The 114488-nt window shown below is 68.0% G+C and carries 102 protein-coding genes and 1 pseudogene (2 of these 103 running past the window's edge); 48 read left to right on the top strand and 55 right to left on the bottom strand.

From position 1 onward, the window contains the following. Window positions 1-19, bottom strand: the beginning of a protein-coding gene (locus tag ACLJRL_RS31985; protein WP_410660055.1) for a hypothetical protein. 353 nt of this gene lie to the left of the window's left edge; only the first 19 of its 372 coding nucleotides appear in the window; the start codon lies at window positions 17-19; its stop codon lies off the left edge, out of view. 92 nt (window positions 20-111) lie between these two features. Between ACLJRL_RS31985 and ACLJRL_RS31980 the strand changes: the two genes are divergently transcribed. Then, window positions 112-945 carry a hypothetical protein gene (locus ACLJRL_RS31980; RefSeq protein ID WP_410660054.1) on the top strand — a complete coding sequence of 278 codons (834 nt, stop codon included), beginning with the start codon at window positions 112-114 and terminating at the stop codon, window positions 943-945. A 14-nt stretch (window positions 946-959) separates the two neighbouring features. Beyond that, window positions 960-1673, top strand: coding sequence for a hypothetical protein (locus ACLJRL_RS31975; RefSeq protein WP_410660053.1), 714 nt, complete (start codon window positions 960-962; stop codon window positions 1671-1673). A 10-nt stretch (window positions 1674-1683) separates the two neighbouring features. Here the strand turns inward: ACLJRL_RS31975 and ACLJRL_RS31970 are convergent, their stop codons facing one another. Further along, window positions 1684-3336 (bottom strand): glutamate--tRNA ligase, encoded by a 1653-nt coding sequence (locus ACLJRL_RS31970; protein WP_410660052.1) that lies wholly within the window; start codon window positions 3334-3336, stop codon window positions 1684-1686. Window positions 3337-3526: 190 nt separating this feature from the next. Between ACLJRL_RS31970 and ACLJRL_RS31965 the strand changes: the two genes are divergently transcribed. From ACLJRL_RS31965 to ACLJRL_RS31950, 4 genes are all read left to right on the top strand, one after another. Further along, a complete protein-coding gene (locus ACLJRL_RS31965; protein ID WP_410660051.1) occupies window positions 3527-4762 on the top strand; it encodes a hypothetical protein in 1236 nt (411 codons plus the stop codon). Beyond that, on the top strand, window positions 4759-6285 hold the full coding sequence (locus ACLJRL_RS31960) for a substrate-binding and vWA domain-containing protein (RefSeq protein ID WP_410660050.1): 1527 nt from the start codon (window positions 4759-4761) through the stop codon (window positions 6283-6285). Before ACLJRL_RS31965 ends, ACLJRL_RS31960 begins: the two co-directional genes overlap by 4 nt. Next, a complete protein-coding gene (locus ACLJRL_RS31955) occupies window positions 6272-7045 on the top strand; it encodes a hypothetical protein (protein ID WP_410660049.1) in 774 nt (257 codons plus the stop codon). The genes ACLJRL_RS31960 and ACLJRL_RS31955 overlap by 14 nt, the downstream gene beginning before the upstream one ends. Window positions 7046-7200: 155 nt before the next feature. After that, window positions 7201-7377 (top strand): hypothetical protein, encoded by a 177-nt coding sequence (locus ACLJRL_RS31950; RefSeq protein WP_410660048.1) that lies wholly within the window; start codon window positions 7201-7203, stop codon window positions 7375-7377. Here ACLJRL_RS31950 and ACLJRL_RS31945 read toward each other — a convergent pair. Beyond that, a complete protein-coding gene (locus tag ACLJRL_RS31945; RefSeq protein WP_410660047.1) occupies window positions 7324-8265 on the bottom strand; it encodes an MBL fold metallo-hydrolase in 942 nt (313 codons plus the stop codon). The two genes, ACLJRL_RS31950 and ACLJRL_RS31945, sit on opposite strands and share 54 nt — an antisense overlap. An 81-nt stretch (window positions 8266-8346) precedes the next feature. Between ACLJRL_RS31945 and ACLJRL_RS31940 the strand changes: the two genes are divergently transcribed. Next, window positions 8347-9207, top strand: a complete 861-nt coding sequence (locus ACLJRL_RS31940) for a LysR substrate-binding domain-containing protein (RefSeq protein ID WP_410660046.1) — start codon at window positions 8347-8349, stop codon at window positions 9205-9207. 51 nt (window positions 9208-9258) lie between these two features. Then, on the top strand, window positions 9259-9684 hold the full coding sequence (locus ACLJRL_RS31935) for a hypothetical protein (protein ID WP_410660045.1): 426 nt from the start codon (window positions 9259-9261) through the stop codon (window positions 9682-9684). Between the two features lie 2 nt (window positions 9685-9686). On the opposite strand, the gene ACLJRL_RS31930 is transcribed toward ACLJRL_RS31935, so the two are convergent. Then, window positions 9687-10592: a glutaminase gene (locus ACLJRL_RS31930; RefSeq protein ID WP_410660044.1), complete on the bottom strand. Its 906-nt coding sequence runs from the start codon at window positions 10590-10592 to the stop codon at window positions 9687-9689. 171 nt (window positions 10593-10763) lie between these two features. On the opposite strand from ACLJRL_RS31930, the gene ACLJRL_RS31925 reads away from it, so the two are divergent. From ACLJRL_RS31925 to ACLJRL_RS31915, 3 genes are all read left to right on the top strand, one after another. Then, window positions 10764-12149, top strand: a complete 1386-nt coding sequence (locus ACLJRL_RS31925; protein WP_410660043.1) for an amino acid permease — start codon at window positions 10764-10766, stop codon at window positions 12147-12149. 42 nt (window positions 12150-12191) lie between these two features. Next, the gene (locus ACLJRL_RS31920) at window positions 12192-12560 is read left to right on the top strand and encodes a winged helix-turn-helix transcriptional regulator (RefSeq protein ID WP_410660042.1); all 369 of its coding nucleotides are present in this window, start codon (window positions 12192-12194) and stop codon (window positions 12558-12560) included. A 94-nt stretch (window positions 12561-12654) separates the two neighbouring features. Then, the gene (locus ACLJRL_RS31915; RefSeq protein WP_410660041.1) at window positions 12655-13059 is read left to right on the top strand and encodes a nuclear transport factor 2 family protein; all 405 of its coding nucleotides are present in this window, start codon (window positions 12655-12657) and stop codon (window positions 13057-13059) included. A 7-nt stretch (window positions 13060-13066) separates the two neighbouring features. Here ACLJRL_RS31915 and ACLJRL_RS31910 read toward each other — a convergent pair. From ACLJRL_RS31910 to ACLJRL_RS31895, 4 genes and pseudogenes are all read right to left on the bottom strand, one after another. Continuing rightward, window positions 13067-14498 (bottom strand): annotated as a pseudogene (locus tag ACLJRL_RS31910) (APC family permease). Between the two features lie 96 nt (window positions 14499-14594). Then, window positions 14595-15677: an MAB_1171c family putative transporter gene (locus tag ACLJRL_RS31905; protein ID WP_410660040.1), complete on the bottom strand. Its 1083-nt coding sequence runs from the start codon at window positions 15675-15677 to the stop codon at window positions 14595-14597. Further along, window positions 15674-16156, bottom strand: coding sequence for a hypothetical protein (locus tag ACLJRL_RS31900; RefSeq protein ID WP_410660039.1), 483 nt, complete (start codon window positions 16154-16156; stop codon window positions 15674-15676). The genes ACLJRL_RS31905 and ACLJRL_RS31900 overlap by 4 nt, the downstream gene beginning before the upstream one ends. Window positions 16157-16158: 2 nt before the next feature. After that, window positions 16159-16581: an XRE family transcriptional regulator gene (locus ACLJRL_RS31895; RefSeq protein ID WP_410660038.1), complete on the bottom strand. Its 423-nt coding sequence runs from the start codon at window positions 16579-16581 to the stop codon at window positions 16159-16161. 157 nt (window positions 16582-16738) lie between these two features. On the opposite strand from ACLJRL_RS31895, the gene ACLJRL_RS31890 reads away from it, so the two are divergent. After that, window positions 16739-17005, top strand: coding sequence for a hypothetical protein (locus tag ACLJRL_RS31890; protein ID WP_410660037.1), 267 nt, complete (start codon window positions 16739-16741; stop codon window positions 17003-17005). Between the two features lie 40 nt (window positions 17006-17045). After that, entirely contained in the window at window positions 17046-17339 is a 294-nt protein-coding gene (locus ACLJRL_RS31885; protein ID WP_410660036.1) for a hypothetical protein, read from the top strand. 43 nt (window positions 17340-17382) lie between these two features. On the opposite strand, the gene ACLJRL_RS31880 is transcribed toward ACLJRL_RS31885, so the two are convergent. Together ACLJRL_RS31880 and ACLJRL_RS31875 are read right to left on the bottom strand one after the other, a co-directional pair. Next, the gene (locus tag ACLJRL_RS31880) at window positions 17383-17835 is read right to left on the bottom strand and encodes a MoaF C-terminal domain-containing protein (protein WP_410660035.1); all 453 of its coding nucleotides are present in this window, start codon (window positions 17833-17835) and stop codon (window positions 17383-17385) included. 99 nt (window positions 17836-17934) lie between these two features. After that, the gene (locus ACLJRL_RS31875) at window positions 17935-18408 is read right to left on the bottom strand and encodes a carboxymuconolactone decarboxylase family protein (RefSeq protein ID WP_410660034.1); all 474 of its coding nucleotides are present in this window, start codon (window positions 18406-18408) and stop codon (window positions 17935-17937) included. 228 nt (window positions 18409-18636) lie between these two features. Between ACLJRL_RS31875 and ACLJRL_RS31870 the strand changes: the two genes are divergently transcribed. The 11 genes from ACLJRL_RS31870 to ACLJRL_RS31820 all read left to right on the top strand — a co-directional run bounded on the left by ACLJRL_RS31870 (window position 18637) and on the right by ACLJRL_RS31820 (window position 32229). Then, window positions 18637-19518 carry an SIS domain-containing protein gene (locus tag ACLJRL_RS31870; RefSeq protein ID WP_410660033.1) on the top strand — a complete coding sequence of 294 codons (882 nt, stop codon included), beginning with the start codon at window positions 18637-18639 and terminating at the stop codon, window positions 19516-19518. Window positions 19519-19525: 7 nt separating this feature from the next. Then, on the top strand, window positions 19526-20416 hold the full coding sequence (locus ACLJRL_RS31865; protein ID WP_410660032.1) for a 1-phosphofructokinase family hexose kinase: 891 nt from the start codon (window positions 19526-19528) through the stop codon (window positions 20414-20416). Between the two features lie 10 nt (window positions 20417-20426). Further along, entirely contained in the window at window positions 20427-21308 is an 882-nt protein-coding gene (locus tag ACLJRL_RS31860; RefSeq protein ID WP_410660031.1) for a class II fructose-bisphosphate aldolase, read from the top strand. 81 nt (window positions 21309-21389) lie between these two features. Further along, window positions 21390-22781 carry an ABC transporter substrate-binding protein gene (locus ACLJRL_RS31855; protein WP_410660030.1) on the top strand — a complete coding sequence of 464 codons (1392 nt, stop codon included), beginning with the start codon at window positions 21390-21392 and terminating at the stop codon, window positions 22779-22781. Beyond that, window positions 22781-23731: a carbohydrate ABC transporter permease gene (locus ACLJRL_RS31850; RefSeq protein WP_410660029.1), complete on the top strand. Its 951-nt coding sequence runs from the start codon at window positions 22781-22783 to the stop codon at window positions 23729-23731. Before ACLJRL_RS31855 ends, ACLJRL_RS31850 begins: the two co-directional genes overlap by 1 nt. 10 nt (window positions 23732-23741) lie before the next feature. Beyond that, a complete protein-coding gene (locus tag ACLJRL_RS31845) occupies window positions 23742-24671 on the top strand; it encodes a carbohydrate ABC transporter permease (protein ID WP_410660028.1) in 930 nt (309 codons plus the stop codon). 6 nt (window positions 24672-24677) lie between these two features. Then, window positions 24678-25745, top strand: a complete 1068-nt coding sequence (locus ACLJRL_RS31840) for an ABC transporter ATP-binding protein (protein ID WP_410660027.1) — start codon at window positions 24678-24680, stop codon at window positions 25743-25745. Then, the gene (locus tag ACLJRL_RS31835; RefSeq protein ID WP_410660026.1) at window positions 25742-27598 is read left to right on the top strand and encodes a DUF5107 domain-containing protein; all 1857 of its coding nucleotides are present in this window, start codon (window positions 25742-25744) and stop codon (window positions 27596-27598) included. The genes ACLJRL_RS31840 and ACLJRL_RS31835 overlap by 4 nt, the downstream gene beginning before the upstream one ends. Beyond that, window positions 27595-30612, top strand: coding sequence for an endo-alpha-N-acetylgalactosaminidase family protein (locus ACLJRL_RS31830; protein ID WP_410660025.1), 3018 nt, complete (start codon window positions 27595-27597; stop codon window positions 30610-30612). Before ACLJRL_RS31835 ends, ACLJRL_RS31830 begins: the two co-directional genes overlap by 4 nt. A 109-nt stretch (window positions 30613-30721) precedes the next feature. Then, on the top strand, window positions 30722-31507 hold the full coding sequence (locus ACLJRL_RS31825; protein WP_410660024.1) for a DeoR/GlpR family DNA-binding transcription regulator: 786 nt from the start codon (window positions 30722-30724) through the stop codon (window positions 31505-31507). Between the two features lie 185 nt (window positions 31508-31692). After that, window positions 31693-32229, top strand: coding sequence for a hypothetical protein (locus tag ACLJRL_RS31820; RefSeq protein ID WP_410660023.1), 537 nt, complete (start codon window positions 31693-31695; stop codon window positions 32227-32229). A 52-nt stretch (window positions 32230-32281) separates the two neighbouring features. Here the strand turns inward: ACLJRL_RS31820 and ACLJRL_RS31815 are convergent, their stop codons facing one another. The 5 genes from ACLJRL_RS31815 to ACLJRL_RS31795 all read right to left on the bottom strand — a co-directional run bounded on the left by ACLJRL_RS31815 (window position 32282) and on the right by ACLJRL_RS31795 (window position 37115). Next, window positions 32282-32995, bottom strand: a complete 714-nt coding sequence (locus ACLJRL_RS31815; RefSeq protein WP_125783240.1) for an ABC transporter ATP-binding protein — start codon at window positions 32993-32995, stop codon at window positions 32282-32284. Continuing rightward, window positions 32985-33758 (bottom strand): ABC transporter ATP-binding protein, encoded by a 774-nt coding sequence (locus tag ACLJRL_RS31810; RefSeq protein WP_410660022.1) that lies wholly within the window; start codon window positions 33756-33758, stop codon window positions 32985-32987. The genes ACLJRL_RS31815 and ACLJRL_RS31810 overlap by 11 nt, the downstream gene beginning before the upstream one ends. After that, on the bottom strand, window positions 33755-34885 hold the full coding sequence (locus ACLJRL_RS31805) for a branched-chain amino acid ABC transporter permease (RefSeq protein ID WP_410660021.1): 1131 nt from the start codon (window positions 34883-34885) through the stop codon (window positions 33755-33757). Before ACLJRL_RS31805 ends, ACLJRL_RS31810 begins: the two co-directional genes overlap by 4 nt. Continuing rightward, the gene (locus tag ACLJRL_RS31800; RefSeq protein ID WP_410660020.1) at window positions 34882-35850 is read right to left on the bottom strand and encodes a branched-chain amino acid ABC transporter permease; all 969 of its coding nucleotides are present in this window, start codon (window positions 35848-35850) and stop codon (window positions 34882-34884) included. Before ACLJRL_RS31800 ends, ACLJRL_RS31805 begins: the two co-directional genes overlap by 4 nt. A gap of 113 nt (window positions 35851-35963) precedes the next feature. Then, window positions 35964-37115, bottom strand: coding sequence for a branched-chain amino acid ABC transporter substrate-binding protein (locus ACLJRL_RS31795; RefSeq protein WP_410660019.1), 1152 nt, complete (start codon window positions 37113-37115; stop codon window positions 35964-35966). A 474-nt stretch (window positions 37116-37589) separates the two neighbouring features. Here ACLJRL_RS31795 and ACLJRL_RS31790 point away from each other — a divergent pair, with 474 nt between their 5' ends. After that, complete coding sequence (locus tag ACLJRL_RS31790; RefSeq protein ID WP_410660018.1) at window positions 37590-38405, top strand: alpha/beta hydrolase family protein; 816 nt, start codon at window positions 37590-37592, stop codon at window positions 38403-38405. Here the strand turns inward: ACLJRL_RS31790 and ACLJRL_RS31785 are convergent. Both ACLJRL_RS31785 and ACLJRL_RS31780 read right to left on the bottom strand, forming a co-directional pair. Then, window positions 38371-39339 (bottom strand): LysR family transcriptional regulator, encoded by a 969-nt coding sequence (locus ACLJRL_RS31785; protein ID WP_410660017.1) that lies wholly within the window; start codon window positions 39337-39339, stop codon window positions 38371-38373. The two genes, ACLJRL_RS31790 and ACLJRL_RS31785, sit on opposite strands and share 35 nt — an antisense overlap. Window positions 39340-39364: 25 nt before the next feature. Beyond that, entirely contained in the window at window positions 39365-39793 is a 429-nt protein-coding gene (locus ACLJRL_RS31780; RefSeq protein ID WP_410660016.1) for a hotdog fold thioesterase, read from the bottom strand. 62 nt (window positions 39794-39855) lie between these two features. On the opposite strand from ACLJRL_RS31780, the gene polA reads away from it, so the two are divergent. The 7 genes from polA (at window position 39856) to ACLJRL_RS31745 (ending at window position 50690) form a co-directional block, all read left to right on the top strand. Continuing rightward, window positions 39856-42600 carry a DNA polymerase I gene (gene polA / locus ACLJRL_RS31775; protein WP_410660015.1) on the top strand — a complete coding sequence of 915 codons (2745 nt, stop codon included), beginning with the start codon at window positions 39856-39858 and terminating at the stop codon, window positions 42598-42600. Between the two features lie 64 nt (window positions 42601-42664). Then, the gene (locus ACLJRL_RS31770; protein ID WP_410660014.1) at window positions 42665-44278 is read left to right on the top strand and encodes a serine protease; all 1614 of its coding nucleotides are present in this window, start codon (window positions 42665-42667) and stop codon (window positions 44276-44278) included. After that, window positions 44275-46524, top strand: a complete 2250-nt coding sequence (locus tag ACLJRL_RS31765; RefSeq protein WP_410660013.1) for a tetratricopeptide repeat protein — start codon at window positions 44275-44277, stop codon at window positions 46522-46524. The genes ACLJRL_RS31770 and ACLJRL_RS31765 overlap by 4 nt, the downstream gene beginning before the upstream one ends. A 10-nt stretch (window positions 46525-46534) precedes the next feature. Then, window positions 46535-47971 (top strand): VWA domain-containing protein, encoded by a 1437-nt coding sequence (locus ACLJRL_RS31760; RefSeq protein ID WP_410660012.1) that lies wholly within the window; start codon window positions 46535-46537, stop codon window positions 47969-47971. Beyond that, a complete protein-coding gene (locus ACLJRL_RS31755) occupies window positions 47968-49062 on the top strand; it encodes a hypothetical protein (RefSeq protein ID WP_410660011.1) in 1095 nt (364 codons plus the stop codon). Before ACLJRL_RS31760 ends, ACLJRL_RS31755 begins: the two co-directional genes overlap by 4 nt. Continuing rightward, complete coding sequence (locus tag ACLJRL_RS31750) at window positions 49059-50348, top strand: ABC transporter substrate-binding protein (protein ID WP_410660010.1); 1290 nt, start codon at window positions 49059-49061, stop codon at window positions 50346-50348. Before ACLJRL_RS31755 ends, ACLJRL_RS31750 begins: the two co-directional genes overlap by 4 nt. 18 nt (window positions 50349-50366) lie before the next feature. Beyond that, entirely contained in the window at window positions 50367-50690 is a 324-nt protein-coding gene (locus tag ACLJRL_RS31745) for a CU044_2847 family protein (protein WP_410660009.1), read from the top strand. On the opposite strand, the gene ACLJRL_RS31740 is transcribed toward ACLJRL_RS31745, so the two are convergent. The 6 genes from ACLJRL_RS31740 to ACLJRL_RS31715 form a co-directional block, all read right to left on the bottom strand. After that, window positions 50687-51265, bottom strand: a complete 579-nt coding sequence (locus ACLJRL_RS31740; protein WP_410660008.1) for a TetR/AcrR family transcriptional regulator — start codon at window positions 51263-51265, stop codon at window positions 50687-50689. The two genes, ACLJRL_RS31745 and ACLJRL_RS31740, sit on opposite strands and share 4 nt — an antisense overlap. Continuing rightward, window positions 51262-53157 (bottom strand): YhgE/Pip family protein, encoded by a 1896-nt coding sequence (locus ACLJRL_RS31735; protein WP_410660007.1) that lies wholly within the window; start codon window positions 53155-53157, stop codon window positions 51262-51264. Before ACLJRL_RS31735 ends, ACLJRL_RS31740 begins: the two co-directional genes overlap by 4 nt. Continuing rightward, window positions 53154-53858, bottom strand: coding sequence for an ABC transporter ATP-binding protein (locus ACLJRL_RS31730; protein WP_410660006.1), 705 nt, complete (start codon window positions 53856-53858; stop codon window positions 53154-53156). The genes ACLJRL_RS31735 and ACLJRL_RS31730 overlap by 4 nt, the downstream gene beginning before the upstream one ends. 136 nt (window positions 53859-53994) lie before the next feature. Further along, window positions 53995-54924 (bottom strand): GNAT family N-acetyltransferase, encoded by a 930-nt coding sequence (locus tag ACLJRL_RS31725; protein WP_410660129.1) that lies wholly within the window; start codon window positions 54922-54924, stop codon window positions 53995-53997. A 32-nt stretch (window positions 54925-54956) separates the two neighbouring features. Next, window positions 54957-55862 (bottom strand): GNAT family N-acetyltransferase, encoded by a 906-nt coding sequence (locus ACLJRL_RS31720; RefSeq protein ID WP_410660005.1) that lies wholly within the window; start codon window positions 55860-55862, stop codon window positions 54957-54959. Continuing rightward, window positions 55859-56722 (bottom strand): class I SAM-dependent methyltransferase, encoded by an 864-nt coding sequence (locus tag ACLJRL_RS31715; protein ID WP_410660004.1) that lies wholly within the window; start codon window positions 56720-56722, stop codon window positions 55859-55861. The genes ACLJRL_RS31720 and ACLJRL_RS31715 overlap by 4 nt, the downstream gene beginning before the upstream one ends. Before the next feature lie 304 nt (window positions 56723-57026). Between ACLJRL_RS31715 and rpsA the strand changes: the two genes are divergently transcribed. Further along, entirely contained in the window at window positions 57027-58541 is a 1515-nt protein-coding gene (rpsA, locus tag ACLJRL_RS31710) for a 30S ribosomal protein S1 (protein ID WP_410660003.1), read from the top strand. A 162-nt stretch (window positions 58542-58703) separates the two neighbouring features. On the opposite strand, the gene ACLJRL_RS31705 is transcribed toward rpsA, so the two are convergent. Then, window positions 58704-58928 carry a hypothetical protein gene (locus ACLJRL_RS31705; RefSeq protein ID WP_410660002.1) on the bottom strand — a complete coding sequence of 75 codons (225 nt, stop codon included), beginning with the start codon at window positions 58926-58928 and terminating at the stop codon, window positions 58704-58706. A gap of 209 nt (window positions 58929-59137) precedes the next feature. On the opposite strand from ACLJRL_RS31705, the gene coaE reads away from it, so the two are divergent. Then, entirely contained in the window at window positions 59138-60322 is a 1185-nt protein-coding gene (gene coaE, locus ACLJRL_RS31700; RefSeq protein WP_410660001.1) for a dephospho-CoA kinase, read from the top strand. A gap of 27 nt (window positions 60323-60349) precedes the next feature. On the opposite strand, the gene ACLJRL_RS31695 is transcribed toward coaE, so the two are convergent. The 3 genes from ACLJRL_RS31695 to ACLJRL_RS31685 form a co-directional block, all read right to left on the bottom strand. Continuing rightward, the gene (locus ACLJRL_RS31695; RefSeq protein ID WP_410660000.1) at window positions 60350-61870 is read right to left on the bottom strand and encodes an ArnT family glycosyltransferase; all 1521 of its coding nucleotides are present in this window, start codon (window positions 61868-61870) and stop codon (window positions 60350-60352) included. An 89-nt stretch (window positions 61871-61959) separates the two neighbouring features. Further along, window positions 61960-63492 carry an ArnT family glycosyltransferase gene (locus ACLJRL_RS31690; RefSeq protein ID WP_410659999.1) on the bottom strand — a complete coding sequence of 511 codons (1533 nt, stop codon included), beginning with the start codon at window positions 63490-63492 and terminating at the stop codon, window positions 61960-61962. 138 nt (window positions 63493-63630) lie between these two features. Continuing rightward, window positions 63631-64146, bottom strand: a complete 516-nt coding sequence (locus tag ACLJRL_RS31685; RefSeq protein WP_410659998.1) for a DUF402 domain-containing protein — start codon at window positions 64144-64146, stop codon at window positions 63631-63633. Window positions 64147-64291: 145 nt separating this feature from the next. On the opposite strand from ACLJRL_RS31685, the gene ACLJRL_RS31680 reads away from it, so the two are divergent. After that, entirely contained in the window at window positions 64292-65578 is a 1287-nt protein-coding gene (locus ACLJRL_RS31680; protein ID WP_410659997.1) for a DUF5685 family protein, read from the top strand. A 54-nt stretch (window positions 65579-65632) separates the two neighbouring features. Continuing rightward, a complete protein-coding gene (gene uvrB, locus ACLJRL_RS31675; RefSeq protein WP_410659996.1) occupies window positions 65633-67789 on the top strand; it encodes an excinuclease ABC subunit UvrB in 2157 nt (718 codons plus the stop codon). A gap of 84 nt (window positions 67790-67873) precedes the next feature. Here the strand turns inward: uvrB and ACLJRL_RS31670 are convergent, their stop codons facing one another. From ACLJRL_RS31670 to ACLJRL_RS31650, 5 genes are all read right to left on the bottom strand, one after another. Continuing rightward, on the bottom strand, window positions 67874-69283 hold the full coding sequence (locus ACLJRL_RS31670; protein ID WP_410659995.1) for a S28 family serine protease: 1410 nt from the start codon (window positions 69281-69283) through the stop codon (window positions 67874-67876). Between the two features lie 103 nt (window positions 69284-69386). Beyond that, window positions 69387-70157, bottom strand: coding sequence for an enoyl-CoA hydratase/isomerase family protein (locus tag ACLJRL_RS31665; protein ID WP_410659994.1), 771 nt, complete (start codon window positions 70155-70157; stop codon window positions 69387-69389). A 44-nt stretch (window positions 70158-70201) separates the two neighbouring features. Then, on the bottom strand, window positions 70202-70624 hold the full coding sequence (locus tag ACLJRL_RS31660) for a hypothetical protein (RefSeq protein WP_410659993.1): 423 nt from the start codon (window positions 70622-70624) through the stop codon (window positions 70202-70204). 258 nt (window positions 70625-70882) lie between these two features. Then, on the bottom strand, window positions 70883-71842 hold the full coding sequence (locus tag ACLJRL_RS31655; RefSeq protein ID WP_410659992.1) for an ABC transporter permease: 960 nt from the start codon (window positions 71840-71842) through the stop codon (window positions 70883-70885). Beyond that, on the bottom strand, window positions 71835-74726 hold the full coding sequence (locus ACLJRL_RS31650) for an alpha/beta fold hydrolase (RefSeq protein WP_410659991.1): 2892 nt from the start codon (window positions 74724-74726) through the stop codon (window positions 71835-71837). Before ACLJRL_RS31650 ends, ACLJRL_RS31655 begins: the two co-directional genes overlap by 8 nt. A 337-nt stretch (window positions 74727-75063) precedes the next feature. Between ACLJRL_RS31650 and ACLJRL_RS31645 the strand changes: the two genes are divergently transcribed. Together ACLJRL_RS31645 and ACLJRL_RS31640 are read left to right on the top strand one after the other, a co-directional pair. Then, window positions 75064-76038 carry a TerC family protein gene (locus ACLJRL_RS31645; protein ID WP_410659990.1) on the top strand — a complete coding sequence of 325 codons (975 nt, stop codon included), beginning with the start codon at window positions 75064-75066 and terminating at the stop codon, window positions 76036-76038. 30 nt (window positions 76039-76068) lie between these two features. Continuing rightward, complete coding sequence (locus ACLJRL_RS31640; protein ID WP_410659989.1) at window positions 76069-78039, top strand: S9 family peptidase; 1971 nt, start codon at window positions 76069-76071, stop codon at window positions 78037-78039. Window positions 78040-78116: 77 nt separating this feature from the next. Here the strand turns inward: ACLJRL_RS31640 and ACLJRL_RS31635 are convergent, their stop codons facing one another. From ACLJRL_RS31635 to ACLJRL_RS31625, 3 genes are all read right to left on the bottom strand, one after another. Next, window positions 78117-78773: an RES family NAD+ phosphorylase gene (locus tag ACLJRL_RS31635; protein WP_410659988.1), complete on the bottom strand. Its 657-nt coding sequence runs from the start codon at window positions 78771-78773 to the stop codon at window positions 78117-78119. A 98-nt stretch (window positions 78774-78871) separates the two neighbouring features. Beyond that, the gene (locus tag ACLJRL_RS31630; RefSeq protein WP_410659987.1) at window positions 78872-79453 is read right to left on the bottom strand and encodes a DNA-binding protein; all 582 of its coding nucleotides are present in this window, start codon (window positions 79451-79453) and stop codon (window positions 78872-78874) included. A gap of 316 nt (window positions 79454-79769) precedes the next feature. Beyond that, window positions 79770-80750, bottom strand: a complete 981-nt coding sequence (locus tag ACLJRL_RS31625) for a LacI family DNA-binding transcriptional regulator (RefSeq protein WP_410659986.1) — start codon at window positions 80748-80750, stop codon at window positions 79770-79772. Between the two features lie 129 nt (window positions 80751-80879). Between ACLJRL_RS31625 and ACLJRL_RS31620 the strand changes: the two genes are divergently transcribed. Then, a complete protein-coding gene (locus tag ACLJRL_RS31620) occupies window positions 80880-82382 on the top strand; it encodes an FGGY-family carbohydrate kinase (RefSeq protein WP_410659985.1) in 1503 nt (500 codons plus the stop codon). On the opposite strand, the gene ACLJRL_RS31615 is transcribed toward ACLJRL_RS31620, so the two are convergent. Next, a complete protein-coding gene (locus ACLJRL_RS31615) occupies window positions 82383-83063 on the bottom strand; it encodes a helix-turn-helix domain-containing protein (protein ID WP_410659984.1) in 681 nt (226 codons plus the stop codon). Between the two features lie 233 nt (window positions 83064-83296). On the opposite strand from ACLJRL_RS31615, the gene ACLJRL_RS31610 reads away from it, so the two are divergent. Together ACLJRL_RS31610 and ACLJRL_RS31605 are read left to right on the top strand one after the other, a co-directional pair. After that, complete coding sequence (locus ACLJRL_RS31610; RefSeq protein WP_410659983.1) at window positions 83297-83782, top strand: MmpS family transport accessory protein; 486 nt, start codon at window positions 83297-83299, stop codon at window positions 83780-83782. 70 nt (window positions 83783-83852) lie between these two features. Continuing rightward, window positions 83853-84620 carry an ABC transporter permease gene (locus ACLJRL_RS31605; protein ID WP_410659982.1) on the top strand — a complete coding sequence of 256 codons (768 nt, stop codon included), beginning with the start codon at window positions 83853-83855 and terminating at the stop codon, window positions 84618-84620. On the opposite strand, the gene ACLJRL_RS31600 is transcribed toward ACLJRL_RS31605, so the two are convergent. From ACLJRL_RS31600 to ACLJRL_RS31560, 9 genes are all read right to left on the bottom strand, one after another. Continuing rightward, a complete protein-coding gene (locus ACLJRL_RS31600) occupies window positions 84583-85269 on the bottom strand; it encodes a histidine phosphatase family protein (protein ID WP_410659981.1) in 687 nt (228 codons plus the stop codon). The genes ACLJRL_RS31605 and ACLJRL_RS31600 overlap by 38 nt on opposite strands. A gap of 19 nt (window positions 85270-85288) precedes the next feature. Continuing rightward, window positions 85289-87157, bottom strand: a complete 1869-nt coding sequence (locus ACLJRL_RS31595; RefSeq protein WP_410660128.1) for a Na+/H+ antiporter — start codon at window positions 87155-87157, stop codon at window positions 85289-85291. Window positions 87158-87199: 42 nt separating this feature from the next. Continuing rightward, window positions 87200-87607: a VOC family protein gene (locus ACLJRL_RS31590; protein ID WP_410659980.1), complete on the bottom strand. Its 408-nt coding sequence runs from the start codon at window positions 87605-87607 to the stop codon at window positions 87200-87202. Between the two features lie 5 nt (window positions 87608-87612). Beyond that, on the bottom strand, window positions 87613-88017 hold the full coding sequence (locus ACLJRL_RS31585) for a helix-turn-helix transcriptional regulator (protein ID WP_410660127.1): 405 nt from the start codon (window positions 88015-88017) through the stop codon (window positions 87613-87615). 122 nt (window positions 88018-88139) lie between these two features. Beyond that, window positions 88140-91232, bottom strand: a complete 3093-nt coding sequence (locus ACLJRL_RS31580; RefSeq protein WP_410659979.1) for a glycosyl hydrolase 2 galactose-binding domain-containing protein — start codon at window positions 91230-91232, stop codon at window positions 88140-88142. 171 nt (window positions 91233-91403) lie between these two features. Further along, window positions 91404-91790, bottom strand: a complete 387-nt coding sequence (locus ACLJRL_RS31575) for a YchJ family protein (protein ID WP_410660126.1) — start codon at window positions 91788-91790, stop codon at window positions 91404-91406. A 19-nt stretch (window positions 91791-91809) separates the two neighbouring features. Then, a complete protein-coding gene (locus tag ACLJRL_RS31570) occupies window positions 91810-92187 on the bottom strand; it encodes a DUF1801 domain-containing protein (RefSeq protein ID WP_410659978.1) in 378 nt (125 codons plus the stop codon). 100 nt (window positions 92188-92287) lie between these two features. Continuing rightward, window positions 92288-92869, bottom strand: coding sequence for a hypothetical protein (locus ACLJRL_RS31565; protein WP_410659977.1), 582 nt, complete (start codon window positions 92867-92869; stop codon window positions 92288-92290). A 367-nt stretch (window positions 92870-93236) separates the two neighbouring features. Next, on the bottom strand, window positions 93237-94499 hold the full coding sequence (locus ACLJRL_RS31560) for a DUF222 domain-containing protein (RefSeq protein WP_410659976.1): 1263 nt from the start codon (window positions 94497-94499) through the stop codon (window positions 93237-93239). A 162-nt stretch (window positions 94500-94661) separates the two neighbouring features. Here ACLJRL_RS31560 and ACLJRL_RS31555 point away from each other — a divergent pair, with 162 nt between their 5' ends. Together ACLJRL_RS31555 and ACLJRL_RS31550 are read left to right on the top strand one after the other, a co-directional pair. Beyond that, window positions 94662-96014: an MFS transporter gene (locus ACLJRL_RS31555; RefSeq protein ID WP_410659975.1), complete on the top strand. Its 1353-nt coding sequence runs from the start codon at window positions 94662-94664 to the stop codon at window positions 96012-96014. A 55-nt stretch (window positions 96015-96069) separates the two neighbouring features. After that, window positions 96070-96873 (top strand): DUF1684 domain-containing protein, encoded by an 804-nt coding sequence (locus tag ACLJRL_RS31550; protein ID WP_410659974.1) that lies wholly within the window; start codon window positions 96070-96072, stop codon window positions 96871-96873. On the opposite strand, the gene ACLJRL_RS31545 is transcribed toward ACLJRL_RS31550, so the two are convergent. The 8 genes from ACLJRL_RS31545 to ACLJRL_RS31510 form a co-directional block, all read right to left on the bottom strand. Beyond that, entirely contained in the window at window positions 96855-97850 is a 996-nt protein-coding gene (locus ACLJRL_RS31545; protein ID WP_410659973.1) for a BtrH N-terminal domain-containing protein, read from the bottom strand. The genes ACLJRL_RS31550 and ACLJRL_RS31545 overlap by 19 nt on opposite strands. Continuing rightward, window positions 97847-98656, bottom strand: coding sequence for a MerR family transcriptional regulator (locus ACLJRL_RS31540; protein WP_410659972.1), 810 nt, complete (start codon window positions 98654-98656; stop codon window positions 97847-97849). Before ACLJRL_RS31540 ends, ACLJRL_RS31545 begins: the two co-directional genes overlap by 4 nt. 46 nt (window positions 98657-98702) lie before the next feature. After that, on the bottom strand, window positions 98703-101609 hold the full coding sequence (locus ACLJRL_RS31535) for an alpha-L-fucosidase (protein WP_410659971.1): 2907 nt from the start codon (window positions 101607-101609) through the stop codon (window positions 98703-98705). Window positions 101610-101775: 166 nt separating this feature from the next. Continuing rightward, window positions 101776-102462: a hypothetical protein gene (locus ACLJRL_RS31530; protein ID WP_410659970.1), complete on the bottom strand. Its 687-nt coding sequence runs from the start codon at window positions 102460-102462 to the stop codon at window positions 101776-101778. Window positions 102463-102498: 36 nt separating this feature from the next. Further along, window positions 102499-103224 (bottom strand): HEAT repeat domain-containing protein, encoded by a 726-nt coding sequence (locus tag ACLJRL_RS31525; protein WP_410659969.1) that lies wholly within the window; start codon window positions 103222-103224, stop codon window positions 102499-102501. Between the two features lie 191 nt (window positions 103225-103415). Further along, window positions 103416-103907, bottom strand: a complete 492-nt coding sequence (locus ACLJRL_RS31520) for a hypothetical protein (protein ID WP_410659968.1) — start codon at window positions 103905-103907, stop codon at window positions 103416-103418. An 84-nt stretch (window positions 103908-103991) separates the two neighbouring features. Next, window positions 103992-105032 carry a DUF6734 family protein gene (locus ACLJRL_RS31515; protein WP_410659967.1) on the bottom strand — a complete coding sequence of 347 codons (1041 nt, stop codon included), beginning with the start codon at window positions 105030-105032 and terminating at the stop codon, window positions 103992-103994. 54 nt (window positions 105033-105086) lie between these two features. Further along, complete coding sequence (locus tag ACLJRL_RS31510) at window positions 105087-105281, bottom strand: hypothetical protein (RefSeq protein ID WP_410659966.1); 195 nt, start codon at window positions 105279-105281, stop codon at window positions 105087-105089. Between the two features lie 198 nt (window positions 105282-105479). Between ACLJRL_RS31510 and ACLJRL_RS31505 the strand changes: the two genes are divergently transcribed. Beyond that, entirely contained in the window at window positions 105480-106706 is a 1227-nt protein-coding gene (locus ACLJRL_RS31505) for a hypothetical protein (RefSeq protein ID WP_410659965.1), read from the top strand. A gap of 286 nt (window positions 106707-106992) precedes the next feature. Here ACLJRL_RS31505 and ACLJRL_RS31500 read toward each other — a convergent pair whose 3' ends face one another. After that, complete coding sequence (locus tag ACLJRL_RS31500; RefSeq protein WP_410660125.1) at window positions 106993-107802, bottom strand: beta family protein; 810 nt, start codon at window positions 107800-107802, stop codon at window positions 106993-106995. 1051 nt (window positions 107803-108853) lie between these two features. On the opposite strand from ACLJRL_RS31500, the gene ACLJRL_RS31495 reads away from it, so the two are divergent. Both ACLJRL_RS31495 and ACLJRL_RS31490 read left to right on the top strand, forming a co-directional pair. Next, the gene (locus ACLJRL_RS31495) at window positions 108854-109147 is read left to right on the top strand and encodes a DUF6355 family natural product biosynthesis protein (protein ID WP_410659964.1); all 294 of its coding nucleotides are present in this window, start codon (window positions 108854-108856) and stop codon (window positions 109145-109147) included. Window positions 109148-109413: 266 nt separating this feature from the next. Next, complete coding sequence (locus tag ACLJRL_RS31490) at window positions 109414-109743, top strand: hypothetical protein (RefSeq protein ID WP_410659963.1); 330 nt, start codon at window positions 109414-109416, stop codon at window positions 109741-109743. A gap of 63 nt (window positions 109744-109806) precedes the next feature. Here the strand turns inward: ACLJRL_RS31490 and ACLJRL_RS31485 are convergent, their stop codons facing one another. Next, complete coding sequence (locus tag ACLJRL_RS31485) at window positions 109807-110484, bottom strand: MBL fold metallo-hydrolase (RefSeq protein ID WP_410659962.1); 678 nt, start codon at window positions 110482-110484, stop codon at window positions 109807-109809. A gap of 107 nt (window positions 110485-110591) precedes the next feature. Between ACLJRL_RS31485 and ACLJRL_RS31480 the strand changes: the two genes are divergently transcribed. Together ACLJRL_RS31480 and uvrA are read left to right on the top strand one after the other, a co-directional pair. Continuing rightward, window positions 110592-111815: an acyltransferase family protein gene (locus ACLJRL_RS31480; protein ID WP_410659961.1), complete on the top strand. Its 1224-nt coding sequence runs from the start codon at window positions 110592-110594 to the stop codon at window positions 111813-111815. A 76-nt stretch (window positions 111816-111891) separates the two neighbouring features. Next, on the top strand, window positions 111892-114488 hold the 5' portion of the coding sequence (gene uvrA, locus ACLJRL_RS31475) for an excinuclease ABC subunit UvrA (RefSeq protein WP_410659960.1). It continues 259 nt past the right edge of the window; only the first 2597 of its 2856 coding nucleotides appear in the window; it begins with the start codon at window positions 111892-111894; its stop codon lies off the right edge, out of view.

The raw sequence follows: 114488 nt of genomic DNA, 5'->3' as shown, positions 1-114488 counted from the left end.
TTCTGCGTTCGGTACGCATTCTTAAGTGGTTTTCGTCAGTGACCCCGATCACAGCAGAGCGGGGTGATCGTGAGAAAATAGGTCGTACCGTTGCCGAAACCCGGAGGGTGAATGCTCCGCAGAATGCGTCGTTGGCTCGAATTACTCAGTCTCGGCGGGTTGGCGGTGGTCGGCTTCGGGGTCGGTATCGCGGACCAGCTCGGCTGGCTGGACAAGGTCGCGCCCAAGGGCGTCGCCACGCTGACCCTGCTCATGCTCAGCGGTGTCGTCGTGGTCCTGCTCGTCGAGCTCACCCCGTTGCGGGCCTTGGATGACATCCGCGACCGCCTGGCCCGCCTCGACATCGACACCATCGCTCAGAGCCAGCGCCGTTCGCGCTACGGCGGTGTGGCCAAGGTGCACAAACGCTTCTCGGACGACGACTTCGTGGAGCGCATCGCGAAGGCCAATCAGGTGACGATCCTGAACACCTGGATCCCGAACCTGGACCTGCTGGAGAAGGAGCTGGAAGCCGCGATCCGCGACCGCCGGGCCGAGGTGCGGATCATGTTGCTGCACCCGAAATCGCTGCTGGTGGGGCTACGCGAGGCGGCGCTGGGCCGGTCCGAGCAAGCCGGCAACGCCTTCGTGAGAACGGGGATCATGAACTGCCTGGAGACGCTCGCCCGGATGCACGGGCGGCTGGCCGAGCATCAGGGCAACCTCAAGGTGCGGGTGTTCAACTCGCAGGCCTCGGTTTCGGTGTACAAGGCCGACGGGCGCTACCTGGTCAGCATGTTCCTCCATGGCCAGCTGGCGATCAATTCCCCGCAGTTCGACATCGAGGGCTCGGAGGACACCGTGCTGGGCGAACAGATCCAGCGTGAGCTCGACACGTTGTGGGACATCGGCCGCGACGTCGATCTGGGCGACTGGAACCGAAGCATCGACATGATCCGAGTCTGAGCGAGGGGAACAGCATGCAAGACCACCAAGAGCTCGACGAGTTCGAAGACGACCTCATCGCGCGGTTCCGCGACCATCCGGCCCTGCGTGGCCTGACCGATCTCCCGCAGAGGGATCTGCAGAAGATCCTGCTGCAGCGGCGATTCCTGTCGCTGGCCTTCACCATGGCCTACGACCTGGCGATCGATCTGCTCACCGACGAGCAGTCGATCCGGATCGCGCGGGTGATCGTCCGCGAGGAGTATCCGGACAACCGCACGCCCGGCAGCACGCCATCGCACCGGGAAGACATGATGGCCGACATCCTCGGCCTCGGCGTTTCCCGCGAAGACCTGGTGCGGTCACGGAAATCCTTGGCCACGTCGGCCTGTGTCGACACGACCATGGAGCTGATCTCCCTCGCCGGCGAAGCGAAGCACGCCGACGTCGAACTGCTGACGATCCTGCGGTTCTGGGGCGAGGTGCTGGTTTCGGTGGAGTACGGCGAACTGTGGCGCAGGATCGGGCCGGTGCTCGGCGAGAAGTCCGTCTTCTACTACCCGCATCACGTGCACGACGCGAAGTCCCGCCCGCTGGCCGCCGCGTCGCCGTTGTCGCTCACCCATTCCGATCAGCTGGGGATGCGGCTCGTCCAGCTGATCGACTCGTCCGAGGCGCGGCAACGGTTCCGTGAGACCGAGGAGGCGGTCGTCGCGATCAAGACCGCGTTCTACGACCAGTTCTCGTGAGCTGAGGGGCTCAGCCGATGAGGCCGGCGAAGCGGTTGAGCGTCTCCTCGCGGCCGAGCGCCTGGGTGATGGCGTGCAGGTCGGGGCTGCGGGTCGAGCCGGTGATGGCGATCCGGATGATCTGCGACGCCTCCCGGATGGAGCCGGGGAAGCCCTCGGGGTTCTTCTTGAACTCCTTGGCGTTGCGGGCGAAGCCGTGCTTGGCCGCCACTTCGCGGATCTGCTCGAACCACTCCTGGCCGTCGTCGAGCTGCCGGTAGTTGCCGACGAAGTCGCGGGCCACGGCCTGGACGACCTCACGGTCGACACCGAGCGCGGCGATGCGCTCGTCGTCGGGCCCGGCGACGGAAGCGTGCAGCTGCGGGAAGAAGAAGCCGTAGACGGCGCGGAACTCGCCCCACTTCTTCAGGTCCTTGCGCGGGTTCTCCGCCCCGTCTCGCTCGACGGCGAGCGCGCGCAGCGCCAGGTCGGGCTCGGCGTCGAGGACGGTGCGCAGCGCGGGGTCGAAGCCGTCGGCCCAGCCGCGCACCGCGTCGAGGATCTCGGCGCCCGACAGCGTCGCGATGTGGTCGCCCGAGATGTCGTCGAGCTTCACCAGGTCGACCAGCGGCCCGGCGACGCCGCATTCGTCGAGGTTGATCGGCTCACTCAAGGCCTGGTCGAGCGGCATTTCGGCGAGCCGGCCGTTGGCGAGGCCGCGCAGGTAGTAGAGAACGGCCTTCGCGGGGTAGCCGGACTCGATGTAGAAGTCGACGCTCGCTTCCGGGTCCTTGCGCTTGGACAGCTTGCGCTTGCTGCCGCCCTCCTGCTTCATCAGCGGCGCGATGTGGGCGTAGGTGATCGGCTCGAAGGCCAGCGCGTCGAACAACTGCTGGTGCACCGGCACCGACGAGATCCATTCGTCGCCGCGGATGACCAGGTTGATCCGCATCAGGTGGTCGTCGACGGCGTGCGCGAAGTGGTAGGTCGGCAGCCGCGGGCTCTGGTCGGAGCTCTTGAGGATGACCACGTCGTTGCGGTTGGCTTCGGCCTCCAGCGGGCCGCGGATGGCGTCGGTGAACCGGGCGCGGGCGCCGGTGTCGTCCGGCGCGCGGAAGCGCACGACGTACGGGTCGCCCGCGTCGAGCTTCGCCTGGACGTCGGCGGCGTCGGCGTCGCGCCAGATGGCCCAGGAGCCGTAGTAACCCGTCGGGAGCTTCGTGGCCTGCTGGCGCGCGGTGATCGCCGCCAGCTCTTCCTTGGTGGCGAAGTCGAGGTACGCGCGGCCGAGGCGGAGCAGGTGCCGGACGTAGGTCAGGTAGATCTGCTCACGCTCGGACTGCTGGTACGGGCCGTAGCCGCCGCCGCGGTGGATGTCCTCGTCGGCGGCGAGACCGAAGTAGCCGAAGCCGCGCTCGAACTGGTCGATCGCGCCTTCGACCTCGCGGGACCGGTCCGTGTCCTCGACCCGGACCAGGTAGCGGCCGTCGCTGCCGCGGGAGACGTCCTGGTCGATCGTGGCGACGTAGATGCCACCGATGTGCACGAATCCGGTGGGGGAGGGGCCGAAGCGGGTCACCCTGGCACCCTCGGGGAGGTCGCGGGCCGGGTAGCGCTGCTCCCAGTGCTCGGGCTCGGGCAAGTCGGCGGGGAACAGGGCGTCGATGACTGCTCGGTCCAGCATGCGGTTCAGATCTCCCGGCGTCGTGGTGCATGGCTTTTTCGCCACCGAAGAGAGTAACCGCCCGGTCTCCCGGCCTGGTGAGGGTGGGTCCCGAACCGGGAGCGTGACGCCGGGGAAACCGAATCGAGACGTGCTTTCGTGTCGGTGGTCCCCGGTAAAATGGGCGTTGCCGACATCGGGGAGGAAATCGGTGACCACCGATAGATCACTTCGTGAAGAACCCCAGCTCACCATCAGGCCAAAACCTTCGGCGTTCTTTCTTCGCCGCCGTTTTCTCCGCGCTTTCGGACCCGCTTTGGCGCTGGCCGTCAGCGGCCTGGTCGCCCTGCTCCTGACCGGGACGATCGCGGTGCCCTTCCATCAATCACTGGTCCTGCGCGGCAAGATGGGCTCCAAATCGGATCTCTTCGAGGACGCGAAGATCCAGGAAATCCTGATGCGTCATCACATCCGGGTGCACGTGACCAGGGCGGGCTCTCGGGACGTGGCCACCCACGACCTCAGCCAGTACGACTTCGTGTTCCTGTCCGGCGAGTCCGCCGCGGGGCTCGTCCGGCGGTCCAGGGCGAACCAGTGGACGGGCAGCGCGCGGCAGCCGTTCACCAGTCCGATCGTGCTCGCCACGTATCGCCGTTACGCGGAAACGCTGGCGGAGAACAAGATCGCGAAGAAACCGGCGGGAGACAACCCGCTGTACTACACGCTGGACACCGAGAAGTTCATCCAAGCGATGAAACGGAAGCAGACCTGGGACTCGCTGGGCATCGCCAAATTCGGCGCCGCGAACGGGAACCAGGTACTGGCCCAGACCTCGAACATCTGTGACGCCAACTCCGGCGCCACCTACCTGATCCTGCTGGCGTTCCTCGAGAACGGCCGTCAGGTCCCGGTCGTCGATCCCCATCGAGCCGGCGAGCCCGCCGGGCCGCCGAACCTGTCGAGCGCGCAGGCCTTGGCCAACCGCATCAAACCGCTCGTGGTGGCGCAGGGCTTCCCGTCGGCCGATCTGTCCGAGTCCTACGCGAACCTTGCCGAGGGCGACAAGCCGATCGTCGTCATCTACGAGCACCAGTACCTCGCCATGCAGTTGCGGGCGAAGGCGCAGAGCGGGCAGGCGGACACCGATCGCGTCCTGCTGTACCCGCAGGACAACATCCTGACGAAGCCCCAGTTCCTGGCATTGAAACCGGAAGCGGAACGGCTGGGCGAGCTGCTCACGTTCGACCCGGAACTGCAGCGCCGCGCGATGGAACTCGGGTTCGGTGTGGCCACTCCCACGGGCAGCACGAAAAGCGCGCGGCTGTACGACTTCCTCCGTGAACGGGGGCTGCCCTCACCGGAGAGCGCGGAAGACGACAGCACCACGCCGCTACCGGACAACCTGGTGCTGGAAGAAATGATCAAGACCGCCGGGGACTGCCCGTGAAGCGACTCGTAGCGGTCCTGTGCTGCCTGCTCCTGGTGACTACCGCGTGCACGAGCGACGGCCAGAAGGTGAAACTGCGCGTGCTGGCCAGTCCCGAACTCGCCGATCTCGGGCCGATCCTCGACGACCTCCGCGGGGAAACGGGAATCGAACTGGAGATGGATCTCCAAGGGGCTGTCAACTCGAGTACCGCCCTCATCCCCGGCAGGGCCGCGCACGATCTGGCCTGGCTTTCCACCGACCGGTTCTTCCAGCTCGAGTTCCGGCGAGCCGCGGACAAGGGTGAACGGCCACTCGCCACCAAGACCATGATCTCGCCGGTCGTCGTCGGGATGACCCCGGTGAAGGCGGCGGAACTGCGCCACGGCAAACCGGACGGCAAACTGTCCTGGGCGGACCTCGCGGACGCCGCCGCGAGCGGGTCGTTCCGATTCGCGATGGCGGAACCGGCCACGACGACCAGCGGGCTCACCTCGCTCATCGGGGTGGCGACGGCGGCCGCGGGTACCGGGGCGGCGCTGCGGCTCGAGGATGTGAAATGCGACAAGCTGCAGGGCTTTCGCACCGGGCACACGCTCTCCGCGGACACTTCGGCCGCGTTGGCCGACCGGTTCACCGAGCGCCGGGACGTCGACGCGATGATCGGCTACGAGTCCACTTTGCTCACCCTGAACGGCAGCGGCAGGCTCAAGGCGCCGCTGGAACTGGTGTACCCGCGCGACGGCATCGTTCAGGCGGACTACCCGATCCTGTTGCTCGACCCGGCCAAGCGCGAGGCCTACGACAAGCTCGTCTCCTGGCTCAAAAGCCCGGCGGTACAGAAGAAGATGATGGACAGGACTCTCCGGCGGCCGATCACCGGCGACGTGGGACTCGATCCGAGGCTGCCCGCCTCGATCGGGAACTCGCTGTACTTCCCCGACGACCCGGCCGTGGTGGACAAGCTGCTCGACGACTACGCGGGCGGGAAACCCGGACGAGTGCTCTTCGTGCTGGACTTCTCCGGGTCGATGAAGGGCCAGAGGATCGCCGCGCTCCGGGCGACGTTCGCCGGGTTGAGCGGCGGGCCGGACGGCGGCTTCGACCGCTTCTACCGGGGCGAGCGGATCACGGTACTCAGATTCGGTGGGAGAGTATTGGGGGAGAAGGAGTTCACCATCAACGGTCCGCCGGACCTGGACGCGTTGCGTACCTTCATCGCCGCCGACGGGTTCGACGGCAACACCGCGGTCTGGTCGGCACTCGGTGAGGCCTACGCGAAAGCGGGCGCCTACCGCAAGGCCGAGCCCGGCCAGAACGTCTCGATCGTGCTGATGACCGACGGCGAGAGCAACACCGGGCAGGGTAGCGACGAATTCCTGCGCGCGCCCCGGGATTCCGGCGTGCACACCTACACGATCCGGTTCGGAGAGGCGAATCCCACCGAACTCGATCGCGCGGCCGTGGCCACCGGTGGCCACATGGTCGACGCGAACTCGACCTCCCTGCTCGACGCGTTCAAGGAGATCCGTGGCTGCCGATAATCTGTGGTGGGAAGTCTGGGGACTGTGGGTGGCCGTCTGGGTGCTGACCTTGGCCGCCTTCGTCGTCGCGTTCGTGATCTTCGTGAGGCATTGGCGCCGTGCGCGATCCGACGGCGATCAGGGGATGATCCGGGGCATCGGGTTCTACCTGCACACGAAATCCGTGATGGGCCTCTATCAGTTGCACCGCTACAACGAGGCGCTGGAACAAGAGGTCGAGAAACGGCGGAGCCGCGGTTGGCGTTTCGGGGGATCCGGCGGATTCGGTCCGTTGAAAGGAGAATCGGAACGCACCGATACCGACGAGGAGTTCCGGCGGTACATCCGCAAGGCCGAGCCGATCACGGTGATCGGCATCGTGATGAAGGTGCTGGAGAAGCACCATGACATCATCTACGTCGATCTCGTGAAGGAGGAACTGAGCCACAATCGCGCGCTGGTCAAGGAACTCGGCTGGTCCGACGGGCAGGAGAGCACCCGGCAGTTCAGGACCAGGCTGCGCGGTGTCGAGGCGTTCGTCTCGGTGAAAGGCCTGTTCCGCAAGCGATCCCAGTCCGGCGAGGAGACGGTTTTTTTCGCGCCGTACGGAAACCCGGACGATCCGGACCAGGGCAGGCGGATCCGGTTCACCTGTGTGACCAGCGATCTGCGGGATTCCGTGCCCTCCGGGGCGTTCCGGGCGCGCTGCCTCGGCAAGGTCGAGGACTGGGACCCCGAAACCGGCGAACTCGTCGTTCATCCCATCGCCATCTTCAAGTAACCGCCCGAGGCGAGGTGCTCCACTTGCGCGACGTGGCTGAAGCGAGTGGAGCAGTCGAAAGCCACACGTCGCGGATGGTGCTTCGCACTGTTAGCCACCGGGGGACAACCTGCACGCTTTGAGTACCGAATACCGCAGGTTCAGAGGGAGATTCCATGAAAACCGCCGTTTCCGACACCGTGCTCACGCTTTCCGTCGACTCCGGGATCGACGCCACCACGGTCGGACAGGCCGACGTCGACGTTGTCATCGACCGCTTCGACAACTGGAAGAACCAGTCAAGCGGAGCGACCTTCGGATGCTTCACCGGTGCCTGCTGCCTCATGGTCTGAGTGCTCCGCGCAGAAGCAACCGACACCCTTGGTGATCCAGTCCTGGCCCGTCCACTCCGGATGCCGCTCGAGCATCAGCGCCTCGACCTCGGCGGCGATCGTGTCGTCGTCCAGGTCGGAGTCGCGCCGCGCCCAGGTCTCGTCGCGAAGCAGTTCGAGGTACTGGCGGACATCCGCCAGTACCTCGCGGCCGGAGACGCCGCCGTGGCCCGGTACGACGACGTCCGGCTCGGTGGCGGCCAGCCGCCGCAGCACCTCGATCCACCGCAGCCCCGAGACATCGACGTCGTACGGCGGGAACCACGGGAAGATCGAGAACTGGCCGGCCTCGACCAGATCCCCGGTGAACAGCACGCTCGCGTCGAGGACCGTCACCACCTGGTCGCCCTTGCTGTGCGCCCGCCCGGTGGCCTGGAGCCGCACGATCCGGCCGCCGAGATCGAGGTCGTACGTCTCGTCGTAGACCACGTCGGGAGAGACGAGTTCGACGTCCTCCAGTGCTCGCGCGACCGGTGTGCCCAGGCCGCGGAACATCTCGAGGTAGTCCGGTCCCTTGGTGGTCAGGTCCGCCGCCTGAGCGCTGTTGACGAGGTAGGTCGCCTGCCCCGAGAACGCCTGCGCGCCGAACGCGTGCTCGGGGTGGAAGTGCGTCGTGGTCAGGTAAAGCCGCCGCCCCTTGGCGTATTCGGTCGCGAAGGCGAGCACCTTCTCGGCGTTGCGCGGGCCCAGGCCGGTGTCCACGACCAGGACGGACTGCGTGCCGCCGATGACGCCGATGTTGGGCACGAGATCGACCCCGCGATCGGGGATCACCACCAGGTCGCGGGCGAGTTCCCGGGCCTGGCCGGTCTCGACGGCGGGCTCGTGGGTGAGAGGTTCGAAGGGCATGATCCCAAGGTCCCTCGGCGCCCGGGCGGTGTCCAAGACCGATCCCGCACCCTGGATACCTTCTAGGTATCATCACTGGTGATGGAACTGCGTCTGCTTCGCTACTTCGTGGCCGTCGCCGAAGAACGGCATTTCGGCCGGGCCGCCGCGCGGCTGCACATGACGCAGCCTCCGCTGAGCCGGGCCATCAAGCACCTGGAAGGCGACCTGGGCGTCGTGCTGCTACTTCGGTCGGCGGCCGGTGTCGAACTCACGGCCGCCGGAACCTCGCTGTACGCCGAGGCGCGCACCCTGCTGGACCAGGCCGAGCAGGCCCGCGCCCGCGTGACGTCGGCGGCAGGCGCCGCGACACTCACCATCGGCACGCTCGCCGACGGCGCGGGAGAGGCGGGCACCCGGCTGGCCGAAGCGTTCCGTCGTCGTCATCCCGAGGTGTCGATCCGCTTCCGCGAGGCGGATTTCACCGATCCCACCACCGGCTTGCGCACCGGCCTGGTCGATGTCGCGCTCACGCGGTCACCCTTCGACGAAACCGGCATCAGCCTGCGCACGCTGCGTTCCGACCAGGTCGGGGTCGTCCTGCGGTCCGGTGACCCGCTCGACGGCCGCGGCCCGCTCCGGCTGGCCGACCTCGACGGCCGGCCCTGGTTCCAGCTGCCGGACGGGACGGACGCGCTCTGGCGCGAGTACTGGAACGGGGCGACCCCGGTCGGGGAGCGGAAGGCGGGCCCCGTGGTGCGCACCGTCAGCGAATGCCTGCAGGCCGTACTCTGGAACGGAATGGTCGGCATCGCTCCGCTCGGGCACGCCCTGCCCGACGGGCTGACGTGGGCGCCCCTGACCGACATGCCGCCGAGCCCGCTCGTGGTCGCCTGGATGACCGAGCAGGAGAGCCCGCTGATCCGCTCGTTCGCCTGGATCGCCGTCGAAAGCCACCGCTAGCCCGCACTACGACGGTGTGTAGAAGGATCGTTTCCGGGGAATCAAACGGCTATGCCGGACTCACCCGAATCGACCGACGGACCCGACGACGCGACCGTCGACGCCGTCGGGAAACTGGTCGCCGCCCTCGAAACGATCGAGCAGGCGCGAGGTCATCTGTACGCCTTCCATCACCTCACCGGCAGCGCCGATTTCGCGCTGGACGAGGCGGCCGAGGAGCTCCGGAAGGCCGGGCATCCGGCCTGGGCGGAGCGGATCCAGACCGAACTGGTCGGGCTCAACGTGCTGCCCGATCACTGGACCTTCCAGATGATCGAAGAGTACGACGACGGCTACTACCGGGCGTTCCAGGATCTGACGCGGGAGGTCGCGGGTGACCTGACCGGCGGGCGGCGGCATCTGCACGAGGAGCGGATCAAGCGGAGCCGGCGCACGGAAGGGCGGCCCGGACACGAAATGGGTGACCCCAGCACCTGAGCTCAGAAGATCGACCAGCCGGTCAGGGTGGTGAAGCGGTCCAGTGCCGCGACACCCGCGACGGAGTTGCCGCGCGCGTCCAGCCCCGGGCTCCACACGCAGACCGCGCACCGGCCGGGGACGATCGCGACGATGCCGCCGCCGACGCCGCTCTTGCCGGGAAGACCGACGCGGTAGGCGAATTCGCCCGCCGCGTCGTAGGTGCCGCAGGTCAGCATCACCGCGTTGACGCGTTTGGCCGCGCTTTGCCCGAGCAGTCTGCTGCCGTCGTTGCGGAGGCCGTGCCGCGCCAGGAACACCGCCGAGCGTGCGACGTCGTGGCAGCTCATCGCGATCGAGCACTGGCGCACGTACTGGTCGAGGACCGCGGGCACGGGGTTGCGCATGTTCCGGTAGGACGCCATGAAATACGCGAGCGCGCGATTGCGGTCCGCGTGCTCGGCCTCCGACGCGGCGACCTCGCTGTCGACGTCGATCTCCGGGTGGCCGCTTTCCTTGCGCAGGAACCGAAGCAGTGCCTCCGTCGCGTCGCCGTGGTGGGCCAGTTCGTCGGTGACCACCAGCGCGCCCGCGTTGATGAAGGGATTACGCGGGATGCCGTCCTCGTGTTCCAGCTGTACCAGCGAATTGAACGGGTCACCGGACGGTTCGCGGCCCACCCGTGTCCAGACGCCGTCGTCGTGCGCGAGCACCAGCGCGAGGGTGAAGACCTTCGACATGCTCTGGATCGAAAACGGCCTCCGCCAGTCTCCGACGCCGTGCACCGAACCGTCCACTTCGGCTATCGCCATGCCGAACTGCCGCGGCTCGACCCTGGCCAAGGCGGGGATGTAGTCCGCGACGGCGCCGCGGCCGATCTCCGGCGCGACGTCGTCGGCGATCCGGTCCAGCAGCGCTGCGAGGTCCACAGGCCGTAGCGTAGGAGGCCGTCCTCGCGCGCGACGGTCGGGGTTCGCCGGTGAAGTTGTCAAATCGAATCAGGAAATACCGGGTAAACCGGCTGGGTGATGTCACGCACACCTTAAGTCTTCCTTAGCCTTGTTGGTGACGTGCCGCACACGCTCTAGCGTCTGGCAACCATGGATTCCTCGCTGGTCACCGAAAAAGGTGAAAGCTACTCAAAAGCACTGGGCAACCGCCAGGTGCAGATGATCGCGATCGGCGGCGCCATCGGCGTCGGGCTGTTCCTCGGCGCAGGTGGCAAACTCCACCAGGTCGGGCCGTCGCTGGTCCTGTCCTACGCGCTTTGCGGTATCGCGGCCTATTTCGTGATGCGCGCCCTCGGTGAACTCGTGCTGCACGAGCCGACTTCCGGCAGTTTCGTCACCTATGCCCGCAAGTTCATCGGGCCGTGGGCCGGTTTCGCCTCCGGCTGGATGTACTGGGTGAACTGGGCGATGACCGGTATCGCGGAGATCACCGCGGTGGCGATCTACGTGCACAAATGGCTGCCCGACGTTCCACAGTGGATCAGCGCGCTGGTCGCGCTCGGCGTGCTGATCGCGGTGAACCTGCTTTCGGTGAAGCTGTTCGGCGAGCTGGAGTTCTGGTTCTCGGTGGTCAAGGTGCTGGCCATCGTGGTCTTCTTGGTCACCGCGGCCGGTCTGGTGCTCACCAGCGCCGACATCGGCGGAACCGAGGCGGGCGTGCACAACCTGACCGCCCACAATGGATTCTTCCCGGCCGGGATCGGCATCGCCCTGATGACGCTGCAGGCGGTCATCTTCGCCTACTCCGCGATCGAGGTCGTCGGAATCGCGGCGGGCGAGACCAAGGACGCCCGCAAGGTGCTGCCGAAGGCGATCAACGGCGTCGTCTGGCGGATCGGCGTGTTCTACGTCGGATCCGTGCTGATGCTGGCGATGCTGCTGCCTTGGCCGTTCTACAACGGCGAGGAAAGCCCGTTCGTCACCGTGTTCACCCGCCTCGGGATCCCGGGGATCGGTGACGTGATGAACGCGGTCGTCCTCACCGCCGCGCTGTCGAGCTGCAACTCCGGGCTCTACTCGACCGGCCGCATCCTGCGTGCGCTGGCCGACAAGGGCGAAGCGCCGAAGTTCGTCGGCAAGATGAGCAGCCGGCACGTGCCCTACGGCGGCATCCTGTTCACCTCGGCCGCCTACGTCTTGGGCGTGGTGCTCAATTACCTGGTGCCGAAGGACGCCTTCGACATCGCCATCGCGATCGCTTCGCTCGGCGTGATCACGACCTGGGCGACGCTGATCTTCTGCCAGATGCGGCTGCGTCAGGCCGCCTTGCGCGGCGAACTGGAGCGGCCGTCGTACCGGATGCCGTGGGCGCCCTACAGCGGATGGGCGACGTTGGGCTTCCTCGCGCTGGTGGTCGTGCTGATGGCCTTCTCCGACGGCGCGGAAAAGCTCGCCTTCTACTCGATCCCGGTGCTGGCCCTCGTGCTCGCGGTGGGCTGGCGCTACGTCGGGAAACGGCAGATCTCCTCGCGGTAGGCTCCCCATCCGCTTGTCACTCACCAGGACCGGGTAGGGGCCATGACGCAGTCACCGGAGTGGAACCTGCTCAGCCGGACCTGCCCGTCCCGCACCTCGCTCGCCCGGATCGCCAACAAATGGACGGCGATGGTGGTGATCGCACTCGGTGCGGGCAGGCTCCGCTTCGGTGATCTGCGCACCACTGTGGACGGAATCAGCGGCAAGGTGCTCACGGAAACGCTGCGAGACCTGGAACGTGACGGACTGATCCGGCGGCAGGCGTTCGCCGAGATCCCGCCCAGGGTCGAATACGAACTGACCCCGCTCGGGCAGACGCTCCACGCGCCGCTGCAGGCACTGGGTGCGTGGGCGCTGGAGCACACCGCCGAGGTCCTCGTCGCGCGCGAGAGCTACGACTCCGATCAGTGACCCCGGCCACAGTCCGGCATTGGTTACGTTGAGGTAATCGGCCCCGGATCGTCACCATCGACGGCGACGAGAAACTCCGGAAAGGAACCGTTCGATGGCCGATTCACCCGCTCCGCTCGCTGTGGTCCGCAAGTACTTCGATGCTTTGGCCGCCAAGGACTTCGCCACAGTCTCCGCGACCTTCGCCGACGACATCGTGTGGCACCAGCCCGGGACCAACCGGTTCTCCGGGACCCACCACGGTGCCGACGCCGTCGGCGCGCTGATCGGCGGCATGATGACCGTCAGCGCGGGGACGTTCGCCCTCGCGCTGACGGGCGAGCCCCTGGCGAACGGCGCGCTCGTCGCGGTTCCGGTCCGGTTCAGCGGTGATCGCGACGGCGCGAAACTGGAGCAGGACGGGATCGACCTGCTGCGGATCGAGGGGGACCGGGTCGCCGAGGTCTGGCTGTTCTCGTCGGACCCGGCGTCCGAAGACGCCTTCTGGGGCACGGTCTGAGCGTGGCTCAGCGCGGATCGCGTTCCAGGTCGCTTTCCAGCGCCCCGTAGACCTCCGGCCGGAACCTGCGCAGCCAGCCGGCGACCAGCAGCCCGGCCACCGCGACGACCAGCAGCAGCCACGGCAGGAGCGGGACGACGCCGTTGCTCGACCCGGCGAGCGTGGAGAAGTTGAGGATCGCCAGTGTCACGATGACGCCGAGGCCCACCGCTCCCAGCCCGGGCGCGATCAGCGTCCGCACGATCCGGTGGTCGCGGGTCCGGCGGAAATGGACCAGGATCGCCACCGCCGCGAACAGTTGCAGGGTGAGGATTCCGAGGGTGCCGAAGCCGGTCATGCTCGCCGTGAGATCGGCGACCGGGTCGAGGCCGGCGAGCCAGAACACCAGCGTCACCAAGGATCCGAAGGCCAGTTGGACGAGCGAGGCGTAGTGCGGCGCGCCGTTGCGCGGGTGGGTCCGGCCCAGCAGGCGCGGCAGCACGCCGACCCGCCCCAGCGCGTACAGGTAGCGGGTGGCCGAGTTGTGCAGCGCCAGCAGCGCCGCGAACAGGCTGACCACCAGGAGCAGCAGCATCACCTTGGTCAGGAAGCCGCCGAGGTACTCCTGGGCGACCGACTGCACCAGATCCCCTGTCGACAGATGCGCGGCGGCGACGTCCTGCGCCTGCTCGGCGCCGATCGCGCTGACCACGGCCCACGTGGTGAACGCGGCGAACACCCCGATGAAGCCGATGGCGATATAGGTCGCGCGGGGAATCGTCCGCTTGGGATCCTTCGCCTCTTCACCGAACAACGCCGTTGCTTCGAACCCGATGAAAGCGTTGGCGGCGAACAGCAACGCGAGCCCGCTCGCGCCTTGGAACAGCACGGACGGGCTGAACGCGGCGAAGGAGAAGCCGTGCCGGAACAGCACGCTGAAGTCCATGATCAGTAGGATCGACACCTCGAGGATCAGGGAGACCCCCAGGATCTTCGCGCTGACGGCGATTCCCCGGCGACTGAGCAGGACGACCAGCACGACCGAAAGCGCGCTCCAGAAGATCCAATCGAGGTCGAGCCCCGAACACCTCGTTGATCGCGGTGGAGGTGAAGAACCCGCTCGTGCCGATGGCGCCCGCCACGAAACAGTTGTAGCCGAGCATCGCGACGAAACCGGCGACCAGGCCGGGAGTCCGGCCGAGACCCTTGACCACGAAGGCGTAGAAGCCGCCCGCGCTGGTGAGCACTTTCGACATCTGCGCGTAGCCGACCGCGAACAGCAGCAGGACGACGGTGGCCAGCAGGAAGGCCGCGACCATGCCGCCGCCGTTGCCGACCGCGATGCCGATCGCCGCGATCACGACCATGCCGGTCAGCGGCGCGACGGCGGCGAGCACGAGGAAGACGATGCCGGGTACGCCGAGAACGTTCTTGGCGAGTGACGTGTCGTCCTTGCTCATGGGCGCTCCTCTTCTCCGCTGGACGGCCAGTATGGGAGCCCCACGGGCCATGGGCTTTGCCTTTGCGCGCTCACCGGTTGTTCGTCAATGACCGGCTCAGCGGCCGACGTCCGCCACCGCGCGTTCCCGCACCTCCCGCACGACGAGCGAGTGTGTGAACGCGGACGACACAGCGCCCAGCCAGGCGCTTTCCTCCCGCATGCTGGGGGGTGCCTCGTCCGGTCCGGCCTGGGGGTGTGGCCAGCTCCGGCCGGCCTCGCGCATCACCAGCGCCGCCGCGAGTTCGGCGGCGGCGCGAGTGGGTTCGTCGACCGGGGTGCGCAGCCAGTCCCCGAGGTGCGGCGGGACATGTGCCCGCAACGCCAGGAGGCCGTCACGGATCTCGATCACCCTGCGGTACAAAGTGAACTCCATGTCGTGGCGTACGGGCAGGGCGATCTGCGGGTGGGCGGCGACGAGTTCCTTCCACAGCGGTGTCACCGCCCGGATCCCTTGCCACGCGCGCACCAGCCGGAGAGCGCCGTCCCAGGTGGTGAACAGTCCGCCGAGGACCCACAGCACCATCGCGCAGAGTCCGGCAAGGCGGGCGTGGGGCAGGAAGTCCAGGTCGGCGAGGTCGGTGATCTCCAGCCACAGCGAGGGAAGCCCGGAGAACAGCACCCACCCGATGGTCATGACGGCGGCGCAGACGAGGATCCGCAGACCTGTCCGGAACGTCCCTCGTGGACGGCCCGCGGCGCTGCGGGCCAGCGTGCAGGTGAACATCACCAGGCACGTGACCCCGTACGTCACGAGGACCGCCTGATAGACCACGACGCTCAACCGTCCTTGGAACCCGGATGTGCCCACCTCGGACCGATGTGGGGCGAAGTCCAGGTAGCACAGGACCATCAGAGCCCAGCACAGCACGATCGGCCAGAACGCCGTCCGCTTCTCCGGGGACCGGGCGCTGCGGGCCAGTTGCACCAGCGCGCGCATCGCGAGCAGTTGCAGCGCGTTGGTGACCAGCCGCGGGTGCAGGTCGTCGCCGAGTAACCGGACCGTGGGCTCGGCCGAGACGGCGAGGCCGGCCGCCATGCTGAGGAAGAACGTGGCCAGGTATTTCGGCCCGGCGCGAACCGTCATCAGCCGGATGAGGCCGATCAACGCCAGCAGCGCGGCGGACAGGTAACTGATCACGAGCCGAGGGCGTGGCGCAGCCGATCGGATCCGGGCCCGGTGCCCACGGCACGGCGCATGAGCAACGACGCGACGAGTTCGGCCTCCTTCTCCTGCTCCCGCGCGTACGTCGTGCGGCCGAGGACCCGGCGGACCAGGTCCACCGACAGGGTGGGCGTGACCATCGCGGCCATCGTCTCCGGCAGCATCTCGCCTTCGACGTGCCCGCACAGCAGATGACCGAGTTCGTGCAGCAGGATGTGCAGCTGGTGCAACGGGGACGTGTCCCGCGTGTAGAAGACGTAATCCGCTCGATCGGTGGCCGCGAGCACACCGCACGGCGCTCCCGGCCGCGCGTCGAGGGCCACCAGTTCGATGGGCCGCCCCCGTGCCGCCGCGACCTCGCCGAACAACGTGGTGACCTCGAACGGATCCGGCAGTCGTACGGCGGACGCGATGCGCTCACATCTTCGCCAGAGCGCGCTCTTCCTGCCGAGCATGGCTACTCCCCCCGGTCGCGCATGGACTCGCGCCGCTTGATCGCCTCGACGATGTCGGTCACGGTGCCGAGCCCCTCCTCGGACAACGTCACCGCGCGCAGCGCCAGGTTGCGCACCGCGCTGTTACGCAACGCTCCCAGCAACTCGATCTCTTCGGCAAGAGCCTTTCCTTGTTCGTCGTCGAAGAAATACGCGGGCGGCACCTGGAAGAACGCCGCGAGCGCTTCGAGGTGCCGTTTGGTCGGGTTGTCCCGGCGGCCCGTCCGCAGTTGCCAGAGGTAGGCGGCGGAAAACGACTCGCCGGTGTTCTCCCGGCAGGCCCGCGCCACCTCCTCGTGACTGTGCTGGTCACCGTTGGGCCGCCGAACCACCTGGAAGAGGCGTTCGATCCGGTCGGTGAGCGTCGTCGGCCGTGGTTCGGTCATCGTCACCTCCGTAAGCTGAAATGAATGCCACCCGGTTGCCCGTTCATCTGGGATTGACAACCGTGACGCCGCTCCCTTAACGTTTCACACGTTAGCTGAGATGAATGACTGAGGGGAGTCGGTCAATGCTGGCTGACATCCTGGAGGGGGAGATCTGATGAAGAAGTTGCTGACCGCAGCCGCCCTGGCGGTGGCCGCGGTGACCCTGTCGGCGCCGCCGGCCTTCGCTGTGGAGACCGGGGATTTCCACGCCACCGGCATCGGCCCGTATCCGTCGGACGCCATCACCTCGGCGGAAAAGGTCGCCCGCACCTTCGCGCGCAACACGGGCTGGCTGGACTCGCAGTGTTACCGGCGCGCCGCCGACGTCCGGTCGCATGTGAGCTATTACAGCGCGACCGTCTGGCTCTACTGCCAGCGCTGAGGCCGGCCGCTGTACTCATCGAAACCAGGGAGAGGGAAGCATGACCAGAACGATCGCCCGTAGTGCGGGGGCCGCCGTGGTCCTCGCAGGACTCATGACACTCGCGCCGACGGTGGCGAGCGCCGCGACGAGCGTCCAGGAGACCCGCGCGTTCCTCGGAACGACCGTCGAGAAAACGGCGGCGTCGGCCAAACGGACGGCGTTGCAGCAGGCCTACGACCACGCGGCCGTTTACGGGTACGCGCCCGAGGGGTGCGTGACCATCCACCTCTACTCGGTGAAGATCAGCTTCGTGATGTACCGAGGTGAAGCCGGAATCCACTGCACGAAGTAACTTCGTCGTGAGTGGTAATGACGGTTGGAACCGTCATTACCACTCACGACTCACGTGCGGCGGGGAAGGTCGCCCACCCGTGTGGCCGCTCAAGGATCTCGATCGTGGCCTGATCGACCAGGAAGTATTGCCCGCCGTCTTCACGCGGGTTCGTATAAGCGGCCGTAGCGACCAGGCGGTCGAAATCCGCCATCACCGCGATCGGGAATCCGCCGCCGAAGACCTCGCCGTGCGCGGCCGTCGCGACGGTTCCCATCTCGTACCAGGTCACGAAATACTGCGCCGGACCGGTCGCGAAGACGCGCAACGTCTTTTCCTTTTGCCGGACACCGGCGAAATCGCCGGAAACGCCCGTCCAGATCATCGTCGTCTTGTCCGCGTAGTGCTGCTCCAGCACGTTCCCGGAGCCGTAGTGGAAGTTCGCGCGGAGCCCGACGAGGTCGGTGCTGAGCGGATGGGTCCCGGTCACGGGAAAGAAGCGGACATCGAGTTCCACGGGGTGAACCTCCGGATAGCGGGTTTCCGAAGGTCTACCACCCTGTTGCCGGGCATTCCTTGTCCGCCAAGGAAACCCTTTTGTCGGTGAACGCGGGCTTCAGTCGAATTGGCCCGGCTGGTAGCCGCCCGCCGGGGTCCGCGCGATGACGTTGAGCCGGTTGTACGCGTTGATCGTCGCGACCAGCGCGATCAGCGCGCCGATCTGCTCGTCGTCGTAGTGCTTGCGCACCTGGGCCCAGGTCTCGTCGCCGACGCCGTGGTGGGCGTCGGAGATCCGGGTGCCCTCCTCGGTCAGTGCCAGCGCCGCGCGCTCGGCTTCGGTGAACACATTCGCCTCGCGCCACGCCGCGACCAGGTTGAGCCGCACCGAGGTCTCGCCGGCGTGCGCGGCGTCCTTGCTGTGCATGTCGGTGCAGAATCCGCAGCCGTTGATCTGGCTGGCGCGCAGCTTCACCAGTTCCTGGGTCGAGTGCGGCAGCGACGACTCCTCGATCGGGCGGTTCGCCGCGCCGAGGCGCTTGACGAACTTGCCGATGACCTCGTTCTCGAACAGGTTGAACCGGGCTTCCATGATCTTTCCTTTCCGTCGGTTTCACACACATGACGTGGTGGCGGCGGAGGTTGTGACAGTCCTCGGCGTGACGCCGGTCACGCCCGGCGGTGCCAGGGCCCGTGCCAGCTCTTCGTGCACATCTGAGCGGAACGAATGCGTGAAACTGCACCATCAGAGCATTGACGTTGCAGAAAACTGCACCTAACGTGACAGGTATTGCGCACAACTGGCACGGATGGGGAGTTCATGAGCGGGACCTTCATGGCGGCGGAGATCGCCAGCCAGCCCGGCTGCTGGCGGGACGCGGCCGCGCTGGCCTCGGCGAACAGTGATCTGCTGCCGCCACCGGGCGCGCGCGTCGCGATCGTCGGCTGCGGCACGTCGTGGTTCATCGGCCAGGCGTACGCCGTCCTTCGGGAAACCGCCGGGCTCGGCGAGACCGACGCGTTCGCCGCGTCGGAGTTCCCGGCGGGGCGCGGCTACGACCACGTCATCGCGTTGACCCGGTCGGGGACGACCACCGAGGTCCACGCGCTGCTGGCGAAGCTGCGCGGCAAGACGCCGACCATCGCGATCACCGGCGTGCCGGGCGAGATCGAGGCCGCCGCCGACGTCGTCGTCGACCTGTCCGTCGTGGACGAACGCTCGGTCGTGCAGACCCGGTTCGCCACCACGGCGCTCGCGATGCTGCGCGCGCACCTCGGGGAGGATCTGACCGAGGCCGCCGACCAGGCCGAACGCGTACTCGCCGAACCCTTGCCCGGCGAACTGGTCTCGGCGGAGCAGTTCAGCTTCCTCGGCACCGGCTGGTCGGTGGGTCTAGCGAACGAGGCGGCGCTCAAGTTCCGCGAGGCGTGTCTGCTGTGGACGGAGTCGTACCCGGCGTGGGACTACCGGCACGGCCCGATCAGCATCAGCGAACCCGGCCGGGTCACCTGGATGTTCGGGCAGGCGCCGGACGGGCTGGCCGGCGACGTCGCCCGCGCGGGCGGCCTCTTCGTCGAGACCGGTCTGGATCCGCTCGCCGATCTGGTCCGCGCGCAGCGGGTGGCGGGGGCGATCGCGGCCCGCAAGGGTCTCGACCCGGACAACCCCCGCAGTCTCACCCGTTCCGTCGTGCTGACCTGAGGCTGCCGTGATCGTCACCGTCACGCCGAACACCGCGCTCGACGTCACGTACACAGTGGACGGTCTGCGGCCCGGCGGCGTGCACCGGGCGAGGGACGTGCGGCACCGGGCCGGCGGCAAGGGCGTCAACGTCGCCCGTGTGCTGCACGCGCTGGGCGCCGACGTCCTGGCGATCCTGACGGCCGGTGGCGCGACGGGCGCCGCCGTCTCGGCCGATCTCGCGGCGGCCGGCATCGCCGCGGACGTCGTCCCGGTCGGCGGGGAAACCCGGCGCACCACCACGGTCCTGGCGGACGACGGAACGGTCACGTTGGTGAACGAGCCCGGGCCGCGGCTCGCCGAAGCGGAATGGCAAGCGTTTGCGACGGCCGTCCGGGCCCGGAACGCGGACGTGCTCGTCTGCTCGGGCAGCCTGCCGCCGGGAGCGGGGGACTACGCGGACCTCCTCGGCGGTCGACCCTCCATTTTGGACACTTCAGGACAGGCGCTGCTCGCGGGACTGGCCGGGCGGCCGTCCGTGGTCAAACCGAACGCCGACGAACTGCGCGAGGTCACCGGCCTGCGTGATCCGGAGGCCGCCGCGGCCGAACTGCGGAGAGCCGGGGCGGGAGCGGTCGTCGTGTCCTTGGGCCCGGAAGGGCTGCTCGCGGTCACGGCGTCCGGCACCTGGCACGCGGCACCGTCCACCGTGCTGCGGGGTAACACCACCGGCGCGGGCGACGCCGTCGTCGCGGCGCTCGCTTGGGGTTTGAGCCGCGCCGAGGCGTGGCCCGACATCCTGCGCCGCGCCGTCGCGCTGTCCGGCGCCGCCGTCCTCGGCCCGCTGGCCGGGGACGTCGATCTCGCGCACTACCACCGGGAACAAGGGCTGGTCGCCGTGCGCGCCCGCCGGAGCTAGGAGAATCGTCATGCCTCTGGCAGGAACAGGGGAGATCGTCGGAGCCGCCGCGGCGGCCCGGCACGGCTGCGGCGCGTTCAACGCGATCCAGCTGGAACACATCACCGCGATCGTCGACGGCGCGGCCGCCGCGGAAGCGCCGGTGATCGTGCAGTTGAGTCAGAACGCCGTGAAGTACCACGGCTCACTGGCGCCGGTCGGCACCGCGGCGCTTGCCGCCGCGAGGGCCGCTGGCACACCGGTGGCCGTGCACCTCGACCATGCCGAGTCGCCCGAGTTGGTCCGTGAAGCGGTCGCACTCGGGTTCGGCTCGGTCATGTTCGACGCGTCCAAACTGGACTACTCCGACAATGTTCGCGCGACCAGGGAGGTCGCCGCCTACTGCCACGACCACGGTGTCTGGGTGGAGGCCGAACTCGGCGAGGTCGGCGGCAAGGACGGCGTGCACGCTCCTGGCGCCCGTACCGATCCCGACGAGGCGGCGGAATTCGTCGCGGCCACCGGGGTCGACGCGCTGGCGGTGGCCGTGGGCAGCTCGCATGCCATGCTCACCCGGGACGCCGCCCTGGACTTCGAGCTGATCACGCGGCTACGGGACCGCGTGCCGGTGCCGCTGGTGCTGCACGGCTCCTCCGGCGTGCCCGACGAGGGGCTGGCCGCGGCGGTCCGGGCCGGGATGACGAAGATCAATATCGCCACCCAGCTCAACAAGGTCTTCACCGCGGCCGCCACGGGTGACTGGCGGGCGCATCCGGAGCGGGTGGACCCGCGGAAGTACCTCGGCGCCGGGCGCGCTGCGGTCGCCGTCGAAGTGCGGCGTCTGCTCGGTGTGCTCAAGCTTGAGCGTACTGAACCGGAAAAGATGACGATTGAGCAGACTTTGCGCGATTGAGTGTTGACATGTGCGTGAAACCTCACAAAACTGCGCAATAACAAGCAGAACTTGTGTGATCTTCGATCCTGGTGGTGGCGGATGCGGGTAGGCAAGCTCATGGCATTGACGGCGGGAGCGTCGCTCCTGCTCGCGGGATGCGGCGGCGGCGACGCGGGCGGGGGCACCGGTGAGAACGCACTCCCCGGCGTCGACCAGTTCCTGAACGCGCCCTGTCCGGAGGCGGCGGTGAAGCCCGCCACGGACAAGGAGTTCACGTACTGGTCGATGTGGACGGCCGACGAGCCGCAGGGCAAGGTCCTGCAGAAGGCCTTCAAGTGCTTCCAGGAGAAGACCGGCGTCAAGGTCGACGTGCAGTGGCTGGGCCGTAAGGCCTACACGCAGAACCTGGTGCCCGCGCTGAACACCGACGCCGTGCCGGACCTGTTCGACCAGGACGTCAGCAAGGTCGGCGCGGCGATCATGACCCCGGGTGGCACGCAGAGCGTCGACGACGTGTTCGCGATGAAGGTCGGCGAGGGCGACAAGACCGTCAAGGACGTGCTTTCGCCCAGCTCGTACGACTTCCCGCAGAACAAGGACCGCGAGGGCCACAACTTCATGGTCCCGTACACGATCCAGTCGAGCGCGTGGTGGTTCAACAAGGACACCGCCGGTGACGTCCAGCAGCCCAAGACGATGGACGAGCTGATCGGGCTGTTCGACAAGGCGAAGGCCGACGGCAAGGCCGCGATCAGCCTCGACGGCGACATCCCGTTCTACAACATGTACTTCTACACCCAGCTCGCCGAGCGCTACGTCGGCGCGGGCGGGCTGTACAAGGCGGCGACCGACAAGACCGGTCAGGCGTGGAAGACCGAACCCGGCTTCCTCAAGGCCGCCACCGAAACCGCGAAGCTGCCCCAGCACTTCATCGACGGCTGGGACGCGGCGAAGTTCCCGCAGGTGCAGCAGCGCTGGGCCGACGGCGACTCCCGCTTCCTCTACGTCGGAAGCTGGGCCCCGAGCGAGACCCGCGAGTACCTGGACAAGCAGGGCGCCGGGACGAAGATCAATTACAGCTCCTTCCAGTTCCCGATGCCGTCCGGCGCGACGCACGACACCGTCGAGCAGATGTCGATCGGCTTCTCGGTGACCAAGAAGGCCAAGCACGCCGAGGCCGCCAAGGCGTTCATCGCCTACTTCCTCAACAAGGACCTCCTTTCCGGGATCCCCGCGGTGGCCGACAACCTCGTGCCGCGCGCCGACCTCGCCGTGCCGGACGACCTCAAGCAGGTCAAGGCCGCGCTGGACGACCCGAAGAAGGAGCACGTGCTGCAGTACGACGGGATCGACGGCGTCGCCGGCGGCAAGTGGCAGACCGACGTCTTCGACCCCGCCGACATCGCGCTGCTGAAGGGGCAGATCACCCCCGAGCAGTTCGTGGACCAGCTCGCCACCAAGAGCGCCGAGTTCTGGAAGAACCAGGGCTGATGGCCACGGTCACGACTCCGCCGACACCGCCGCCGCGGGCCTTGAAGACCGGGGCTCACCTGCGCCGCAAGAAACGGCTGTTCTGGCCGTTCGCCGCGCCGGCGCTGGTGCTGTACCTGGCCTTCCTGGTACTGCCGACGATCGCGACCGTGGTGCTGAGCTTCACCAGCTGGGCGGGCGCCGGGGACACGCCGAAACCCAACGGCGTCACCAACTACACGCAGATGGTGGCGAGCGATTCGTTCCAGTACGCCTTCGGCAACACGCTGATCTACGTGTTCCTCGGCGGTATCGGCACGTTCGCGCTGGCGTTCCTGTTCACCATGGTGCTGCGGGACATGCGGGGCGGGAAGATCGTCCGCGCCATCCTGTTCTTCCCCAACATCGTGGCGCCGGTGGCGCTCGGGATGTTCCTCGGCTTCGTTTTCAAGTACCAGCCCGGAAAACAGGGTCTGGCGAACTACGTGCTCGAAGGGCTCGGCGCGGACGCGGCGAAGTTCCTCGCACCGTCCAATGTGACCGGTGTGGTGACGGCTTCGCTGATCTGGGCCAGTTCCGGCTTCTACATCACCATCCTGATGGCCGCGGTCGACCGGATCCCGCCGTATCTCTACGAGGACGCCGAACTGGGCGGTGCGTCGCCGTGGCAGAAGTTCCGCAACATCACGCTGCCGATGACCTGGGACGTCGTCGGCGTCGCTGGTGTCCTGTGGACGATCAACGCGCTCAAGATCTTCGAGCTGGTGTTCGTGCTCGCCGGGCCGGGCACCTACGCCCCGCCCAACGAGGCGTGGACGCTGGGGGTCTACGTGTTCGACCGGACCTTCGGCTCGAACGGCACCCCGGACTTCGGGGCCGCCTGTGCCTGCGCGGTGGCGATGATCGTGCTGGTGTCCGTGCTCGTCGTCCTGCTACGCCGTCTGATGCGCCGTGACGCGATCCAGTTCTGAGGGAGACCCCATGTCCGTCACCGACGTCGAGGCGCCCGCGCGCCCGTCGCCGAAACCGGCGCGCAAGCCACCGCGCAAACCGCGCCCGGCGCCCGGTTCGCGACGGCTGAGCCCGTTGCGGATCCTGGGTTCCACGATCGTCTGGCTGTTCACCGCGGGCAACATCCTGGTGCTGTACTGGCTGCTCACGGCCTCGTTCAAGACGCCGGTGGAGATCTTCACCAAACCGTTCGCCCTGCCGTACCAGTGGTTCCACGTCGGCAAGCCGTTCCGGAACTTCGTCTACGCCTGGAACAACGCCGGTTTCGGCAACGCCGTGCTCACCACGGTGATCCTGGTCGGGTTGGCGACGGTGGCCACGGTCGCCGTCTCGGCACCTTGCGCGTACGCGCTGACCCGGCTCGGGGTCCGCGGTTCCGGGCCGATGACCAACGCCGTCGCGATCGGCATGGGTGTGCCGTTCCAGACCGTGATCATCCCGCTTTTCGTGGTGCTGAGCCGGATCCACCTGGACAACGAGTACGGCCTGTTCGTGCTGTACGTGGCCCTGTCCATCCCGTTCACCGTGTTCCTGATGACCGGCTTCTTCCGGTCGCTGCCGGACGAACTGGAGGAGGCGGCCGCGCTGGACGGCGCCTCGCCGACGCAGACGTTCTTCTCGGTGATGCTGCCGCTGACCCGGGGCGGCATGATCACCGCGCTGACGCTGAACGCCATCGGCCTGTGGAACGAGACGCTGCTGGCGATCGTGTTCCTCAAGGACCAGGCGCACTTCACACTGTCGCGGGCGCTGTTCACCTTCTACGGAGCCGCGAGCTATCAGTCGGAGTACGGCGGGCTGATCGCCGGTGTGGCGATCGTGGTGCTCCCGATGCTCGTGCTCTACCTCGTGCTCGCCCGCCGGATCATCACCGGCATGACGCTCGGCGCCGGAAAGTAGGACCAGATGGCCACCGTGACCTTTTCCGACACCACCCGATTCTACGCCGGGGTGGACCGCCCGGCGGTCGACGGGCTCGACCTCGAGGTCGCCGACGGCGAATTCCTCGTGCTGGTCGGCCCTTCCGGCTGCGGGAAGTCGACCACGCTGCGGATGCTGGCCGGGCTGGAGGGCATCGACGACGGCTCCATCCACATCGGCGACCGCGACGTCACCGAACTGCCGCCGAAGGACCGGGACATCGCGATGGTGTTCCAGAACTACGCGCTCTACCCGCATATGACGGTGGGGGAGAACATCGGCTTCCACCTGAAGCTGGCCAAGATCCCCAAGGCCGAGCGCGAACGCAAGGTGCGCGAGGCCGCGGAGGTCCTCGACCTCACCGAGTACCTGGACCGCAAACCCGCGAAGCTCTCCGGCGGGCAGCGGCAGCGCGTTGCGATGGGCCGGGCGATCGTGCGTGAGCCCAGCGTGTTCCTGATGGACGAGCCACTGTCCAATCTGGACGCCAAACTGCGGGTGCAGACGCGGACCCAGATCGCTTCCCTCCAGCGACGTCTCGGGATCACCACGCTCTACGTCACGCACGACCAGGTCGAGGCGATGACCATGGGCGACCGGGTGGCGGTGCTGAAGGACGGGATCCTGCAGCAGTGCGACACCCCGGTCGGGCTGTTCGCGCGCCCGGTCAACGTGTTCGTCGCCGGGTTCATCGGCTCGCCCGCGATGAACCTGCTGGAGACCACTGTGGACACCGACGGCGCCGTCGTCGGCGGAACGCGGCTGCCCCTGACCCCGGCGCAGCGATCGGCACTGACCGGCCCCGGCATCGTCGTCGGCGTCCGGCCGGAAGGCTGGACGATCGGGGACGGCGGCTTCGAGGCCGTTGTCGAGGTCGTCGAGGAACTGGGCAGCGATCAGTACCTTTACTGCCGGGATTCCGACCGCGTGCTGACGGTGCGCACCCCGGGTATGGCTCCGTGGCAGCGCGGTGAGGCGATCTCCCTGGCACCGCGACCGGGCGCGGTGCACCTGTTCGACGCCGCCACCGGCGACCGGCTCCCGGAAGCATGACCCGCCTGTACCGCACCGGGCTGGTGCTGCCGGCCGCAGACCTGGGGCCGGAGAACCCGCTGCCGCCGCTGCGGAAACCCGAAGCGGTGGCGAAGGTGTCCAATGTGGACGAATTGCCGCCGGACCTGGCGGCCGGGATCGGCTACGGGCGCTTGGACACCACACTGCCTTGCCTGCTGCAGGACGGGTACACCCGCGAGCGCACCGAACGGGAGTTGCCCGCGCTGGTCCTGGAGAACGACCGGCTGCGCGCCACCGTGCTGCCGTCGCTGGGCGGACGGCTGTACTCGCTGTTCCACAAACCGTCGGGCCGCGAACTGCTCTATCGCAACCCGGTGTTCCAGCCCGCGAACCTCGCGCTGCGAGACGCCTGGTTCGCCGGCGGTGTCGAGTGGAACCTCGGCAGCACCGGGCATACGACCCTGACCTGCGCCCCGATGTTCGCCGCCGAGATCGAGGGGCCCGACGGGACGCCGGTGCTGCGGCTGTGGGAATGGGAACGCACCCGCGACCTGCCCTACCAGCTCGACTTCTGGCTGCCCGACGAGTCGGATCACCTGCTCGTCGCGGTGCGGCTGCGCAACCCGCATCCCTACGACGTCCCGGTGTACTGGTGGTCGAACATCGCCGTGCCGCAGCAGGCCGAGACCCGAGTGCTGGCACCCGCGTCCCAGGCGTGGCACTACGGCTACTCGGGGCGGCTGGACCTGGTCGACGTGCCGGGCGAGCTCACCTATCCGGCGCGGGCGGACGCCGCGGCCGACTATTTCTTCGAAGTGGAGGGCAGGCCCTGGATCGCCGCCGTCGACGGTGACGGCACGGGTCTGGCCCAGCTTTCCACAGGCCGCCTGCGCGGGCGGAAACTGTTCCTGTGGGGCGAATCCGAGGGCGGACGGCGCTGGCAGGACTGGCTGGCCCCCGGTGAGGGCGGCTATCTGGAGATCCAGGCGGGCCTGGCGCGCACTCAGCTCGAACACCTGCGGCTTCCGGCGGGGGAGAGCTGGGACTGGCTGGAGGCCTATGGCCCGGTCGCCGCGGACCCCGCCCTGGTACACGGGGACGACTGGAGCGCGGCGCGCGAGGCGGTGGCCGCGGAGTTGCCGTCGGCGGAGAAACTGGACGAATACCACACCGGGTGGCGGAAGATCGCCGACGTCACGCCGGAATCCTTCCTGGCCACCGGCTCCGGCTGGGGTGCGCTGGAGAACCGGCGGGCGCCGATGTGCCTGCCCGGCACCCCGTTCCCGGACGACTCGCTCGGGCCGGAGCAGGAGCCGTGGCTCGCGTTCCTCACCGGCACGCCGCCCGAAGGTGACCCGCTCGCCGTGCCTCCGCCGACGCTGGTGAACCGGTACTGGGCGGACTTGATGGAGTACGCCCCGGCGAACTGGCTGACCTGGTATCACCGCGGCGTCGGCCACTGGGCGGCCGGACGTCAGTCGGACGCGGTCCGCGCCTGGCGCGAGTCCGTCTCCGCCGCCGAGAACCCTTGGGCCTTGCGGAATCTCGCGGTCGCCACGTCAGGACACGAGGCCGCCTGGCTGTACCGGAGCGCCGTCGCGCTCGCGCCGTCACTGAGACCGCTGCTGATCGAGGCCGTCGCCGCGCAACTCGCCGCCGGACTTCCCGACGAGGCGGCGAAACTGCTCGATGGACTGCCCCGGGAAGGCAGGATCGCGCTGCTGGCCGCCCGGACGCACTGGGCCCAAGGCGATATCGACGGCGCCAGAGCCCTGTTCGACGCCGGGTTCGAGGTGGCGAACATCCGCGAGGGTGAAACGTCCCTTTCGGACACCTGGGCGGCGATTTCCCCTGAGCCACTGCCGCAACAGTACGACTTCCGCATGAAGTGACCGACCGCATCACGATCGGAGTGTTCATGGTCCGGCTCGCCCTGGTCCCCGTCCTGCTCGCTGGTCTCCTCGTGTCACCGGAGGTGGCGGACGCGCAGGGAAGACTCGTCACCTTGCGCTCCGGCGCGTTGACGGTGACGGCGGACTCGGTGTTTCCGCGCGTCGTCGGCTATTCCGACAACCGCAGGGGAGCGAAGATCGACGGCAACACCGACTCGCTCAGCCAGGTCGTGCTCAATGGCACCGCCCATACCCCGGAGGTCACGAGCCGTCGCTCGGGCGACCGCGTCGACTACCGGCTGACCTTCCCGTCCTACGGCGGGATCCGGATCGACGCCACGATCCGGCTGCGCGACCGCACGACCGAGTTCGCCGTCACGAAGATCGCCGACACCGCGGCGAATCCGGTGAAGTCACTGTCCATTCCGGACCACAACCTGGTCTCGGTCCGCAGCGATCAGCCCGGCTCGGCGTTGTCCACCGCGAAGATGCACAACGCGACCACCGGCACGGGCGACACCTTCACCCCGGTCACCGCCGCGACGCCCGTCGACACCGCCGCGCGGGGCGCGATGTACGGCATCGTCAACACCGGCGGTCTCGCCGCCGCGATCGAGACGAACTCCACCTACGACAAGCCGTCCGGTGCCACCGCGAAGGACAACGGCCGGATCCGCGCGCAGGTGACCGGCAAGGACGGCGTCAAACGCGCCGGCCTGTGGAGCGGGGACTGGACCTATCGCGCGGACGGAGCGAAGCCCGCGGACACCGATCCCTTGCCGTACGCCAAGATCGTCGTCACCGGAGATCGGAACGCCGACCGCGTGGTGGACTGGCAGGACGGCGCGATCGCCTTCCGCGACATCATGGTGAACCCGAAGGGCTGGGAACAGGTCGCGCGGCGGCCGGTCATGCGGATCCCGTTCAACTTCGCCTCCAACGCCGAGCACCCGTTCCTGCAGACACTCGACGAGACCAAACGCGTCGCGCTCAACACCGATGGCCTCGGCCAGTTCGTGCTGCTCAAGGGGTACGGCTCGGAAGGCCACGATTCGGCCCACCCGGATTACGGCGGTATCGGCAAGCGACAGGGCGGGGCCGGCGACCTCAATCGCCTGATCGACGCGGCACACCGCTACAACGCCGACATCGGCGTGCACATCCAGGACACCGAGCAGTACCCGGTCTCACCCGCTTTCGACCCGGCGATCGCGACCGATGTGCGGAAGGACCTCGGCTGGGACTGGCTCGACCAGAGCTACCACATCGACTACCGCCTCGACGGCCAGAGCGGAAAACGCCTGGCGCGCCTGGCAGAACTCAAGCGGAAGGCGCCGAACCTGGAGTTCCTCTACGTCGACGTCTGGTACGGCGACGGTCAGGTGTCGGAGAAGTTCGCCCGGGAGATGAACGACCTCGGGTACGCGGTTTCCACCGAGTTCCCGGACAAGTTCGAACGCCAGAACACCTGGAGCCACTGGGCGAACGACGTCGGCTATGGCGGCAGCGACTACAAGGGCATCAACAGCACGATCGTCCGGTTCATCCGCAACCACCAGAAGGACGACTGGATCGCGGGCGACCCGCTGCTGGGCGGCGGCGAACTGGCCGCGTACGAAGGCTGGGTCGGCGGTTCCGGCTACCCGCATTTCCTCAAGCAGACCTTCGGGGTCGACGTGCCGACGAAGTACCTGCAGGGCTTCCAGATCCAGAAGTGGGCACCGGACACGATCCGCCTCGCCGACGGTGTCAGCGTCTCGAAGGCGTCCGGCAAACGGCAGATCACCAAGGACGGCCACCTCGTGCTCGACGGCGGCAACTACCTCCTGCCGTGGGACCAGCAGGCGGAAAGCAAGCTGTACCACTGGAACGCCACGGGCGGCAGCACGACGTGGACCCTGCCGTCGTCCTGGGGGCCGAGGCCCCAGGCGAAGCTGTACCGGCTCACCGACACCGGTCGTCAGTTCGTCTCCGACCTGAAGGTGACCGATCGCAAGGTCACCATCGCTGCCGATGCGAACACCCCGTACGTCGTCTACCCGGCCGACCCCGGCCCGAACGCCGAGCAGAACTGGGGCGAGGGCACGGGACTGAAGGATCCGTCGTTCTACTCCGCGAAACTCGACGCCTGGAAGGTGACCGGCAGCGCGTCGGTGCCTCAGGACGCGGCGGGCCGGCGTCGGCTGGAGTTCGGGTCCGGCACCGGGTCGGCGTCGCAGCAGGTCACCGGCCTGACCGCGGGGACCTACACGGCGTCGGTCAACGTCGAGGTCACCGGTCAGCGCAAGGCGAGTCTCGACGTGACACCGCCGGGCGGAACGACGGTGACGGAATGGACGGACGTTTCGACGGTGAAGAACTACGTCCGCGCCAGTGAATACGCGGGGACGAACACCCAGCGGATGAAGGTCACGTTCACCGTCCCACCGGGACAGACGAGCGCGACCCTCGGGCTGCGCGCCGATACCGGTGACACCACGGTGGCCTTCGACGACGTCCGGGTGGTGCGCACCGGGGAGAAGCCCGGCGGGCACTACTTCGCCGAGGACTTCGAGAACGTCGACACGGGCTGGGGTCCGTTCGTCTACGGCGGCAACGCCGGCGCGGCGGAAGAGCCCCGCACGCATATCGCGCAGAAGAACGCGCCCTACACCCAGCGCGGCTGGAACGGGAAACTCGTCGACGACGTGTTGTCGGGTAACGAATCCCTGAAATCCCACGAGGAGAACCCAGGGCTGCTCTACCGGACGATCCCGCAGACGCTGCGGTTCGAGCCAGGGCACCGGTATCGCGTGTCGTTCACCTACGAGGCATCCAAGACAGGTGACTACGCGTTCGTGACCGGTGCGGGGACGAACACGACGCTCGCCGAGGCGCATACCCCGACGACGTTCACCGCGACCGTGGAGGGCACCGACTGGATCGGCATTTCGAAACTGACGCCGGCGACCCAAGAGCAGGACCGCGACCTGATCCTCGACGACTTGATCGTCGACGATCTCGGGCCTCGGTGACCGGCGTGCCGCTCGCGGCGGACAACCGCGATGCAGCATACTGCTCGAAACAGTGGCCAATAGCGCAACGCCATGCGCGATCGGCCGCAGCGAGCTAGGAGTGGCGCGGATGGCCCGGCACGAACGGCTGAGCACCCTGCTGGACCTGCTGGGGCAGCGGGAGAAGATCGACGTCGAGGACGTGGCAGCGGAGTTGAACGTCTCCGCGGCCACGATCCGGCGCGACCTCGACCACCTCGCCGAACAGCAGTTGCTCACCCGTACCCGCGGTGGTGCGGTGGCCAACGATCTCGCCTACGACCTGCCGTTGCGGTACAAGACCGCGCGGCACGTGCCCGAGAAGCAGCGGATCAGTGTCGCAGCGGCGTCGCTCGCCGCGCAGGGCATGGTGGTCGGGCTCAACGGCGGGACGACGACGGCCGGGGTCGCGCGGTCGCTGGCGACGCGGTCCGATCTGGCCGGTCTCCGTGATTCGCCCGGGCTGACAGTGGTCACCAACGCGCTGAACATCGCGCACGAACTCGCGGTGCGGCCGCATGTGAAGATCGTGGTGACCGGCGGGGTCGCGCGTCCGCAGTCGTTCGAACTGAGCGGCCCGCTGGCCACGCGGGTGCTCAGCGAACTGACGATCGACCTGCTGTTCCTCGGCGTCGACGCGTTCGACGCCGACGCGGGCGCTTTCGCGCACCACGAGGGCGAGGCGAGTATCAACCGCCTGATGGTGGAGCGGTCCGAGCGGGTCGTCGCCGTCGCCGACGGTTCGAAGCTGGGCCGTCGTGCGTTCGCGCGGATCTGCGCGACGTCGCAGGTGCACGCCCTCGTCACGGATTCCAACGCGGACCCGAAGGTCCTGCGTGCGTTCGAGGCCGCGGGCGTCGAGGTTCAAGCGGTCTGACGTCTCGTGAGTGGTAATGAGGGACTGGGGAAGGTGTGAAGGTCGAGTTTCCTCGGCTGAGCCGAGGGAAGGGGGCCTTCACGCGCCGCCATCGCGACTGGTGGTGCTACTGAACCCTTGGCTAGAAAGACCCAAAACACTCACGACTGCCGCACAGCGGCCGTCCGGCGGGCAGAATCAGCGGGGTGCGCACTGGAATCGCGGCGGCCGCCTTGTCCGTCCTCCTGCTGGCCGGCTGCTCCGGCGGCGAGCCCGAGCAGGCCCCCGCCAAGCCTGTCTACGACCTGCCCGCGCGGGAGGTCCGGCCGGACGAGACCGCGGTGCGCTTGCCCGCGGCGACGAACGGGGAGACCGAGTTCTCCGTGATCGGCCTGGCGGCCGGGCTGCCCAGCCTCACCGGCAGCCACGCCGAGTTCGACGCGAAGGGGCAGTTCGCCCGGCTTCGGCTGGTGGTCACCGGAAAGGGATTGTCCGGGATCCTTTTCGACACCCGGCGCCAGCGGCTCGTCACCGATTCCGGCGCCGTGATCGAGGTCGACGACCAGGCTATGACGATCAAGCGGCAGCCCGGCAAGTTCGAACTCGGACGCGGCGTGCGGGTCGAGTTCGATCTGTACTTCGACCTCCCCAAGGAGGCGAAACCCGTGGTGCTGCGCGCTTTCGGGGGCCCGACGCTGACGGATATGAAGAACCTCACCGGCACCGACATCAAGCTGGGATGAGAAGGGCCCCGCCGCACCGGAACGCGACGGGGCCCTTCTTCGTTCTCGGGCGTCAGACGCCGAGGTCACCACCGAGGTAGGCGGCCCGTACCTGCGGGTCGTCCAGCAGCTCGGCACCGCGGGCGCTCTTGACCACTTGACCGGTCTCCAGCACGTACGCGCGGTCAGAGAGCTTCAGCGCCTGCTGCGCGTTCTGCTCCACCAGCAGGACCGTGGTCCCGCGCTTGTTGATCTCGCGGATGATGTCGAAGATCTGCGCGATCAGCATCGGCGCCAGGCCCATGGACGGCTCGTCGAGCAGCAGCACCTTGGGCTTGGTCATCAGCGCGCGGCCGATGGCGATCATCTGCTGCTCGCCACCGGACATCGTGCCGCCGAACTGGGTCTTGCGTTCGTTCAGCCGCGGGAACAGCTCGTAGACCTCGTCGAGGTCGGCCTTCAGGTCGTCCTTGCGGGTGTACGCACCCATCAGGAGGTTTTCCTGCACCGTCATACCGGGGAACACGCCCCGGCCTTCCGGTGACTGGCCGATCCCGAGTTCGACCCGCTTGTGGCCGGGTGTCTTCGAGATGTCCTTGCCGTCGAAGAGGATCCGGCCGCTGGTCAGCGGACGCAGGCCCGAAATCGTCTTCAGCGTCGTGGTCTTGCCGGCGCCGTTGGCCCCGATGAGCGAAACGATCTCGCCCTCGCCGACCTCGATGGTCATTCCCTTGAGCGCGGCGATCTTCCCGTAGTGGACGTTGATGTCCTGAACCTCAAGAAGCATCTTCCGCCACCCCCAGGTAAGCCTCGATCACCTTTTGGTTGTTCTGCACCTCTTGGGGAAGCCCTTCTGCGATCTTCTGGCCGAAGTCGAGCACGGCGAGCCGGTCGCTGATGTGCATGACCAGGCTCATGTCGTGCTCGATGAGCAACACGGTCCGGCCGTCGTCCCGGATCTTGCGGATCAGCTGCTGCAGCGAGTTCTTCTCCGCGGGGTTCATCCCGGCGGCGGGTTCGTCGAGCATGAGCAGCTTCGGGTCGGTCGCGAGCGCACGCGCGATCTCCAGACGACGCTGGTCGCCGTAGGAGAGGTTCTTCGCGGTGTTGTGCTCGACCCGGCCGATGCCGACGAAGTCGAGCAGCTCCCTGGCCAGCTCGCGGCCCCGCTTCTCTTCCCGGCGGTGCACCGGCAGGCCGAGCGTCGCGGAGATCGCCCCGGTCTTGTGGTGCGAGTCCGCGCCCACCATCACGTTCTCGAGTGCCGACATGTTGTGGAACAGCCGGATGTTCTGGAACGTGCGGGCGATCCCGGCCTGGTTGACCTTGAACCGCTTCATCCCGTCGACCCGGTTGCCGTTGAAGCGCACCTGGCCTTCGGTCGGCTGATAGACACCGGTGACCACGTTGAACACCGTGGTCTTGCCCGCGCCGTTCGGCCCGATGAGGGCGAAGATCTCGCCCTGGTTGATGGAGAGGTTGACTTCCTTCAGGGCCGTGACACCGCCGAAGCGCATCGTCACGTTGTCGAATTCGAGCAGTGCGCTCATTTCGTCACCTCCGCCGAAGCCTCGGAATCCGGACCCGCGACTTCGGCGCCCATGGCACCCATCCCGCCCGTTCCTTCACGTAGTTCCGCCTTGCGCTGCCGCGAAGGCAGCAGACCCTCCGGCTTCAGCGCCATCATCAGCACGAGGACGCCACCGAAGATCAGGATCCGGTACTCGGCGAAGTCGCGGAAGCGTTCCGGAAGCCAAGCGACCAGGAACGCGCCGAGGATCACGCCGGGCAGGTTCCCCGCTCCACCGAGCACCACGGCGGCGAGAATGGTCGCCGACAGGATGAACGGGAAGTTGTTCGGCTCGACGAAGACGGCCTTGCTGGCGTAGACCACGCCGGCCATCCCGCCGAGCATGGCGCCGATGGCGAACGCGAGCAGCTTGAACTTGAACGTCGGGACGCCCATCAGTTCGGCGGCGTCCTCGTCCTCGCGGATGGCGGCCCACGCGCGCCCGACCCGGCTTCGGTGCAGCCGCACCGAGAAGATGATCGCGATCACGATCGCCGCGAGGACCAGGTAGTAGTACGGCGCCGGGTCGAGCAGGAACTCGACCCCGAACATCGGCTCCGGGTGCGGCACGTTGGTGATACCGCGAGCGCCACCGATGCCGTCGCTGTTGTTCGCCGTGATCCGGACGATCTCACCGAAGCCGAGCGTCACGATCGCCAGATAGTCGCCGCGCAGCCGGAGTGTCGGCGCACCGAGGATCACGCCGGACATCGCCGCCAGGAAGATCCCGAGGGCGAGCGTGCCCCAGAATCCCCAGCCGTACTTGGTGCCCATCGCGGCCAGCGTGTAGGCGCCGATCGCGAAGAACGCGACGAACCCGAGGTCCAGCATGCCCGCGTGGCCGACCACGATGTTGAGGCCGATCGCCAGCAGGATGTAGATCCCGACCGGGAAGATCAGGACGGTCGTCCAGTCCGAGTCCGGCGACATGAACGAGCCGATCGCCGGTGCGGGCAGGATCAGCGCACCGATGATCAGGGCGAGGTAAACGCCGTAACGCTGCCAATGCGGAGCATGGCCCCACCAATCCCGCATCCCGTCGATGGGGTGAAACCCGGCGCGCGCGGGCTTTCCGTTTTCTGTAGACACTTCTTCGTTGCCCTTCATGCGCGTGCCCGCTGCAGCGATTCACCGAGAATACCGGTGGGACGGAACATGAGGACCAGCACCAGAACCACGAAGGCGGTGACGTCCTTCCATTCCGAACCGAAGAAGATCGAACTCCAGTTCTCCACCAGGCCCAGCACGATTCCGCCGAGCAGGGCGCCGCGCAGGTTACCGATACCGCCGAGGACTGCCGCGGTGAAGGCCTTGATACCTAGGAGGAAGCCGATCCGGTAGTCGGTGTTCTCGTATTCCATGATGTACAGCGCCGCGGCGACACCGGCCATGGCGCCACCGAGCAGGAAGGTGAGCCGGACGATCTTGTCGATGCTGACGCCCATCAGCACGGCGGCTTCGGGATCCTGTGCGGTGGCACGGATACCGCGGCCGATGCGGGTGCGGCTCACCAGCTGGTCGAGGACGATCATCATGATCACGGCGCCGACGATGACGAACACGTGGTCGGTGCGGACCACGCCGTTGCCGATGTGGAACAGCTCGTCGTGCGGGATGAACCGGGGCGCGTTCTGCTGGACGCGGCCGGATTTCCCGGTCAGCCATTCGATGATCTCGAGGCCGAACAGTTCCTGCAGGAACAGCGAGGCGCCGATGGCGGAGATCAGCGCGGCCAGGCGGGTCGCGCCCTTCTTGCGGAGCGGCCGGTAGGCCACTTGCTCCAGCAAGACCGCCGCGCCACCGGACACGGCGGCCGAAGCGATGATGATCAGCAGCAGCACGGCGATCATCCCGAACACGCCGAGCGTGATCGAGCCGCCGCCGGCGATGGAGATGAGGATGAACAGGGACGTGACCGTCCCGATCATGAAGATCTCTGAGTGTGCGAAGTTGATGAGCCGGAGCACGCCGTAGACCATTGTGTAGCCGAGGGCGATGAGGGCGTAGATGCTTCCGGCGACCAGTCCGCCGATGGTGCTACCGAGGAACTGGGCTTGCAGATCTTGAAGCATGACGTGGATGCCTTACGGGACGGGGCGAGGATTCTTTCGCCACATTTGCGGGAAGCGGGGGTGCTGTGCACGCACAGCGCCCCCGCTTCCGTTAGGTGTTCCTACCTGCTCCGTCAGCCGTTGAGCTTGGCTTCGGTCGAGGCGCCGAGGTTCTTGATCGCGCCACCGGTGACCTGGTAGACGTAAATCGCGTTCGTCTGCGGCTCGCCGTTCTCCTTGAACTTGATCTGCTTCGAGGCACCCTTGAAGTCAACGGTCTTGAGGAACTCGTTGATCTTCTCCGCCGTGGTGTTGCCACCCTTGACCGCGTTGATGATGGCGGTCGCGGCGTCGTAGCCCTCGGTCGCGTAGATCGCCGGGTCGACGTTGAACGCGGCCTTGTACTTGGTCACGAACTCGTCGCCGGTGCCGGCGTCCTTGATGTTGCAGGGGCAGCCGATGACGGCCTTCTCGGCGGCAGCGGCACCCGCGCCGCTGACCAGCTGAGCGTCGAGCGAACCGTCGCCGGTGGCGAAGGTGGCGGTCACGCCGCCGTCACGCAGCTGCTTGAGCAGACGACCACCCTGGGCGTAGTAGCCACCGAAGGTGATGACGTCCGGGTTCGCGGCCTTGACCTTCTGCACGGTCGAGGAGTAGTCCGAGGCGTCCTTCGCGAACTTGTCGCGGTCGACGGGGACGTTCTTCTCCTTGAAGGTCTTCTCGAAGGCGTCGGCCAGGCCGACACTGTATTCCTGGTCGTCCGAGATGACGTAAGCCTTCTTGGGCGACTTCGAGGTGATCAAGAAGTTGGCGATGGCCGGGCCCTGGTCGTTGTCGTTCGCGACGACGCGGTGCCAGTACTTCCAGCCGTTCTCGGCCAGGCCCGGGTTCGTCGCCGACGGCGAGACGCTCGGGATCTTGTTCTGCTCCAGCTGACCACCGATGGCCTTCGACTCACCGGAGAAGGCCGGGCCGATCAGCGCGGTGATCTTGTCCTGGCCGACGGCGGTCGCGATCAGCGACGTGGCCTGTTCGGGCTTGCCCTGGCTGTCGTACTCCTTGAGCTCCAGCTTCGTCGCCGGGTTCGTCTTGTTGTACTCGTCGATAGCGAGCTTGGCGCCGTTGCGGGGCGGGATCACGATCCCGGAGTTCTCACCGGTGAGGTCACCCATGAACCCGATCTTCAGCGTGCTGCTGTCACCGCTGCCGGACGTGCTGCCGCCTGCGCAGCCCGCCAACGCCAGCGACGCAGCCGCCGCGACGGCGAAAACCCGTCCAAAACGCACTCCTGACACCGACTACCTCCCATGACCAACCAGCCGCCGGTAGGCGTTGCCCCCGACACAGGGGCTAGGTTAGGGCAGGAAGATATCCCCCTCCGCTGTCATCTGCACAGGCGCCCATCACTCTGTGTCCACATCGTGACGGTCGAAACCAGAACGAATTGCACGAAAAGGCGAATGTTGCCGCTTGGCGAGTCTTCGCTGGTCACGCTGGGGATTCACCGCTACCACGGCGATCATGCTTGTGGGTAATGATCATGTTTCGGTGGCGGGTCTTCCGCTTATTCACCACCTTCGAGGGCGGCCGTTCGCCGTAACAATGCTGCCCCAAAAGGCGTCAACCGTGCCCCGCCTTCTTCCCGGTGGTGACAACCGATGGTTGTCACCGAGGTCCGAACGGCTGTTGGATCACCGCCCCGACCTCGCGGTTAGCTGTTCCCAGAGCCGGAAACACCGAGAAGCTGGGAGAGAACGACGATGAACGTCGAACTGAGCGAAGCGATCGAAGGCGTGGCCGCGGGAGTGCCGTTCGTGGCGCTGCCGCCGTCGGAAAAAGACCGCCCGGCACCGCTGGTGCTCACCTGGCACCTGCTGGGCGCGCCCTTCAGCGAGGCGGCGATGGCCGCGGCGCTGCCGATGCGGGGCCTGAACGCCTGGCGGGTGCACCTCGGGTTGCCGCTGACCGGGAAAAGATTCCCTGAGGGTGGATTCGAAGCGTTCTTCGGGCTCGCCGCCGAGGACAACGTGCTCAACGTCGTCGAGCCCATGACCAAGCAGGTCGAGGCCGAGTTCCCGGCGGCGGTGGCCGAGCTGCGCTCTCAGCTGTCCATTGAGGACGGTCCGGTCGGCCTGGTCGGCGGCTCGCAGGGCGGCGGTGTCGCCCTGCAGATGCTGACCCACACGGAGATCCCGGTGGCGGCGGCCGCGCTGGTGAACCCGGTGACCCAGCTGGCACCGGTCATCGCCGCGAACGAGCGGGTCTACGACATGACCTACCACTGGTCGGACCGGTCCCGGGCGGTGGCGAACGAGTACGACTACGTGCGGCGGGCGGACGAACTGACCGCGCCGGTGCTGCTCGTCATCGGCGAGGAGGACGACGTCTCGATCACCGAACCCGCCGCCGCGCTGCACAAGGCGCTGGGGGAGCGGCGATCCGAACTCGTCACCATCCCGGGGATGGCGCACGAGTTCGCCGAGGCGCCGGGGCTCGAACCCGCGCCGCAGACCGAACACGCCAAGCTGGTCGACGCCGAACTCACGCGGTGGTTCGCCCGGCACCTAGGGGTCTGAGGTCTTCGTCGGGCAGCCAGGACCGCCCGGGATCGTAGGCGCACCAACCCTCTTCGTGGCTGGTCCGGCCCGCGAGCGCCAGCAGGCGCCGCAGGGCCGGGCCCTCGCCGCGCCGCCACACCACCGACCAGGGGAACAACGGTGAGGGTTCGAAAGGCAGGACGCGCAGGTTGAGGTCGGCGGCGAGGTCCATATCCGCGCCGGCGAGGGTGACGCGCTGCTTTCCGTATCTGGTCTGTTCCAGAGTGTGCCGAAGGTCGTAGCTGACGCCGGATTCGTCGATCGGGACGTCGAATTCTTTGCATAGGCGTTGCAAATAAGAAAGCCATTCGACCGGGCCGCCCAATTGCGGGATCCAGATTCCGTCGTCTTTCAGATCGGACAGGTGCAGGACCTCGTTCTTCGCCAGCGGATGCTCTGGGGCGAGAAGGGCGACCAGCGGCTCGAGCCGGACGAGCCGGTGTTCGAGTTCGGGAGGCACTTCGCGGCCGAGGTCCGCGACGCGGCCGAACGCGAGGTCGATCTCGCCGCGGACCAGCGGGTCCAGCGCGTTGGCCAGCCCGCGTCCGGCGATGCGCTCGACGGCCAGCGCCGGGTCACGCTGCGCGATCCGCCGCAACATGTACATAGGCGAGAGGCGCGGATCGATGATGTCGAGGCGGGGCGGGCGGTCCTGCAGGCCCATCGCGGCGACGGCGGCGTCCGCGGCCCGGATCAGCTCGCGCGCGTGAGGAAGGAAGCGTCCGCCGTCGGAGGTCAGCTCGACGGACCGGTTGGTGCGGCGGAAGAGCTGGACCGAGAGTGCGTCTTCGAGCTTCCGGATCCGCTTCGACAGCGCCTGCTGGCTGAGGAACAGGGATTCCGCCGCGCGACCGAAATGACCGTGGTCGGCCGTCGCGACGAACGCCCTGACCTGAGCCGTGTCGAGATCCACGCGACCGCCCTCCTGCCGAGCCTGCTCAGGCGCCCGGCGGACGCTCCCGCACGACGCAGGTCAGCCGGGCGGTGCACGAACGCCGTCCCTGGTCGTCGGTCAGCACGATCTCCGCGGTGACGGTGCCCCGCCCGACGTGCAGGGGCGTCGCGACACCGGTCACCCGGCCGGTGCGGACCGCCCGGTGGTGGGTGCACGAGAGTTCGAGGCCCATCGTGGCCTTGTCGGTGCCGACGTTGAGCGCGGCGACCATCGAGCCGAGTGCCTCGGCGACGACGGCGTTCGCGCCGCCGTGGAGGAGACCGTAGGGCTGGAGATTGCCCTCGACCGGGATGCTCCCGACGACGCGTTCGGGACCGAATTCGCTGATCTCGAGCCCGAGTTTGTCGTTGAGCTGCTGGCCTGCGAAGGCAGGGTCGACCCCGGCGAAGGATTCGAGGGCTTGTTCGGTCACGCAGAGCTCCTTAAACGACACGACAGGTAGGACTGTCAGACCCTCACCCTAGACTCGCTCCCGTGAGCCCGAGTGAGAACACGACCGTTGCCAACGCCACACCCGCCACCGCACAGGCCGAGCGGCCCAAGCTGCTGCTGATCGACGGTCATTCGATGGCGTATCGCGCGTTCTTCGCGCTGCCCGCGGAGAACTTCAAGACGAAGACCGGGCAGACGACGAACGCGGTGTTCGGGTTCACCTCGATGCTCATCAACCTGCTGCGCGACGAGGCACCGAGCCACCTCGCGGTGGCGTTCGACCTCTCGCGCAAGACGTTCCGCTCCGAGACGTTCAAGGAGTACAAGGCCAACCGCAGTGCCACACCGGACGAGTTCAAAGGCCAGGTCGGGCTGGTCGAGGACGTCCTGAAGGTGCTCGGCATCCCGGCGCTGACCAAAGAGAACTACGAAGCCGACGACATCATCGCCACGCTCACGACACAGGCGACCGCCGAAGGTTTCGACGTCCTCATCTGTACGGGCGACCGTGACGCGCTCCAGCTGGTGACCGACCAGGTCACCGTGCTGTACCCGAAGCGCGGCGTGTCGGAGATGACCCGGTTCACCCCGGAGGCGGTCGAGGAGAAGTACGGCCTCACCCCGGCGCAGTACCCGGACTTCGCCGCGCTGCGTGGCGACCCCTCGGACAACCTGCCCAGCATCCCCGGCGTCGGCGAGAAGACGGCCGCGAAGTGGATCAAGCAGTTCGGGTCCTTCAACGAGCTGATCGACCGGGTCGACGAGGTCAAGGGCAAGGTCGGCGACGCGCTGCGCGAACACCTCGGCGCGGTGATGCTGAACCGTCAGCTCACCGAGCTGATCCGCGACGTCGAGCTGGAACTCGGCCCGTCCAGTCTCGAACTGCGCCCGTGGGACCGCGAGGCCGTGCACGCGCTGTTCGACGAACTCGAGTTCCGCGTCCTGCGTGACCGTCTCTTCGCCACTCTGCAAAGCGCCGAGCCGGAGGCCGAGGAAGGCTTCGAGGTCAGCGGTGCGAAGCTCGACCCGGGCGCGCTCGCCGCCTGGCTGTCGGCGCACACCGGCCAAGCCGAGCCGGTCGGGCTCGCGTTCCGCACCACCGGTTCCTCGGTCCGCTCCGACCTGAGGGCCATCAGCTTCGCGGCGGCGGACGGCGAAGGCGCGTACGTCGACGTCACCGAGATGGACGTCGCGGACGACAAGGCGCTCACCGCGTGGCTCGCCGACGACAAGATCCGGAAGATCGGCCACGAGCTCAAGGTCCCGCTGCACGCCCTCACCGCGCGCGGCTGGGTGTTCGCCGGGCTGGTCATGGACACCGCGCTCGCCGCGTACCTGGTCCGGCCGGGCCAGCGCACCTTCGAGCTCGACGACCTCGCCCTGCGGTACCTGCACCGTGAGCTGCGGTCGGAGGCCGACACCGGCGACGGGCAGCTTTCCCTGCTCGACGGCGGCGGCGCCGAGGACCTGGAGCTGAAGGAGATCCAGGCCGAGCTGGTCAAGGCCCGCGCGGTGGCCGAACTGGCCGGCGCGCTGACCAAGGAGCTCGAAGCACTCGGCGGCGCCCAGCTGCTCGCCGAACTGGAACTCCCGCTGCTGCAGGTGATCACCGAGCTCGAAGCGGCCGGTGTCGCGGTCGACATCGAGCAGCTGACCAGCCTGGAGGCGCACTACCTGAGCCGGGTCACCCAGGCCGCCGACGAGGCGTACGCGGTCATCGGCAAGCAGGTCAACCTCGGTTCGCCGAAGCAGCTGCAGGTCATCCTGTTCGACGAGCTCGGCATGCCGAAGACCAAGCGCACCAAGACCGGCTACACCACCGACGCCGAGGCGTTGCAGAGCCTGTTCGAGAAGACCGAGCACCCGTTCCTGCAGCATCTGCTGGAGCACCGGGACGCGACCCGGCTGCGCACCACCGTCGAGGGCCTGATCAAGGCGATCGCCGACGACGGCCGCATCCACACCACGCTGCTGCAGACGATCGCCGCGACCGGACGGCTCTCCTCGGTCGACCCGAACCTGCAGAACATCCCGATCCGGACCGAAGAGGGCCGCCGCATCCGCGACGCCTTCATCGTCGGTGACGGGTACACCGAGCTGATGACGGCGGACTACAGCCAGATCGAAATGCGGATCATGGCGCATCTGTCGCAGGACGAGGGGCTGATCCAGGCCTTCAACAGCGGCGAGGATCTGCACACGTTCGTGGCGTCGCGCGCGTTCTCGCTGCCGCCGGAGGAGATCACGCCGGAACTGCGGTTCCGGGTCAAGGCGATGTCGTACGGCCTGGCGTACGGACTTTCGGCGTACGGGCTTTCGCAGCAGCTGCGGATTTCGACCGAAGACGCCAAGGAACAGATGGAGGCGTACTTCTCCCGCTTCGGCGGCGTGCGCGACTATCTTCACTCCGTCGTGGGCGACGCGGCCAAGGTCGGTTACACCGAAACGATCTTCGGCCGCCGCCGCTACCTGCCGGACCTCAACAGCGACAACCGCCAGCGCCGCGAAATGGCCGAGCGGATGGCGCTCAACGCCCCCATCCAGGGCAGCGCCGCCGACATCATCAAGGTCGCCATGCTCAACGTGCACCGCGCGCTGACCGAGGCGAAGCTGAAGAGCCGCGTGCTGCTGCAGGTCCACGACGAACTCGTCCTCGAGGTCGCCGAGGGCGAGCGTGAGCAGCTGGAAGCCTTGGTGCGCCAGGGAATGGGCTCGGCCTACGAACTCGCGGTGCCGCTGGAGGTGTCCGTGGGGTACGGACGGTCCTGGAACGACGCCGCGCATTAGGCCTCGTGAGTGGTAATGACGGCTAGAACCGTCATTACCACTCACGAGAAGTAGGGTCTTCCGGGTGACTTCCGAGCGCAGACGCTGGCGGGTGCGGCTGCGCGATCACCATGGCCGGATCCTGGGCGCCGGCACGATGCTCGACGGCGAACATCTCCTCACCTGCGCGCACGTGATCGAAGGCCACGACGCCGTAACGGTGGATTTCGTGGCGCTTCCCGATGCCGAGCCCGGATTCGCCACGGTCGTCGCCGACGCCCCGCCCCTCGGCGACGACGGTGGTGACATCGCCTTGCTCCGGTTGCGCCATGCGGAGGTGCGGCTCGAAGGCGTTCCGCTGCACCGGACCCCGCTCGATGACGGTCAACGGGTGCGTGCGTACGGCTTCCCGAGGGGTTCGGACGGCATGTGGTCGTTCGCGACCGTCGTCGGCGACGGCGGGCACGGGCTCGAGCGCGTCCAGCTGCACAGGACTTCCGACGCCGAGCCGATCACGCACGGGTTCAGCGGTTCCGCCGTGATCGCGGACGAGACCGGGCACGTCGTCGGCATGGTCGCGACCCGCTACGCGACCGAGGCGGCACGCGTCTCGTGGATGATCCCGGTCGAGACCATGCTCGGGTACCTGCCGGAACTGCGCCGCTGGGCCGAGGGCAGCCCGGCGATCGACCCCAGTTTCGCGCGGCAGCCCGAACCGCCGGTCATCGACGTACTGTTCGCGCGCGAGTTCGCCCGCTGGCTCGGCGGGCAGGGCCGGTCGGACGTCTGGGTGATCATCACCGGCGGCGACGATTCCGCCGTCTCGGCCTCGTTGCGCCGCGCCGTCGTCCTCGGCGACCGGGAACACGGAGCCGGGCGGAGCGCGACCGGGCCCACCGTGCCGCCGGTGGGCAGTGTCGTCCTAGCCGTCGATGCGGCGCGCAAAACGGCCGAGGAGGTGCGCCGCCGGATCTCCGAGCGGCTCGACGTCGCCGCGGACTCGCCCGCCGGCCACCACGGCGCGGGCCGGACGGTGGTCGTCTCCGGGATCGACGAGTCGGCCGAACCGGACGAGCTCGTCGGCGAGGTGCTCGTGCCGCTGGCCCAGCGGGCGCACGAACTCGGGCTGCGGCTCGCCCTCGCCTTCCACGAGGAGACTTCGCCGGGGGTGGGCGTGGTCCGGTCGACTACCGGCGCCCTGGCCGACGGGGACGTCGACGAGGACGACGTCGAGGGCCGCCTCGCCCTGCTGGAGACCCGGCTGTCCGAACTCACCCCGGTGGAGAAGGCCAACCGGACCGATGCGCCCCGCTTCGCCGACACCCCGGAGGTCCACGCCAGGGCACGGCGGCTGAAGGGGGCGTTGACCCAGCTGCGCGCGGCTGAACAGGACGGCGAACTCGACTGGGTGAAACGGCATCTGCCCGCTTGCGAACAGGCCGCCACCCGAGCCTCGGAACGCGCCCGCGATCTCCGCCGTTTCCTCGACGAGAACCTCGCCCGGCGAGCGGAACTGCGTGCCCGGCTGGACGCCTACGGGGAGATGGCCCGTAACAGCGGCTTCGTCGAAGACGTCGAACTCGATGCCGCCTACGCTCCCGCGTGGCGGATGCTCTTCGAAGGACCGTGTGACCTCGCGGCCGCGGCGGACGCCGTCGAGGAGTACGCGAACACCGTACGGAAACGGATCGATGGATGACGCCTTGCGAACGGGGAGACTGCCCGGGTGTGCTCGGCAAGACCGGCTTCTGCAAGATCTGCGGCCTGCCGCCGGGAACGGCCGAGGAGGTGACGGCGGCGCCCGCGCAGGTGCCGACCCTGGTGATCCCCGGCCCCGGCGAGGCACCGACCAGGATCGCGAGCACGGTGGCCACCCGCTCCCAGCAGATGGCGGGCCACGCCACCGCCGACGACCGGGTCCCGCTGCCGATCGTCGAACTCCCGGACGTCGCCGGCCGCCTGCTGGCCGATCCGCACGTCCCGGAGGGGGAACGGTTCTGCGGCAAGCACGGCTGCACGAATACCCCGGTGGGCCGCTCGGTCGACGGCGGACCCGCGCCCACCGAAGGATTCTGCCCGGTCTGTGGGACGCCGTTCTCGTTCTCTCCCAAGCTCGGCAGTGGTGACGTCGTCGACGGCCGCTATCACGTGCTCGGCTGCGTCGCGCGCGGCGGACTCGGTTTCGTCTATCTGGCAACGGATTCCGGTCTCGGCGGCCTGCACGTGGCGCTCAAGGGCCTGATCAACACGAACAACACCGCCGCCGTGCGGATCGCGGAGACCGAGAGCCAGGTGCTCACCGCGCTGGAGCACGCGAACATCGTCCGGATCCTCAACGTGGTGGAGCACGACGACTTCCGCTACATCGTGATGGAATTCGTCGACGGCCTTTCCTTGCGGGAGATCAAGAACCGCGGCCGGGCCGGGCTGGACTCCAGCGAGGGACGGCTGCTTGTCGAACACGTCGTGGCGTACGGGCGCGAGATCCTGACGGCGCTCGACTACCTGCACGGCGAAGGCCTGCTGTACTGCGACATGAAGCCGGACAACGTGATCCACGGGGAGAAGCGGATCAAGGTCATCGACTTCGGCGCCATCCGCAAGATCACCGACGGCGAAAGCCCGGCCGTCGGCACCGAGCACTACCAGGTGAGCCCGCGCGAGCGGGCGAAACGAGGGCTCACCGTCCGTTCCGACATCCACACCGTCGGCATGACCTTGCGGGAGCTCTTCCAGGCCAGCGACGGCTGGTCGGTCACCCCCGACGCCCGCGGTGTCCGGTTCGGTATCGAATCGTTCATCCGTGTCCTCGACCGCGCGACGGCCCCTTTCGAGCAGCGCTTCGCGACCGCGCACGAGATGCTGGTCCAGCTGGACGGCGTGCTCAACGAGATCCTTTCCTTACGGGACAGGCAATCCCGTCCGGCTCTGTCGACGCTGTTCACCGAACCCGCGGTGCTGCTCGACGCGGGCCTCGGTCAGGCGCCGCCGTTGGAACACTGGACGGCGGGCGACTCCGCCGCGCTCGACCGGCGGCCGTCCGCGGTGGAGATCGCGCTGGGGCTTCCGGTGCCCCGCGAGGATCCGGACGACTCGCAACTGACCTTCCTACGGACCGTCCGCGCGCCCGACGCGGGACGGCTGCTGAAGAAACTCGACCGGGCGCGGAGTTCGGTCGAGGTCGAGTTCCGCCGGTGCCGGGCGCATCTCGAACTCGGCTCGACCGTCGAGGCCGCGCTGGCGGTGGCGGAGGCCGAACGGCTGCTCGGCGAGCGAGCCGTCGGCGACTGGCGGGTGGCGTGGCACCACGGTCTGCTGGCGCTGGGCGCGGGCGATTTCGCCGCGGCCAAGGAAAGGTTCGACGCGACGTATCGCGACATCCCCGGCGAGGAGCCCCCGAAACTCGCGCTCGGCCTCTGCGAGGAGCACCTCAACGGCGCGGCCGCCGCCGAGCGGTACTACGACGCCCTGTGGGCGCGGGACCGGTCTCAGGTGAGCGCGGCGTTCGGGCTCGCGCGGGTGCGGCTGCTGCGAGGGAACCGCGCGGCCGCGGTCGAGATCCTGGACCAGGTCCCGGAGTTCTCGCGCTACGACGAGGCGGCGCGCATCGCCGGAGTGCGGGTGCTGTCCGCGCCGATGCCGGGGACCGGCGATCTCCCGGTGCCGGCCGAACTCGACGACGCCGTGGTCCGGCTGTCCGCTTTGGACCTCGAAGACGACGCCCGCGAACGGCTGGTGGCCGCCGTACGCGAGACGGGTTTGGCGGGTGTCCTCACCGGACAGGACGGGATCACCGACGGCGAGATCCTGCGGGCGACCGAAACGGGCGCGCGGTCGGTGCTCGACCGGTCGTACCGGCGGCTCGCCCAGCGCGCGCCCACGGCCGAACTGCACGACGTCCTGATCGATCTCGCCAATGCGGTCAGACCGGTGACGCTGGTGTGAAAGGGGAACGATGAGCGCGGAACCGAGTCTGGGCCTGGGTCTCGAAGTGCACCAGAACAAGTTCCTGGCCGAGGGGGACCGGGCGATGACCGCGATCGTCCGGGTCGTCTCGCGCGGCGGGACGGGTGTCGCCCGAGCGGCCGCCGAGGTCCTGATGATCGACTGCTCCAGTTCCATGCGGTTCCCCAGCACCAAGATCGGCGAAGCGCGGCGAGCCGCCGCGGCCGCGATCGACGTCCTTCCCGACGGGGTGCGGTTCGCGGTCATCCACGGCACGGACCGAGCGAAGATGATCTACCCGGCCGAGGACGGCCTGGTGCCCGCGTCGAAGGACACCCGGGCGGAGGCACGGGCCGCTGTCGAGCACCTCGCCGCCGTCGGCGGTACCGCGATGGGCACCTGGCTCGCCAAGGCGCGCGACCTGTTCGACCTCGTGCCCGACGCCGTCCGCCACGCGATCCTCCTCACCGACGGCCGCAATGATTCGCAGACCAGGGCCGACCTGATGGGCGTGCTGAACAGCTGCGAGGGCCGGTTCGTCTGCGATGCCAGGGGGATCGGCGACGGCTGGGAGCCCGCCGAACTCACCCAGATCGGCCGGGTGCTGCGCGGGAACGTCGACTCCGTCGTCGAGGACGACCTGCTCGCCGAGGACTTCCGGCAGCTCGTCGAAAGCGCGATGACGAAGGTGCTGCCCGAGGTCCGGCTGCGGATCGGCACCATGCCGTTCAGCCGGCTGCGCTCGATCAAGCAGGTGTTCCCGGACGAGTACGACCTCACCGATCGATGCCATGAGGTCGCCGTCCGCGAACTGGAGCTCTCCCTCGGCTCGTTTTCGGGCGACGAGACCCGGGACTACCAGCTGATCCTCGATCTCGACCCGGATCTCGAACCGAGCCACGGACAGGACAGGCAGCTGGCCTGGACGGAACTCGTCCCCGTTCCCGGTGCCACGATCGAGGACGACGCCCTCGCCGTCGCGGGCCGGTGGACGCACGATCCGGTCCCGCCGACGCTGATCCACCCGATGATCTCGAAGTACGCCGCCCTGGCCGATCTCGGCGAGGCGCTGACCGCCGGAGGCGACGCCTACGCGGCCGGTGATCAGGCCGGCGCCGAACGGGAATGGGGCCGCGCGGTCGCGCTGGCCACCGCGGCGGGCGAGGAGGAGATCCTCGGACGGCTCGCGGCGGTCGTCGAGGTCGTCGATGCCGAGAAGGGCGTCGTGCGGCTGCGCACGGACGCGACGCGCAGCCGGGCCCTGCACGTGGTGATCCCTTCGAGGGTTTCGGAGATCGCTCCCGGGCAGGAAGATGTGCTGATGCCCGACCCCGCTCCTCAGCCGGACGCGCCGCCGCTCGGCTGCGGCGAGTGCCCCGCGCTGTCTCCGGCCGGGGCGAACTTCTGCGTCGGCTGCGGCAGGCCACTGGGCGGGGCGGCATCGTGAGAGGAACCGCGACACGGGTGACGCTGGTGCGGCTCCGCGCGGGTCTGTTGGTGCTCACCCTGGCGGTCCTCGTGGTTTCGCTGTGGGCGTTCCACAGTGTCCAGAACACCGCCGAGACCGTCCGCGACCGGACCTCGCAGGCGGTGCTCGAAGTGAGCGCCGCGCGGGGCGCGCTGGTGGCCGCCGACGCCGCCGCGGTCTCCAGTTTCGCTTCCGGCGAGGCGAGACTCGCCGGGCCGGGCCAGGAGTACACGAACCAGCTGGCGCTGGCGAGCCAGAGCCTCGCGCGGGTCGCGGAGTTCAACCAGGCCGGCGAACCCGGCGGCAACGCTTTGCAGGTGGTGGAGAGTCAGGTCGCGGCCTATTCCGGGTCCATCGGGCAGGCCGACGTCCACTTCCGTCAGCTGGACTCCCCGGTGCTGGGCGCGGCGGACCTCTGGCATGCCTCGCAGCTGCTGCACGCGCCCGGCGGGGTGCTCGACGAGCTGAAGTCGTTGCAGGGCAAGCAACGTGACGCGCTCGACGCACAGCTGTCCTCGACCGGCGTGAGCCTTCCGATGCTGCCGCTGTGGCTCCTGCCGGTGCTGGCCCTGCTGGTTCTGCTCGTGGTCACCCAGCTGTACTTGAGGAAGCGTTTCCGCCGCGTGGCGAACGTCCCGCTGCTCGCGGCGACCGTGCTGGTCGCCGCGATCGGCGTGGCGCTGGTGTTCACGCTCGTCAGCCGCGACCGGCTGGACTCGGTCGGCGAGCGGCTCGACGGCGTCACCGAGGCCAGGAACGCGCAGATCCAGGCGGACGACGACAAGGGGAAGCGACGGCTCGCCGAACTGCTGACCGAGTTCTGCCACGAGGAGCAGGGATGCGGCGTGACCGTCGACCGATTCCGGGCCGAGGCCGGGCAGGCCACCACGGTGGCGACGGACAACACCCGCGTGGTCACCGCAGGAGCCAAGGCCGTGGCCGCGGACGCCTCCGGCGCGGCCGAATCCGGCGGGCGGGAAGTCCTGATCCCGGCCGGCGTCGTGCTGGCGGGCGGGCTGGTCCTGCTCGGGCTGTACGCGAGGATCGACGAATACCGGTACCGCCCGTGAAAAGGTTGCTGGCACTGATGATCGTGCTGTCCCTGTGCGCGGGCGGCTGCTCGGCGTCGGCGGACGACGGGGCGGTGACCGTGCTCGCGTCGTGGACCGGCGACGAGGCGACGGCGTTCGAACAGGTGCTGGAGGCGTTCAAGGCCGACACCGGGATCGACTACGACTACCAGGGCACCCGGGCGGTCGATCAGGTGCTCGCCTCCGACGTCCAGCGCGGCACGGCACCGGACGTGGCCGTGCTGCCCAACGCCGGAGTGCTGGCGAAATACCAGCGGACGGGTGACCTGCTGCCGCTCGACCCGGACCTCGCGGCGGCGGTCGCCGACTCGTTCGGGCCGCGCTGGGTCACCCTGCAGAAGATCGGCACGGACACCCTTTACGCCGTCGCGGTGAAGGCCGACCTCAAGAGCGTCATCTGGTACGACCCGGCGAGGCTGACTGGTCCCCGGCCGGCGTCGTGGGCGGGGCTCGTCGCGTTCGCCGACGGCTTGACGGCGGCGGGCGGTACGCCGTGGTGCCTGGGAATGGGCGCGCCGCCGACGTCGGGCTGGCCGGGCACCGACTGGATCGAGGACATCCTGCTGCATTCGGCGGGGCCGGAGAAGTATCAGCAATGGGCGTCCGGCGGTCTGGAGTGGACCTCGCCGGAGGTCCGGCAGGCGTGGGTGGACTGGGGTGCGGTGATCGAGCCCGCCGGAATCCGGGGTGGCACCGCCGCCGCGCTGCTGACCGACTTCGCCGACGCGGGCAAGCCGCTGTTCTCCGACCCGCCAGGCTGCGTGCTCGAACATCAGGCGTCGTTCATCATGAGCCGCTACCAGAAGCTGAAGCTGGCCGACGGCACGTCACCGAAGCCCGAAGCCGATTTCGACTTCCTCGCCTTTCCCGGTCGCGACGTCTCCGAGGTTTCCGCCGACCTCGCCGGGATGTTCCGGGACACCCCGCAGGCGCGGAAGCTGATCGCGTACCTGGCGTCGGAGAAGGCACAGCGGATCTGGCCGTCGATCCCGGCCGCGAGCGCGTTCTCCGCCAACCGGAAGGTCGGCCTGGACGTCTACACGGACCGGGTGAGCCGGAAGGTCGCGGACACGCTCACGTCGGCGCCGGCGCTGTGCTTCGACGCCTCCGACCTGATGCCCGCCACGATGACCGGCGCCTTCCACCGGGCCGTCCTGGAATACCTCAGCAACCGGGACCGGCTCGAAATCCTGCTGAAGCAACTCGAAGCGGTCCGGAACAGCATCCAGCAGGGCGAGTGGCTGAGAATCCCTTGTGGACAGTGACACGATGAGGAGTCCCCGGTGAACGACCTGGCACGGTTCCCGCTCGAAGGCGGCGGTTCGGTGGTCGTGGAGATCGACCCCGTTCCCGGCACCTCCCGGGTCTCCCGGCGCGACGACCTGATCGAGGACGCCAAGGGCTCCTTCGAGGCGGCGCTGGCGAACGTGCGGGAGGCCGCCGCGTCGGCGCTGGAGACCTTCCGGTCGATGTCCAGGGGACCGGACGAGGTCGAGATCAAGTTCGGCGTGAAGCTGACCGCGCAGGCGGGCGCGGTGATCGCGAAGACCGGTCTGGAAGGGAACTTCGAGGTCAAACTGAAGTGGGCCCGGGACCCGGACGTCTAGCGGCCCAGACCCCGGATCAGTACCATCACCGATTCCCGCACGTCGGCCCGCGTCCGCTTCGGCCCGAACACCTGCCAGTCCAGCGCGACCACGAGCATCGTGCCGAACAGCCCGGCTGCGGCCGTCGGGATCTGGACGCCGTCGGGCAGGCGCCCGGCGGCGTCCAGTCGGTGCAGCTGTTCGCGCACGATCGAGATGATCTCCTCGCGCAGCAACGTCAGCGTCTCGTGCCAGGTACCGGGCGTGCGCCACATCTCGCTCACCAGGATCTGGGAAAAGCCGGGGTATTCGGCGATGAACTCGAGCGCACCGTCCACTTGCGACTCGATGACGTCCATCGGGTCGCCGTCACCGGTCGCCGCGCGCAGGCGGTCCGCGAGCACGCCGACGCCGTACTTCAGCAACGCGTCGACAAGGCCGTCCTTGCTGCCGAAGTTGTAGTAGACGGTGCCCTTGGCGACCCCCGCCTCGGCCGCGATGTCGTCCACCGTCAGCCCGACGAGACCTCGGCTCGCCGACAGCCGCAGGGTCGCCTCGAACAGCTTCTGCTTCGTCGCCTCACCCCGGCTGGTCACAACGCCAGCTCGGGCTTCAGCGCCGAAACCGTCCAGGTGCGCCGTTTCCGCGCGGCCAGCGTGGAGACCAGGATCCCGCCGACGAGATAGGCGAGCAGGACGCCGATGTCGCCGAGGATCTCCATCGAAGCGCCGCTGTAGAGCAGGTGCCGGAACCCGTCGATCGCGTAGCCCATCGGGAGCACGATGTGCAGCGGGTACAGAGCGTCCGGGATGGTCTGCCAGGGGAACGTGCCGCCCGCGCTGACCAGTTGCAGCACCAGCAGCACTAGGCCGAGGAACTTCCCGACGGCGCCGAAGAAGGCGTTGAGCGCGTGCACCACCGCGGTGAAGGTGAGTGACACCAGGATCGCGAACCCGATCGCGCCCAGCGGATGCGCGACGTCGATGCCGACCAGCCAGGTCACCGCGCCGAACAGCACGATCACCTGCGCGATCCCGAGCAGGGCCGAGGACAGCCAGCCGCCGAGCGCGACCTTGAACGGCGACGCGCCGGCGGTCAGCGCGCGGGTGGAGAGCGGGCGCAGCAACAGGAACAGCACGAACGCGCCGATCCAGGTGGCGAGGGAGATGAAGAACGGGGCGAGGCCCGCGCCGTAGGTCCCGGCCGAGGCGACGCCGGAGGAGTTGACCGCGACCGGGTCGGCGATGGTGTTGGCGGTGGCCGCGCGGGTGGGGTCGTCGGGGTTCGGGATCTCCTTGAGCCCGGCGGCGAGCCCGTCGCGCAGCTGGATCGACCCGTCGGCGAGCTGGTTCGTCCCGGTGACCGCGGTCTGCTCGCCTTCGTTCAGTTTCGCGGCGCCGTCCCGGATCTGGTTCGACGCGTCGGCGGCCTGCGCGATCCCGCTGGTGAGCTGCGGTGTCGCGGAGGCGAGCTGATGCGCTCCGTCGGACACCTGACGCGCGCCGGAGGCGAGCTGGGTGAGCTGGCCGTTCGCGGTCTGGATCTTCGTGTTCGCCTGGTCCACCGGCGACCGGAGCCCGTCGAGGCGGCTCAGGATCTCCTGCACCTGTGTCTCGGGGACGCCGGCGTCGCGCAGGTCCTGCGCGAGCTGGGTGCGGTAGGTGTCGAGCTTGCCCTGGATGTCGCCGGACGCCGTCGCCGCGAGCGAAGCCGCGTCCGCCACCTTCTGGTTCCCGTCGGCGACCTGACCTGCGCCGTCGGCGAGTTTCCGGGTCTGGGCCGGCAGCTGGGCGGTACTGGATTTCAGGGTGCCGAGACCGGTCGCCAGCTGGGAGCTGCCGGACGCGAGCTGGGAGGCGCCGTCGGCGAGCTGCTGCTGTCCCGACTTGAGCTTGCCCGCGCCGTCGGCGAGCTGGGACGCGCCCGTCGAGGCCTCCTGGATCTTGCCGTAGATCGTGGAGAAACCGACCAGGAACTTGTCCGCCGCCTCGCTGCCGACCTTCTCCGCGATCGTCTTGCGGACCTGTTCGGCCACCTGTTTCGCGATGGTGCCGGACAGATAGTTGTTGGCGTCGTTGGTGGTCAGCGTGATCGTCGCCTGCTGTGGCTGGAAGTTGCCCGACGAGAGCAGCGCCGCGGAGAAGTCGCGCGGGATGCCGATGGCGAACGAGTAGGTGTCGTCACGGACGCCCTTGGCGGCCTCCTCGGGGGAGACCTCGTGCCACTGGAAGGTGCCGGACTTGACCAGTTCGTCGGTCACCTCGCGGCCGACGTTGCGCTCGGCGCCGGCGTCGTCCTTCGTGCCGGCGTCGGCGGTGAACACCGCGGCGGGGAGCTTGTCCAGGCGCGAGTAAGGGTCGAAGTTCGCATAAAGATAGAAGGACGCGTACAGCAGCGGCACCAGGACGAGCGCGACCATGGCGAGCTTCGGCAGGGCGCCGCTGCTCAGCCGGCGCAGCTCGTTGGCGGCGATCCGGACGGGGTTCATTCCTGGTCTCCTGTGGTCTTTTCTGTCTCTTCAGTCTCTTCGGCGTCGTCCGGTCCGGCGGGTGGCTCGACCGGCGCGCAGCGCACGGGATCGGGCTGTTCGAGGGCGCCGCAGAGGGCGGGCTTCTCCGGCAGGGCCGAGACCGGCGTGGTCGCGGTCAGCACGATGACGGCGAGGCCGCGCTCGGCGTGTTCGCGGGCGATCCGGGTCCAGCCGTCGACATCGCTGGTGTGCCGGTCCGGGGTGTCGAGAACGAGCACCTCGACCCCCTTGCGGCTCGCGGCGAGCGCGGTGAGCAGCCGGGTGCGGGTGATCGGCTCGATGTTCTCGAACCGGGTGGTGGCGAAGGCGGCGACGTCGTGCTCGGCCAGCCAGCTCGCGACGGCGGCTTTGCCGGCCGGGCGTTTCGCCAGTTCGAGTTCCTCACCGACGACGAGCTGAAGCGGCAGCGCGCCGTCCGGTTCGCTCACGCCGGGGGCGTCGACGACGGCCACGACCTGGCGCGGATCGCCGCCTTCGACGGTCACCGTCCCGGTGGCGGGCTTCAGCCGTCCGGCCAGTGCCAGCCCGAAGGCGGTGACGCCGACTCCGGGTTCGCCGTGCACGATCGCCAGCTCACCGCCGGAGACGGTGAGTGAGGTAGGCGAAAGCAACGTGCCGTGGGGTCCGGTGACGGACACCCTGTCGGCTTGAACCCGCACGAGGAAACTCCCAGGTCGTCTGTGAAACTTTTAAACTGACTGGTCAGTACAAAAGTTAGCCCCGACCTGGGAGAGGGGCAACCTCGCGGGGCCCATGTCACACCCATGAGTGACGAAAGCACCGCAAACCGGACGACTAACGCAACGCCGAGGCCGGGTGAACCTCCCAGGACGTCCACAGTGGACGATAGCCCTGCCGGTGCCAGAACACCGAGGAGAGCGGATTGGTCGGGTTGTAGTAGAGGTAGGTGCCGTCCGCGCCCTCGCGGTCGAACTCCTTGTGCACCACGGACATCAACGTCCGGCCGAGCCCGCCCCCGCGCAGGCCGGGCACGGTGACGACGTTGTTGACGTACCCCCAGCGGCCGTGGGGGAGCAGTTCGGCCTCTTCCGAACCCGGCGTCGAGGCGATCCAGGCCGCGTGCGCGAACGCGGCGATCTCGCCGTCGCGCTCGGCCAGCCACAGCAGCGGGGCGTCCTTGTCCAGCGCGCGCTCCAGCGCCGGGGCGAGCAGCTCGGCGGCGTTCGGACGCTGCCGGGTGGCGACTTGGCCGATGTAATCGTGCGTCGAAACGGCCATCGCGAGCACGTCTTCGAAGTCGTCCGGGCCCGCGCGGCGGACGGTCGCGCCGTCGTCGGACCGGTCCTGCTTCGGACCGCCGGTGCGCACGGCGAGCGCGGACATCGGCACCAGCCCGTGGTCGAGGAAGGCGCGGATCGCCTCGGCGTCCCGGCTCGGCCAATTGACCACACAGGACGAATCCTCACCGGGCGATTCGGCGTCCATCCACGTCCGCCACGCGCGCAGCAGCACGTCCATGCCCTCGGTGCCGGTGCTCCCGATGAACGGGAACAGCTGACGCACGTCGGCCGCCGACCAGAGCAGCGGGACGTCGTCCGGGCCGTGCAACCGGCGCTGGATCACCCCGGTGACCTGGACCCCCGACGCCGTCGCGGCGTCCACGCGTTCGCCCACGACCGGCGGCGGGGCGGTCTCGGGCAGCAGCCGGTCGATCGTCGCGAACCGCGTCCGGTGCGCGTCGAACAACGTCTTCTCGATTTCCATCCCGTCCCCAGGGTCGCCCGCGCCGATCACCGCTACCGCAGGGCCATGGCGGGGCTGACCGCCCACGTCGTCCATAGTGGACGATAACCCTGCCGGTGCCAGAACACCGGGGAAAGCGGATTGGCCGGATTGTACGAGACGAACGTACCGCGCAGCGACGGTGCGAAGAGTTCGTCATGCGCGACGGCGGTCAGCGCGCGCCCGATCCCGCGCCCCCGTGCGGCCACGGTGACGGCCAGCGTGCCGACGAATCCCCATTCGCCCGGCGGCAGCCGCCCGGCGAGCGCGTCGCCGGGGACCGGTGAACGCCTTCCGCCGGTCGCCATTCCCACGGTGACGCCTTCCTCTTCGGCGATCCAGATCCGGCCGCCGAACCGCAGCCCGCGGCGGACCTCGTCGGTCAGCAGCGCCCGGGCGCCGGACCGGAGGACGCCGTGGCCGACGAAAGAGGCGTAAAGGAGCTCTTCGAACCGGAGATCGACGATCTCCTCCAGGTCCCCGCCGGTCGATTCCCGGACGGTCACCCCGGGGACGTCGTGCGCCTCACCCGGCGCCGGCACGCGGACGGCCATCGCCAGCTGCGGCACGAATCCGTGGTCGAGCAGGGCCCGTGCCACCACGACGTCGCGGCTGGGCCAGGTGACGGTGCACGCCGAATCCCGTTCGGCGTCGGCGAGCGTGATCCGCTCGCGCCAGGCGGCGAGCAGCGCGTCCATGCCCGCGGCGGCGTCCCGGCCGAGGACCGCGGAGAGGATCTGCAGATGCGCCGGGCTCCAGAGCCGTTGCCACGACCCCGGCTCGAACCGGATATGCGCGATCGTCCCGAGGGCGCCGCCCGCCTCGACGGGGTCCCCGGCCGGGAGCGGCGCCGGCGACGGAAGCAGCGGGTCGAGCGCGGCGAACCGCGCCCGCTGCAGCCCGTCGTCCGGCAAGATCATCCCCGCTGGGTGCAGAAGATCGCCGTACCGGGGAAGAGCTTCCCGCGCAACGGGCTCCACTGGCCCCAGGTGCGGGAGTGGCCCTCCGGCCAGGCCGGCTCGATGACGTCGGTCAGCGCGAAACCGGCGTCGGCGAGTGCGCGGACGTAGTCGCCGATGGTGCGGTGGTACTCGACGTAGGTCGCGACGCCGGTGTCGTCCACCTCTACATAGGGCGTGCGGTCGAAATACGGCTGGGTGACCGTGAGGCCCTGGGGGCCGGGATCGTCGGGGAAGATCCACCTCATCGGGTGAGTCACCGAGAACACCCAGCGGCCACCCGGCCGGAGTACCCGGTGTACCTCCGCGAACACGACGTCCACCGACGCCACGAACGGGATCGCGCCGAAGGCCGAACAAGCCGCGTCGAAACTCGCGTCGGCGAGCGGGAGCGACTCCGCCGTCGCCTGCACGAGCGGGACGGCGACACCGGTCCGCTCGTTCCCCTCCCGCGCGTGCCGGAGCATCCCGGCCGACAGATCGGTCGCCACCGCGTCGGCGCCCTGCGCGGCGAGCCACCGCGAGCAGGCCGCCTGCCCGCAGCCGACCTCGAGGATCCGCTTGCCGGCGACTTCACCCAGAAGTGCGACATCGGCCTCGCGGAGCCCCTCGGGGCACCAGACGAAGTCGGCGTCGCCGAGGAAACCGCCGTGGGTCGCCTGGTAGTCGTCGGCGTCGGCGTCCCACCACGCCAGGTTCGCGGCGGTCGCCTCCGGGGCCGAGACCGCCCGGTACGCGATCCCGCTCGTACCGAGGTGTTCCTCGGCGCGGGCGTGCCTTTCGGCGGCTTCCTGCTGCTCCGTCGGGGACTGCTGGCTCAAACCGGTATCCTTTCCCCAGGTCAGGGCTTTGCGAGAGCGTTCGTCCGCCCGGCGTGATCGTGGCGGCCCCCCTGATTGTGCCGTGTACAGGCGGCCGCGTAGGATATCTGTTAGCGCAGTGGGTTCGCGCTGCTCTTTCCCCCGGTTCGCCCAGCGACCGGGTCAGGGGGTCGCGCACCGGATGCGGTGATGCTCGCGGTCGTTCCCTGTGGACGTTTGCATATGTGGTCGCCCCATGTCGGAAGAGCCCATGGTGCCCTAACCGCAAACCCACTACTTCCCATCCACCGGAGCAACCCGCCTAATGACCATCGACACCGCCACCGCCCCGACCGCCCCGAACGCGGCCCCTCAGGTCGCCATCAACGACATCGGGTCGGAGGAAGACTTTCTTGCGGCTATCGACAAGACGATCAAGTACTTCAACGATGGCGACATCGTTGAGGGCACCATCGTCAAGGTCGACCGCGACGAGGTCCTGCTCGACATCGGCTACAAGACCGAGGGTGTCATCCCCTCGCGTGAGCTCTCCATCAAGCACGATGTCGACCCGGCTGAGGTTGTCACCGTCGGCGATGAGGTCGAAGCCCTGGTCCTCCAGAAGGAGGACAAGGAAGGCCGTCTGATCCTGTCCAAGAAGCGCGCGCAGTACGAGCGCGCCTGGGGCACGATCGAGGAGCTCAAGGAGAAGGACGAGCCCGTCAAGGGCACCGTCATCGAGGTCGTCAAGGGCGGCCTCATCCTGGACATCGGCCTGCGCGGCTTCCTGCCCGCGTCGCTGGTCGAGATGCGCCGTGTGCGCGACCTGCAGCCGTACGTCGGCCGCGAGCTCGAGGCGAAGATCATCGAGCTGGACAAGAACCGCAACAACGTGGTCCTGTCCCGCCGCGCGTACCTGGAGCAGACCCAGTCCGAGGTGCGCAGCGAGTTCCTCAACGCGCTCGCCAAGGGCCAGGTCCGCAAGGGCGTCGTGTCGTCCATCGTCAACTTCGGTGCCTTCGTGGACCTGGGTGGCGTCGACGGCCTGGTGCACGTCTCCGAGCTGTCCTGGAAGCACATCGACCACCCCTCCGAGGTCGTCGAGGTCGGCCAGGAGGTCACGGTCGAGGTTCTGGACGTCGACATGGACCGCGAGCGCGTCTCGCTGTCGCTGAAGGCGACCCAGGAAGACCCGTGGCGTCAGTTCGCCCGCACCCACGCGATCGGCCAGATCGTGCCGGGCAAGGTCACCAAGCTCGTTCCGTTCGGTGCGTTCGTGCGCGTCGAAGAGGGCATCGAGGGCCTGGTGCACATCTCCGAGCTGGCCGAGCGCCACGTGGAGATCCCGGAGCAGGTCGTCCAGGTCAACGGCGACGTGATGGTCAAGGTCATCGACATCGACCTCGAGCGTCGTCGCATCTCGCTTTCGCTGAAGCAGGCGAACGAGGGCGTCACGACGGAGACCGAGTTCGACCCCACTCAGTACGGCATGGCCGCCGAGTACGACCCCGAGGGCAACTACATCTACCCCGAGGGCTTCGACCCGGACACGCAGGAGTGGCAGGACGGCTTCGACAAGCAGCGTGAGGAGTGGGAGCGTCAGTACGCCGAGGCTCACACCCGCTACGAGGCTCACATGAAGCAGGTCGTCAAGGCCGCCGAGGCCGACGCCCAGGCAGCCGCCGACGCCGCGACCGGTGTCACCAGCAGCAGCAGTAGCAGCAGCGACTCGGGCGAGCAGAGCTACACCTCTGCTCCGGCCGAGGCGAAGAGCGGTGGCACGCTGGCCAGCGACGAGCAGCTCGCGGCTCTCCGCGAGAAGCTGTCGGGCGGCGCGTGATTCAAGCGCTCAGCCACTAGCTGACAGACAGCGGCCCCGGTCCATGACGGATCGGGGCCGCTGTCTTTTTCCGCGTTTCGTCCTCTGGTTGCGGTACATGCGCGCGCAACTACCGCAACCAGAGGACTAGTCGCGGTAGTTGCAGGCAGGGAGAGGCTGGGCTCAGGTGGTGACGGGCCGGACGGCCGGGACCCAGATACGTTCGAGTGCCGCGGCGCGGGCCTTGCGGCGGAGTCCGGCGAAGCTGTGCCTGGCGGGAACCATGAGCGCGCTCAGCCACGTTCGCCGGTATTCGGCGAGGGCTTCGGCCACGGGACGATGGAGGACACAGTGCGCCAGCCCCGGCGTTCCGAGCCGGTGCCTTCCGACGTGCTTGCCGTCTGCCATCTTTCCTCCGTGTGGGCTACCTTCGCCGCGCACGGTACGCAATCGAGCCCCTGAAGCCGCGTAACCGACCGGCGTGTCACCCATAAAGGTCGAGTAGCGCATCACAATGATCTTGCATTCCGCATCCTTCTGTGTCTGATGTACCCAGTGTGATGCCCTCGCCAGGACCCTGAGCGGTCTGCCCAGGTCACGCCACTAGGCTGATCGTCATGCTGCGTGTGGGCCTTACCGGCGGGATCGGTGCCGGAAAATCGACGGTGGCGAACCGGCTTTCCGAGCACGGCGCCGTTCTCATCGACTCCGACAAGATCGCCAGGGAAGTCGTCCAACCCGGGACGCCGGGGCTCGCCGAGCTCGTCGAGGCGTTCGGGGAAGACATCCTCGCGCCGGACGGCTCGCTCGACCGCGCCGCGCTCGCCGCCAAGGCCTTCGCCGGCGAGGAGTCCCGCAAACGGCTGAACGGGATCGTCCACCCGAGGGTCGGCGCGCGCACGGCGGAGCTGATGGCGGGAGCGGCGTCGGACGCGATCATCGTGCACGACATCCCGCTGCTGGTCGAAGGCGGTCTCGCGCCGATGTACCACCTCGTGGTGATGGTCGACGCGCCGGAAGAGGTCCGGGTCCGCCGTCTGGTCGAAGCGCGGGGGATGCCCGAGCCGGACGCGCGCGCCAGGATCAAGGCGCAGGCGACCACCGATCAGCGCCGGGCGGTGGCCGACGTCTGGCTCGACAACAGCGGCGCGTCCGACATCGTGCTCGCCGACGTCGACGCGCTGTGGGCGGACAGGCTGACCCCGTTCGAGGCGAACGTGCGGCTCCGCAAGCCGCGGGCGCCGATGTCGCCGATGATCGCGCGGTACGACCCGACGTGGCCGGCGCAGGCGGAGCGGGCACTCGCGCGGATCCGGATGGTCGCGGGGGAGCGCGCCGTGCGGGCCGACCACATCGGCTCGACCTCCGTTCCCGGGCTCCCGGCCAAGAACATCCTCGACCTCCAGCTGACAGTGTCCACTTTGGACGTCGCCGACGAGCTGTCCGAAGCGCTTTCCGACGCCGGGTTCGCGCGAGCGGAAGGCGACTGGTTCGACGACGCGCACGGCGAGGAAGGCACCTGGGAGAAGCGTTTCCACTTCGGCGGAGACCCGCGCCGCCCGGTCAATCTGCACGTCCGGTCGCGGGAAACCCCCGCCTGGCGGCTCGCGCTGCTGTTCCCGGAGTGGCTGCGGCAGAACCCCGACGAGCGCGACGCTTACGCGGACGTCAAGAACGCCATGGCCGCGAAGCACGCTGAAGACGGAACCGTCGAGAAGTACACGGACGAGAAGCAGGTCTGGGTCGACGCCGCCTTCGTCCGGGCCAACACGTGGGCCGAGTCGACCGGCTGGACGCCCTAGCCGGACGACACCCGGGGCCCCAGCTGGTCACACCTTGAATTCCCGCAGCCCGGGCCAGGCCTCCGCCCACGATTCCGTCCGGCCGGTGACCAGCCAGATCGGCATCCCCCGGCTCACGTTGCGGACGCCGAGCGCGTTGTCGACGTGGGAAACGATCCGGGCCTCGGTGAACGAGTGCGTCAGCCGGGTCGGATCGGGCCCGACGAACAGCACGGTGTCCGCCGTTTCAGGTGGGCGGCCGAAGTACCAGAAACCCCGGCTGGGGCTGTAGGCGGCGGGAAGCCCGAAGTCGGGTCCGTAGCGGTCGAGGGCGCCCGCCTGCCAGTACCCGGCCGTGACGAGCGTGGTGCGTGCCCGCTGTTCCGGCGGGAGGCCGCGGTAGACGTCGGCGACCGAGCGGGCGAGGTCCGGCCAGCCGATCTCTTCCAGCGCATAGGCCGGTCGCGGCACTTCCCGGCCCTCGGCGATCCAGGCGGCGGGCCACACCGGCAAGGCGTACGGGAGGCTGTACAGCGCGGAAAGCAGGAAGATCGGCCAGGTCGGGATCCAGCGGAACCACGGCGACGGCTTGATCTGTCCGAAGTGGACGAACGCGCCCGCCCAGAGAACGCCGAACATCCCGGCCGCGTAGTAGTAACGGCCGTTGGACAGGATGAACAGGCCGATCACGCCGACCGCCGCCCAGCCGAGGAACCGGTACTCCCGCAGCCGCGGGGAGAACAGCAGTACCCAGAGTCCATAAAGGATGGCGACGACGCCGATGCCGATCCCGGCGCCGGTCAGCAGGGCGGGCAGGAAACCGGCGCGGCCGCTCCAGCCGCCGGTGGCCTCGTGCGCGATGACGTCGCCCATCTCCAGCTGTGGCCAGCCGTTCGCGGCCTGCCACCACAGGGTGGGCACCAGCGAGAGCGCGGCGATTCCCGCGCCGATCCAGAGTTTGGGCCTGCGCACCAGATCGCGAGGACCGAAGACGAGGATCGCCACCCCCGCGGCGACCCAGAACGCGGCGATCAGCAACTTGACGTTCAGCGCGACGGCGGTGGCCAGTCCCAGCCACAGCAGCAGGTTGTCGTCCCGCGTCCGCATCCACCGGACGAGCAGCCAGGCGATGAGCGTCCACAAGGACGGGTCGATCGTCGACGTGGCCAGGTAGTGCCCGCTGCCGATGAACTGCCCGCAGATCGCGTACGCGGCGGCGGCGCGGGTCTGCGCCCGGCGGTCGCCGCCCATTTCGAACGCGATGAGCCCGGTGAACACCACCCCGGCGGCCGTCGCGAGGACGGCCGGCAGCCGGAAGACGAAGAGATTCCCCGGCGCGAGCGAGTCCATCGCCCACGCCAGCGCGGGCAGCACCGGCGGTTGATCGGCGTATCCCCAGGCCAGCCGCTTGCCTGCGGAGAGGAAGTACAGCTCGTCACCGAAGTAGCCGTACCGCCAGGCCGTCGCCAGCAGGGCCGCCGCCGCGGCGGCGGCGAGCAGAGCCACCGGAAGCCGGGCGAACGTCGTGTCGGACGCCGTCGGTGTCTCGGCCGCGTTGGCGGCTTCCATCCATTCCTCGCAGATCCCTCGGGTGCCGGTCCTTTCGCACCCTACGTGCCAGGTGCCCGCGACGTCGGTCGTGAGAGGACCGGCGGCGCTCAGAAGCCCCAATCCTCGAGCGACGGCCATATCTCGTCCCAGGTTCCGTTCCGGCCGGTCGCCAGCCAGATCTTCATGCCCTGACTTACATTCCGGACCCCGGCCCGGTTGTCGAGGGCGCCGGCCTCGCGCACTTCCGTGAAGTGCGGCACAAGCACGGAAGGGTCGTTCCCGACGAACAGGATGTCCCGCGCCGATTCCGGCGGCCTCGGCAGCGTCGAGTAGCCGCGGTTGGGGCTCGACGGCGACGGCAGCCCCAGCTCCGGTCCATAGTGGTCGATCGCGCTCGCTTGCCAGTACTTCGCCGCGACGATCCCGGTCCGCGCCGGATCGGGTACGCCGCGGTAGACCTGCGCCACCGATTCCGTGATCTCCCGCCAGCCGATCTCCTCGTCGGCGAAGATCGGCCGCGCCCAGGCCGGGGTGACCGCCACGGACGCCTGCGGAACGAGCGGAAGCGCTTGCGGGATCGCGATCGCCGCGGCCACGACGAACACCGGCCAGGTGGTGAGCCACCGCCACCCTTTCGCGGCCTGGCCGGCCTCGATCTCGACGGCGGCCGCCGCGAACAGCGGGGCGAACATCCCGGCCGCGTAGTAGTAGCGCCCGTTGGCCACGAGGAACACGGCGAGCACGCCGATCGCCGTCCAGCCGAGGAACCGGTACGGCCTCAGCCGCTCGGACCGCAGCAGCCGCCACAGGCCGTAGGAGACCAGGATCAATCCGATCGGAAAGCCCGCGCTCACCACGAGAGTGGGGAGGAACAGGGCCCGGCCGCCCCAGCCGACCGAGACCTCCTGGGAGATCGCCGAGCCCATCGCCAGTTGCGGCCACCCGTTCGCGGCCTGCCAGAGCAGGGTGGGCGCGATCATCGCGGCGGCGATCAGCGCGCCGATCCACAGCGCCGGGCGGCGGATCAGGTCACGAGGACCGAGGACGACCACCGCGGCCAGCGCGACGACCCAGAACGCGCCGATGAGGAACTTCGTGTTCAACGCGAGCCCCGTCACCACTCCGCCCCAGATCAGGAGGCCGTCCGCCCTGGTCCGGACCCAGCGGACGAGCAGCCAGATCAGCAGCGTCCACAGGAACGGGTCGATGGTGTTCGTCGCCAGGTAGTGCCCGCTGCCGAGCATCTGGGTGGACACCGCGAAGGCCGCCGCCGAGATCAGCTGCGCCTTGCGGCCGCCGCCCAGTTCCCGCGCGATCAACGCCGTCAGGACGACACTCGCGGCCATCGCCAGCATCGCCGGAATCCGCAGGACGAACGGGGAATCGGCGCCGAACGCGTCCATCAGGCGCGCCAGGAGCGGCAAAAGCGGCGGCTGGTCGGCATACCCCCAGTCCAGATGCCGGCCGGCCGCCAGGAAGTACAGCTCGTCCCCGAAATACCCGTAGCGCCCGGCGGTCGCGGCCAGCACCGCGCCCATCGCCCCGGCGACCGCCAGCACCGGGGCCTTCGCGAACGCCGGGACCTCGGCCGGCACTCGCTCCCCGTACCGTCCTCGGACCCCTTCGGTCTCGACGACCATGGGTTCCGCCCCCTCTCGATCGGATTCGTTCGTGATCGAGAGTCCCGCAACGGCGCTGGGGGAGCGTCCTTCGGTCGGACAGTATGTTTCAGTCGAGGGGATGAGGCAGTGTCAACCGATCGATGGATGCGGGCGGTTTCAGTGCCGCCGCCAGCCCAGCGTGATGTCCTTTGTGGACAGCCAAGCCCGCAGGTCGTGGCCGTGCGTGGCCAGCCCGTCCACGGTCGTGTGACTGATCCTGAGCGCGCGATCGCCGTCGGCGGGGGACAGCAGGCCCGAGGTGACGGCGTCGAGGAGTTCGTCGGTGTCGATCACCTGGACGGAGTCCTTGTCCCGCAGGACGAGGTCGAGGTAGAGATCGGTGGCGACCCACACCCCGCCTTCGCGGCGGATGTCGACGACGTCGAGGTAGAAGTCCTGATCACGTTCATGGCCGGGGTTGAACCAGAAGTCGGTGATCCGCAGGCCCAGCTCCGGCAGCAGCCAGGATTCGAGGTAGTGGAACTGCGTGCGCCCCGGGGTCGGCCTGGCCATGTACAGCCCGAAGGACTCCTCGCGGTATTCCTCGACGTCCCTCACAACGCCCTTGGGGTCGGTGTTGGTCTTCGTGGCCGGGTCGAAGTACTCGACCTTCGGCGGGTGCAGCGCGGTCATGCGCCCATCTTGGAAGGCCACGGCGTCCGCGAACACCGCCCAACCGGGTGGACGATCACGGTTACGTCGTTCCGCGGGAGTAGCGCCGCGACGGCGGATAGGGTGCGTTGGTTCCGCTGTACGGGTGATTCGGGGGAGACCACGCATGTTCGGGATCATCAGGCCGTGCCGTCACCGGCTTTCCGACGGCCTGCACGCTGAGTGGCTCGCCCACCTCTGCGGCCTCTGCCTGGCGCTGCGCGACGAACACGGCCAGCTCGCGCGGATGGTCACCAACTACGACGGCCTGATCATCTCCGCGCTGGTCGAAGCCCAGTCGCCGCGTGCGGAGGGGCGCCGGGACGCCGGGCCGTGCCCGCTTCGGGCGATGAAGGGGACTTCGGTCGCACAGGGCGGTGGTGCCCAGCTCGCGGCGGCGGTCTCCCTGGTGCTGGCCTCGGCCAAGATCAGTGACCACGTCGAGGACCGTGACGGCGCCTTCGCGCGGCGGTCGGTCGCCGTCGCCGCACGCCGGGTGGCCACCCGCTGGGCGGACCAGGGGAGCCGGACCGGTATCCGGATCGGCTTCGACACCGCGGTCCTGACCGAGGCCGTGGACCGGCAGGGCGAGATCGAAAGCGCCGTCCGGCTGGGTGATTCGGCGGTGCTCGCCACCGAACCTGCCGAGCTGGCCACGTCGGCCGCGTTCGCCCATACCGCCGTGCTGGCCGGGCGTCCGGAGAACGCCGTGCCGCTGGCCGAGGCCGGGCGGCTGTTCGGCCGGGCCGCACACCTGCTCGACGCCGTCGAGGACCTCGCCGAGGACGAGGCGGCCGGGGCGTGGAACCCGCTCACGGCCACCGGCACCGGGCTCGCCGAGGCACGACGGCTGTGCGACGACGCCGTGCTCGGCGTCGAACTCGCGTTGCGTGAGGTGCGGTTCGACCAGCCCACGCTCGTGCACGCCCTGCTGGTGCACGAACTGCGCCAGGCCGTCCGGCGCGCCTTCGGCCACGGCCACCTCGGGCTTGGGGATGGACATGGGCACGGCCCGCAGCAGCCGCCGCCGGGCTGGATCGGACCCGGACCGCGGCCGCAGCAGTATCCCCACCAGCAGCACCCGCCCCAGCAGTACCCGCAGGGCGGCTACCAGGCGCCGCCGCCGGGCGCCCCCGGCGGCGGCGGCCCGCCCCAGGAGCCGCCGAAGAAGAAGGGGAAGCACGGCGGGCCGCCGGTCGACGGTCAGGGCGGTGGGTGCTGGGTGCCGAAGTTCCGGGTCCCGCCCAAACCGCGGAACTTCTTCTTCGGCTGCGCGGTGGCCACCTACATGTGCTGCTCCTGCCAGGTCTGCTGCCGGGACCCGTTCCCCGGTCCGTGGAGCGGCAAGCCCCGCGAAAGCTGTGACTGCGACTGTGACTGTTGTGACTGCTGTTCCTGCTGTGACTGTTCCTGAGCCGCTGACCAGGCGGACCGGAAACTGTCGGACCCAGCGCCTACTCTGGTCGTCGTGGCTTTCGCAACCGAACACCCCGTGCTCGCTCAATCGGATCACCGCCCGGTCACCGACGTCCCCCGGACCGGCGGCCGGTTCGAAGTGGTCAGCGACTACAAGCCCGCCGGTGACCAGCCGGCGGCCATCGACGACCTCGAACGCCGCGTCAACGCGGGCGAGCGGGACGTCGTGCTCCTGGGCGCCACGGGTACCGGTAAGTCGGCGACGACGGCCTGGCTGATCGAGCGCGTCCAGCGGCCGACGCTGGTGATGGCGCCGAACAAGACGCTGGCCGCGCAGCTGGCGAACGAGCTGAAGGAGCTGTTCCCGCACAACGCGGTCGAATATTTCGTCAGCTACTACGACTACTACCAGCCCGAGGCGTACATCGCGCAGACGGACACCTACATCGAGAAGGACTCGTCGATCAACGACGACGTCGAGCGGCTGCGGCACTCGGCGACGATGAACCTGTTGTCCCGGCGTGACGTCATCGTGGTCGCGAGTGTCTCTTGCATCTACGGTCTCGGCACCCCGCAGTCGTACCTCGACAGGTCCTCGAAGCTGAAGGTCGGCGAGCAGCTCGACCGCGACGTCTTCCTCCGCGCGTTGGTGGACGTGCAGTACTCCCGCAACGACATCGCGTTCGCGCGCGGCACGTTCCGCGCCCGCGGCGACACGGTCGAGATCATCCCGGCGTACGAGGAACTGGCGATCCGCGTCGAGTTCTTCGGCGACGAGATCGAGAAGCTGTACTACCTGCACCCGCTCACCGGCGACATCGTGAAAGAGGTCGACGAGGTCCGGATCTTCCCGGCGACGCACTATGCCGCGGGCCCCGAGCGGATGGAGAAGGCGATCCACAGTATCGAGGCAGAGCTGGAGCATCGGCTCGCGGAGCTGGACAAGCAGGGCAAGCTGCTCGAGGCGCAGCGGCTGCGGATGCGCACCGCCTACGACATCGAGATGATGCGCCAGGTCGGGTTCTGCTCGGGTATCGAGAACTACTCGCGGCATATCGACGGCCGCGCCGCCGGAACCGCGCCCGCCACCCTGATCGACTACTTCCCGGAAGACTTCCTGCTGGTCATCGACGAGTCGCACCAGACGGTCCCGCAGATCGGCGGGATGTTCGAAGGCGACATGTCGCGCAAGCGGAACCTGGTCGAGTTCGGCTTCCGGCTGCCCAGCGCGGTCGATAACCGCCCGCTGACCTGGGAGGAGTTCACTGACCGGATCGGGCAGACGGTGTACCTGTCCGCGACGCCGGGGCCGTACGAGATGGGCCAGGCGGGCGGTGAGTTCGTCGAGCAGGTCATCCGGCCGACCGGCCTGGTCGACCCGAAGGTGGTCGTGAAGCCCACCGAGGGCCAGATCGACGACCTGGTGCACGAGATCCGCGAGCGGGCCGAGAAGGACGAGCGCGTCCTGGTCACCACGCTCACCAAGAAGATGTCCGAGGACCTCACCGACTACCTGCTGGAGCTGGGAATCCGGGTGCGGTATCTGCACTCTGAGGTGGACACGCTGCGCCGGATCGAGCTGCTGCGGCAGTTGCGCGCGGGCGATTTCGACGTGCTCGTCGGCATCAACCTGCTCCGTGAGGGTCTCGACCTGCCCGAGGTGTCGCTGGTAGCGATCCTCGACGCGGATAAGGAAGGCTTCCTCCGAAGCGGCACTTCGCTGATCCAGACGATCGGCCGTGCGGCGCGAAACGTGTCGGGCGAGGTGCACATGTACGCCGACAAGATCACCGCCTCGATGCAGCACGCGATCGACGAGACCGACCGCCGCCGCGAGAAGCAGGTCGCCTACAACGTGGAGCGCGGGGTCGACCCGCAGCCCCTGCGGAAGAAGATCGCCGACATCCTGGACCGCGTCTACAGCGAGGCCGAGGACTCGGAGTCCGTCGCCGTCGGCGGTTCGGGCCGGAACTCGTCGCGGGGCAAGAAGCCCGAGCAGGGCGACCGCGTGCGCAGCTCCGGGATGCTGGCCGACAAGGACGTCTCCGGGATGCCGCGCGCCCAGCTGGCGGATCTCATCCAGCAGATGACCGAGCAGATGATGCAGGCCGCGCGCGACCTGCAGTTCGAACTGGCCGCCCGGCTGCGCGACGAGGTCTCGGACCTCAAGAAGGAACTCCGCGGAATGGACGCCGCAGGTATCAAATAGCCGCGTTTAGTCCTCTAGTTGCGGTCCTTGCGTGTGCAACTACCGCAACTAGAGGACGAAACGCATGGGTTCAAACGCAGGGTTTCAGAGACGCGGCCGGTTCAGCAGGGTCAGGTCCGCGTCGAAGTCCGGGAACTCGGCCGGCACCGAACGCGTGGTCACACCGGTCGTGACCGGCGGAAGACCGGCCCACCGCCGTACGGTGTTCGTCGCCTCAGCGGCCTGGGCCGCCGGGAGCTGCGCGATCCGCGAGCCGTGGTTCCCGCCGGGCACGGTGTAGCTGTAGGAATCCTTGGAGCCGAAGCCCAGCTCGAACGGTTCGGCACTCCACGGGTCGTTCTCGCCGTAGACGTACAGCAGCCGCTTTCCCTGCGTCTTCACCCAGAAGTCGATGTCCGGCATCGCCAGATGGTCGAACCGCGGGATGTCGACCGACTTCGGCACGAACGACCGCGACGTGTTCCTGCCCGGGTAGCGCAGGACGTCCCGGAGGTAGTTCTCGTAGGACTCCGGAGCACCGAGCTGGTACGACGCCTGGAAGTAGTAGGGGACGTAGCCGCCGAGGTTCTGATCGGAGTACGTGTTGAGGCTTTCGACGCGTTCGAACCAGGCGTAGATCTCGGTCGCCGGGCCGCCGGCCTTCGGGACCGTCGCGCAGTCCGCCTGCTTCTGGTACTGCCAGAAGGCGAAGTGCGAGTCGATCACCGAGATCTCCAGCGAGACGTCCGCCGAGCCGACGATCGAGAACGTGTAGCCGTTCTTCGCCGCGTCGGCCGCGGCGAGCGCCGCGAACTCGGACCGCCGCGTCAGCACGTCGCGCTGGATCGCCTTCAGCGCCGAGCGGCAGGCGGGATCGTTGCCGACGCCTCCGAGAAACCGGTTGTAGCGGTCGTGGGAGTTGATGACGTCGTTGGGCGCGACGTAGGGGATCGTCGCGTCGACGTCGTTCGGGAAGAACCTACGGAAGTAGGTCGCCGTCATCCCGCCCTTGCTGCCGCCGGTGGCCAGCCACTTGCCCGGGTAGATCCGCTTGAACGCCTCGACGGCGCGGTGCTGGTCGGCGGCGGCCTGCCAGATCGTCAGCTGCTTGCCCCAGTCCGGCCGGTCCGGCCTCGACGGGGTGAAGTACCGGTACTCCATCGAAAGCTGGTTGCCGTCGACGATCTGGGTCGGCTCGGAGCGGTTGGGCGATTCCGACACGTTGTACCCGCTCGTGAACACCACGGTCGGCGCCCGGAACTCCTTGTGCAGCAAGGTGAATCGCTGCTGGAAGGTGCCGGCCGACGGCCTGCGGTGGTCGGCGGGCTGGGTGAAGGTGAGCTTGAAGAACCGGTAGCCGGTGGGTGCCGGGTTCTCCGAGACGACGGTCAGGCCGGGTATCCGGCCGAGCGCGTCCTTGATGTCCTCGGGTGCCGCCTGCGCGGCCGGGGTCAGCCCGGCCAGCGCGAGAACCGTAACCACCAGTACCGACCACGCGCCCGCGAACTTCCGCATCCGTGCCCTCCCCATCGCCGACCTGTTCAGCGGACGGATACTCACAGAGTCCCCGCCGGTGGGCAATCGGCTATCCGGAGTCCGTCCCGGTGACCGGGACGCGTCACTTGCCGCCGCTGAGCACCCGGTCGACGTAGGCCGTGATGGACGCGAGCGCCTCGGGGGAGCTCCACAGTTCGAGGACGTGGGCGTCGTCGCCGGTGCGGTGTTCGGCGATCCGCTCGTGGAACGGCCGGTGCAGCTGCGCCTTCGTGTGCGCGTACGCGGCCGCCGGGATCTCGGCGAGTTTCCTGGCCACTTCCAGCGCCCGCGGCAGCACGGTCCCCGGGTCGGTCACCTCGTTCACCAGGCCGAGCCGCAGCGCGTCGTCGGGCAGATGCGTCTCGCCGAGGAACGCGAGTTCGGCGACGACGTCCGCGCCGAACCCGGACCGCAGGACCTCCAGTGCCGCCAACGGGAACGGCACGCCGACGAGCAGTTCGGTGATCCCGATCCGGCTCGGTCCCGAGGAGAGGATCCGGCGGTCGCACGCGGCGGCGAGCACCGCCCCGCCGGCGATCGCGTGGCCGTTGAGGGCCGCGATCACCGGGCCGGGGAAGCCGAACACCGAGAGGAACGCGTCCGACAGCGCGGGCAGGAACTCGTCGACGTAGCCCGCGCCGCCGTCGCGCACCCGGCGCAGGTCGACGCCCGCGGAGAAGATGTTCCCGGAGCCGGTCAGCACGACACCGCGATAGCCGCCGAGCTGGACGTCTTCGAGCCGGACGATCAGTTCCCGGCAGAACTCGGTGTCGAGGGTGTTCGCCTTGCCGTGCTGCAGGGTGACGACGGCGATTCCGCCTTCGTCGTCCACGCGGATCGAAGAGGTGGCCATGAGCCCGACCGTACCCGAGCCCGCGAAGATCTACAGTGGACCGATCAGTCCTTCAGGCGCAGGGTGACCGTCGGGCTGAAGGACCGTTTGCGGTTCCAGCCGGTCTCGGCGCCGATGCTCAGCTGAATGGCCCTGTCGGCGGGAGCCCAGTAACCCGTGCGGACGAAGTAGGCGTCCATCGCGCACAGCCTGCTGCAGGACTTGCGGTTGCAGATCGTCTCCCAGCCCCACTGCCTGCCGCTCTCTTCGACGCCGTTGCGGCGGACGAACAGGTGCGGGTTGCCGATGTCGCCGCAGTAGGCGCTGCCCTCTGAGATGTAGAGGACCCCGTCGATCTTGTAGAACCGCTTGTTGTCGAGGAGCGTCACCTGGCCCGAAGCGGCGAATCCGACCCGGCCGCCCTTTCCCGCGCTCATGGTCCAAGCAACAGAGAATTCCTGGACCGGGATCTCGATCGACTGGGTCATGGTGACGTCCCCGCTTTCTCTTTCGCGTCGGCACCTTTCCCTGAAGATAAGGATTTCTCGGAGGCCATCGAAGATGAAAGGGAACTTTTCACCCAATGAGTCGATGATCGGAAAATCAATGTTCGCATGCGCATGAATCACCGCATTTCACCGCTAATGGGTGAAGGTCGCCACGGGCAGTGAAAACCGAGGCCCACCAAGGAAGAGTATTTCGTCTTCCCGGTGGGCCCCGGCGGGTTGTTCAGTGCGGAAACGCTGTCAGCTGGTGATGTCCTTCGTCGCGAACCGGCGGCCGGCGAGGAGGAAGAACACCGTGCCGTACAACGTCGCGGACAACATGCCGCTCGCCATGTTCGTCCAGTCGATGTCGGTCGAGATCAGATCCATCCACGAGAACGCGAAATGCGTCGGCAGGTAATCCCGCAGCCCTTCCAGCGCGGTGATCTGGTCGAGGATCTGCGAAACGATCGCGACGATCACCGCACCGCCGACGGCGCCGAGAGGGGCGTCGGTGGCGACCGAAAGCAGCATCGCCAGGCCGGCCACCCAGGCCAGCTGCAGGATGATGTAGATCGTCGCCAGCCCCATGGCGATGAGACTGTCGCCGAACGACACCGCGTCCCCGGTCGGGCTGATCGCGTCACCCGCGCCGTACCAGATGACGCCGACGATCAGCGACACCAACGGCAGCAAGATCAGCGCCACCGCCGACAGGATCCCCGAGACGATCGCCTTCTGCCGCAGCACCCGGTGCCGGGGGACCGGCATCGCGAGCAGGTACTTCAGGCTCGACCACGACGCCTCGCTCGCGATCGTGTCGCCGTAGAACAGCGCCACGATCATCGGCAGCAGGAACGTCCCGGAGACGAACAGCGCGAGCACCACGAAGTTCGGCGCGCTCGCGGTGGCGAGGTCGACGAAACCGCCACTGCGGCGGTTCGGGTTGGACTGTCCGATCTCGAACGCGATCACCAGGATGAACGGCAGCAGCGCGACGAAACCCAGCATGAGCTGGGTCCGCCGTCGTTTGAGCTGCCGTTTCAGTTCGACGCTGAGCCTCAGCGTCCGCTCGGCGCGGTAGCCGGCGACGGCGCCGTCCGGGCCGACCTCGGTCCGTTCGTGCGACGCGACCTCGGTCAACTCCAGCAGCGCGGCCGGGTCGGTGTGCACGCCGTGATCCGCCCGGGTCACCGGGCCGGAACCATTGGTCTTACTCACCCTTCGAGTCCTCTCCGACCAGCTGCAGGAACGCGTCTTCCAGACGACGCCTCGGCCCGGCCTGGTCGACCGCGACCCCGGCCCGCACGAGTGCGGCGACCGCTTCGGCGCGGGCGAGACCGTCCAGGTCCGCGTGGACCAGTTCACCTTCGACGTCGACGCCGGAAACGCCGCCGACCTTGCGCAGCGCTTCGGCCGCTTCGGCGGGCTTGTCGACGCGGAACGTCGCCTCGCCGCTGGAAGCCGCGAGTTCGCCGACCTCGCCCGAGGCGACAAGCATGCCGCGGTGCATCACGACCACGTGCGTACAGGTCTGCTCGACCTCGGCCAGCAGGTGGCTCGACACCACCACGGTGCGCCCGGTCGCCGCGTAGCGCTGGAGCACCTCGCGCATCTGGTGGATCTGGGGCGGGTCGAGCCCGTTGGTCGGTTCGTCGAGCACCATGAGCTCCGGGAGGCCGAGCATCGCCTGCGCGATCGCGAGCCGCTGCCGCATGCCCTGGCTGTAGGTGCGGACCCGCCGGTTCACGGCGTCGCCGAGCCCGGCGATCTCCAGTGCCTCGGCGAAATGCGCCCTCTCGGCCGGACGGCCCGTGCTCGCCCAGTACAGCGCGAGGTTCTCCTTGCCGGACAGGTGCGGGAGGAAGCCCGAACCCTCCACGAAGGACCCGATCCGGGACAGCACCGGCGCGCCGGGCGCGATCAGGTGGCCGAACACGCGGATGTGGCCCGCCGACGGCGTGATCAGCCCCATCAGCATGCGCAGGGTCGTCGTCTTGCCCGCGCCGTTGGGCCCGAGCAGGCCGAGGACCTGGCCGGGTTCGACCCGGAACGACAGGTCCTTCACCGCGACGAATCCGCCCGCGTAGGACTTGTGCAGGCCTTCGATCACCAGCGGCGTCTTCGCCAGGCTCTCGTCGACGTCGTGTGCGCGGCGGCGGCGGAACGCGGCGATCACCGCGATCGCGATGCCCGCGAGCAGTGTGCCCACGATCCCGAGCAGTTGCCCGGTGGGCGCTCCCGCGCCGACCGACGTACCCGGGACGACCGGGACGCCGAGCTGTCCGCCCTCGGCCAGCGCGATGCGGAACACCGCGGGCTCGACCGGCGTCGCGAACGCCTGGTCGGTGGTACCGACGACCAGCCTGAGCGAATGCCCGGCCTCCAGCGGCCGCACGATGCCCGGCAGGGTCACCGTCACCTCGACCGGGCTGCCGTCGGCGGGCAGACCGGAGACGCGGAACGGTGCGACGGCGTTCGCCGGAAGCGTGCGTACGCCTTCGGAGTTGACGTCGTAGAGCTTCGCGAACAGGACGGCTTCACCCCGCGGCGCGGTCGTCGCCGGATCCGCCGAAACCTGGAGGCGGACCGTCGACGAACCGGCCACGATCGTCTGCGCGTCGAGCGGTTGCGTGGTGAACTGCGCGGCCTGGCCGGGCGGGTCCACGCTGAACAGCCCGGACAGCCGGGACGAGCCCGCGACCGCGCCGTTGAGACCGGGGATCCCGCTGATCGCGGCGGGGTTGCCGCCGGCGGGCCGGACGACCGGCTGGGCCGGACCGGCCAGCGCGAACGGCCGCCGTTCGGCCGCGTCCCCGGTGGCACCCGGGTACGCCGGTGCGGTGACCGTGCGGACCGACGGGGCGCCGTTGGCCCGCAGCGTGCCCTGGATGTCGTAGCTGAATCCGGTGCCGGGATCGGCGCCCTGGCCGGTCAGCGAGAACTTGAGGAAGTCGGCGATCTGCGCCCGCAGCTTCGTTCCCGGCTTCCCGCCGTCGTGGCCGCCGGTGTACCAGATCGTGCGGACCTTGCCGCCCGCCGCGGCGATCTGCCGGGCGGTCGCGTCGGACTGGTCCAAACCGAACAGCGTGTCGCTTTCGCCCTGCACCAGCAGGGTCGGGACGGTGATCTTGTCCGTCACGGACGAGGGGGAGACGCGGCGGAGCAGGTCCGTGGTCTTCTGGCTCGCCTTACCGGTGGTGGCGAGTTCGGTGTAGGCCTGGCAGACGTCGGCGGTGAACCGTCCACAAGGGTCGGCTTGCCCGGGCGTGGGCCGCTGGCCGCCGGGGCCACCGAGCGGAAGGGAGTCGGCGGCGGCGTCCGCCGCTCCCGCACCCTGTGCCGCACCCGATTCGCTGGTCTCGTCGCCCGCTTCGGGCGCGTCGTTGGCGGGGGAGCCGCCCTGCGCCGCACCGGAACCGGCCGAGAAGAAGATGCCCGCCCACGACCTCTTGAAGACACCGTCCGCGGCGAACGCGCCCGCCGACGGGGTGGTGGCCGACGGCGCGGCCGGGGCGGCCGCGTTGGGGAAGAGGCCCTGCGCGAGGTCGTTGTAGGTGATCACCGGCGCGATCGCGTCGACCCGCTTGTCGGTACCGGCGAGCAGCAGCGACAGCGCACCGCCGTAGGAGGCGCCGGACACGGCCACCTTCGGGTCGCCGTTCTCACTGAGCACCTCCGGACGGCTCGCGAGGTGATCGACCAGCTTCCGGGCGTCGGCGACCTCGCGGTCGGGGTCGTTCAGCGCGATCTTCCCGGTGCTGCGGCCGAAACCGCGAGCGGACCAGGCAAGGACGACGAAGCCCTTGTCGGCGAGTTCGCGGGCTTCGGTGGCGACGCTGTTCTTGTCCCCTCCGAAACCGTGGGCGAGCAGGACGGCGGGGGCCGGGGTCTGCTCGGGGACGTACATCGTCGTGTCGATGGTGACGACCTCCGACGAGCCCGGCACTTCGGGCATGTCGAGGGTCGCTTCCTGGGTTTTCACCGCGGACGGAGCGGGATCGCTGTTCGTCCACACGACGGCCGCGGCGGCCAGGACCACCACGACCGCGGCGAGCGCCGTGAGGCGGGCGCCGCGCGTTCGAGGGAGCGGGATTCGGGGCACGGAATGACCGTATTCGCCCGAAGCTGAGAACGCTTCGCCGAGCTCACGCAGAACACACAAGCGTGACGTTAGGTCGCCGTCAGAATGGGTATCTATCGTTGAAGAAGAGGTGAGTGTGACGGGAGTTACGCCACCATCTTGGTGACAAGGGCAACCTTAACTGGCGCCATGCGTACAGACAGGTCAAACTAGACCAGCTGTGAGGGGAGTATTCCTTCGCGGCGGTGTCGTCAGCACGGTGGTCTTCGCAGGCCCCCGGCACCGTCGGCCGGTTTCCATACCGGCGGAAGAGACCTCCGGTTAGTCGCTGCTGTGCACTTTCCGGAGGGTTGGTTACATGTCTGTTCCCCTGTGGCTATGGATCGCCACGGTCGGCGGTCTGCTCGCGCTGATCGCTCTCGACCTCGTCATCGTCGATCGCAAGCCGCATGAGGTGACCACCGGCGAAGCCGCGCGATGGGTCATCTTCTACGTCGCCGTGGCCGTCGCGTTCGGTATCGGTGTCTGGATCTTCGGGGGACACGACCCCGGCGTCGAGTTCTTCACCGGGTACATCACCGAGTACTCGCTGAGCGTCGACAACCTGTTCATCTTCATGATCATCATGACGTCGTTCAAGGTTCCCGCGATCCACCAGCACCGCGTGCTGCTGATCGGCATCCTGCTCGCGCTCGCCATGCGCAGTGTGTTCATCGCCGTGGGCGCCGCGCTGATCGCGCAGTTCGTCTGGGTCTTCTTCCTCTTCGGCGCCGTTCTCATCTGGACCGCGGTCAGCATGGTCCGCAACAAGGACGAGGGCGAGGAGTACGAGGAGAACGCGCTCACCCGCTGGGTGCGCAAGCTCTTCCCGGTCACCAACGAGTGGCACGGGCACAAGTCCTTCGTGAAGAAGGACGGCAAGCGCTGGATCACCCCGATGTTCCTGGTGATCGTCGCGATCGGCAGTGCGGACCTGCTGTTCGCCGTCGACTCGATCCCGGCGATCTTCGGTATCACCCAGGAGGCGTTCCTGGTCTTCACCGCCAACGCCTTCGCGCTGATGGGCCTGCGCCAGCTGTACTTCCTGCTCGGTGGCCTGGTCACCAAGCTGGTGTACCTGTCCTACGGCCTCGCGGTGATCCTCGCCTTCATCGGCGCCAAGCTGTTCCTGCACGCGCTGCACGAGTACCACGTGGTGCCGGACTGGCTGGACATCAACAACTGGGTCTCCCTCGGCGTCATCGTCGTGGTCCTGACGGTCACCACGGTGGCCAGCCTCTCGAAGGCGAAGAAGCTGGAAGCCGCGGAGCGGGAAAGTCCGGTAGGTAGTTAGAACTGCTAAGGATCGGGTACCGTCGGGGCCGTGCGTCCTGTCGACATCGAAGCCCTGACGGTCCCCGGCGCCCCGGCGCTGCGTGGAGACCTCCTGCTCACCGCTGTGAGCAGGCCCGATCTAAAGACCAATAGCTACCGCGGCGGCCTGCACCGGGTCGGCCTGGACGGCGGCGGGGAAGGGCCCTGGACTCACGGGACCAAGGACTCCGCCCCCGCCATCTCCCCGGACGGCCGGTGGGTCGCCTTCCTCCGCGTGGGGGAAGGCTCCGGTCGCGAGGCGAAGCCGCAGGTGCACGTGATCGCCGCGGCCGGCGGCGACGCGAAGCGGATCACCGACCTTCCCCTCGGAGCGGGAGCCCCGGTGTGGGCGCCCGATTCCCGCCGGATCGCCTTCGTGGCCCGCGTGCCCGAGGCGGGGCGCTACGGCACGGAGAACGAAGACGGCGAGACCCCGGAACCGGGGGAGGAAGCGCCGCGGCACATCACGAACCTCTTCTACCGGGTCGACGAGACCGGGTTCCTCAACGATCGCCCGCAGCGGCTGTTCGTCGTGGACGCCGTCGCCGCGCTTTCCGGGGCCGAACTGTTCGAAGCGACCCCGCTGACCGACGACCGCGCCGACGTCGAGCATCCTTCGTGGACGGTCGACGGCGAGTCCGTGCTGATCGTCGCGCCGCGTGACTGGGCCGTCGAGGACACCGTCCGCTCGGACGTCTACGCCGTGCCCGCCGCGGGTGGCGAACCCCGTCTGCTGGTCCGTACCCCGGGCACCGCCGCCAAGCCGGTCGCCGCACCGGATGGCTCGATCCTGTTCTACGGCACCGAATTCCCCGGCCTGGCGGAGGTCGCCCGCAATACCGGGCTGTGGAGCGCGCCGTGGCCCGCCGGTGACGAGCCGTCTTCGCCGCGGCGGTTGACCGACGTCGAATCGGTGGACTGCGACATCGCCGCCGGGGTGCCGGTCGTCCTCGGTGACGACGTACTCGTCGTGGTCCGCACGCGGGGTGCCGCCGAACTGCGCGCCGTCCCGCTCGACGCGGACCTGGCGGAGCTGAAGTCGTTGCGGCGCTTGGCGGGGGAACGCACCGCGGTGAAGGCGTTCGCCGTCGACGGCGAACGGATCGTCGCGGTGATCGGCACCCCGGAGAGTTCCGGCGACATCGTGCTGCTGCCCGAATCGGGCACTGCGGAGCCTCGCGTGCTCACGGACTACTCGAAAGCGTTGCGGGACATCGGGATCCTGCCGCTGGAAGAGCTCGACGCGACCGCGTCCGACGGCTACCCGGTGCACGGCTGGATCGTCCGCCCCGAAGGCGAGGGCCCGCATCCCGTGGTCCTGATGATCCACGGTGGACCGTTCGCGCCGTATGAATGGAAGGTCTTCGACGAGGCGCAGGTGCTCGCGGCGGCCGGCTACGCCGTCGTCCTCGGGAACCCGCGCGGTTCGGCGGGCTACGGTGAGAGCCACGGCCGCAGCATCATCGGCGGCTTCGGCACCGTCGACGCGTCGGATCTGTTGACGCTGCTGGACAAAGCGCTGGAACTGTCCAATCTGGACAGTGACCGCGTCGGCGTGATGGGCGGCTCGTACGGCGGCTACATGACCAGCTGGCTCGCCGCGCACCACGGCGGCCGGTTCCGCGCCGCGTGGAGCGAGCGTGCGGTCAACGCGTTCGACTCGTTCACCGGCAGCTCCGACATCGGCTGGTTCTTCGCCGGGGGCTACGTCGGCGACGATCCCGAAGAACAACGCAAGTGCAGCCCGCTGACCTACGCGGGCAAGATCGACATCCCGTTCATCGTCGTGCATTCGGAGCAGGACTGGCGTTGCCCGATCGAGCAGGGGCAGCGGATGTACGTGGCGCTGCGGCAGAACGGGGTCGACGCCGAGTTCCTGCTGTTCCCGGGCGAGGGTCACGAACTCACGCGCTCCGGGCAGCCGCGGCACCGGGTGCAGCGCTTCGACGCCGTGCTGGAGTGGTGGAGCCGGCACCTCTGATCTTCGGGTCACCGGATGCTATGAACGACTCGTTACTTGCAAAATTTGCAAGTAACGAGTCGTTCATAGCACGGGGATCAGCTCAACAGCGTGTAGTTCAGCTCTTCGCACACCCGGCCCAGCGGGACGTCGAGTCCCGGATGGTCCAGTGGCAGCAGGACGTCCGGCGCGATGGGCAGCGCGTCCCCGGCCGGCGGGTCCCACAGGGCGAGTGCCGGGCCGCCGGAGTCCATGGACGACCGGTACCAGACGCCGTCGAGGTCGCCGAACGCCGCGCGGATGGCGCGGGCCCAGGCCTGGGTGATCTTCTTGGGGCCGCTGGAGATCTCCTGTGAGGCGCCGACGCGGGTCGGCCAGAGGCCGGCGAGGTCGAGCAGCCGCAGCGTTCGGGTGGGCCGGACGACGACGAGGCGCGGACCGCGGGATTTGCGGTCGACCGTCGACGTGGTCTGGAAGACCTCCGCGATGCTCGTGCGCACGGTGAGCCCGAAGTACAGGACGCCGTTCCCGGGGTCGGTCACCGGACGACCGCCGCGACCGGGGGTCTGCGGGTCGAAACGGCCGTGGGGGAGCGGGCCGCTGTAGCGGAACGTGTTCCACTGCTGGGGGTGGTTGCCGTGCGCGGTGAAGATCCTGACCAGCCTGGTTCCGGGATGCACCGTCACCACGTCATCGGTGCGGTGCAGCTCCTTGACCAGGACAGAGCGTGCGGGCGGCAGAGGGAGCCGGGCCATACCTCGGTTGTCGTCCGTCCTTGTCGGGTGATCTTGCTCGGTGGGGTCAGCCTACGGCCTACCCCCGACTGAAATTTTCCGTCGTCGGGCAGAACACCTTAGAACGGCGAGCCGAGTGTGGCCACCAGTCTTGCAACATGTTCGGGGTCTCCGCCGGAGAGCAGCCATTGGCGCGGGGTGGCGGGATGTTCGTTGATCACCAGATCCGCCTGCGGAGTGCTCATGAACGCGGCCACGACCAGCGCGGGCTGGTCCTCGGGCACCGCGCGCAGCACGACCTCCAGGCCGGGCAGCACCCCGGAACCGGTGAACTGCCATGCGGGCAGCCGCCAGCCCTGGTCCTTCCAGCCGGTGAGCCTGCCTTCCTTGAGACGGTGGCGGATACGGCTGTCGTCCACGCCGAGCGCTTTCGCCGCCTCCATCACGCTCAGCGCCGAATCGGCGAGCACGGCGTGCGCCGCGACCGTCCGGGCCCGGAAGTCGGGCTCGTTCTCGTCCCGGGGGGCGAGATCCAGGCCGACATCGGTGAGCGCGGCACGCTGATCCGCCGAGAAGTAATGCGACGGGTCGGGGTTCGGCGGGGAAAGCCTTCGCGCCGCGTCCTCCACGAGGGTCAGGAACTCGTTGGCGTCGACCTTCAGGCCAGCCTTGGCGAGGACGTGCTCGAGCGCTATGGACATGCGCCTAGGGTAACGCGGATGTGCGGGTTCGTGCGGTCTCATCTCGATTTCGTGGGTGAATTCACCAGAGATGAACACAGAGGGCACGGAATCAAACACGCGCAGTAGGCAAGTCCGCATCAGTTTGCCCGGATCGGGCGAGCTTGTCCAGGGTGCTCGGCTTGACATGCCGCGAAGGGGAACTTACCTTCCGAAAGGTAATCGATTTCTTCCCACCGCTTCGGGGAACCCGGCTGGTATGGGGCCGGCTTGGGGGAACAAGGGGGTGGGGCGTTCCTGGGCGACCGGTGCGAACCGGTCGCCCAGGCACGTCGTTTCAGTCCCTGCGCGAACTCCGGCGCACGATCAGCTTCGCCTGCAGCGTGGTGGTCGTCGCCTGCCGGGTACTGTCGCCGATCCTGGCCAGCAGCAGTCCGGCGGCGACCCGGCCCACCTCGTTCGCGGGCTGGGCGACCACCGTCAGCGGCGGGTCGATCAGCGTCGTCCACGGCGCGTCGTCGAAAGACACGATCCCGATGTCCCGTCCTGAGCGCAGTCCGCGCGAGGCCAGCGCCTCCAATACGCCGATCGCCATCGTGCTGTTGCCGACCAGCAGGGCGTCCGGCGGCTCCAGCTCGTCCAGCAGGCTGAGCGCGGCGAGCCTGCCGCCCTCGGCACGGAACTCCGCGCGCCGGGTGAGCACGTTCTCCAAACCGACGGCGTCGGTGTAGCCGGCCAGCCGGTCTTCGGCCGTGCGCACCCCCGGCGGCCCGCTCACGCACGCGACCCGACGGTATCCGCCGTCGAGCAGGTGGCGCGTCGCGTCGAGCGCGGCGAGCCGGGTGTCGACCAGCACCTGGTCGCCGGTGTTCTCCAGCAGCGGGCGGTCGACCGCGACCACGGGAGTGCCGCGCTGGGTCAGCCTGTCCACGTTCGTGGAGCGCCCGGTGGGGGAGAGCACGACGCCGGCGACCCGTTCCTGCAGGGCGACGTCGATGTAGCGCCGCTCCTTCTCCTCGTTGTCGTCGGCGTTGCACAGCACCACCGAATAGCCCGCGGTCTGCGCGATGTCCTCCACGCCCCGGGCGATCGCGGTGAAGAACGGGTTCTCCACGTCGGAGATGATGAGCGCGAGGACCGCGGTCTCCTGACGGCGCAGGTTCCTCGCCAGTCCGTTCGGGTGGTATCCCAATTCCGCGGCGGCGGCCTGCACCCGTGCCGCCAGCGCCGGATCCACAGTGGACTTTCCGTTGAGCGTCCTCGACACGGTCGCCGTCGAAACCCCGGCCTTCGCCGCCACGTCGTTGATGGTGGCCACCGTGACCTCCCCTTCTGCAGGTGTCTTGACACCTTCGCACGGGAAGAATAGCGTCGCCGGGAATCGTTACCATCCGCTGATCGCGGTACTCGCCTTGCCATTCCACCGCGCTGTTCACTCGGAGGTGCCGTGAGCGACCCGGGCCTGGTGCTCGGCATCGACATCGGCACTTCGAGTTCCAAAGGTGTCCTCGTCGATTCCCGGGGCGCCGTGGTGGCACGGGCATCCCGGGGCCATACGACCTCCCGGCCTCGCCCCGGCTGGTTCGAGCACGATGCCGAAGCCGTGTGGTGGCAAGATTTCCTCGTACTGGCACGGGAACTCGCGGCGAGCGCGGATCATCCCATCATCGGAGTCTCGGTGAGCGGGATCGGACCGGTGCTCCTGGCCGCGGACTCGTCCGGGAAACCGTTGCGCCCGGCGATTCTTTACGGCGTCGATACCCGTGCGAACGACGAAATCACGGAGCTCACCGGGGAATTCGGTGAGGAATCCATTGTGGAGCGTGGTGGCAGCGCGCTCAGCTCACAGGCCATCGGACCGAAATGGCGTTGGCTGGCCAAGAACGAACCCGAGGTGTTCGACCAGGCGCGGCTCTTCCTGATGGCGAGTTCGTTCCTCGTGCTGCGCCTGACCGGTGAATATGTTCTCGACCACCATTCCGCGAGCCAGTGCGACCCGATGTACGACCTGCGCGAGGCCCGGTGGGCGCCGGACAGGGTGGCCGCGATCGCTCCGGGCATCGCGATGCCCAGGCTGGCCTGGCCGACCGAGGTGGTCGGCGCGGTCACCGCCGAGGCGGCGGCGGAAACCGGCCTGCCGCAAGGAATCCCGGTGACGGCGGGCACGGTGGACGCCTGGGCCGAGGCGACCGGCGCCGGAGTCACCACACCCGGCGACACGATGATCATGTACGGCACCACGATGTTCCTGATCCAAGTGCTCTCGGATCCCCGTCCCGGGGCGGGATTGTGGACGACGCGTGGCGTCTTCCCCGGCACGTACTCGCTCGCCGCGGGAATGGCGACGTCCGGCGCGATCACCGACTGGCTGCGGGAACTGGTCGGCGGCGAGTTCGGCGAACTGTCCGCCGAGGCGGGCCGGGTCCCGGCGGGCAGCCGCGGATTGCTGATGCTGCCCTATTTCGCCGGAGAACGGACACCGGTGCCGGATCCGGACGCTCGCGGCGTCATCGCCGGCATAACCACCGCGCACGGCCGCGCCGATCTGTACCGCGCGGCGCTGGAAGGCACGGCGTACGGCGTGCGGCACAACCTCGAAGCCATGCGGGACGCCGGTGGGGGAGCGCGGCGGTTCGTCGCGGTCGGCGGCGGGACGCGGGGCGGGGTCTGGACGCGGATCGTCAGCGACGTCGCCCGGATCGAGCAGGAGATCCCCCGGGAGACGATCGGTGCCGCGTTCGGCAACGCGATCCTCGCGTCCGTCGCACTGGGGCGGGAACCGGATATCGAGGCCTGGAACCCGGTCGCCGAGATCGTCCGCCCCGGCGCGGACGCCGACGTCTACGACGAGTTCTACCCGCACTACCGCTCGCTGTATCTGTCCACAGTGGACACGGCGCACTTTTTGGCACGACACAGCTTGGCCGGGATGCAGCGCCGCGAAAGCTGATCAGCGCCGGAAGAATTCGCTCGCCTTCACACCGGCGAGTTCACGGCAATCCCGGCTCAGATGAGCCTGATCGGCGTATCCGGCCGAAACCGCCAGCGACGCGAGATCGCGCCCGGCGAGCCCGATCGCCCGCTGGAACCGGGCGACGCGCAGATATGTCGCCGGGCCGTAGCCGACCGCGAGGGTGAACCGCCGCCGCAACTGCCGTTCCCCGATCATGCGCGGCGGCAGTGCGGCGGAGACCCGGGGCGCGCCGCCGTCGAGCCGGGCGATCAGTTCGGTGACTTCCCGGTCCGCCCGTCCCGCGCGGCGCTCGGCGACGACGTCGGCGAGAGAGGCGGTGCCGCTGAGGACTCGCTCGGCCATCAGTTCCCCGCCGGAGCCCCACAGATCGCGAAGAGAGACGCGCTGGTCGCGAAGTTCGTCCGCGCCCAGGCCCAGAGCTTCGCCCGCCCGGCCGGGGGCGAACCGCAGCCCCCGCACGCGGACGCCGGGCGGCGTCTCCCACAACCAGGCCGCGGTGTCCGGCCCGGCGACGAACACGGCGCCGTCGACGGCGACGAGGTCGACGCAGCCGTCGGGCACGATCCGCTTGGGCGCCTGCCCGGCGGACTCCCACAGGCAGCGCACCACGCCGCCCAGCCCGGTGGGTGCCACGGTCTCCCGATACATGGCTGCCATGATGCCCCCGGGCCACGACAGAAACGCGCTAGGCCGATGTCACTCAAAGTGAGCTGTCCGGCTCAGTCCGTTTACGCCGATCGCCTCATGACCAGGTACTCCCTGTCGCCCAAGACACCCAAAAGGGTGAATATCGGGTTTCTTCCCGATAACGGCTAACGCGGAGTCACTTCTGAACGAGAAGTAGTCGACGCACTCGATGGAAGTGCGCTCGGACGAGAGAAGACCTCTCCATGAGTGTTCCCACCGCGACCCCTCCGGCATCGGCGCCGGCGCAGGGTGCCCCGGGCAGGCTGAAGCCGCTCGGGACGGTCGTGGTCGTGCTGGGTGTGATGGCCGTGGCGGTCACCCTCACCACCTACGTGATGCCGAAGGCCTCCCAGCCGGTGCAGAACACCCCGGCGCCGCAGGTCGAGCAGGTCGCCGCCGCCGTGCGCACGGTGACCCATTCGGTCGTCTACGAACTTTCCGGCGCCCACGGCGCGCAGAACGTCACTTATGTCGCGCAGGGCTCGGAGCTCCTTCAGAAGGCCGAAGTGGCGGAGTCGTGGAGCACCGGCTTCGAACGCGAAGGCCAGGAAGGCCGCGACGAGTTCTACAGCCTCTCCGCGCGGGGTGCCGGCAGTGGCCTGCTCAAATGCAAGATCATCGTCGACGGCGTGACCGTCAGCGAGAACAGCGCGCACGCTCCGGGTGCGCCGGTGACCTGCACGGCCTGACCAGCGCTGCCTGACCAGTGCCGCCATAAAGAGCCTGTCCTGACCGCGAATCTGCGGCAGGATCAGCAGGATGACCACTGGTGCGATCGCCTTCGGCCCCGTGCTCGCCGCGGTCCTCGTCATCTTGGCGATCTTCGGTGCGGCCGTGGTGCACTTCGGACAGCTGGGCGAAGGCAGGTCCGTCCTCTTCGCGGCCGCGCGGGCCGTGGTGCAACTCGCGGCCGTTTCGCTGGTGATCGTGGGGATCCTGCGGTCCGGTTGGCTGACCGGCGGGTTCGTGCTGCTGATGTTCGCGATCGCCGCCTTCACCTCCGCGCGCCGCATCGGCGTGCTCAAGGACCTGGCCTGGGTCGCGCTCGCCATCGCGTCCGGGGTCGTGCCGGTGCTGGCGCTCGTGCTCGGGTCCGGGGTGGTCCCGTGGCAGCCCATCGCGATCGTGCCGATCGCCGGGATCGTCATCGGCGGCACGATGTCCGCGACCTCCCAGGCCTCACGGCGTGCCCTGGACGAACTCGTGTCCCGGCACGGCGAATACGAGGCCGCGCTCGCGCTCGGTTTCACCCGGCGCCCGGCCGCGCTGGAGATCTGCCGTCCTTCGGCCGGGCACGCGCTCATCCCCGCACTCGACCAGACCCGCACCGTCGGTCTGGTGACCCTGCCCGGCGCCTACGTCGGGGTGCTCCTCGGTGGCGCCGGGCCGTTGCAGGCCGGGGTGACGCAGGTGCTCGTGCTGATCGGCCTGCTGGCCGCGGAGGCCGTCGCGGTCCTGGTCGCCGTGCACCTCGTGGCGGCCGGGCGGATCAGCCGAAAGGAGCCTGCAGATGCGACGTATCGTTGAACCGCCGGACCGACCAGTGGTCGCCAGAGACGACCAGATGTGAGATCGAGCCGTTGTCCGCGCCGAGGAAGGCGAACCGGTTCGTCGCGCCGGAGGCTTGCGCGAACACTTCGCCGATCACCCCGCCGTGGGTGAAGACCGCGATCCGCCGGTCCGGGTTGGCGGCCGCGAGCCTGCCGATCGCCGCCTTGATCCGGCCGCCGAAGGCGTCCATCGCCTCCGCGCCCGGGATGACGTCCCAGCGCTGCTCTTCCCACAGACGCTGGACGATCGGGTGGCCTTCGTGGGTGTAGCGCCGGAAAAGCCCGTTCTCCCAGTCACCGAGGTGGATCTCCCGCAGGTCCGGCTCGACTTCCGGGGTGAGGCCGAGTTTCGCCGCCAGTGGCGCCGCCGTCTGCGGCGTCCGCCGCAGCGTCGTCACGTACAGCGCGGCGATCCGTTCGTCCGCGAGCCGGGAGCCGACCCGCTCGGCGTGCTCGCGGCCTTCCGGCGCGAGGTCGGGGTCGGCCTGCCCGTCCACCAAGTCGAACGGCGCGCTGGCCTTGGCCGGGGCTGATTCGCCATGGCGGACAAGGAAGATCTCGGTCGCACCGGGCGGGGGTGAGAACCGGTGCTGGCGGTATTCGATCTCCTGCTCAGGGGTGCTCATGACCGCCGACGATACCGACCTAGCCGAGTTGTTTGTCCACGAAACACCAACGCCAGGTCTCCCCGGGCTCGTGGCTGCGCATCACCGGGTGCAGGGAGTCGTGGAAGTGCTGCGTCGCGTGTTTGCCCGGCGACGAGTCGCAGCAGGCGACGTTGCCGCATTTGACGCATTTGCGCAGGTGGACCCAGGTACTGCCGGTCGCGACGCATTCGGCGCACGCGTCGGGGGAGCTGGGCTCCTTGTCCGGCCAGTCCTTGGTCAGATGCTTGCAGGATCCCGCCGTCGCGGCGGGCGTGCGCAGTTCCCGATCGGAGTCCGGCACGGCCTCCTCCTCCCTGTCCAGCATGGATTCCTCGATGTCGAGGCGTTCGAGGATCCGGCGCAGGACATCATCATCGGCCATCCCGGAGTCCCGCGCCTCCAGGAACTTCGCCCGTTCGACTTCGAGCACCTTCAGCCGGAGACGGCGATAGGCGTCGCTCGGCGTCTCGGTCAGCGCGCTCTGCCTGCCGAGTTCCTCCCAGGCGGAGTCGGACCGGTGCTGGAGCCGGCTGCGGAGACGTTCGACGATGTCGTCGGGATCGTCGGGAGTGCGGATCTTCTCCAGTTCCTCGAGCGCGGCCCGCGTCATGTTGTTGATGACGGCGGCTTCCTGCAGCGCGTCCTCGGCGGGATCGGGCGGAGGCAGCCGCAGCCGGCGCACCAGCACTGGCAACGTCGTCCCGTGCAGCACCAGCGTTCCCGCCACGACGACGAACGCCACCAGGACCAGCACGGCACGCTGCGGGGTGTCCGCGGGCAGCACGAACGCGGCCGCGAGCGTGACCACACCGCGCATGCCCGCCCAGGCGATCACCGCCGAGTACCGCCACGGCCAGGCATGACGGCGGAACACCCGCCGCGTGAGCCCGATCCCGACCATCCAGATGATGCGGGTGACGATCGTCGCGGCGAGGGTGGCGACGCAGATCACGACCAGCTGGAGCGCGCTCAGCCCGCTTTCCCCGACCTCGCTCATGATCCGGCGGACCTGCAACCCGATCAGCAGGAAGACGATGTTCTCCAGCAGGAACTGGATGGTCTGCCAGTTCAGCCTGCTGGCCAGCCGCGACCGGCCCGAGAGCATGCTCGGCGACTTGTGCCCGAGGATCAGCCCGGCGATGACCACCGCGATCACTCCGGAACCGTGGATCGCCTCGGCGGCCAGATAGGCGACGAACGGGACCACCAGCGAAAGCGCGGTGTCGCTGACCGGATCCTGGAGCCGGGTGCGGATCATCGCGGCGAGCGCGCCGACGGCGAACCCGATCACCAGCCCCCCGCCCGCGGCGAGCAGGAAATCCCCGCCCACCTGCCAGAGACTGACCGAACCGGCGATGGCCGCGATGGCCGTCCGCAGCGCGACCAGCGCGGCCGCGTCGTTGAACAGGCTCTCGCCCTCCAGCAGCCGGGTCAGCTTGCGCGGCATCCCGACCTTCCGGGCGACCGCGGAGGCCGCGACCGCGTCGGGCGGGGCGACCACCGCGCCGATCGCGAGGCCGGCGGCGAGCGGCAGGCCGGGGATCACCAGCCAGGCCACGACGCCGACCGCGGCCGTGGTGAAGATGACGAGACCCACCGATAACAGCAGGATCGGCCCGCGATTGCGGCGGAAGTCGATCAGCGAGGTACGGATCGCGGTCGCGTACAGCAGCGGGGGCAGCAACCCCAGCAGCACGACCTCCGGGTCCAGTTCGTACTCCGGGACACCCGGGATGTACGAGGCGACGACCCCGACCGCGATCAGGCACAGGGGCGCCGACCAGTCGAGTTTCCGTGCCGCGGCGGTGACCAGGAGAACGGCCACCACCAGCGCGACGAGCTCTACCGCGATCTCCACGCCGCTCATCATCACCCGAGAGCCCCGGTGCGCGCGCACCGAGGCCCCGGGCTACCGCTGTTCGATCCGCACCAGGTTGCCCGCGGGGTCGCGGAAAGCGCAGTCGCGGACGCCGTAGGGCTGATCGAGCGGTTCCTGGACGACGTCGGCGCCGGTCGCCTGGATACGGTCGAACGTCGCGATCAGGTCCGGGGTGGCGAGCAAGATGGCCCCGTAGCTGCCCTTGGCCATCAGTTCGACGATCGTGGCGCGCTCTTCTTCGGTGAGTCGGGGTTCGACGGCCGGGGGATGCAGCACGATCGACGTCCGCGGCTGTCCAGGCGGCCCGACGGTGATCCAGCGCGCGCCTTCATGGCCGACGTCGTCGCGAACCTCGAAGCCCAGTACGTCGCGATAGAAGGCGAGCGACGCGCCGGGATCGTCGGCGGGGAGAAACGACGCGTGGATGGAGAGGGTCATGCAGGTCAAGGTAGGTCGGCGCGCGGGGGAGCCGCTTCTTTATTCCTGATCGGTCTCGTGACCTGTTTGACGACGCAGCCGGGCATGCCCCGGACCTCGTCCTCCGCTTGGCGCCGGTACACGCTCGGCGACATGCCGACCAGTTCGGAGAATCGGGTGCTGAAGGTGCCCAGCGACGAGAAACCGACGTCGAAGCAGATCTCGGTGACGGACATGTCCCCGCGGCGCAGCAGCATCTTGGCTCGCTCGATCCGGCGGGTCATCAGGTAGCTGTAGGGCGATTCGCCGTACGCGGCCCGGAACTCCCGGCTCAGGTGCCCGGCCGAGACGTGGACGCCGCGCGCCAGCGCCTCGACGTCCAGCGGCTGCGCGTAGTCACGGTCGATCCGGTCGCGGACGCGTCGCAGCATCGCGAGGTCACGCAGGCGCGGGCCTGGGTCACGCTGTCCGGTCACCCGGAAAGCCTAACCCACGCTTGAACGGGAAGAGGCCCCTTCGCCGGGTGGCGAAGGGGCCTCTCGCGACTCCCTGGCTACAGGGTGATCTTGTCCACGTTGGGACCGCCGTTCGCCGTCGTGGCGACCGCCTTGATCTTGTTCACCCCCGCGGACAGGGTCATCTTGACGGTTCTGGTCGTCCAGGTCGCCCACGCCCCGGTGGCGCCGAAGCCGATCCCCGACGCGCTGATCGACCCGTTGACGGAGAAGTCCAGCGGTCGGTTCGCCGTGGTCCCGTTGGCGTACCGGACGACGACGTCGTAGGTGCCCGCCGCCGGGGCGTTGACAGTCCACTCGACGGAACTGCCGGACACGTTGTCGTAGTTGACGAAACCGCTGCCGGTGAATCCGGCGTGGTTCGACTCCACCGCGCCCTGGACGACCGTGGCGTCCTCGGCCTGGTAGTCGACCGGGTTCGGGCCGGGGCCGGAGCCGTCGGCCGGAACGGTCTGCGTGCCGGTGTTCCAGCCCGAGACCCGCACCGAAGGCTTGGAGCCCTTGAGGTCGGCGGTGCGGTACTTCGCGGTCAGCGTGGTCGACTCACCCGGCCACAGGCTCACCGCGTTGTCGTTCCACGTCACCGGAAGCACCGGCTTGCCGGCGGAATCCACGACCTTCGTGTCGACGTAGAACGCCGGGAGCTTGCCGCCCGAAGTGTTCTTCACCGTCACGGTCGTGGTGGTGGTGCCGTCGGACCCGGCGACCGAGCTGGCCGTCGTGCTGACGGCCGACTGGCCGAGGTTCTTCAGCCCGGACAGATCGGCGAAGGCCGACTGGGGCGTGTAGTACCAGTCGCTGCCGGCCCAGTTCAGCGTGTCGGCCTTGGTGGAGAGCCAGTACACGTTCCGGCTGACCTCCTTGCCGGACGAATCGGTGAGCACCAGCTTGGCCAGATAGGTCGTCGACAACCCGCTCACCGCCGGGACGGTGACCGCGGTCGCCTTCGCGCCCAGTGCGCCGACCGAGAGCCCGGTCTTGGTGTTGCTGTACTTCTCGGTGCCGTCGACGTTGTACAGCTTCGTGGTCGCCGTCAGCCCGCTCGCCGTGTTCGGCGTCTGGTTGATCACCACGACCGAACGGTTGTCGTGCGAGTACTGGATGTGCAGCGGCTCGTTGGCCTTCTTCGCGCCGTAGTAAGCGCCGTTCTGGTCCATATAGGCGTCGAACAGCTGCCAGTGCAACGAAGTCCACGGGCTGTTGAGCATCCAGTAGATCAACCCGGTCGACGGGTTCGTCGAGTCGGTGTAGTTGCGTGAGTGCGATTCGAACTCCGCCCGCACGTTCTCGTACTGCGCGAGCTGCGCCTTCCGTACGAAGTCGTTCAGGTCCGCCGGTGCTCCGTAGCGCTTGGTGAGCGCGTCACCGAACAGCTTCAGATTCGCGAACGTGGCCGAGGAGGAACGGTGGTACTGCGGAGCCGACGGGTTCTTCCACATCGTTTCCAGCTCGCTGGGCGACATCATCCGCTTCAGCGTGTCCATCGTCGGGATGTCGACGCCGGCACTGGTCTCCGAGTTGAAGTTCCACGCGCCGCCACGGTCCTTTTGCGACTTGTCGTACCAGTAGACCGGCGGGACGTAGTCGTACGGGCCGTTCATCTTCATCCCGGACGCGCCGGTGATCGGGGACGGCCTCTTCGACGCCGACGGGATCACCGGGAGCAGGAAGTCGGCGGCCTTCATCGCGTCGAGGTAGCCCTGCTCGATCCGCCTGTCGGGCGCGAAGTCACTGCCGATGTGGAAGGAGATGACGCTCGGGTGGTCACGCAGGCGCTCGGCCTCGGAGAACATCGACGCCTTGGCGACCGGGTAGTCCGCCTCGACCCACGGCTCGCCCTTCTCCTCGCCGTTGACGTGGCCTTCCCATTTGTCGCAGCATTCCCAGCCGGGCATGGTCAGCACGCCGAGGTCGTCCGCGAGGTCGAAGAACTCGTCCGGTTCGATGTGACCTTCCAGCCGCACCGTGTTGAGCCCGAGGTCCAGCACGTACTTCAGCTTGTCGGCCGCCGCGGTCTCGTTCCACCGCAGGAACAGGTCCGGCGTGTAACCGCCGCCCCTGATCAGCAGCGGTTTGCCGTTGACGCTGTACTGGCGCCCGCCGCTGGAGTTCAGCGGCGCCTTCACGTCGCGGACGCCGAACTTCGACTTCGAGGAATCCGAAGCCGCGCCGCCGACGCTCGCCGTCAGGTCGAGGGCGTACCGGTGCTGGCCGCCCATGCCGGCTGGCCACCAGAGGTTCGGGTTGTCGAGGCCGACGACGGGGAAGGTGACGGTCTTGCGCTCCTTGGCGGCCAGGGAGACGGTCTGGCTGACCGGCTTGCCCGCGACCGTGCCGGCGACCGTGGTCTGCACCGCGTTCGCCGAGTCGTTGCGCACGTCGGCCTTCACGGTGAGGTCGGCGTGGTCGAGCGACGAGTTCAGTTTCTGGACGACGTGCGCGCTGCGCAGCGCCACCGGGCCGCTGCGGCGGACCAGGACGTCACGCACGATGCCCATGTTCTGGTCCGGCGGGGTCTGCGCCCAGTCGATCCAGCCCATCGACAGGTCGTTGTTGGGGTCGTTGGGGTAGACCTTGAACGCGACACTGTTGGCGCCGGTGCGCAGGTGCGCGGTGATGTCCAGGTCGTGCCGCGTGTAGGCGCCGTTGACCTGGTCCTTCGTCGCGATCTTGGTGCCGTTGACCCAGACGTCGGCCTTCGAAAGCACGCCGCTGAAGTCGAGGTAGGTCCGCGAAGAGGTGTCATCGACGTTGAGGTCGGTGCGGTACCACCACGGCACCGCGAACTGCGCCGCCGGCACGTTCTTCATGTTGGTGGAGTAGAAGGGGTCGGCGTACTTGCCGTTCTGCAGCAAACCCGCGTAGACCGTCGACCGGGACGACACCGGGTACCAGCCGGGCGTGGGGAATCCCAGTTTCGACACCGCGGAATCGTCGCTGACCTGCGCCGAAGACTGGATCACGTAGCCGGGGATGGGGGTGGCGATGCCGGCGGCCGCGCCGACGGAAACCGTCGCCGCCTCCGCGCCGGTCGCCGCTGGAGCTGCGGTCACCCCGCAGACCGCCGCCGTCAACGCGGTGACGGTCATGGCCAGTAAGGGGATCCGGGATCTCTTATGCCGAAAACTCACGAGCGCGCCTCCTCGGGCACACGGCGGCGGACCTGGTCTGGATCGTTAGGAAAGTTCCTTAACAATTGGGTGCGATAGTAGCCGTCCCGTCACGTGGGGAACAGACCCTTGCACGGGGTTTGTCAGCCGCCGCCGGTGCGCGCCCGTCGGAGGGCGGCCGCACGCAGGCGCTCAGCGCACGGGTGCCACGTAGATCCACCGTCCGTCCACGCGGACGAAGCTGCTGTTCTCGTGCATGCTGTCGGCCCGGCGTTCTTGCCGGTAGTGGGCCCGGAACTCCACGGTGCCCTCGTTCTCCAGCAGTCCGCCGCCGGTCTTGCCGAGGATCTCCAGGAACGTCCAGCGCTGCGCCGGGTCGAGCTGGAGATCGGCGGGCCTGGTGTCCGGATGCCAGGTCTCGTTCAGGTAGCCGGTGTCGCCGACGGCGAACGCGCTGAACCGCGAGCGCATGAGGAGTTCGGCGGTCGGCGCGGTCGCGGTTCCCCGGTGGAAGCGGCCGCAGCAAGCGCCGTAGGGCTCGCCGAGGCCACACGGGCAACGGGTTTCGTCGGTGATCACAGGCACGCCGGGGATTGTGTCACCGCGCCGCCTCGACGGTTTCGAGGTCCCGTGCCCGCTTGAGCCAGCCGGCGAACAGCTCGGCGTCGATGTCGGCGACCGAACGCAGTTTGACGTGCGCCATCTCCCTCGAACCGGCTTCCAGCCGGCCGGACTGGTCGTCGATGACCTGCCCCTTCCAAAGCGCGAAGGTGACGTACGACGAGTACGCCTTCATAAGGCAGACGAGGTTCTTCCCCGCGGCTCCGCCGACGCTCCAGGTCGGCGAGGCGTGGTACATCGCCTCGACGGAGCCCGGCAGGGCCTCGTTGACGATCGGGCGCAGGGCGGTGGCGACCTCGCGCAGTCCCTCGGGCAGGGCGGCGATGTAGTCGTCGACGTTCGCGAACTTGGCCATGACTTGATCCCTTCGGTCGGTGTGGTGTCAGCTAACCGTCCGATGATTCAAGTTGTCAAGACAAAAAAAATATTCGGTGGCGCGGGGTGCTGGTGGCAGATCAAGGCGCCGGGAACTCGACGGCGACCTCCACGGCGGTTTCCAGTAGCGCCTCGCCCGGCCGGCCACCGGCGGGAGCGGCTTCCGCGATCACGACCAGCTTCTTGGTCAGGCGTGAGTCGTAGTTCTCGCCGGTGAAGCGGATGCCTCGCAGGCCGAGCAGTTCGCCTCCGAGCGGCGAGACGTTCCCAGTGCCGTCCGTGTCGACGAGTCGTTTCAGGTCGCTCGCCTCGCCGGTCTTCGGCATCTTCACCCAGGCGACCGAGACGACGATGGTGTTTCCTGAACCGTCGTCGACAGCGAAGACCATACGGTCGAGATCGATGCACGGGTGGCGCAGGAAGAATCGCTGGACCTCGCCGAAGGAATGCGGCCCGCATTTCAGCTCCCGCTTCGCCGCTTTCCTGAGCTGGCGCCAGCCGAGGCGCTCCCATGCTTCGGAATGGCGGCCCTTTTGTGCGGATTTCTTGCTGGACGACTTGCCCTTCGCGGCTTGCCCCGCCGCGGAATCCAGAGCGGCGGAACCACCTCCGCCTGCACTGATGCTGACGCCGCCGACGGCGACCACGCTAGCGGTGGCCACTGCCGCGAGGCTGCCGCGACTCGTCCATCGGCCTTGAGAGTCGCGTGGTTGATCAGGTTTTCCCATTGCGCGTTCCGTCCCCTCCCAAGTCCGGAACGGACGATCTTCCCTCGCTCACGGCGAAAGATTGGAGGACTTGATCGCGAATACGCCCGATCGGCCCATTCGCCTTCGGGTTTTAGCCGGTGTCGAACAGTTCGTGGGGCGGTGGGCATGTCCGTGCTCCGACAACTCCCAACGCCGATGAAGGAATTAGGACGTTGAGTGTCCCCATTCCTTCATCGGCAGCCCTGCGACCGCGCGGAACAGCCCCGGCCGTGGGCATGCCGAGGGGCCCGTCGCCGGTGTGGCTGGCGGGCTCCTCGGCTCAGACGAGAGTGTGATGCAGCGTGTTGCACCTCGGCCGTTGTAACGGATCCAAGTACTGCGGCGGGATGAACTCCGGTAGCCCACCGACGGCCATCCGTACTTCCCAATCGCCGTGGTGGATCAGGCGGTGATGGAAGCTGCAGAGGAGGCACATGTTGCGGAGGTCGGTCATGCCACCGTCTGCCCAGTGATGAATATGGTGAGCGTGACAGCGCTTCGGTCTCCGCTGACAGCCAGGGAACGAACAGCCCCGATCCCGTGCATTCAAGGCTCTGCGTTGACCTGGGGTGACGAACCGTTTGATCCGGCCCACATCCAAGGGTTCACCAGCGGCGTTCATCACGATCGGCAGCATCAAGCAGTCGCAGGCGGCCATCCGTGCTTCTCGGGCGGTCATCTGGCCGACGAAGTCCACGCTGGCGGTCCCGAGCCCGGTCTTCAACTCCTCGAAGCCGACCAGAACATGCACCATCGTCCGATACCCACAGGTCCCGGGCTGGTCCGGACTCGCGATCGCCAGATCCAGCAGATCCACCCACGCGTCGCCCTGACGCTCCCACACCGTCCGCAGGTCGGCCTGGCCGAACTCGTCGACGGGGCGGGGTTTCGCGTAGGCCTCGATCGCCGCCATGGTCCGGACGCCTGCTTCGTCATCCAGCAGGCCGGTGAGCTTCCAGAACCCGTCCTTCCGACGGTGCAACCTCAACTCGCGACGAGGCTCAACGGGTTCGGGATCCTTCGGCTCTGCACTGTCAGGGTCCAGCCACGCCATCAGGCCTGCTTCGGCGGCCGCGATCTGCCCAGGACCCCCATCACGGGCGAGATCGGCGAGGATCTTTTCGGCGGCGTCCCGGTTCTCGACAGCGACATGACCGGGGATCTTCTTCAGTACTTCGATGATCTGGTCGATGTGCTGCTCTCCGACAGCGCCTTCGGCCGCAGCGACAGCCGTCGCGGGTGCGAATGCCGGGACTTCGGTGCCATCGAGTGCACGGGTCGGGTTCAGCGCTACTGCGCGATCCACGAGTTTCTTCGCATCGGCAGGGGTAATCCGCGCGATATCAGCAAGCCACATTTTCGTGTTCGCATACCCGTACAAGTCTTTCGCGCCCCGGGATTCGATTTCCGCTAGATATGTGCCCAACACAGCGGCCGCGGCACGCATCAACGTCAAGGTCTCAGTCACTCCGTGGGCGAGCTCCAGTTTCCCGGCACGCCACAACTCCTGCGGCAACTGAGGAAGAACGGAGGTCTCGGACACCCCTCCACAATACCGCACATCTATCGAACACGTGTTCGTAATTTTAAGTGGCCAACGAAATGCGCTGATCACCCCATAGGGTTATCGTGGCTATTTCGCGTCATGCCATCAGTGGATTCCGGCCTTACATGGTTGTGATGTGCGGTGCTGTTGGCTGTGCCAGTGGCCAACAAATGGGGAGGACTCGCGGCCCTGCTCGCAGGGTTCTTCGTGCTCCTGCTCGACACGACGATCGTCGCCGTGGCGAGCCCGCGTATCCAGGCGGATCTCGAGGCGGATGTCGCCGGGCTGTTCTGGGTGACGGCCGGCTACCTGCTGGCGTTCTCGGTCCCTTTGCTCGTCGCCGGTCGACTTGGCGACCTTTTCGATCCGAAGCGCGTGTACCTCTTCGGCATGGGGGGTTTCGCCGGAGCGTCCGCGTTGTGCGGTGTCGCCCCCTCGATCGGTTGGCTCATAGCGTTCCGGGTGCTGCAGGGGCTGGCGGCTGCCGCGATGGCTCCTCAGCCGCTCACGTTGATTCGACGGCTCTTCGCCGAAAACGAGCGTGGGCGCGCCCTCGGCATCTGGGGTTCGGTCGCCGCCTCCGCCACCTTGCTCGGGCCCGTTCTGGGCGGATTGCTGACAGCGACCCTGGACTGGCGCTGGATCTTCTGGGTCAACGTGCCGTTCTGCGCTGTCGCCCTCGTCGCGGGGATCCGCGTGATCCCGGGCAGCCAGGGCGGCGTCACACGGTTCGACCTTCTCGGCGCCGTGTCGAGTACCGCGGGGCTGAGTCTTCTCGTGTGGGCCCTGTTGTCCTGGCGCACTCTCTCGCTGCCCGTGATCGTCACGGCGGTCGTTCTGGCCACGGCGCTGCTCGTCTTCTTCTGTTTCCACGAGCGAGGGGAAGGGGCAGACGCACTCGCGCCGCTGCGGCTTTATCGCTCGTCCGGGTACTTGTCGGCAAGCCTGGCGATGGCGTCCCTCGGCGCGACGGTCCTCGCGATGGCCTTGCCGACGATGCTCTACATCCAAGACGTGAGAGGTCTCGGGCCCATCGAGGCCGCTGTGGTCCTGTCGCCGGACGCTCTCGTGGCGGTTGTGTTGTCACCGATAGCCGGCCGATGGATGGACAGAGTCGGGGCGCGCAGACCGGCGATCCTGGGCATGACTCTGCTTACGTTCAGCCTGCTGCTCATCGGTCTTGTGGTCGTGCTGAGGGTGAATCCCTGGTGGATCACGGCGGGAGCCGCGATTCTGGGCGCCGCCAATGCGCTGGCTTGGTCACCGCTGTCGGCCGTCGCGATGGCGTCGGTGGATCCGGACTCCGCGGGGGGCGCTTCGGGCCTGTTCAACACGGTGCGGCAGGTGGGCGCGGTGGCGGGTGTGGCGGTGACCGGCGCGGTCCTGGCGGGACTCGGAGCAAGCCCGACGCTGGCCTTCGGCGTCGTATTCGCCTTCATCAGTCTCGTTGCCGTCGCGGGCACGGTCGCTACGACGCGGTTGCCTGCCCACATGCCGGGACAGGAAATATAGCCGCCGTCGTGCCGTTGACCTCGTCAGAGGAGCAAGGCCACGGAAGGGATCGGCGATGAGCACAAGCCTGGGCACCGAGCGGTTCACGCAGGACTGGCAGAGCTGGAAGATCACGCGTGAGCGTGACCTCGCCGACCCGCTCGGCTGGCTGGCGCTGGTTTCGCTCGACTGGCTCGAGGACAAGCCGCGCGCGTACGAGGGGCTTCCCGGTCTGTGGTGGCAGGACGACGACGCGGCCTACCTCGACCCGCAGGGGGCGGACGTCTCGCACGAGGGCGAGCGGCTCACTGAGGTTCGCCGGTTCGAACTGGTCAAGAGCGGCGCGGGCACTCGCGTCGTCGCCGGGGACGTCGAGATCGAGGTGGCGCGCCGCGGCGGATACCTGATCCGCACGCACGACCCGAAAGCCCCCGTGCTGAACGCCTTCCACGGTGTCCCGGCGTACGAGCCCGACGCCGCATGGGTGCTTTCCGGAACGTTTGAGGCCTTCGACGAGCCGCGGCCGACGACGGTCGGCGCGGTCGTCGAAGGACTCAGCCACGTCTACGTCTCGCCGGGCATCGTGCGGTTCGAGCACGAGGGCGTGGAGCACACCCTCACCGCCTTCAACGGCAAGGAAAGCGGCCTGCTGATCCTGTTCACCGACGCCACCAGCGGTGTCACCACCTACGCGGCCAACCGGGCGCTCGCGGTGCCTACTCCCGCCGAGGACGGTTCCGTCGTCCTGGACTTCACCCGTGCGACGAACCTGCCGTGCGCGTTCACCGACTTCGCGACCTGCCCGTTGCCACCGGCGGGCAACCGGTTGCCGTTCGCGGTGGAGGCGGGGGAGAAACTGCCTTATGAACGGGAGGGCTGAACCGCCGCCAGCGCCGTCATCGCCTCCTGCTCCCGCTGAGCCAGCTCGGACAGGAGCGCCGAGGCGTCGATGAGATGCCGGTGATCGCCGGTTTCCCCTGCCCGCGTGAACAACCGTGCGACTTCGGTCCACAGTGGAACGATGTCGCGGTACTTCTCGTAGGCGGTGTGGAGGCCGGCGTCCTCGACGAGTTTCGTGCCTTCTTCAAGGAAGTCGCGGTAGATCCGGCGGAAGAGCGCGCCGCCGGTGCCCGCCCGCTCCATCAGGACGGCGGCCTGGGGGAGATCGCGGGCCGGATCGGTGCTGCGGTCGAGCCATTTCTTGACCTGGACGGCTGTCTTGCCGATCCCGCGGTAGCCGAGGTTGGCGATGGGCGGGTTGAGGAATTCCGCCGCGTTGGCCCGGACGGACGTGCGGATGACGTCGGAGAGCGGCGGCAGGGAAGCCTCGGGGGTGATGGTGAAGGAGAGGTTCTTGGCCGTCATCGGGCCTTTCTCTCCGCGGGAGCGTTCCAAGCTCTCCAGCGACGTCGAAACGGAGCCGCCCTGCTGCGCGGTGTCGACCAGGAACGCCTTTTCGCCGTCATAGCCGTACAACGCGGCGAAGTGGCCTCCAAAGTGGACCTTCGAGGTGAAGTACTCGAGGTGATAGGAATCGAGCTGCAGGCCCACCGGTGTCCCGGCGTCGATCTGCTCGGCCACGTTCCGCCATGCCGTGCGTGCCGACGTCGTTTCCTTGATCCGCAAGGTCAGCCCGAGCCGCTCCGTCAGTTTCCGGGTGATCTCCGCGGGTCTGCTCCGTCCGCCGAGGAACGGGAACGGCAGGTTCTTCCCGTCCCAGTAGATGAAGCCGAGCCCTTCGCCGATCCCGAACAACATCGGCTCGGACAGCTCGATCCCCGCGTGCCGCAGCAGGACGTCCAGCGTGCTCGTTTCGCAGTGTTCCCCACCCGCGGTCTTGATGCCGTCGAGGATCACGCGGTCACCGGCCAGGCGATCTCGGTGCGGTAGGCCTCGGGCACGACCGACGGGCCGGGCGCCACGAGGTACAGCTCTTCGGCGGGGCCGGTCGGGACGCGGTCGCGTTCGGCGATCCAGCGGCCCAGCGACAGGTAGGCGGTTTCCACGTTCTCATAGCCGCCTTCGTGAATCGTCGCGGCGAGCAGGGCACCGGGGAGCTCGGCGGGGCCGACCTCCCCGGCGGGCCGCACTGGCCGGTCCACGGGAACGAACAGTTCCACGGTCAGCTCGATGTCCTCGGGATCCTCGGTGAGGTAACGGGTTCCGGGCGGACCGGCCGGGGCGACGCCCTGGGTTTCGAGCGCGGCGAACAACCGTTCGTATCCCGGTCCGATCAGTTCGGCCAGCCCGCCCAGCGGGGTCCTGACAGTCAGTCGCGCGATCTGCTGCGGGGCGCGCATGCGTTCGTACACGTGCAGCCAGCGCGTCGGCTCGGCGAGCACGGAATCGAGCCTGCCGCTGATCGCCGCGAGTTCCGCGGCCCGGATCGCGACCCGGTCGTGGTGCCGTTTGATGGCGGCCTTCACGTCGTCCGGGGTGCCGGCCGCGAGGATCTCGGCGATTTCCGCGAGCGGCACCTCCAGTTCCCTCAGCCGCCGGATCAGGCCCGCCCGGGCGAACTGCTCGAGCGAGTACCGGCGGTACCCGGTGTCGGGGTCGATCCGCGCGGGCACGAGCAGCCCGAGCCGGTCGTAGTTCCGCAGCGCGCGGACCGACAGCCGGGTGGCGTGCGCGAACACGCCGATCGGCATCAAGGTGGTCATGGGACCAGCCTGAACCCTCTCCCCGGGAGAGGGTCAAGCCGGTCCCTCACCCCAGTGACAGCCGATCGAGATCCGGTGCGGACGAGCCGTCGTTGTGGATCTTGATCGTGTTCGCCCCCGCTCGCAGGCCGACCGGCAACGACGTCGTCAACTGGGTGTTGTTGCCGGCACCGTCGACCTTCACCTCGGCCGGTGCGCCGCCGTTGACCGTGACGAAATAGGACCGCGGGCCGTTGACGGTGAAGTCGAGGTACAGGGTGTAGGTCTTGGCGGCGTCCACGGTGACGTTCTCGAACAGCACGGCCGCGTCCGGATCGCCGCCGATGTTGCGGACCTTCTGCCCGCCGGAGCACACCGCGCAGCCCGTGACGCCCGCGCTGCCGACGTTGTTGGCCGAGTCCTCGGCTTCCCGTATGAAGACCCGGTCCGGCGGCAGCGGGCTCACCCGCACCGGTTTGCCGACCGACTTCGCCCGGCCCAGCAGGTCGAACGACGCGGTGACCGGGATTTCGGCCGCGGTGACGCCCTCGGGGGAGAGCAAGGTCCACGAAGCTTCGAGCTCTTGCCCGACGCGCATCGACGCCGCTGTCGCCGGGGCGCCCTGGAGTGTCCACCCTGTCGGAACGATAGGTGCCATGCTCACCTTGCCGATCGTGTCGTCGGCGTCGAGGCGCAGTTTCGCGGTCACCTTCAGGGCCTGCCGTCCCGGCGAAACCCATTGGACGCCACCGGGTTCCACGGTCAGCGTCGTTGTCGGCGTGTAGGACGCGGGCGGCAGGGGAGCGATCGCGATCCGGTCGAGGCCTGGCCCCGCGGCGGCGCTGCTGAACACCTTGACAGTGTTGGCTCCGGCGTTCAACGGCACGGGGATCGCCGTCGATTCCACGATTCCCGGCGTGCTCGCGTCGATCGGGACCTCGACGGGAGTGTCACCGTTGACGCTCACCGCCGCCGACGTCGCGGACCCGCCCGTGGTGTCGAGCTGAAGCCGGTAGGTCCCGGTCTCGGCGACCGTCACACCGGAGTAGGTGACCGCGTTGCGCGGGCCGCCACCGAGCCCGGTGACCTGGAGGGAACCGGAGCAGGACGCGCACCAGCCGGGCCGGGTGCGGCCGTCGTGGTCGTTCCGGAAGGATTCGGCTTCCAGTGGGGCCTGCGGTCCCCAGAGCGACTGCGGATAGCCGTAGGCCACCTTGATCTCGTCGATGGCCAGTTGCTTGTAGAACGGTTTCGCTTGCGGCCCGGACCAGGTGTTCAGTACTTCGAGCTTGATGAACCGGGTCTGCCGGTCGCCGAGTTCGATGAACTGCACACCGCGGGCGCTCGGCAGCGCGCCGGTGCGGACCGGCTTGCCCCAGTTCTTGCCGTCGTCACTGACGTAGACGCGATAGTCCTGGATCCGCGCCGAATCTTCGGGGCGGCCGAAGGATTCGCGGGCGTGGGTCGGCGACATCTCGCGCTGGTTCACCGCGAGGTAGGTGGCGGGCCGGCGTTTGCCGAGGTCCAAGGTCAGCGAGACCGGCTGCTTTCCGTCGGCGTCCCAGTAGTTCTCGAAGTTCCCGTCGACGAGGTTCGACGCCGGATGGTTCTTGCGCGAGGAGGTCGCGGTCGCCTTGATCGTGCTCGAGTCGTGGAAGTACTGCTGCCCGGCCGTTTCCACCTTGAACACGGTGTCGTAGGTGTCCCAGTCCTTGATGTCCACAAGGGTCAGATACCCGGCGGACTGGCTGAACCGCACCGGTTTCCCGGTGCGCAGATCGGACACCCCGGTCACCTTGTAGCCGTTGTCGCGCAGTCGAAGCAGGTCGGTGCGCGGCCGGGTGACGACGTGGAGGTACTGCGTCTTGGCGCCGGGTTCGACGGTGATGACGCCGTGCGCGCCGTCGTTCCAGAAACCTGGCTGCATACCGCCGTACAGGTAGCCCCCGCCTTCCTTGCCCTGGAGCGAGGACTTGATCGGCGGTACCCAGCTCGCCATGAAGTTGTTGTACGCCTCTTGCCGGGGAGGGAACTTTCCGTTCACCATCGGGGTTTCGGCCATCAACGACTTCATCGACGAACCCGCGTTGGTGATGTAGCGCCCGGTGGACAACCGGAAGTCGACGGCCTGGTCGGTGCCGTCGTACCACCAGCCGCCGTTGGTCGGCAGTTTGTAGTCGGCTTCGGTGAGCCGGGGCATCGGGGTGAACGCGGCCTGCGGGTAGTCGTACGGCGGTGTCATGCCGGTCTTCTGCTCGTTGCTGACGGTGTCCATGATCGGGGTGTCCTCGTTGTTGTTGCTCAGCAACCAGGACGGCCGTTTCTCGCGGATCTGTTCGTAGAGCTTGTTCTTCTCCCAGTAGTCGTTGTCGTTGTCGATCCAGAAGCCGGAGAGATCGGCGTAGCGGTCCATCACCTCGTGGAACAGGTCATAGCTGTACTTGCCGAAGCCGGGCCGGGTGGTCAGGTCGACCTGCTCGCCCTTGTAGGCGGAGTACGCGGCCGAATCCAGCGACTCGACACCGGTTTCCTTGTGCCACTGGGGATCGTCGGTCATGTAGAGGATCGTCCGGATGCCCTTGGCGTTGCCCGCCTTGACGAGTTCGCCGAGGAGGTCACGTTTCGTGGCGCAGCTGCCAGGGATCGCCGATGGCCACGGCCTCGCGTACCCCAGCCTGCTGTGGAAGGTGGCGAGCACGATGTAGGAAGCGCCGAGTTTGCGGGCTTCGTCGACCCAGTAGTCGGCGTTCCAGCCGCCGTCGGTGACCGAGCGTTCCCAGGCGGCGCAGTCGGTATGGCGCGGCGCGGTGAACATTCCCCAGTGGAGGAAGAGGCCCGCGGTGGCCTCGCGCAGCCATCTCTGTCGGGGGTGGTGTACTTCCGCGCTCGCCGTCGTCGTGGTGAGCAGGCCCGCCAACAGGGTCAGGACGATGGCGAACCAGGCGGCACGTTGCGCTCGAACTCTCATGACCATCCGCTCTCATCCAGGGCGTGGTTGCCGAGAGATCCGATGATTGCGTCTGATATCTGAGGGGTCAAGCCCCGTTGAGCGGGACATGAGCCGAGTCATCGGAGGTATGCACGGAAGAATGCCCTCTCACCGCCAGGGCGAGAGGGCTCTCTTCGGTGTACCGCCGGGGTCAGATGTTGAAGCCCGGGTGGGTCGCGAACGCGTTGTCGATCACGAGGTTTCCGCGCTGGCGAGCCCGCTCACGCAGCGCCGTCGTGGTGCGCGCACCCTGTGCGTAGAACCACCAGAGGTACAGCGCGCCGTACATCCACGCGCCCTGGTAGTTCCAGTTCGAGTCGGCGCCGCTCCCGCCGGCGCCGAACACCGAGCCCGCCGGGAAATTCGCGTTGTGCGGTTTCCCGCCCTGGTGCCGGGACTCGTGGATCAGCGTCTCGGCGCGGCCGGGCACGTCTTTCGAGTACCAGAAGCCGAGGTACAGCTCGATCCGGTCGTCGACGAACGCCCCGCTGAAGGATCGCGCGATGGCGCTACCGTCGCCACAGAGCGATCGCAGGTCGTCGCAGTTGTCCCGGACGTAGCGGCGCGCCCAGTTCAGGATCGAGCCCGAATAGGCGTCGTTCGCCCAGTCCTGCGCCGAATAGGTCAGCAGGTAGCACGCGTTGAACGTGCGGGCCAGCGGCTTGTCGGTGTTGCACGCTTCTTCCCAGCCGAAGCCCTCGTCCCAGTACTCCTTGTTGCCCGAGAATCCGTAGGTGTTCCAGAAATAGTCGATGTAGGTCTGATTGCAGATCGAGGCGCCGTAGAAATTGTCCCCGGTCACGTTCTTGTCCGGCACTGTGTAACTGCAAGTGGCCATCGGAGATCACCTGTCTGTAGAAGGAATGTGTTCGATTCAGGAGCGCGGAGGCTCCGGCGGCGGGGCGGCGTCGTCCTGGCTGTCCTTGACGAATCGCCCGCCGACGGCCTGCGGGACACCACGGACGTCGACGCGCCGGATGTTCAGCAGTTGCTCGTCTTCGGTGCCGCTGAGCTCCTCACGAACTCGTGCGGTGAGGTCGGTGTCACCGGATTCGGCGATGGCCTGGACCGCCGCGCGCCGTACCGTGAACACCTCGTGCCGGACCTGCCGCAGCAGCAGTTCCTTGGCCGCACTGTCCCCACTGGACGCCAGGCGTGCCAACGCTTCCACCGCGGTGGTGCGGATGATCACCTCTTCGCCGACGGTACTGATCCCGTGCGCCGGGTCGTCGGAACGCTCCGGCGGGATCGGCTGGCGCAGAACGTTTTCGAGCGCGGGGACCGTCGCCTGGTGCCGGAGGTCGGTGAGCAGCTGGACCATGCCCCACCGCTCCAGATACTGGTCCTCGGCCAAGGCGTCGTACTGCTCGCCGACGGCCGAAGCGACCTCTTCCGCACGCTCGCGGAGCCTGTCGAGGCTTCGCTGGTAATTCCGCTCGGCGTCCTCTCCGGACGCCGCCATGGTTTCGGCGGCCTGGGTGACCAGTTCGCCGATCTCACTGTTGGAAAAGCTTCCGAGACCTGAACTGCTCGGGCCTGCTTCGAGGTTGTCGCCACCCGGGCCCAAGGACGGGGTGTCGGGATTGCGCGGTGTCGGCATGGAGTTCTCCTTCGCAGCGGTGATGATGCTGACGAAAGGAAGGAACGCGGCGCCGAACTACAGATACCTGATTTCGGCGAAAAGTTGCCGTTGGAGGAGTGCCGGGATTTTCACCGCGGGAACCCGAAAAGGCTTTTGATCACCGAAAGGTGTGCGCTCGGAGAAAAGCCTTAACGGATTCCCGCTCGTGATCAATGCCGGATGTCGATGACCACCCGGTTAGGTGCGGTCAACGTGAACACGGTGACCGGCGTCCTGGACCGGACGCCGAGGCCGATGGACAAGGTGCCTTCGAAGTCGCCGGTGACCGCGACCGCCATGACGTTCTGCAGGTTCCGGGTCCGGAACTTCCGCGGACCGGGGTAGGTCGGGTTGCCCGCGTCGTTGTGCGCCGCCGCCGGAGTCGCGGTGACGGCGATGAAGTACTCACCGGTCAGCCAGACGATCTCACCCGATCCGTCGGCGATCAGTTCGTCGACGAGGTCGTAGCGGACGGCCGGGGCGGGGCCGGCCGTCAGGTCGAGCACGATCCGGTCGAAGCCGGGGTTCTGGCCGGTGCGGATCCCCGTCATCAAGGGGATCGTCTGGGCCGCAACGGAAGCGGGTGCGGCGGCGAGGGTTCCGGTCAGCATCAGTGTCACGGCGGCGAGCGCACTCAAGGCGCGCCGCAAGGTTCTGGTCATGGCGATGACCTCCTGCTGGATGGTGGACTGCCGGGAAGACGCTTTCAGCGGCTCGCCGGTTGTGTCCTGTTTCGCTGTGACATCTCAACCGTTACCGATCGCGTTCTCGTAGTCGGCAGGGAAATCCTTGTGCACGCGAGCAGCGAGCCACTGCAGGTAACGGGAATCGCTCTTCGCAGACGCGATGAGGTGTGTGAACCGCCGCTCGCGAGCGCGCTCCTCGCTGAAAGTGTCTTGCTGTGAAGCGAAAACACACTGTACGTCGACTTTGTCGCCTCCCCAGCACACTGCGCCGAGAAGGTACTGTTCGATGACCAGGTTGAAGTCTTCGAGCGGAGCAAGCCGCCGCCAAGCTTCTTGATTTTCGGCCGACTCGATCAGCCGGATCGCGAGATCGGCGTAGTGCCGGATCAGGGGAACGGCCGTGCCTCCGACGATTCCGGTGCACAGGGCGGCATCTCCGCCGCCGTCGACGTAGCCGCCGAGCTCCGGTGGCAGGAATCCGCCGGTGTCCCGGATCGCCGTGGCGACGGCGGTCGGCCGGTAGTAACCCTCGTCGGAAATCGGCGCGTGCTCCGGATTCTGCGCCACGATCTCACCGGAAAGGTCCTCGGCCGCGAAACCGGGCCACAGGAACACGTCGCTGTCGATGTGGAGGAACGGCACTTCCTGCTCGCGGTAGGCATGCAGTTTCCCGAGCATCCACCACGCCGGATCCTGGCCGGCGATGGTGTTCAGCGTCAGCGTGACCTCGTCGAAAGGCAGGCGAAGTCGCTCTATGAGCAGTTCGTAGCCCTGGTCGTCGGTCACCAAGGCCGTCGTCTCGAAGAGTTGCGAGGCGAGCCGGAAGGACAGGATCCAGGAGAACGCGTGACAGAGGTCGTTCGGCCAGTGCCTTCCGCGCTGATGCCGGTACGGGACGCTCCAGAACGACCAGACCGCCCGGCGGATCGACTGGGCGGAACCGTCGCCGGGGGTGACGACTCGGACCTTGGGGGGAAGCCAGGCCGGTTCGCCGATCCCGCCGTAGCTCTGGTGCACCGGCTGGGGGCGGAAGTCTCCGGGCGCCAACAGGTGGCCGCCGATGGCGACCGCGGGGTAGGAGCCGTACTCGTACTGCGGCATCGCGGTGATCGTCGCGGGGCGGTGCTGGAACGTTACGGCGAGTCGTGAGCCGCTCTACCGGGCAAGACGGCACATGAATGTCAGGGTGACTGCCGTGGCTGCGCCGAGAAGGGTCACGATGACGGAATTGCTGATCAAGTAAAGGGCACCCACGCCGGCCAGGCACGCTTTGATCACCCTGAGGGTTTCGTCTGGATCTTTACGGTGAGACGCCGATTTTTCCGCGTTGCCGGATGCGTCCTTGGGCATTTAACGAGGCCCTCCCTGTGTGGTGTACTAGAACACCGTAACCCTCGGCGACGGGCGTGAACCTGTGCCGAATCTGATCTTTCGTGGTCGGGAGGTGTTTCTTGTCGTCAGAGCGAGTCCTCCGGCTGCCGAAGGTTGCTTCGCTTCGTCGAGGATTGTCGATCTTTGTCGGGAATTGGATCATGGCGGAGGGGTGTCTTGAGCATTCAGATTGAGGGGGAGCGTGTCGAAGGGGCGGATTCGACGAAGGCAGTCGAGGCTGCGCTGCGCTGGCTCGCCAAGCGCAAGGACTGCGACGTTCTCGACTCCTTGCGCTATGGGATCGAAGATCCTTCGAGCGAAGCCGCGGACGTGCTCGATTGCATGGTCGGAAAGACCGCGTCAATGCTCTCGGCAACGTCCGAGTCGAGGGCGCTGGCCTTGTGGGGCCTGCTTCTCGACGAGATCGGAAAGATCGGGTCAGTCGGAGGGTCGCGTCGCCGGAATGTCCTGATCGCGGCCTTTCGGCTGCAGCCGGAACGGGGGAGCTTCGTGAAGTGGGAAGCGACGCTCGGTCGACGGTTCGGACAGCTGAGAAGCACATCGAAGGTGTTCGGGAATCCGGTTCCTGTCACCACGACGCCCATGGACAAGGCTTGGAGCGCGGCTTTGAAGAGGCTGGCTCCCTGTCTCTGGCAACGTCTCGAAGAGCTCGGTCAGGATGGTGAATCATGGCCGGCATACGAAGAACTCGGGCGAGTCGCGGCGGTCGGGCTTGAAGGCGAAGCAAGTTCTACGGTGCCGGTCGCGATTCCCAGTCAGAGGGCTCCCTCCGAGGGAGCGCAGCCGGTGTTCGTTGATTTCATGATCGTTACGGTCATGATGAAGCGGAGGGTCGCCTCCCGTCGGATGACGGAGCGCCACATCATCGCACGCGAAGACGGGGTCGAATCCTACCTGGCTCGAGCGCTGACGGGGTGGACCGACGAATTGGCGCCCATTCCCATCAACGCAATGTGGGGGTGCCGAGTCGAGACATCGGCGGGTAGGCATCCGGGAGATCCGATCATGGTGGGCCTGAGATTTCCGAAAGTGCTGAGCAAAGGCGACCGTCATAGATTCATCTCAGAGGCGCTGGAAGACGATCTCGACGAGAAACGGTTCTGGATCAATGTGGATGTCGATCACCATGGCATCGCGCCGGGTACCTTCGGCGAAGACGGCGAGCCGAAGAGTGGCCTGACGATTCGGATCAACTTCGAGGACGATGTACCCGACGCTTGCTGGTGGTACGCGGAACAGACCGACTACGAACGGCTGATCCGGCCGCCCGCCGGAGATCGTCATCTACTCGAAATCCGGCAAGGCTCGGTGCAGCATACTTTTTTGAGGCCCTGCCGGCCGCGAGAGGACTATGGCATCGCGTTTCGATGGCCGCAGCAGTGAAGAGGAACTGGGCCACATCGAACCGATGTGGCTCAGTTTCTGGGCGAGGGGCCGATTCGCTCAGTTCCCGGTGTTTCCGCCGCCGCTGCCCTTGCCGTCGTCCCCGTGGAACGCTCGGGCGTGCGTCGGCTCGGAACGTCCAATGGCCATCAAGGTCTCCTTCGCTGATATGAGAATGTAGCGAAGAAGCTACAGAGGGCATCCTGACTCTTGGTGATGACCCGTGTCTTTGCGTAATGAGGGCTTGCGGTAGGTTGGCTGTTTCGGTTGCGGTGCAAAGCCCGAGTCAGAGATCGTCTGCGGTTCTGCGGGACACGTGTTCGAGATGATGCGAGGTGGCCATGGCGACCCAGCGAGGCACCGACCCGGCGGATTGCTTGCCGGTAAGCTGGCACCGCGTCAACTCGCGGTCGCCCCACGAGTAGTCGGGTCCGGCGAAGTCGTTTCTCTTGACCAGCTCCTCGGCCAGATCGGCGAACAACTCTGCGGCGGCGTCGTCTTTTTCCTTCTTGCGGCGCAGGATCACTGTTCGCCGCGGCACCGTATAGCAGAGGTACGGGGAAGGGGTTCGCGCGTTTCCGCCGGACTGAGGCGGCTTTGGATGTGTCACGCCGTAGTCGCCGTAGTTGATTCCCTCTGCGCCAGACTGACGCACCTCTTCCCAGAGGGTGACTTCGGGGCGATCGCGCAGAATTGTCGCGTAGTTGGTACGAATCGCCGGGATCGAGCCGGCCAGTAGTGTTATCGCCTCGGGGCCGAGCAGGTTCGACACCGTCACGGCGGCGCTGGTTACCGCGGCCACGTCATGTGCGCGAACGGTTTCGACGAATTCCGCGTCGACCACCGCGTGGACTCGCCCCGGCGCGGCGCCGGTCAGTCGCATTACAGAGCGGATCCGCTCGTCCAGTTCCTCTGCGGGCTGGCCAGAGCGGCGGATTCGAATGGCGATGTCCCGCTCTTTGTGTTCGATCAAGAGTCGCACTCGACGCAGTTCGTCGTTCGACGCGTCGGCACTGATGACGGGGATCAGCCCGGGGAGGTTCGGCGCGAAAAGTCCGATTTCGCTTGTCACCGCGGACTCGATAATGTTGTCCAGGTACTCGAAGACCCCTCCAGCTTGCCGTGCGAGCGGGCTGGCGGACGTAAGCCAGGTCGTGTCCAGTCACAAGGTTCGATCGAATTCCGCGAGACGCACCGCGGCTCGGCAAAGGGCGGGCAGGACCCTGCCGCTGGGGTGCACGGAATCGAGCAACTCGACCATGACGCGAACTTGTGCGTCATTTCGCGATCGCAGGTTGCCAAGGGCATTTAGTTCGCCGAGCTTGCTTTTGACGGCCACCAGCGGGCGAACAGTGTGCATCCGCCTCCCTCCCATTGGACGGCGATCTAGTTCGAACTTCTCAGTATCGAGCACCGTCGCGACAAAAGCTGTCCGCTGGTCAGGTGGTAGGCAGCAACCTGTGGGTGATGGTGACATTACTCAGAGTGTTGTCAGTCGAGGTGGCCAGTACGCCTCGGTTCAGAGCGGGCCGCCGTCGACCTGGGCAGCCCTGTCTCAAACGCCTTGAATCTCATTGGTAGCGCTCGTCCGGCTCATCGAAGATTGGGAAGCGACGTCGTCTGCCAGTGGCCTGGATCCCCCTCGGGGGTGAGTATGGTACGTGACGTTTGGAAACTAAGTCGGAGTTCGGTTGTGGTTCTGCTCGACATGTCAAGCGGCAGGTCTGGTTTCGTATTCGGAAATGACTGTCGCACAGGCATGGCTATCGGTGAGCAGCAAGTAAGTGGTAGCTGAACCTCCCTTTTGTGGCCGCATCGGGGGTTCACCCGATTGGCGGATACTCATCAACCACGTGGGCCGCAAAGCTGTGAGATGTCATCAAGAACTCGGTGGCACACTGGGGCTAGGGGTAACAAGAGGATTTCGACACTATTTTCGCCTTCGGGTTGAAGTCTGTCCATATGAGCGGGTGAAATACCCGCTTTCTTAAGCGTGCCAACGAACAGTCCGGGCCATGACGCATCGGGTCCGGTTCCTGTCCTGCGGGCGTCCCTTGCCTTTTACGGTGAGCGCAATTCTCGCTTACCGAATCCGCAATCAGCCATTGTCAAGAAATGGGGTCGACATGCGCTTCTTGAAAGCTTCCGTGATTGCCGCTTCAGCGGTCGCAGGCCTGGTTCTCACCGGCGCTTCCGCCGTCGCCGCGCCGTCGGAAACGGCGTCTTCCGTCGTCGGCGCGCAGTCCGCTGCCGCAGATCCTTGCGGGTACTGGGAGACGTTCTCCACCGCTTGGTACACCCACTGCGGGGACAGCTGCATCTGGATCGTCGTCGACTACGAGGACAGCCCCAACCAGTACAAGCAGGTCCGGCAGCGCGGCACCGTCGACCTCGGCGGCGCCGCGGACGTCAACAACGCCTGGTACTCGCACCCCTGCTGACTGAAGTGAGTGATGGCCCCTCCCCCGCGCTGAACGCGGGGGAGGGGCTATTGCCCTGCCCGTTGATCTTCACGGGCGGGCTGACTTCATGCACGCCTTCGCTCATGCAAGCGTGTACGCACAGACCCGCGGAGCCCGCACTACTGGTTTCTGACCTCGGCGGGCGTGGGCAGAGGATGGTCGTGTTCTCGACGACTGAGCGGTTGGCCGCACATGTGGCTGACTGTGACGGTCAAGAGGTTCCACGTCACTGACGGAGGCCGCTAATGGATACGTCCTATGAAGAGGATCTGGAGTACCTGCTCAACTATGCGCAGGAAGACTGGGTCGGTCTCTCGGTCGTGGGTGGCATCGCTGGAACGCGTGCGGGCAAGGGCGCGACCTTCGACGAGATGACGTCGGCGCTGCTGGCCGTGATCAGTGACCTGATCGACCGGGGTGCGGTTCCGGGAGATCTGGTGGAGGGGGACCCCGGATTCGTGCCTTGGCTGGGCACGAAGGACGAGGTTCTCGCTCGGTTCGCGAATGAGGTTCGAGCCCTGAGGTCAATGCCGGAGACCGGCGAGGTCTGCTGGATTCACGATCCGACTGCGTAGGGGTGGCTCCAGAGTCGTCCGCCGTCTACCTGGTAGACAGCCCCGGTCCGAAACACCTGAAGCTCACCAACCGCGTTCGCGCCACTCCGCGACATGCGCCCGCTGCTCACCCAGCGTCGAGTCGTCCCCGTGACCCGGGTAGAACCAGGTCTCATCCGGCAGCTCGTCAAAGATTCGCGACGAGACGTCGTCGACCAGCGTCTTGAACTCTTCCGGCGAGTTCGTCTTGCCGACGCCGCCGGGGAACAGCGAGTCGCCGGTGAACAGGTGCGGGTGCCCGGCCGGGTCGCGGTAGAGCAGGGCGATCGAACCGGGGGTGTGGCCGCGCAGGTGGATCACCTCGAGGGTGATCTGCCCGACCTTGACCGTGTCGCCGTGCTCGACCAGGAAGTCCGGCGGGATCGGCAGCGGTTCGGCGTCCAGCGGATGGGCGGCGGTGTTGGAACCGTTCGCGCCGGCGACCGCGCCGAGGGCCTGCCAGTGATCGGGGTGCTGGTGGGTGGTCACGACGGTCTTCAGCGCGGGGCGCTCGGGGCCGTGGCCGATGAGGTCGGAGATCCGTTCCGGATCACTCGCGGCGTCGATCAGCAGCGCCTCGTTGTCGGCGCGGCAGACGAGCAGATACGCGTTGTTGTCCATCGGACCGACCGACAGCTTCGTGATGGTGAGCGCGTCCAGGGTGCGGCGGGCGGCGTCACCGCCGGGCTCGACATGACCGGTGTAGGACTCGACGATGTTCACAGCGCACACGGTAGTCGTTCGCCTGCAATCGGTTCCACCCGCACAGGCGACACACAGGGGTGGCCCGTAGGCTCGCGTCGCCCCGCCGGCCGAACCCCAGGACACCCGTGCCCGACCCCGGAAAGCGCAGCCCACGCCGCATCAGCTGGGACCTCCTCCGAGTCGTCGCGGTCCTCGCGGTCATCCTGGGGCATATCACCCATCAGGGTGCTCTTTTGCACCCGGAATTGGTCGGCTATCCCTTCCGGGTCACGGCTCAGTTCGGTGCGGCCATCCTTCTGGTGATCTCCGCCTTCTTCGCCTGCGCGAGCCTGCGCAAAGGTGACCCCGGTCGCTGGCTGTGGAGCCGGATCGCCCGCCTCGTTCCCGCATACCTCGTGGCCGTGGCCGTCACCTACGTCGTCGCCAGGTACGCGACGATCCGGTTCAGCGGCCTGCCGTTCCCGCCCGGGATCGGCGGATTCCTGTTCGGCGTCCCCCAGGGACCGCCGGCCGACCCGTCGCCCTGGTACGTCCCGACCGGGGCCGACCTGCTCGCCAACCTGGGCATGGTCCAGGAGTGGGGCTGGCGCTACGAGGCCTTCTACTACCTCGACGGCGCCTACTGGACGCTGCCGGTCCAGCTGATGGCCTTCACCGCGGCCGCCCTGCTGTGGCCTCGGCGATGGCGCACCCACCGGCTCACCGTCGGACTGCTCTGGGCGATGGTCGTCGTCCCGGTGATCCTCCGGTTCGTCGTCTTCGACCCGGTCACCACGCCCAGACTCGTCGAGACCTTCTTCTACGGCCTGGGCCTGCACCGCGTGCACGTCTTCGCCATCGGCATCGCGATCTGGCTGTGGTCGAAGCGGCGGCTGGCGAACTGGCATCTCGCTCTCTTCCTCGCCGCTGCCGCCACCGCGCAGGACCTGCAGGTCTTCCCGTTCCACCAGGCGCTGCCCAACGACCCCGAACGCTGGCCGTCGACCATCGGGTTCGCGATCATGGTGCTACTGGTGTGCCTCGCCGCGCGCGGGCCGGACTGGCGGTTCCCCGGACTCACCCGGATCGCCCCGGCTGTCACCTGGCTCGCGGGCATCTCGTATGGTCTTTATCTGGTGCACCAGGAACTGGGCTACATCCTGGCCCGTGCCCTGCTGAACGCCGGCGTCCCCGGCTGGTTGCGGCTCCCTCTCGTGCTGGCCGCCGCCGTACTGGGCGGCTGGGCGATCACCGCGGGAGTGGAACGGCCGGTCCATCGCCGGCTCACCGCCCGCCGGGATCGCTCCGAAAAACCCGGAAAACCGCAGGTCAAGGACTCGGATCCAGTTTCTGTCGGTGGTGCCTCGTAGCATGGTGGCGGCCGCCCGTGCAGCTCTCCACCGGGCCGGCGACCGCAGCTGAGAATGAAACCTGAAGGGACCTGGCGTGGCTGATCGCCTCGTTGTTCGCGGCGCTCGCGAGCACAATCTCCGCGGCGTGGATCTCGACCTGCCCCGCGACAGCCTGATCGTGTTCACCGGTCTGTCCGGGTCCGGAAAGTCGAGCCTCGCCTTCGACACCATCTTCGCCGAGGGGCAGCGCCGTTACGTCGAGTCGCTGTCGGCCTACGCGCGCCAGTTCCTCGGCCAGATGGACAAGCCGGACGTCGACTTCATCGAGGGGCTTTCGCCCGCGGTGTCGATCGACCAGAAGTCCACCTCGCGCAACCCGCGTTCGACCGTGGGCACCATCACCGAGGTCTACGACTACCTGCGTCTGCTCTACGCCCGCGCCGGCAAGGCGCACTGCCCGCAGTGCGGCGAGGCGATCAGCAAGCAGACCCCGCAGCAGATCGTCGACCAGGTGCTCGCCATGGAAGAGGGCACTCGCTTCCAGGTGCTCGCGCCGGTCGTGCGCGGGCGCAAGGGGGAGTACCTCGACCTCTTCGAGAACCTGCAGCAGCAGGGCTACGCGCGTGTCGTGGTGGACGGGACGGTCCACCCGCTCACCGACCCGCCGAAGCTGAAGAAGCAGGAAAAGCACCAGATCGCCGTCATCATCGACAGGCTCTCGGTGAAGACGAGCTCACGGCAGCGGCTCACCGACTCGGTCGAGACGGCGCTCCGGCTGGCCGACGGCCTGATCGAGCTGGAGTTCGTCGACCTGCCGGAGAACGACGCGCACCGCATCCGCGGCTTCTCCGAGAACCTCGCCTGCCCCAACGGCCACCCGCTGGCGATCGAGGACCTCGAACCGCGGTCGTTCTCGTTCAACGCGCCCTACGGCGCCTGCCCCGTGTGCTCCGGTATCGGCGTCCGCAAGGAGGTCGACCCGGAACTGGTGGTCCCGGACGACGAGATGTCGCTCGGTGAGGGCGCCATCGCGCCCTGGGCGGGCGGCCAGAGCGCGGACTACTTCATCCGCCTGCTCGAGTCGCTTTCGGAGACCGTCGGTTTCCGAATGGACACCCCGTGGCGCAGGCTGCCGGCGAAGGTCCAGAAAGCCGTCCTGCACGGCGTCGACGAGCAGGTCCACGTCCGCTACAAGAACCGCTACGGGCGTCAGCGTTCGTACTATGCGGCCTTCGAGGGCGTCATCCCGTTCCTCGAACGGCGCCAGGAGCAGACAGAGTCCGAGTACATGCGCGAGCGGTACGAGGGCTACATGCGCGAGGTCCCGTGCCCGGCCTGCCAGGGCACGCGGCTCAAGCCGGAGATCCTCGCCGTCACCCTGGAGCACAAGACCCAGGGTGACCGCTCGATCGCCGAGGTCTGCGCCCTCTCGATCGCGGAGGCGTCGCAGTTCCTCGACGAGCTGGAGCTCGGCAAGCGCGAGACGGTGATCGCCGGCGCGGTGCTCAAGGAGATCCAGGCGCGGCTGCGCTTCCTGCTCGACGTCGGGCTCAACTACCTCTCGCTCGACCGCGCCTCCGGGACGCTGTCCGGTGGCGAGGCGCAGCGCATCCGGCTCGCCACGCAGATCGGCTCCGGTCTGGTCGGCGTGCTGTACGTGCTGGACGAGCCTTCGATCGGGCTGCACCAGCGGGACAACCACCGGCTGATCGAGACGCTGGTCCGGCTGCGTGACCTCGGCAACACGCTGATCGTCGTCGAGCACGACGAGGACACCATCCGCTCCAGCGACTGGGTCGTCGACATCGGCCCCGGCGCCGGCGAGCACGGCGGCCACATCGTCCACAGTGGACCGTACAAGAAGCTCCTGCGCAACAAGGAATCGATCACCGGCGCGTACCTTTCGGGCCGCAGCAAGATCGAGGTCCCGCTGATCCGGCGGCCGATCGACAAGAAGCGGCAGCTGACCGTCGTCGGCGCGCGTGAGCACAACCTGCGTGGTCTCGACGTGTCGTTCCCGCTCGGCTGCCTGGTGTCGGTCACCGGCGTCTCCGGCTCCGGGAAGTCCACGCTGGTCAACGACATCCTCGCGACGGTGCTGGCGAACAAGCTCAACGGCGCGCGCCAGGTTCCGGGGCGGCACACCCGCGTGAACGGCCTCGCTGCCGTGGACAAGCTGGTCCGCGTCGACCAGTCGCCGATCGGCCGCACCCCGCGGTCCAACCCGGCGACCTACACCGGTGTCTGGGACCACGTGCGCAAGCTGTTCGCCGCGACCACCGAGGCGAAGGTGCGCGGCTACCAGCAGGGCCGGTTCTCCTTCAACGTCAAGGGCGGCCGGTGCGAGGCCTGCGCCGGTGACGGCACTATCAAGATCGAGATGAACTTCCTGCCGGACGTCTACGTCCCGTGCGAGGTCTGCAAGGGCGACCGGTACAACCGGGAGACCCTCGAGGTCCATTACAAGGGCAAGACCGTCTCCGACGTGCTGAACATGCCGATCGAAGAGGCGGCCGAGTTCTTCGAGCCGATCAAGGCGATCCACCGGCACCTGGCCACGCTCGTCGACGTCGGCCTCGGCTACGTCCGGCTCGGGCAGCCCGCGCCGACGCTCTCGGGCGGCGAGGCGCAGCGCGTCAAGCTCGCCAGCGAACTGCAGAAGCGGTCCACCGGCAAGACGGTCTACATCCT

The organism is Amycolatopsis sp. lyj-112 (genome assembly GCF_046549055.1).
In the GTDB taxonomy this organism is placed as follows: domain Bacteria; phylum Actinomycetota; class Actinomycetes; order Mycobacteriales; family Pseudonocardiaceae; genus Amycolatopsis.
Note: the sequence above shows the minus strand (reverse complement) of the source record. Positions and strands in the feature narration are given on the sequence as shown.

Excerpts from the sequence above, each read along its gene's own strand:
- ACLJRL_RS31890 (WP_410660037.1), top strand. The coding sequence starts at position 16,739 with ATGAAGAAGTTGCTGACCGCAGCCGCCCTGGCGGTGGCCGCGGTGACC.
- ACLJRL_RS31815 (WP_125783240.1), bottom strand. The coding sequence starts at position 32,995 with ATGCTTCTTGAGGTTCAGGACATCAACGTCCACTACGGGAAGATCGCC.
- ACLJRL_RS31840 (WP_410660027.1), top strand. The coding sequence starts at position 24,678 with ATGGCCACCGTGACCTTTTCCGACACCACCCGATTCTACGCCGGGGTG.
- ACLJRL_RS31630 (WP_410659987.1), bottom strand. The coding sequence starts at position 79,453 with ATGTCCATAGCGCTCGAGCACGTCCTCGCCAAGGCTGGCCTGAAGGTC.
- ACLJRL_RS31790 (WP_410660018.1), top strand. The coding sequence starts at position 37,590 with ATGAACGTCGAACTGAGCGAAGCGATCGAAGGCGTGGCCGCGGGAGTG.
- ACLJRL_RS31970 (WP_410660052.1), bottom strand. The coding sequence starts at position 3,336 with ATGCTGGACCGAGCAGTCATCGACGCCCTGTTCCCCGCCGACTTGCCC.
- ACLJRL_RS31705 (WP_410660002.1), bottom strand. The coding sequence starts at position 58,928 with ATGGCAGACGGCAAGCACGTCGGAAGGCACCGGCTCGGAACGCCGGGG.
- ACLJRL_RS31855 (WP_410660030.1), top strand. The coding sequence starts at position 21,390 with ATGCGGGTAGGCAAGCTCATGGCATTGACGGCGGGAGCGTCGCTCCTG.
- ACLJRL_RS31570 (WP_410659978.1), bottom strand. The coding sequence starts at position 92,187 with ATGGCCAAGTTCGCGAACGTCGACGACTACATCGCCGCCCTGCCCGAG.
- ACLJRL_RS31735 (WP_410660007.1), bottom strand. The coding sequence starts at position 53,157 with ATGAACCCCGTCCGGATCGCCGCCAACGAGCTGCGCCGGCTGAGCAGC.
- ACLJRL_RS31915 (WP_410660041.1), top strand. The coding sequence starts at position 12,655 with ATGGCCGATTCACCCGCTCCGCTCGCTGTGGTCCGCAAGTACTTCGAT.
- ACLJRL_RS31520 (WP_410659968.1), bottom strand. The coding sequence starts at position 103,907 with ATGACCAGAACCTTGCGGCGCGCCTTGAGTGCGCTCGCCGCCGTGACA.
- coaE (WP_410660001.1), top strand. The coding sequence starts at position 59,138 with ATGCTGCGTGTGGGCCTTACCGGCGGGATCGGTGCCGGAAAATCGACG.
- ACLJRL_RS31875 (WP_410660034.1), bottom strand. The coding sequence starts at position 18,408 with ATGGAAGCCCGGTTCAACCTGTTCGAGAACGAGGTCATCGGCAAGTTC.
- ACLJRL_RS31975 (WP_410660053.1), top strand. The coding sequence starts at position 960 with ATGCAAGACCACCAAGAGCTCGACGAGTTCGAAGACGACCTCATCGCG.
- ACLJRL_RS31950 (WP_410660048.1), top strand. The coding sequence starts at position 7,201 with ATGAAAACCGCCGTTTCCGACACCGTGCTCACGCTTTCCGTCGACTCC.
- ACLJRL_RS31690 (WP_410659999.1), bottom strand. The coding sequence starts at position 63,492 with ATGGTCGTCGAGACCGAAGGGGTCCGAGGACGGTACGGGGAGCGAGTG.
- ACLJRL_RS31665 (WP_410659994.1), bottom strand. The coding sequence starts at position 70,157 with ATGGCCACCTCTTCGATCCGCGTGGACGACGAAGGCGGAATCGCCGTC.
- ACLJRL_RS31805 (WP_410660021.1), bottom strand. The coding sequence starts at position 34,885 with ATGAAGGGCAACGAAGAAGTGTCTACAGAAAACGGAAAGCCCGCGCGC.
- ACLJRL_RS31870 (WP_410660033.1), top strand. The coding sequence starts at position 18,637 with ATGAGCGGGACCTTCATGGCGGCGGAGATCGCCAGCCAGCCCGGCTGC.
- ACLJRL_RS31720 (WP_410660005.1), bottom strand. The coding sequence starts at position 55,862 with ATGATCTTGCCGGACGACGGGCTGCAGCGGGCGCGGTTCGCCGCGCTC.
- ACLJRL_RS31605 (WP_410659982.1), top strand. The coding sequence starts at position 83,853 with ATGACCACTGGTGCGATCGCCTTCGGCCCCGTGCTCGCCGCGGTCCTC.
- ACLJRL_RS31845 (WP_410660028.1), top strand. The coding sequence starts at position 23,742 with ATGTCCGTCACCGACGTCGAGGCGCCCGCGCGCCCGTCGCCGAAACCG.
- ACLJRL_RS31935 (WP_410660045.1), top strand. The coding sequence starts at position 9,259 with ATGCCGGACTCACCCGAATCGACCGACGGACCCGACGACGCGACCGTC.
- ACLJRL_RS31515 (WP_410659967.1), bottom strand. The coding sequence starts at position 105,032 with ATGCCGCAGTACGAGTACGGCTCCTACCCCGCGGTCGCCATCGGCGGC.
- ACLJRL_RS31680 (WP_410659997.1), top strand. The coding sequence starts at position 64,292 with ATGTTCGGGATCATCAGGCCGTGCCGTCACCGGCTTTCCGACGGCCTG.
- ACLJRL_RS31510 (WP_410659966.1), bottom strand. The coding sequence starts at position 105,281 with ATGCCCAAGGACGCATCCGGCAACGCGGAAAAATCGGCGTCTCACCGT.
- ACLJRL_RS31585 (WP_410660127.1), bottom strand. The coding sequence starts at position 88,017 with ATGCTGCGACGCGTCCGCGACCGGATCGACCGTGACTACGCGCAGCCG.
- ACLJRL_RS31610 (WP_410659983.1), top strand. The coding sequence starts at position 83,297 with ATGAGTGTTCCCACCGCGACCCCTCCGGCATCGGCGCCGGCGCAGGGT.
- ACLJRL_RS31540 (WP_410659972.1), bottom strand. The coding sequence starts at position 98,656 with ATGACCACCTTGATGCCGATCGGCGTGTTCGCGCACGCCACCCGGCTG.
- ACLJRL_RS31810 (WP_410660022.1), bottom strand. The coding sequence starts at position 33,758 with ATGAGCGCACTGCTCGAATTCGACAACGTGACGATGCGCTTCGGCGGT.
- ACLJRL_RS31765 (WP_410660013.1), top strand. The coding sequence starts at position 44,275 with ATGACGCCTTGCGAACGGGGAGACTGCCCGGGTGTGCTCGGCAAGACC.
- ACLJRL_RS31800 (WP_410660020.1), bottom strand. The coding sequence starts at position 35,850 with ATGCTTCAAGATCTGCAAGCCCAGTTCCTCGGTAGCACCATCGGCGGA.
- ACLJRL_RS31725 (WP_410660129.1), bottom strand. The coding sequence starts at position 54,924 with ATGGAAATCGAGAAGACGTTGTTCGACGCGCACCGGACGCGGTTCGCG.
- ACLJRL_RS31925 (WP_410660043.1), top strand. The coding sequence starts at position 10,764 with ATGGATTCCTCGCTGGTCACCGAAAAAGGTGAAAGCTACTCAAAAGCA.
- ACLJRL_RS31600 (WP_410659981.1), bottom strand. The coding sequence starts at position 85,269 with ATGAGCACCCCTGAGCAGGAGATCGAATACCGCCAGCACCGGTTCTCA.
- ACLJRL_RS31900 (WP_410660039.1), bottom strand. The coding sequence starts at position 16,156 with ATGCTCGGCAGGAAGAGCGCGCTCTGGCGAAGATGTGAGCGCATCGCG.
- ACLJRL_RS31850 (WP_410660029.1), top strand. The coding sequence starts at position 22,781 with ATGGCCACGGTCACGACTCCGCCGACACCGCCGCCGCGGGCCTTGAAG.
- ACLJRL_RS31615 (WP_410659984.1), bottom strand. The coding sequence starts at position 83,063 with ATGGCAGCCATGTATCGGGAGACCGTGGCACCCACCGGGCTGGGCGGC.
- ACLJRL_RS31945 (WP_410660047.1), bottom strand. The coding sequence starts at position 8,265 with ATGCCCTTCGAACCTCTCACCCACGAGCCCGCCGTCGAGACCGGCCAG.
- ACLJRL_RS31490 (WP_410659963.1), top strand. The coding sequence starts at position 109,414 with ATGGATACGTCCTATGAAGAGGATCTGGAGTACCTGCTCAACTATGCG.
- ACLJRL_RS31835 (WP_410660026.1), top strand. The coding sequence starts at position 25,742 with ATGACCCGCCTGTACCGCACCGGGCTGGTGCTGCCGGCCGCAGACCTG.
- ACLJRL_RS31660 (WP_410659993.1), bottom strand. The coding sequence starts at position 70,624 with ATGACCCAGTCGATCGAGATCCCGGTCCAGGAATTCTCTGTTGCTTGG.
- ACLJRL_RS31550 (WP_410659974.1), top strand. The coding sequence starts at position 96,070 with ATGAGCACAAGCCTGGGCACCGAGCGGTTCACGCAGGACTGGCAGAGC.
- ACLJRL_RS31595 (WP_410660128.1), bottom strand. The coding sequence starts at position 87,157 with ATGAGCGGCGTGGAGATCGCGGTAGAGCTCGTCGCGCTGGTGGTGGCC.
- ACLJRL_RS31895 (WP_410660038.1), bottom strand. The coding sequence starts at position 16,581 with ATGACCGAACCACGGCCGACGACGCTCACCGACCGGATCGAACGCCTC.
- ACLJRL_RS31645 (WP_410659990.1), top strand. The coding sequence starts at position 75,064 with ATGTCTGTTCCCCTGTGGCTATGGATCGCCACGGTCGGCGGTCTGCTC.
- ACLJRL_RS31980 (WP_410660054.1), top strand. The coding sequence starts at position 112 with ATGCTCCGCAGAATGCGTCGTTGGCTCGAATTACTCAGTCTCGGCGGG.
- ACLJRL_RS31685 (WP_410659998.1), bottom strand. The coding sequence starts at position 64,146 with ATGACCGCGCTGCACCCGCCGAAGGTCGAGTACTTCGACCCGGCCACG.
- ACLJRL_RS31885 (WP_410660036.1), top strand. The coding sequence starts at position 17,046 with ATGACCAGAACGATCGCCCGTAGTGCGGGGGCCGCCGTGGTCCTCGCA.
- ACLJRL_RS31695 (WP_410660000.1), bottom strand. The coding sequence starts at position 61,870 with ATGGAAGCCGCCAACGCGGCCGAGACACCGACGGCGTCCGACACGACG.
- ACLJRL_RS31530 (WP_410659970.1), bottom strand. The coding sequence starts at position 102,462 with ATGGCCACTTGCAGTTACACAGTGCCGGACAAGAACGTGACCGGGGAC.
- ACLJRL_RS31670 (WP_410659995.1), bottom strand. The coding sequence starts at position 69,283 with ATGCGGAAGTTCGCGGGCGCGTGGTCGGTACTGGTGGTTACGGTTCTC.
- ACLJRL_RS31920 (WP_410660042.1), top strand. The coding sequence starts at position 12,192 with ATGACGCAGTCACCGGAGTGGAACCTGCTCAGCCGGACCTGCCCGTCC.
- ACLJRL_RS31940 (WP_410660046.1), top strand. The coding sequence starts at position 8,347 with ATGGAACTGCGTCTGCTTCGCTACTTCGTGGCCGTCGCCGAAGAACGG.
- ACLJRL_RS31590 (WP_410659980.1), bottom strand. The coding sequence starts at position 87,607 with ATGACCCTCTCCATCCACGCGTCGTTTCTCCCCGCCGACGATCCCGGC.
- ACLJRL_RS31635 (WP_410659988.1), bottom strand. The coding sequence starts at position 78,773 with ATGGCCCGGCTCCCTCTGCCGCCCGCACGCTCTGTCCTGGTCAAGGAG.
- ACLJRL_RS31760 (WP_410660012.1), top strand. The coding sequence starts at position 46,535 with ATGAGCGCGGAACCGAGTCTGGGCCTGGGTCTCGAAGTGCACCAGAAC.
- ACLJRL_RS31525 (WP_410659969.1), bottom strand. The coding sequence starts at position 103,224 with ATGCCGACACCGCGCAATCCCGACACCCCGTCCTTGGGCCCGGGTGGC.
- ACLJRL_RS31860 (WP_410660031.1), top strand. The coding sequence starts at position 20,427 with ATGCCTCTGGCAGGAACAGGGGAGATCGTCGGAGCCGCCGCGGCGGCC.
- rpsA (WP_410660003.1), top strand. The coding sequence starts at position 57,027 with ATGACCATCGACACCGCCACCGCCCCGACCGCCCCGAACGCGGCCCCT.
- ACLJRL_RS31535 (WP_410659971.1), bottom strand. The coding sequence starts at position 101,609 with ATGGTCATGAGAGTTCGAGCGCAACGTGCCGCCTGGTTCGCCATCGTC.
- ACLJRL_RS31825 (WP_410660024.1), top strand. The coding sequence starts at position 30,722 with ATGGCCCGGCACGAACGGCTGAGCACCCTGCTGGACCTGCTGGGGCAG.